Annotated in this window: 121 protein-coding genes, 2 riboswitches and 2 other annotated features (2 of these 125 cut by a window edge); of the genes, 76 read left to right on the forward strand and 45 right to left on the reverse strand. The window is 42.5% G+C overall.

Features of this window, described 5'->3' with window-relative positions:
• The 3 genes from B1K71_RS01180 to B1K71_RS01190 all read right to left on the reverse strand — a co-directional run.
• On the reverse strand, positions 1-350 hold the beginning of the coding sequence (locus B1K71_RS01180) for a conserved virulence factor C family protein (protein WP_077324196.1). Its footprint begins 790 nt before the window's first position; the window shows 350 of its 1140 coding nt (coding positions 1-350); the start codon lies at positions 348-350; the stop codon falls past the left edge of the window.
• A 93-nt stretch (positions 351-443) separates the two neighbouring features.
• On the reverse strand, positions 444-2537 hold the full coding sequence (locus B1K71_RS01185) for an MMPL family transporter (RefSeq protein ID WP_077324197.1): 2094 nt from the start codon (positions 2535-2537) through the stop codon (positions 444-446).
• Between the two features lie 78 nt (positions 2538-2615).
• Complete coding sequence (locus B1K71_RS01190) at positions 2616-3191, reverse strand: TetR/AcrR family transcriptional regulator (RefSeq protein WP_077324198.1); 576 nt, start codon at positions 3189-3191, stop codon at positions 2616-2618.
• 110 nt (positions 3192-3301) lie between these two features.
• Here B1K71_RS01190 and B1K71_RS01195 point away from each other — a divergent pair, with 110 nt between their 5' ends.
• The 3 genes from B1K71_RS01195 to B1K71_RS01205 all read left to right on the forward strand — a co-directional run bounded on the left by B1K71_RS01195 (position 3302) and on the right by B1K71_RS01205 (position 6572).
• Positions 3302-4546, forward strand: coding sequence for a cytochrome P450 (locus tag B1K71_RS01195; RefSeq protein ID WP_077324199.1), 1245 nt, complete (start codon positions 3302-3304; stop codon positions 4544-4546).
• An 81-nt stretch (positions 4547-4627) separates the two neighbouring features.
• On the forward strand, positions 4628-6037 hold the full coding sequence (locus B1K71_RS01200; RefSeq protein ID WP_077324200.1) for a LysM peptidoglycan-binding domain-containing protein: 1410 nt from the start codon (positions 4628-4630) through the stop codon (positions 6035-6037).
• A gap of 160 nt (positions 6038-6197) precedes the next feature.
• A complete protein-coding gene (locus B1K71_RS01205) occupies positions 6198-6572 on the forward strand; it encodes a VOC family protein (protein WP_077324201.1) in 375 nt (124 codons plus the stop codon).
• A 55-nt stretch (positions 6573-6627) separates the two neighbouring features.
• On the opposite strand, the gene B1K71_RS01210 is transcribed toward B1K71_RS01205, so the two are convergent.
• On the reverse strand, positions 6628-7074 hold the full coding sequence (locus B1K71_RS01210) for a YaiI/YqxD family protein (protein WP_077324202.1): 447 nt from the start codon (positions 7072-7074) through the stop codon (positions 6628-6630).
• Between the two features lie 161 nt (positions 7075-7235).
• Between B1K71_RS01210 and B1K71_RS19745 the strand changes: the two genes are divergently transcribed.
• Positions 7236-7382, forward strand: a complete 147-nt coding sequence (locus B1K71_RS19745; RefSeq protein WP_175631792.1) for a hypothetical protein — start codon at positions 7236-7238, stop codon at positions 7380-7382.
• Between the two features lie 83 nt (positions 7383-7465).
• On the opposite strand, the gene B1K71_RS01215 is transcribed toward B1K71_RS19745, so the two are convergent.
• The gene (locus tag B1K71_RS01215) at positions 7466-8029 is read right to left on the reverse strand and encodes a sugar O-acetyltransferase (protein ID WP_077324203.1); all 564 of its coding nucleotides are present in this window, start codon (positions 8027-8029) and stop codon (positions 7466-7468) included.
• Positions 8030-8166: 137 nt separating this feature from the next.
• Here B1K71_RS01215 and B1K71_RS01220 point away from each other — a divergent pair, with 137 nt between their 5' ends.
• The gene (locus B1K71_RS01220; RefSeq protein ID WP_077324204.1) at positions 8167-8985 is read left to right on the forward strand and encodes a squalene/phytoene synthase family protein; all 819 of its coding nucleotides are present in this window, start codon (positions 8167-8169) and stop codon (positions 8983-8985) included.
• A 114-nt stretch (positions 8986-9099) separates the two neighbouring features.
• On the opposite strand, the gene B1K71_RS01225 is transcribed toward B1K71_RS01220, so the two are convergent.
• Positions 9100-9288, reverse strand: a complete 189-nt coding sequence (locus tag B1K71_RS01225) for a hypothetical protein (protein ID WP_077324205.1) — start codon at positions 9286-9288, stop codon at positions 9100-9102.
• A gap of 128 nt (positions 9289-9416) precedes the next feature.
• Between B1K71_RS01225 and B1K71_RS01230 the strand changes: the two genes are divergently transcribed.
• The 3 genes from B1K71_RS01230 to B1K71_RS01240 all read left to right on the forward strand — a co-directional run bounded on the left by B1K71_RS01230 (position 9417) and on the right by B1K71_RS01240 (position 12461).
• The gene (locus B1K71_RS01230; protein WP_245799121.1) at positions 9417-9851 is read left to right on the forward strand and encodes a hypothetical protein; all 435 of its coding nucleotides are present in this window, start codon (positions 9417-9419) and stop codon (positions 9849-9851) included.
• A 275-nt stretch (positions 9852-10126) separates the two neighbouring features.
• Positions 10127-11602, forward strand: a complete 1476-nt coding sequence (locus B1K71_RS01235) for an MDR family MFS transporter (RefSeq protein ID WP_077324206.1) — start codon at positions 10127-10129, stop codon at positions 11600-11602.
• A gap of 88 nt (positions 11603-11690) precedes the next feature.
• Positions 11691-12461 (forward strand): MerR family transcriptional regulator, encoded by a 771-nt coding sequence (locus B1K71_RS01240; protein WP_342742107.1) that lies wholly within the window; start codon positions 11691-11693, stop codon positions 12459-12461.
• A 203-nt stretch (positions 12462-12664) separates the two neighbouring features.
• Here B1K71_RS01240 and thiE read toward each other — a convergent pair whose 3' ends face one another.
• The 5 genes from thiE to thiW form a co-directional block, all read right to left on the reverse strand.
• Complete coding sequence (gene thiE / locus B1K71_RS01245) at positions 12665-13270, reverse strand: thiamine phosphate synthase (protein ID WP_077324208.1); 606 nt, start codon at positions 13268-13270, stop codon at positions 12665-12667.
• A gap of 2 nt (positions 13271-13272) precedes the next feature.
• Positions 13273-14043, reverse strand: coding sequence for a hydroxyethylthiazole kinase (gene thiM, locus B1K71_RS01250; protein WP_077324209.1), 771 nt, complete (start codon positions 14041-14043; stop codon positions 13273-13275).
• Positions 14044-14847, reverse strand: coding sequence for a bifunctional hydroxymethylpyrimidine kinase/phosphomethylpyrimidine kinase (thiD, locus tag B1K71_RS01255; protein WP_077324210.1), 804 nt, complete (start codon positions 14845-14847; stop codon positions 14044-14046).
• On the reverse strand, positions 14844-15533 hold the full coding sequence (tenA, locus tag B1K71_RS01260) for a thiaminase II (protein ID WP_077324211.1): 690 nt from the start codon (positions 15531-15533) through the stop codon (positions 14844-14846). Before tenA ends, thiD begins: the two co-directional genes overlap by 4 nt.
• A gap of 485 nt (positions 15534-16018) precedes the next feature.
• Positions 16019-16513: an energy coupling factor transporter S component ThiW gene (thiW, locus tag B1K71_RS01270; RefSeq protein WP_077324213.1), complete on the reverse strand. Its 495-nt coding sequence runs from the start codon at positions 16511-16513 to the stop codon at positions 16019-16021.
• Between the two features lie 100 nt (positions 16514-16613).
• A riboswitch (TPP riboswitch) is annotated at positions 16614-16728 on the reverse strand.
• Positions 16729-16861: 133 nt separating this feature from the next.
• On the opposite strand from thiW, the gene B1K71_RS01275 reads away from it, so the two are divergent.
• The 8 genes from B1K71_RS01275 (at position 16862) to B1K71_RS01305 (ending at position 26559) form a co-directional block, all read left to right on the forward strand.
• A complete protein-coding gene (locus B1K71_RS01275) occupies positions 16862-17788 on the forward strand; it encodes a phosphotransferase family protein (protein WP_077324214.1) in 927 nt (308 codons plus the stop codon).
• Between the two features lie 18 nt (positions 17789-17806).
• Positions 17807-18262, forward strand: a complete 456-nt coding sequence (locus B1K71_RS01280) for a DUF4064 domain-containing protein (RefSeq protein ID WP_077324215.1) — start codon at positions 17807-17809, stop codon at positions 18260-18262.
• 416 nt (positions 18263-18678) lie between these two features.
• Complete coding sequence (locus B1K71_RS01285) at positions 18679-22362, forward strand: 5'-nucleotidase C-terminal domain-containing protein (protein ID WP_077324216.1); 3684 nt, start codon at positions 18679-18681, stop codon at positions 22360-22362.
• A gap of 283 nt (positions 22363-22645) precedes the next feature.
• Positions 22646-22951, forward strand: coding sequence for an MGMT family protein (locus B1K71_RS01290; RefSeq protein WP_077324217.1), 306 nt, complete (start codon positions 22646-22648; stop codon positions 22949-22951).
• Positions 22952-23007: 56 nt separating this feature from the next.
• Positions 23008-23292: a YhdT family protein gene (locus B1K71_RS01295; RefSeq protein ID WP_077324218.1), complete on the forward strand. Its 285-nt coding sequence runs from the start codon at positions 23008-23010 to the stop codon at positions 23290-23292.
• Positions 23289-24734: a sodium/pantothenate symporter gene (gene panF / locus B1K71_RS01300; protein WP_077324219.1), complete on the forward strand. Its 1446-nt coding sequence runs from the start codon at positions 23289-23291 to the stop codon at positions 24732-24734. Before B1K71_RS01295 ends, panF begins: the two co-directional genes overlap by 4 nt.
• Before the next feature lie 96 nt (positions 24735-24830).
• On the forward strand, positions 24831-24875 hold the full coding sequence (locus tag B1K71_RS20345; protein WP_152551248.1) for an erythromycin resistance leader peptide: 45 nt from the start codon (positions 24831-24833) through the stop codon (positions 24873-24875).
• A 223-nt stretch (positions 24876-25098) separates the two neighbouring features.
• On the forward strand, positions 25099-26559 hold the full coding sequence (locus tag B1K71_RS01305; RefSeq protein ID WP_077324220.1) for an Msr family ABC-F type ribosomal protection protein: 1461 nt from the start codon (positions 25099-25101) through the stop codon (positions 26557-26559).
• A 38-nt stretch (positions 26560-26597) separates the two neighbouring features.
• Here the strand turns inward: B1K71_RS01305 and B1K71_RS01310 are convergent, their stop codons facing one another.
• From B1K71_RS01310 to B1K71_RS01320, 3 genes are all read right to left on the reverse strand, one after another.
• Complete coding sequence (locus B1K71_RS01310; RefSeq protein ID WP_077324221.1) at positions 26598-27590, reverse strand: NAD(P)/FAD-dependent oxidoreductase; 993 nt, start codon at positions 27588-27590, stop codon at positions 26598-26600.
• A gap of 91 nt (positions 27591-27681) precedes the next feature.
• A complete protein-coding gene (locus B1K71_RS01315) occupies positions 27682-28101 on the reverse strand; it encodes a hypothetical protein (protein WP_077324222.1) in 420 nt (139 codons plus the stop codon).
• A 102-nt stretch (positions 28102-28203) separates the two neighbouring features.
• The gene (locus B1K71_RS01320) at positions 28204-29217 is read right to left on the reverse strand and encodes a YeiH family protein (protein WP_077324223.1); all 1014 of its coding nucleotides are present in this window, start codon (positions 29215-29217) and stop codon (positions 28204-28206) included.
• Positions 29218-29330: 113 nt separating this feature from the next.
• Between B1K71_RS01320 and B1K71_RS01325 the strand changes: the two genes are divergently transcribed.
• From B1K71_RS01325 to B1K71_RS01385, 13 genes are all read left to right on the forward strand, one after another.
• The gene (locus B1K71_RS01325; protein ID WP_077324224.1) at positions 29331-30230 is read left to right on the forward strand and encodes a LysR family transcriptional regulator; all 900 of its coding nucleotides are present in this window, start codon (positions 29331-29333) and stop codon (positions 30228-30230) included.
• 6 nt (positions 30231-30236) lie between these two features.
• Positions 30237-30638: a VOC family protein gene (locus tag B1K71_RS01330; RefSeq protein ID WP_077324225.1), complete on the forward strand. Its 402-nt coding sequence runs from the start codon at positions 30237-30239 to the stop codon at positions 30636-30638.
• Between the two features lie 320 nt (positions 30639-30958).
• Positions 30959-31552, forward strand: coding sequence for a histidine phosphatase family protein (locus B1K71_RS01335; RefSeq protein WP_077324226.1), 594 nt, complete (start codon positions 30959-30961; stop codon positions 31550-31552).
• 80 nt (positions 31553-31632) lie between these two features.
• Positions 31633-31995 (forward strand): VOC family protein, encoded by a 363-nt coding sequence (locus tag B1K71_RS01340; protein WP_077324227.1) that lies wholly within the window; start codon positions 31633-31635, stop codon positions 31993-31995.
• Positions 31996-32059: 64 nt separating this feature from the next.
• Complete coding sequence (locus B1K71_RS01345) at positions 32060-33352, forward strand: S41 family peptidase (protein ID WP_077324228.1); 1293 nt, start codon at positions 32060-32062, stop codon at positions 33350-33352.
• A complete protein-coding gene (locus tag B1K71_RS01350; protein WP_077324592.1) occupies positions 33352-33759 on the forward strand; it encodes an NUDIX hydrolase in 408 nt (135 codons plus the stop codon). Before B1K71_RS01345 ends, B1K71_RS01350 begins: the two co-directional genes overlap by 1 nt.
• 18 nt (positions 33760-33777) lie before the next feature.
• On the forward strand, positions 33778-34314 hold the full coding sequence (locus tag B1K71_RS01355; RefSeq protein WP_077324229.1) for a GNAT family N-acetyltransferase: 537 nt from the start codon (positions 33778-33780) through the stop codon (positions 34312-34314).
• A gap of 25 nt (positions 34315-34339) precedes the next feature.
• Positions 34340-34684: a VOC family protein gene (locus tag B1K71_RS01360; RefSeq protein WP_077324230.1), complete on the forward strand. Its 345-nt coding sequence runs from the start codon at positions 34340-34342 to the stop codon at positions 34682-34684.
• A gap of 121 nt (positions 34685-34805) precedes the next feature.
• A complete protein-coding gene (locus B1K71_RS01365) occupies positions 34806-35183 on the forward strand; it encodes a helix-hairpin-helix domain-containing protein (RefSeq protein ID WP_342742102.1) in 378 nt (125 codons plus the stop codon).
• Positions 35184-35461: 278 nt separating this feature from the next.
• Positions 35462-36145 carry a response regulator transcription factor gene (locus tag B1K71_RS01370; RefSeq protein ID WP_175631793.1) on the forward strand — a complete coding sequence of 228 codons (684 nt, stop codon included), beginning with the start codon at positions 35462-35464 and terminating at the stop codon, positions 36143-36145.
• Positions 36146-36182: 37 nt separating this feature from the next.
• Positions 36183-37217, forward strand: coding sequence for a sensor histidine kinase (locus tag B1K71_RS01375; RefSeq protein WP_077324231.1), 1035 nt, complete (start codon positions 36183-36185; stop codon positions 37215-37217).
• Between the two features lie 176 nt (positions 37218-37393).
• Positions 37394-38179 (forward strand): ABC transporter ATP-binding protein, encoded by a 786-nt coding sequence (locus B1K71_RS01380; protein WP_077324232.1) that lies wholly within the window; start codon positions 37394-37396, stop codon positions 38177-38179.
• Entirely contained in the window at positions 38163-40097 is a 1935-nt protein-coding gene (locus B1K71_RS01385) for an ABC transporter permease (protein WP_245799122.1), read from the forward strand. The genes B1K71_RS01380 and B1K71_RS01385 overlap by 17 nt, the downstream gene beginning before the upstream one ends.
• A gap of 416 nt (positions 40098-40513) precedes the next feature.
• On the opposite strand, the gene B1K71_RS01390 is transcribed toward B1K71_RS01385, so the two are convergent.
• Positions 40514-41092, reverse strand: coding sequence for a LysE family translocator (locus B1K71_RS01390; RefSeq protein ID WP_077324233.1), 579 nt, complete (start codon positions 41090-41092; stop codon positions 40514-40516).
• 132 nt (positions 41093-41224) lie between these two features.
• Here B1K71_RS01390 and B1K71_RS01395 point away from each other — a divergent pair, with 132 nt between their 5' ends.
• Entirely contained in the window at positions 41225-42121 is an 897-nt protein-coding gene (locus tag B1K71_RS01395) for a LysR family transcriptional regulator (protein ID WP_077324234.1), read from the forward strand.
• 337 nt (positions 42122-42458) lie between these two features.
• Here B1K71_RS01395 and B1K71_RS20350 read toward each other — a convergent pair whose 3' ends face one another.
• Positions 42459-42761 (reverse strand): BBE domain-containing protein, encoded by a 303-nt coding sequence (locus B1K71_RS20350; RefSeq protein ID WP_077324235.1) that lies wholly within the window; start codon positions 42759-42761, stop codon positions 42459-42461.
• A gap of 218 nt (positions 42762-42979) precedes the next feature.
• Between B1K71_RS20350 and B1K71_RS01405 the strand changes: the two genes are divergently transcribed.
• The 9 genes from B1K71_RS01405 to B1K71_RS01450 all read left to right on the forward strand — a co-directional run bounded on the left by B1K71_RS01405 (position 42980) and on the right by B1K71_RS01450 (position 50859).
• Positions 42980-43267 carry a hypothetical protein gene (locus tag B1K71_RS01405; protein WP_077324236.1) on the forward strand — a complete coding sequence of 96 codons (288 nt, stop codon included), beginning with the start codon at positions 42980-42982 and terminating at the stop codon, positions 43265-43267.
• A 377-nt stretch (positions 43268-43644) separates the two neighbouring features.
• The gene (locus B1K71_RS01410; protein ID WP_077324237.1) at positions 43645-44232 is read left to right on the forward strand and encodes a DUF1062 domain-containing protein; all 588 of its coding nucleotides are present in this window, start codon (positions 43645-43647) and stop codon (positions 44230-44232) included.
• 81 nt (positions 44233-44313) lie between these two features.
• Positions 44314-44808 carry a DinB family protein gene (locus tag B1K71_RS01415; RefSeq protein WP_077324238.1) on the forward strand — a complete coding sequence of 165 codons (495 nt, stop codon included), beginning with the start codon at positions 44314-44316 and terminating at the stop codon, positions 44806-44808.
• Positions 44809-45105: 297 nt separating this feature from the next.
• Positions 45106-46667 (forward strand): IS3 family transposase gene (locus B1K71_RS20355; RefSeq protein WP_428848847.1). Its coding sequence is split into 2 segments (ribosomal slippage): positions 45106-45763 and positions 45763-46667, totalling 1563 coding nucleotides; the frame shifts between segments, so codons are not numbered across the junction.
• A gap of 445 nt (positions 46668-47112) precedes the next feature.
• On the forward strand, positions 47113-48120 hold the full coding sequence (locus tag B1K71_RS01430; RefSeq protein ID WP_077324240.1) for an AraC family transcriptional regulator: 1008 nt from the start codon (positions 47113-47115) through the stop codon (positions 48118-48120).
• Positions 48121-48182: 62 nt separating this feature from the next.
• A complete protein-coding gene (locus tag B1K71_RS01435) occupies positions 48183-48977 on the forward strand; it encodes an SDR family NAD(P)-dependent oxidoreductase (protein WP_077324596.1) in 795 nt (264 codons plus the stop codon).
• Between the two features lie 182 nt (positions 48978-49159).
• On the forward strand, positions 49160-49867 hold the full coding sequence (locus tag B1K71_RS01440; RefSeq protein ID WP_077324241.1) for a vWA domain-containing protein: 708 nt from the start codon (positions 49160-49162) through the stop codon (positions 49865-49867).
• Between the two features lie 273 nt (positions 49868-50140).
• Positions 50141-50404 (forward strand): biotin/lipoyl-binding protein, encoded by a 264-nt coding sequence (locus B1K71_RS01445; protein WP_077324242.1) that lies wholly within the window; start codon positions 50141-50143, stop codon positions 50402-50404.
• 161 nt (positions 50405-50565) lie between these two features.
• Positions 50566-50859, forward strand: coding sequence for an RNA polymerase alpha subunit C-terminal domain-containing protein (locus B1K71_RS01450; protein ID WP_077324243.1), 294 nt, complete (start codon positions 50566-50568; stop codon positions 50857-50859).
• Between the two features lie 26 nt (positions 50860-50885).
• On the opposite strand, the gene B1K71_RS01455 is transcribed toward B1K71_RS01450, so the two are convergent.
• Entirely contained in the window at positions 50886-52262 is a 1377-nt protein-coding gene (locus B1K71_RS01455; RefSeq protein WP_428848848.1) for an MATE family efflux transporter, read from the reverse strand.
• 148 nt (positions 52263-52410) lie between these two features.
• Between B1K71_RS01455 and B1K71_RS01460 the strand changes: the two genes are divergently transcribed.
• Positions 52411-53019, forward strand: coding sequence for a class I SAM-dependent methyltransferase (locus tag B1K71_RS01460; RefSeq protein ID WP_077324244.1), 609 nt, complete (start codon positions 52411-52413; stop codon positions 53017-53019).
• A 438-nt stretch (positions 53020-53457) separates the two neighbouring features.
• Positions 53458-53790, forward strand: coding sequence for a hypothetical protein (locus B1K71_RS01465; protein ID WP_077324245.1), 333 nt, complete (start codon positions 53458-53460; stop codon positions 53788-53790).
• 134 nt (positions 53791-53924) lie between these two features.
• On the opposite strand, the gene B1K71_RS01470 is transcribed toward B1K71_RS01465, so the two are convergent.
• Positions 53925-55916, reverse strand: a complete 1992-nt coding sequence (locus B1K71_RS01470; RefSeq protein WP_077324246.1) for an acetoacetate--CoA ligase — start codon at positions 55914-55916, stop codon at positions 53925-53927.
• Between the two features lie 127 nt (positions 55917-56043).
• Positions 56044-56295 (reverse strand): DNA alkylation repair protein, encoded by a 252-nt coding sequence (locus tag B1K71_RS01475; RefSeq protein WP_077324247.1) that lies wholly within the window; start codon positions 56293-56295, stop codon positions 56044-56046.
• Positions 56296-56425: 130 nt separating this feature from the next.
• Here B1K71_RS01475 and B1K71_RS01480 point away from each other — a divergent pair, with 130 nt between their 5' ends.
• Entirely contained in the window at positions 56426-59179 is a 2754-nt protein-coding gene (locus tag B1K71_RS01480; protein ID WP_077324248.1) for a UPF0182 family protein, read from the forward strand.
• Between the two features lie 46 nt (positions 59180-59225).
• On the opposite strand, the gene B1K71_RS01485 is transcribed toward B1K71_RS01480, so the two are convergent.
• Both B1K71_RS01485 and B1K71_RS01490 read right to left on the reverse strand, forming a co-directional pair.
• Positions 59226-59402 carry a YfhD family protein gene (locus tag B1K71_RS01485; RefSeq protein ID WP_077324249.1) on the reverse strand — a complete coding sequence of 59 codons (177 nt, stop codon included), beginning with the start codon at positions 59400-59402 and terminating at the stop codon, positions 59226-59228.
• A gap of 102 nt (positions 59403-59504) precedes the next feature.
• Positions 59505-60296: a TIGR00266 family protein gene (locus B1K71_RS01490; RefSeq protein WP_077324250.1), complete on the reverse strand. Its 792-nt coding sequence runs from the start codon at positions 60294-60296 to the stop codon at positions 59505-59507.
• Positions 60297-60425: 129 nt separating this feature from the next.
• Here B1K71_RS01490 and B1K71_RS01495 point away from each other — a divergent pair, with 129 nt between their 5' ends.
• Positions 60426-62381 (forward strand): aconitate hydratase, encoded by a 1956-nt coding sequence (locus B1K71_RS01495; RefSeq protein WP_077324251.1) that lies wholly within the window; start codon positions 60426-60428, stop codon positions 62379-62381.
• Between the two features lie 7 nt (positions 62382-62388).
• Complete coding sequence (locus B1K71_RS19750; RefSeq protein ID WP_175631794.1) at positions 62389-62562, forward strand: hypothetical protein; 174 nt, start codon at positions 62389-62391, stop codon at positions 62560-62562.
• Between the two features lie 41 nt (positions 62563-62603).
• On the opposite strand, the gene B1K71_RS01500 is transcribed toward B1K71_RS19750, so the two are convergent.
• Both B1K71_RS01500 and B1K71_RS01505 read right to left on the reverse strand, forming a co-directional pair.
• Positions 62604-63215, reverse strand: a complete 612-nt coding sequence (locus B1K71_RS01500) for a spore coat protein (protein WP_077324252.1) — start codon at positions 63213-63215, stop codon at positions 62604-62606.
• A gap of 99 nt (positions 63216-63314) precedes the next feature.
• Positions 63315-63749 (reverse strand): hypothetical protein, encoded by a 435-nt coding sequence (locus B1K71_RS01505; protein WP_077324253.1) that lies wholly within the window; start codon positions 63747-63749, stop codon positions 63315-63317.
• A 250-nt stretch (positions 63750-63999) separates the two neighbouring features.
• On the opposite strand from B1K71_RS01505, the gene B1K71_RS19755 reads away from it, so the two are divergent.
• The 3 genes from B1K71_RS19755 (at position 64000) to nagZ (ending at position 66898) form a co-directional block, all read left to right on the forward strand.
• Entirely contained in the window at positions 64000-64167 is a 168-nt protein-coding gene (locus B1K71_RS19755) for a hypothetical protein (RefSeq protein ID WP_175631795.1), read from the forward strand.
• Between the two features lie 70 nt (positions 64168-64237).
• On the forward strand, positions 64238-65185 hold the full coding sequence (locus B1K71_RS01510) for an MBL fold metallo-hydrolase (protein WP_077324254.1): 948 nt from the start codon (positions 64238-64240) through the stop codon (positions 65183-65185).
• 51 nt (positions 65186-65236) lie between these two features.
• Complete coding sequence (gene nagZ, locus B1K71_RS01515; RefSeq protein WP_077324255.1) at positions 65237-66898, forward strand: beta-N-acetylhexosaminidase; 1662 nt, start codon at positions 65237-65239, stop codon at positions 66896-66898.
• 80 nt (positions 66899-66978) lie between these two features.
• On the opposite strand, the gene B1K71_RS01520 is transcribed toward nagZ, so the two are convergent.
• From B1K71_RS01520 to selD, 6 genes are all read right to left on the reverse strand, one after another.
• Positions 66979-67560 (reverse strand): DUF6036 family nucleotidyltransferase, encoded by a 582-nt coding sequence (locus tag B1K71_RS01520; RefSeq protein WP_077324256.1) that lies wholly within the window; start codon positions 67558-67560, stop codon positions 66979-66981.
• Complete coding sequence (locus B1K71_RS01525) at positions 67544-67783, reverse strand: hypothetical protein (protein ID WP_077324257.1); 240 nt, start codon at positions 67781-67783, stop codon at positions 67544-67546. Before B1K71_RS01525 ends, B1K71_RS01520 begins: the two co-directional genes overlap by 17 nt.
• Positions 67784-67953: 170 nt before the next feature.
• Positions 67954-68343: a hypothetical protein gene (locus tag B1K71_RS01530; protein ID WP_077324258.1), complete on the reverse strand. Its 390-nt coding sequence runs from the start codon at positions 68341-68343 to the stop codon at positions 67954-67956.
• Positions 68344-68417: 74 nt separating this feature from the next.
• Positions 68418-69221, reverse strand: a complete 804-nt coding sequence (locus tag B1K71_RS01535) for a metallophosphoesterase (RefSeq protein ID WP_077324259.1) — start codon at positions 69219-69221, stop codon at positions 68418-68420.
• 15 nt (positions 69222-69236) lie between these two features.
• Entirely contained in the window at positions 69237-70280 is a 1044-nt protein-coding gene (mnmH, locus tag B1K71_RS01540; RefSeq protein ID WP_077324260.1) for a tRNA 2-selenouridine(34) synthase MnmH, read from the reverse strand.
• 23 nt (positions 70281-70303) lie between these two features.
• Positions 70304-71347: a selenide, water dikinase SelD gene (gene selD, locus B1K71_RS01545; protein ID WP_077324261.1), complete on the reverse strand. Its 1044-nt coding sequence runs from the start codon at positions 71345-71347 to the stop codon at positions 70304-70306.
• A 255-nt stretch (positions 71348-71602) separates the two neighbouring features.
• On the opposite strand from selD, the gene B1K71_RS01550 reads away from it, so the two are divergent.
• Genes B1K71_RS01550 through B1K71_RS01565 form a run of 4 tightly spaced genes read left to right on the forward strand, consistent with a single transcriptional unit; the run spans position 71603 to position 74724 of the window.
• Positions 71603-71992 (forward strand): GntR family transcriptional regulator, encoded by a 390-nt coding sequence (locus B1K71_RS01550; protein WP_077324262.1) that lies wholly within the window; start codon positions 71603-71605, stop codon positions 71990-71992.
• Complete coding sequence (locus B1K71_RS01555; protein ID WP_077324263.1) at positions 71989-72678, forward strand: ATP-binding cassette domain-containing protein; 690 nt, start codon at positions 71989-71991, stop codon at positions 72676-72678. The genes B1K71_RS01550 and B1K71_RS01555 overlap by 4 nt, the downstream gene beginning before the upstream one ends.
• Positions 72675-73508, forward strand: coding sequence for a hypothetical protein (locus B1K71_RS01560; protein ID WP_077324264.1), 834 nt, complete (start codon positions 72675-72677; stop codon positions 73506-73508). The genes B1K71_RS01555 and B1K71_RS01560 overlap by 4 nt, the downstream gene beginning before the upstream one ends.
• 13 nt (positions 73509-73521) lie before the next feature.
• Positions 73522-74724, forward strand: coding sequence for a hypothetical protein (locus B1K71_RS01565; RefSeq protein ID WP_077324265.1), 1203 nt, complete (start codon positions 73522-73524; stop codon positions 74722-74724).
• A 201-nt stretch (positions 74725-74925) separates the two neighbouring features.
• Here B1K71_RS01565 and lipA read toward each other — a convergent pair whose 3' ends face one another.
• From lipA to trpE, 8 genes are all read right to left on the reverse strand, one after another.
• Complete coding sequence (lipA, locus tag B1K71_RS01570) at positions 74926-75870, reverse strand: lipoyl synthase (RefSeq protein ID WP_077324266.1); 945 nt, start codon at positions 75868-75870, stop codon at positions 74926-74928.
• Positions 75871-75872: 2 nt separating this feature from the next.
• Positions 75873-76679, reverse strand: coding sequence for a lipoate--protein ligase family protein (locus B1K71_RS01575; protein ID WP_077324598.1), 807 nt, complete (start codon positions 76677-76679; stop codon positions 75873-75875).
• A gap of 67 nt (positions 76680-76746) precedes the next feature.
• Positions 76747-76849, reverse strand: a riboswitch (TPP riboswitch).
• 244 nt (positions 76850-77093) lie between these two features.
• Complete coding sequence (gene trpA, locus B1K71_RS01580; protein WP_077324267.1) at positions 77094-77867, reverse strand: tryptophan synthase subunit alpha; 774 nt, start codon at positions 77865-77867, stop codon at positions 77094-77096.
• On the reverse strand, positions 77860-79065 hold the full coding sequence (trpB, locus tag B1K71_RS01585) for a tryptophan synthase subunit beta (RefSeq protein ID WP_077324268.1): 1206 nt from the start codon (positions 79063-79065) through the stop codon (positions 77860-77862). Before trpB ends, trpA begins: the two co-directional genes overlap by 8 nt.
• 128 nt (positions 79066-79193) lie before the next feature.
• Positions 79194-79799: a phosphoribosylanthranilate isomerase gene (locus tag B1K71_RS19760; RefSeq protein ID WP_175631796.1), complete on the reverse strand. Its 606-nt coding sequence runs from the start codon at positions 79797-79799 to the stop codon at positions 79194-79196.
• On the reverse strand, positions 79789-80589 hold the full coding sequence (trpC, locus tag B1K71_RS19765) for an indole-3-glycerol phosphate synthase TrpC (protein WP_175631797.1): 801 nt from the start codon (positions 80587-80589) through the stop codon (positions 79789-79791). The genes B1K71_RS19760 and trpC overlap by 11 nt, the downstream gene beginning before the upstream one ends.
• 2 nt (positions 80590-80591) lie before the next feature.
• Positions 80592-81617, reverse strand: a complete 1026-nt coding sequence (gene trpD, locus B1K71_RS01595) for an anthranilate phosphoribosyltransferase (protein WP_077324269.1) — start codon at positions 81615-81617, stop codon at positions 80592-80594.
• Between the two features lie 15 nt (positions 81618-81632).
• Positions 81633-83024: an anthranilate synthase component I gene (gene trpE / locus B1K71_RS01600; protein ID WP_077324270.1), complete on the reverse strand. Its 1392-nt coding sequence runs from the start codon at positions 83022-83024 to the stop codon at positions 81633-81635.
• Between the two features lie 325 nt (positions 83025-83349).
• Positions 83350-83612: a binding site (T-box leader), on the reverse strand.
• A 40-nt stretch (positions 83613-83652) separates the two neighbouring features.
• Positions 83653-83895 (reverse strand) — a binding site (T-box leader).
• 153 nt (positions 83896-84048) lie between these two features.
• Between trpE and ddlA the strand changes: the two genes are divergently transcribed.
• Positions 84049-85158, forward strand: a complete 1110-nt coding sequence (gene ddlA, locus B1K71_RS01610; RefSeq protein WP_077324272.1) for a D-alanine--D-alanine ligase — start codon at positions 84049-84051, stop codon at positions 85156-85158.
• A 67-nt stretch (positions 85159-85225) separates the two neighbouring features.
• Positions 85226-85582, forward strand: coding sequence for a hypothetical protein (locus B1K71_RS01615; protein WP_139343275.1), 357 nt, complete (start codon positions 85226-85228; stop codon positions 85580-85582).
• A gap of 98 nt (positions 85583-85680) precedes the next feature.
• Here the strand turns inward: B1K71_RS01615 and B1K71_RS01620 are convergent, their stop codons facing one another.
• Positions 85681-86241, reverse strand: coding sequence for a nitroreductase family protein (locus B1K71_RS01620; protein WP_077324274.1), 561 nt, complete (start codon positions 86239-86241; stop codon positions 85681-85683).
• A gap of 283 nt (positions 86242-86524) precedes the next feature.
• On the opposite strand from B1K71_RS01620, the gene B1K71_RS01625 reads away from it, so the two are divergent.
• The 6 genes from B1K71_RS01625 (at position 86525) to B1K71_RS01650 (ending at position 91950) form a co-directional block, all read left to right on the forward strand.
• Positions 86525-86734 (forward strand): cupin domain-containing protein, encoded by a 210-nt coding sequence (locus tag B1K71_RS01625; RefSeq protein ID WP_175631798.1) that lies wholly within the window; start codon positions 86525-86527, stop codon positions 86732-86734.
• 58 nt (positions 86735-86792) lie between these two features.
• Positions 86793-87245: a nucleoside deaminase gene (locus tag B1K71_RS01630; RefSeq protein ID WP_077324276.1), complete on the forward strand. Its 453-nt coding sequence runs from the start codon at positions 86793-86795 to the stop codon at positions 87243-87245.
• Positions 87246-87495: 250 nt separating this feature from the next.
• Positions 87496-89274 (forward strand): ribosomal protection-like ABC-F family protein, encoded by a 1779-nt coding sequence (gene abc-f / locus B1K71_RS01635; RefSeq protein WP_077324277.1) that lies wholly within the window; start codon positions 87496-87498, stop codon positions 89272-89274.
• Positions 89275-89321: 47 nt separating this feature from the next.
• Entirely contained in the window at positions 89322-90185 is an 864-nt protein-coding gene (locus B1K71_RS01640; protein ID WP_077324278.1) for a fructosamine kinase family protein, read from the forward strand.
• A gap of 84 nt (positions 90186-90269) precedes the next feature.
• Positions 90270-90722 (forward strand): DUF2269 family protein, encoded by a 453-nt coding sequence (locus B1K71_RS01645; protein ID WP_077324279.1) that lies wholly within the window; start codon positions 90270-90272, stop codon positions 90720-90722.
• Positions 90723-90807: 85 nt separating this feature from the next.
• Positions 90808-91950 (forward strand): glycerate kinase family protein, encoded by a 1143-nt coding sequence (locus tag B1K71_RS01650; protein WP_077324280.1) that lies wholly within the window; start codon positions 90808-90810, stop codon positions 91948-91950.
• Positions 91951-92355: 405 nt separating this feature from the next.
• Here B1K71_RS01650 and B1K71_RS01655 read toward each other — a convergent pair whose 3' ends face one another.
• The 3 genes from B1K71_RS01655 to B1K71_RS01665 are packed head-to-tail and all read right to left on the reverse strand — an operon-like array spanning position 92356 to position 95939.
• Positions 92356-94260 (reverse strand): PTS fructose transporter subunit IIABC, encoded by a 1905-nt coding sequence (locus tag B1K71_RS01655; protein ID WP_077324281.1) that lies wholly within the window; start codon positions 94258-94260, stop codon positions 92356-92358.
• A gap of 18 nt (positions 94261-94278) precedes the next feature.
• A complete protein-coding gene (gene pfkB, locus B1K71_RS01660; protein ID WP_077324282.1) occupies positions 94279-95190 on the reverse strand; it encodes a 1-phosphofructokinase in 912 nt (303 codons plus the stop codon).
• Entirely contained in the window at positions 95187-95939 is a 753-nt protein-coding gene (locus B1K71_RS01665) for a DeoR/GlpR family DNA-binding transcription regulator (RefSeq protein WP_077324283.1), read from the reverse strand. Before B1K71_RS01665 ends, pfkB begins: the two co-directional genes overlap by 4 nt.
• A 169-nt stretch (positions 95940-96108) precedes the next feature.
• On the opposite strand from B1K71_RS01665, the gene B1K71_RS01670 reads away from it, so the two are divergent.
• Positions 96109-96639: an HD domain-containing protein gene (locus B1K71_RS01670; RefSeq protein ID WP_077324284.1), complete on the forward strand. Its 531-nt coding sequence runs from the start codon at positions 96109-96111 to the stop codon at positions 96637-96639.
• Positions 96640-96683: 44 nt separating this feature from the next.
• On the opposite strand, the gene B1K71_RS01675 is transcribed toward B1K71_RS01670, so the two are convergent.
• Positions 96684-97691: a D-alanyl-D-alanine carboxypeptidase family protein gene (locus B1K71_RS01675; protein ID WP_077324285.1), complete on the reverse strand. Its 1008-nt coding sequence runs from the start codon at positions 97689-97691 to the stop codon at positions 96684-96686.
• A gap of 200 nt (positions 97692-97891) precedes the next feature.
• On the opposite strand from B1K71_RS01675, the gene B1K71_RS01680 reads away from it, so the two are divergent.
• The 4 genes from B1K71_RS01680 to B1K71_RS01695 all read left to right on the forward strand — a co-directional run bounded on the left by B1K71_RS01680 (position 97892) and on the right by B1K71_RS01695 (position 100908).
• On the forward strand, positions 97892-98623 hold the full coding sequence (locus tag B1K71_RS01680; protein WP_077324286.1) for a DUF5694 domain-containing protein: 732 nt from the start codon (positions 97892-97894) through the stop codon (positions 98621-98623).
• A 24-nt stretch (positions 98624-98647) separates the two neighbouring features.
• Positions 98648-99490, forward strand: a complete 843-nt coding sequence (locus B1K71_RS01685) for a sulfurtransferase (protein WP_077324287.1) — start codon at positions 98648-98650, stop codon at positions 99488-99490.
• 3 nt (positions 99491-99493) lie between these two features.
• Positions 99494-100063: a DNA-3-methyladenine glycosylase I gene (locus B1K71_RS01690; protein WP_077324288.1), complete on the forward strand. Its 570-nt coding sequence runs from the start codon at positions 99494-99496 to the stop codon at positions 100061-100063.
• Positions 100064-100392: 329 nt separating this feature from the next.
• Complete coding sequence (locus B1K71_RS01695) at positions 100393-100908, forward strand: hypothetical protein (protein WP_245799124.1); 516 nt, start codon at positions 100393-100395, stop codon at positions 100906-100908.
• Between the two features lie 46 nt (positions 100909-100954).
• On the opposite strand, the gene B1K71_RS01700 is transcribed toward B1K71_RS01695, so the two are convergent.
• On the reverse strand, positions 100955-102382 hold the full coding sequence (locus B1K71_RS01700; RefSeq protein WP_077324289.1) for an amidase family protein: 1428 nt from the start codon (positions 102380-102382) through the stop codon (positions 100955-100957).
• Positions 102383-102669: 287 nt separating this feature from the next.
• Between B1K71_RS01700 and B1K71_RS20220 the strand changes: the two genes are divergently transcribed.
• The 6 genes from B1K71_RS20220 (at position 102670) to rsgA (ending at position 108405) form a co-directional block, all read left to right on the forward strand.
• Entirely contained in the window at positions 102670-102786 is a 117-nt protein-coding gene (locus B1K71_RS20220) for an RAxF-45 family protein (protein WP_281250306.1), read from the forward strand.
• A 126-nt stretch (positions 102787-102912) separates the two neighbouring features.
• Positions 102913-104553 (forward strand): ribosomal protection-like ABC-F family protein, encoded by a 1641-nt coding sequence (abc-f, locus tag B1K71_RS01705; protein WP_077324290.1) that lies wholly within the window; start codon positions 102913-102915, stop codon positions 104551-104553.
• A 34-nt stretch (positions 104554-104587) separates the two neighbouring features.
• On the forward strand, positions 104588-105241 hold the full coding sequence (locus B1K71_RS01710; RefSeq protein WP_077324291.1) for a winged helix-turn-helix domain-containing protein: 654 nt from the start codon (positions 104588-104590) through the stop codon (positions 105239-105241).
• A 138-nt stretch (positions 105242-105379) separates the two neighbouring features.
• Positions 105380-106204: an aldo/keto reductase gene (locus tag B1K71_RS01715; RefSeq protein ID WP_077324292.1), complete on the forward strand. Its 825-nt coding sequence runs from the start codon at positions 105380-105382 to the stop codon at positions 106202-106204.
• A 128-nt stretch (positions 106205-106332) separates the two neighbouring features.
• Entirely contained in the window at positions 106333-107190 is an 858-nt protein-coding gene (locus B1K71_RS01720; RefSeq protein ID WP_175631799.1) for a GNAT family N-acetyltransferase, read from the forward strand.
• 150 nt (positions 107191-107340) lie between these two features.
• The gene (rsgA, locus tag B1K71_RS01725; protein ID WP_245799125.1) at positions 107341-108405 is read left to right on the forward strand and encodes a ribosome small subunit-dependent GTPase A; all 1065 of its coding nucleotides are present in this window, start codon (positions 107341-107343) and stop codon (positions 108403-108405) included.
• 115 nt (positions 108406-108520) lie between these two features.
• On the opposite strand, the gene B1K71_RS01730 is transcribed toward rsgA, so the two are convergent.
• Both B1K71_RS01730 and B1K71_RS01735 read right to left on the reverse strand, forming a co-directional pair.
• Positions 108521-109069, reverse strand: coding sequence for an HD domain-containing protein (locus B1K71_RS01730; protein WP_077324294.1), 549 nt, complete (start codon positions 109067-109069; stop codon positions 108521-108523).
• Positions 109066-109671, reverse strand: a complete 606-nt coding sequence (locus B1K71_RS01735) for a TetR/AcrR family transcriptional regulator (protein WP_077324295.1) — start codon at positions 109669-109671, stop codon at positions 109066-109068. The genes B1K71_RS01730 and B1K71_RS01735 overlap by 4 nt, the downstream gene beginning before the upstream one ends.
• A gap of 91 nt (positions 109672-109762) precedes the next feature.
• Here B1K71_RS01735 and B1K71_RS01740 point away from each other — a divergent pair, with 91 nt between their 5' ends.
• The 6 genes from B1K71_RS01740 to B1K71_RS01765 all read left to right on the forward strand — a co-directional run.
• Complete coding sequence (locus B1K71_RS01740; RefSeq protein ID WP_077324296.1) at positions 109763-110299, forward strand: hypothetical protein; 537 nt, start codon at positions 109763-109765, stop codon at positions 110297-110299.
• An 83-nt stretch (positions 110300-110382) separates the two neighbouring features.
• A complete protein-coding gene (gene fni, locus B1K71_RS01745; RefSeq protein WP_077324297.1) occupies positions 110383-111432 on the forward strand; it encodes a type 2 isopentenyl-diphosphate Delta-isomerase in 1050 nt (349 codons plus the stop codon).
• A gap of 187 nt (positions 111433-111619) precedes the next feature.
• Complete coding sequence (locus B1K71_RS01750; protein ID WP_077324298.1) at positions 111620-112465, forward strand: MBL fold metallo-hydrolase; 846 nt, start codon at positions 111620-111622, stop codon at positions 112463-112465.
• Between the two features lie 81 nt (positions 112466-112546).
• Complete coding sequence (locus B1K71_RS01755) at positions 112547-113272, forward strand: DsbA family oxidoreductase (RefSeq protein ID WP_077324299.1); 726 nt, start codon at positions 112547-112549, stop codon at positions 113270-113272.
• Positions 113273-113655: 383 nt separating this feature from the next.
• A complete protein-coding gene (locus B1K71_RS01760; RefSeq protein WP_077324300.1) occupies positions 113656-114609 on the forward strand; it encodes an ABC transporter permease in 954 nt (317 codons plus the stop codon).
• Positions 114599-115343, forward strand: the 5' portion of a protein-coding gene (locus B1K71_RS01765) for an iron chelate uptake ABC transporter family permease subunit (protein ID WP_077324301.1). Its footprint extends 206 nt past the window's final position; 745 of the gene's 951 nt are visible here — the first part of the coding sequence; the start codon lies at positions 114599-114601; the stop codon falls past the right edge of the window. Before B1K71_RS01760 ends, B1K71_RS01765 begins: the two co-directional genes overlap by 11 nt.

Genomic DNA, 115343 nt, shown 5'->3' on the forward strand with positions numbered 1-115343 from the left:
TTCCGGAATTTCTGAATAAATACGTTGATTTCACCAAAATGCTCATCGACTGATTTAGACTTGTCAACGGCTTCATCCGGATTCTCCTCGGTGGAGCCGAGCACCTCCCGCACTTCCGGCAGAATTTCCTCCCATGGAACACGGGCGTGGCGCTCAAGGGCGATGAAGTCAATTACACGATACAATCCTTTCACCCCGTTAATGTTAAAAAGTTCCTGCACATAATCAGGTGCATTGGTAAGGTCAGTATCAACTTTATAGTTTTCAGTCTTTCCGTCAGCCAACGGTTCATCCACATTAATTTTCATGGAGTATGGACTCGGAGTTGGCTCGATAGACGTAATTTTCAATGTAAACACTCCTTCTCTAAACGGATTCCACTATGATGATTTTAACATATTCAGCTATTTTTACAGAAAAAGCACCAGTTGTTGTACTTCAGATTACTTTTTCTCTTTTTCGAACAGTACAAGCAGTCCTGGCAGCAGTACTCCTCTTATCAGGAAAGTATCCAGCAGAATACCCACTGCTACGATAAAGCCGAAAACAAACAGCAGTTCAATTGGCTGCGTCATCAGTACGCTGAATGTTGCTGCAAGAATGATACCTGCCGATGAAATGACACCGCCTGTATTGGCTACGGCAATTTGAACAGCGTCCTTAACCGAATGTTTCTTCTTTTCCTCCATGAATCTGGAAATTAAAATAATGTTGTAATCAATTCCCAATGCAACAAGAAATACAAAGGAATAGAGCGGTACCCTATTGCTGATTGTATCAATGCTAAAGAGAAGGTCAGTCAGAAATGTCCCTAATCCGAGCGCTGCTACAAATGAAATGAGAATTGTTCCCATCATGTACAGCGGCATTTTGATTGATTTTGTCAAAAAAATGAGCATGCCGAAAATTAAAATAGTCTCAAGTATGACGATAACGATCAGGTCACGGTTATTGACAGAACGGTCATCAACTGATTTTGCTGTTTCCCCCGCGAAGTACAGTTTCCCCTGCAGGCTGCTGTTGTGCAAAATGTCATCAGCGTCATCAATGATTTTTTCGAGAGCATTCATTGTTTCAATCGAATATGGATTCGAGGCAAACGTCATACTGTAGGAAATGACCTTCTGATTATCTGTCATATTCTCCAGACGTACATTACTGACATGTGACTGATCGGACAGGTGATCTTTCAGTAAAGCACGCTCATCTTTGCCTACTGCTTCATCAGACTCCAAAAGGACAGTTGTTGGTGCCAAATCACCGGCATCAAACTTTTCCTCAAGGATTTCATACCCCTGTCTGGAAGGCATATCTTCCGGAAAAGATTTCATTGTGTTGAATTCATATTGCAGATTGAACAGGTTGGACGCTGATAACAGAAGAAAGGCTCCAATAATGACTACGGACAGGACAGGTTTACCAGTCACAAACCGGCCAACTTTGCTCCATAATGAACTTTTCTGAACAGTTTCATCCCCAACGCGCGGTACTTTCGGCCAGAATGATTTTCGGCCGAACAGCGTGAACAGTGCTGGTACCAGTGTTAAGGATGCGAGCAGTACGACAACGATGGTCGTGCTGAAAATTGGAGCAAAGTTCCTGTAATCTCCAAATTCCGCAAAAAACAGTACAAGCATTGCCGCAAGAACCGTGCCACCCGAATACAGTAGCGGAATGCCGGTTCCGTGCATTGCCAGTTTCATGGATTCATATTTATTTTCGTGTTGTTTCAGTTCCTCTCTGTAACGCGAGAAAACGAACAAGGAATAATCAATCACTGCTGCAAATAACAGGATTGTCATAATGGACAGGGATTGCTGGCTGAGAACAAGACCAGCTTTTCCCATCAGTCCGAGTACCTGGTTGACCACTTCATACACAAATGCCGCTGCAAGCAACGGAATCAGTGCGAGGAAGGGTGACCGGTAGATGACAACCAATAATACAAGAATGATTCCAACAGTTGAAAGGAGCAGTACAATATCCGCTTGTGAAAATAAGTCCAGTGTATCTGCGCTGATTGCTGCAGGACCGGTTATGGTTAAGGTGAGGTTATCATGATCATCAGCAATGGCGTAAATATCTTCAAGAGCTGTTTTTATTTCTTCCGTCTCCAGTGATGAATTAAATGTCAACGGTATTAGTGCGGTTGTTTTATCTTCGGAATAGAATTGCTTTAATGCTTGTGGAGGCAATTTACCGAACAGCACTATGTTCTTTACGCCATGAATATCTTCCTGTTGTACTGTTTGTAGAAAATCTGAAACGGCGGATTGTTTGATTTTTCCCTTCTCTGCCTGAAAAACAAGTATTGCCGGTAATCCGTCATTGTTATCAAAATACGTATCCACTTTCTTCTGGCTTATGACGGACTGTGCATCATCCGGCAAAGATTGCAGGCTGGAAACTTCATAGTCTTTTGCACCGGGAGCAAAAACCGCCAAAAGCAATGTTCCAATCAGCCAGATGGAAAGTGTTATCCAAGTACCTTTTTTGGTTGTTATGCGATCGGTTAAAGATTGTAACAAACGTCTCATTCATTCATCTCCCTTTTAAATCAGTTAAAGTTACACGTGTGTCACTTTAAGTATTTATGAAAGTAACACATGTGTCAATTATAATTTTGTGAACATTCCATGACGTAAAATTTCAGTTACCTGGTCAATCCATTCCCCTCGGGAGATGCCGGAATGATTGGGGACCTCCACCAATTGAAAAATAAATACTAAAATCAGGTCATCGCTGATTTGCGGTTTTAATATGTTTTCCTTCCGTCCCTTATTAAGAAATGTCTGTAATTGTGCATACAGCTTATGATGCATTTCATCAAGACGGTTTTTACTTTTGTCGGTATATTGATTTGTTTGTGCAGGTATATGATGGGATGCTCTTAAAATTTGATGAATTTTACTATGCTTATACAAGACCTCAATCAGGAAATCAAATTGCCCCTTGAAGCTGGAGTACGTTTCCATTCCCTTTAAATCCTCCATGAAATGATGCATATGAAACAGCATATAGTCTATGACCAGTTCATCTTTATTTTTATAATATTTATAGATGGCTCCTCTGGATATATGCAGCTTTTCAGCAAGAAGGCTGAATGTAAATCCTTCATAACCAAAATCAAGCAGGATATCCCTGGCAGCCTGGAATAGATCATCTTTGGTAAATTTTCGTTCGCGTGCCATATGCTCACCTCATGTTAATTATATCTGAAAAATATTTGGAAACAAACAAGGAATAATTCCCCTGTATTTAGGAAAAAGAATACTAACATGTTTTATGGAGGAGACGCTTTATGACCATACCATATGAACCGGGACTGGATCATACCCTGGATCTTTTAAAAGAAGGTTATACGTATATTCCCAACCGGCGCAGACGTTTTCATTCAGATATTTTCCAGACCCGTCTGCTGGGGCAGAAGGTGGTTTGTATCGGCGGCAAAGAGGCAGCAAAGGTTTTCTATGACAATGAAAAATTCCGGCGAAAGGGTGCTGCACCACGCCGGATTCAGCAATCACTGTTCGGAAAAAACGGTGTTCAGACGATGGATGGTGAGAAGCACACACACCGAAAGGCATTATTTATGGACTTGATGACTCCGGAACATATTAAGGAGCTGAAAGAAATTATCGCGAAACAATGGAACATCGGGCTGAATGACTGGGTTGACCGGGATCAAATCAGGCTGTTTGATGAGGCGCGGAAAATAATGTGCCGGGCTGCGTGTAACTGGGCGGGAGTGCCATTATGGGCAAAGGAACTTGATCTGCGAACAGCTGATCTTTCCGCAATGATTGATGCATTTGGAGCGGTTGGACTCAGACATTGGAAGGGAAGGGTTGCCCGAAACCGGACAGAAGGATGGATCCGGAAAATAATTTGGCAGGTTCGGGGCGGCAGGCTGCATCCCAATGAGCATACAGCATTGTATAAGATGGCATGGCATCGAAACCTGGATGGAAGTCTTATGAGCACACAAATGGCGGCTGTCGAGCTAATTAATATTTTACGTCCAATCGTTGCAATCGCCAGATATGTGACATTTGGTGCATTGGCAATGCATCGGTTCCCGGAACAAACGGCGAAATTACAGAAAAATGATGATTCCTACAACCAATACTTTGTGCAGGAAGTTCGCAGATATTATCCGTTTGGTCCATTTTTGGGTGCACGGGTGCGGAACAATTTTGAGTGGAATGGACATGCATTTACAAAGGGGACGCTGGTATTGCTGGATATTTATGGAACCAACCATGACCAGGAACTTTGGAATAATCCATACTCATTCTCACCGGAGCGTTTTGCGGAATGGGACGGAAATCTGTTTGATTTTATTCCTCAGGGTGGCGGTAATTATAATTTCGGTCATCGGTGTGCAGGTGAATGGATAACGGTGGAAGTGATGAAAGTGAGTCTTCATTTTCTGGCGAGTCATATGTCATATAAAATACCTGAACAAAATCTGAACTTCAATCTTGTCCGAATGCCGCCGATTCCAAAAAGCAGGGTTGTTTTAACGAATGTGCAGGAAAAATAATCGATTTCTCCCCAATTTGTTACTAGGACAATCACCTATTGAATAGGATGGTATGTAGAAATGCAAATTGGAGGAGAAAAAATGGAAATTTATGTAGTGAAAAGCGGTGATACACTTTGGCTTATTGCACAGAAGTTCGGTACAGATATAAGCCAAATCTCTCTTGCCAATGAATTGGATAATCCGAATCAGCTAGTCATCGGCCAGTCCCTTGTCATTCCAGAACCAGGACGGGAGTATGTTGTTCAAAATGGTGACACGCTGGCGCGGATCGCTGCCATGTTTGATGTATCAATTACAGAGCTTGCACAAGCAAATAATATCAGTTCAGGGATTATCTATATCGGTGAAGTACTGGAACTTCCTTATTTTACACATACAGTTAATCCCGGAGAGACGGTTTGGTCAATTTCCCGGCGATATGGTGTTTCCGTTGATTCCATACTTCAGGCAAATGATATGGCGGAACCCGGACTGATTTATCCCGGTCAAAACCTGCGAATTCCTGCTCCGGAAAGACCGGTTACGGAAGTGAATGCGTATACGACACGGTTTGATGACCGCAGCAGACGAAGTGTTTTGGCATTGGGCAGAAATTTCACCTATTTGGCCCCATTTTCATACCACGTGAATGCTGATGGTTCACTTGAAGAGATTCAGGAAACTCCAGTGCTGGATGCGGCCCATCAAACGAATACAGCGCCATTACTAGTTGTAACGAATTTCACCGAAGAAGAAGGGTTCAGTTCTGATTTGGCAGCGTCCGTTCTCCGGAATCCCGATATCCAGGAGACATTGATCGATAATCTGCTGGCAATTATGCAGGAAAAGGGCTATGCTGGTGTTAATTTTGACTTTGAGTATGTATATCCGGAAGACAGGGAGAATTATAATAACTTTTTACGACGCGTTGTGGAACGGCTGCATCCGGAATTTCTGGTTTCCACTGCACTAGCACCAAAGGAAAGTGCCGAACAATCAGGGTTGCTTTATGAGGCACATGATTATCAGACACAAGGGGAAATAGTTGATTTTATTGTGTCGATGACATATGAGTGGGGATGGGCCGGCGGAAGACCTTGGGCAATCGCACCAATTAATGAGGTCCGGGATGTGCTTGACTTCGTGGTATCGGTCGTCCCAAGTGAAAAAGTTATGATGGGGGTTCCACTCTACGGCCGGGACTGGAAAATTCCATGGGTGGAGGGAACAACAGCACGTACCGTCAGTCCTCAGGATGCAGTACAACTTGCGGTGCAGCATGGCGTGCCGATTGAATATAATGAAACGTATCAGGCACCGTTTTTTCACTATACGGATGAAACCGGGCAGCGCCATGAGGTATGGTTTGAAGATGCCCGCAGCATGCAAGCAAAATATGATCTCATAAAGGAATACAATTTGCGGGGACCGAGTTATTGGGTGCTTGGCAATGCATTTCCGCAAAACTGGGCGGTACTGCAGGACAATTTTACAGTCAGGAAATTATGATGATGTCGAAGCAGCTCTAATAAGTATTGGAGGTGTTTTTCTTGTGGTAGGTATCCCAAGGTTTGCAGCCAGGTCCCAGAAAAGTTTTTCATGATCTTGCAGGACTATTTCGAAAAATGTTGAATAAAAAACATACGAAATAGATGTGGAGGTCATTTCAATGAAAAGCCCAATTAAAAACAAAGTAACGACTGTATTTATTCCGGTAAGAGACATTGAAAAGTCTAAGGAGTGGTACTCCAGGATGCTCGGCATTGAGGACGGTGAGGTGATGTTTAATCACCTTTTCATCGCAAAAATGGAAGGCACGGGAATGATTTTGGATCAGATGCCAATGTGGCGCGACGAGCATGGAAACATCTCCCCTCTGAATGTGCCAGCTATCCAATTGGCAACCGATGATGTAAATGCTTCTTATCAGTTTATGCGTGATAATGATGTGGAAGTCGTCACCGAAGTAATGGATAATCACTGGTTTGTGTTTAAAGATCCGGATGGCAACATGTTGATGGTTTGTCAGGATCACCCGGAATAGGAAATATATCCGCCGAAATTCCGTCTAAATGAAAAGCCCAAATAGTTACCTGAAATCAAATGGTCTCTTCAATGGTTTTCCGGAAAAGTCTGATGAATTTTTGTTCATCTTCAGAGGAGAATGCTTTCGGTCCTTTGGTGCGTTTTCCGCTTTTCCGTGCCATTGCACTTAAATAGCGTGTCTGCAGGAGCTGATCAATGTTGTCATTTGTGTATGCGAACCCCTTGTGATGCAGGACGGAACACCCTTTGGCAAGTCCCAACGATGCCAAACCGTAGTCCTGGGTAATAATCATATCACCGCGTTCTGTCAGTTTCATGATCCGATAATCTGCAGCTTCCGCGCCGGTATCAACGTATATGGTTTTGACCCCGGGCTGTTCGTCATTGGGTGAAAAGTGTGCAAAACTTTTGACGATCACAACCGGCAGCTCATATTCTGCTGCAATGGAAATAATCGTGTCCTTTACCGGGCATGCATCAGCATCGACATAAACTTTCAATTTGACCCCTCCATTCCTTAAAGGTTATTTTAGCAAAAAATAGGTTTGCAGACGAATTGTATCTTTTTTAAATACATGTATAAGGATTCCCAAGGGGCTAAAGAGGATTTTATCGAAAAATATCGAATTTGAAATATAGGCTGTCGGAGAGGAGGGCAAAAATGAACTATGAGCGCGGGGGAATTGCCTTTACTGGTTGCGTTGTGCTTGGGGTCGGTATCGGAATGCTGTTTGGTAATGCTGCAGCAGGCAGTTTGATTGGAGTAGGAGTTGGGTTTTTAGCTATGGCCCTGTTTGGCAAAAGATAAGGTTATTAGAACTAAGGCTGGAACATATCAAAAACGTGTAATTCTACTTTGAAAAAACACTTTTGTCCCAGCCTTCACTTCTCCTATTCAACATCTAATTGCCTGAGTACTTTTGCAGGATTTCCGCCGACTACAACATTATCCGGGACATCTTTTGTGACAACAGCCCCTGAAGCAATAACTGCATTATTGCCGATACTGACACCCGGATTAATTACTGCGCTGCCGCCAATCCATACATTATTCCCGATGATTATCGGTTTTCCATATTCGATGCCGGAATTTCGTTTATGCGGATTAGATGGATGTGTTGCAGTATAGATATGTACCCCCGGGGCCATCATGCAATTGTCGCCGATGCGTACTTCGCAGACATCAAGGATGACACAATTAAAGTTGGCATAAAAATTTTCCCCGACGTGAATATTGGAACCATAATCACAACGAAAATCAGGTTCAACCTCAATGGTGCCCCCATAAGAGCCGAAGAGTTCCTGAAGTATTTCACTGCGTTGTTCATGCTCCGTTTCTGTTGTTTTGTTAAATAATCTGGTTAGCTTTCGAGCATTTGCACGTTCTTTTACCAATTGGGCATCTTCCGGATTATAAAGTTCCCCATTCAGCATTTTTTCTTTTTCTGTTAACATTTGGCCAGTTCCTCCATTAAATTATCTGCTACTATCTTAATATAGGCAAAACATAATTGCTACCACATGGTTCCCATTTCAATATTATTACCATTCATTTTTTGTTATAATGGTAATAATTAAGGGAGGCGTAACGGTTGAGTGAAGCGAAGAAACTGGAAAAAGATGCAATGCATATTCTCAAGCTGACGAGCAGAACGTTTTACATACCGATAACATTGCTGAAACCGGAGTTGAAAAAAACAGTCGGATCGGCTTATTTGTGTATGCGTGCAATTGATGAAATAGAAGATCACGAAGAACTTGATAATGGAATCAAGCAGCGGTTGCTTCGTTCAACAAAGGTTCTGCTGCAAAGTGAATTTGATAATGATGCATATCGTGAACTGCTGAAGCCGTATGAAGAGCTCCTTCCGGAAGTAACGCGGAGGCTTGGTGACTGGCTTGAAATTTGTCCGGAGGGTATCGTCGGGAAGGTCAAAGAATCAACCAGCATTATGGCTGGGGGAATGGCCGACTGGGCAGAAAAGGATTGGAATGTAAAAACAAAGGAAGATCTTGATGATTATACATATTATGTTGCCGGGCTAGTGGGTGTCATGCTTTCTGATATTTGGGAATGGTATGATGGCACGAAGACGGACCGCGACCTTGCGATTGGATATGGTCGGGGATTACAGGCAGTAAATATTTTGCGGAACCAGGATGAGGACAGTGAGCGCGGGGTGAATTTTGTTCCGGAAGGCTGGGTCCGCGATGACATGTTCCGGTATACAGAAAAAAACCTGGCCAAAGCTGACGAGTACATGAAGGATATCAACACCCGAACAATAAAAGTTTTTTGCAGGATTCCGCTGGCACTAGCGAAACGAACCGTAAAGGCGCTGAAAGAAGGACGGGAAAAAATTTCGCGTAATGAAGTGGAGACAATTGTGGAAGACATAAAAGAAGATTAAAAAAACGCTGCTGTTCGAGGTGAATGGCAGCGTTTTTTTAATTAGGGAAACCGCATCATAGAACGGCTACCGAATGAGCCACGTCCAGCTCCGGCGCCTGCGCTTTTGTTTATTTCAATTTTTATTGAGCAGGGCTTTGGTACCCAGAACTAATAATGCGATTGCGAAAACAACCATTGCGAGTCCGCCTATTAATGCAAGGACATCCGCGATTGCTGGTGTTACTACGGCAGATGTCGGAACAAGCGTTAGTGCGTAGCCTGCCAAAATACTGGCCAAATATAATAATACCAAATGTTTCATACTATAATCCCTCCTAAAGAAAGACCCCATATTAGTTTATGGTTGAGCGTCCAAATTCGTATGGGCAGCAGATATGTCTCATATTATGAAGCGATTGTGGAATAGTAGGACAATGGAGGCGAAATGATATGAAAAAAATGATGATAATTTTACTGGCGCTTATGATGTTTGGTATAGCGACTGATAATGTGCGTGCAAGTTCTGTTGAATGTCCCAATCCGGGTGATCTGGAGCAAACATCCGTAAAGAATGAAAAGGAATTGCGGAAAGCGCTGGAAAAAATTATTCCAAAGGTCTATGCCCAGGGTGACGATGCTGATATGTACAGTGAATGGAAAATCATCACAGCAACCCCTTTTCCGAAAACAGTGGGTGACAAACAAAATGAAGTGTATTATGAAATGGCCATTAATTTTTGTGGAACGGACGTAGCTGCAAAATCTTGGCTTGTCCGTATTCACTTTCCTAAATTGGAAGGTAAAAGTGCCAGTAATGCGGAAGGACAAATTTTTCTGGCAAAAAGCAAGGAAAAAGGCTGGTTTGTCTGGTTCAGATATCATTGAATGGTATAAAAAATAGTTCTTGCTTATTGGATGTTTCCATGGTAATATAACTACACTATTTTCTGTGCGGAGGTTTTTTAAAATGAGCAAATTCCGATTAACCGTGTTGTGCAACTAACTGAATAGCAACCAGCCCTGCGTATGCGCTGCGGGTGTTTTCGGGATTTGTCTGCCTTTTAAATTTATGAATTTATAAAAGAGGGAGCCCTGTCTTCCTCTTTTTGTTGTGCTTTTTCCCGAACGTTACACATGCAGAAGGGGAAAGGAGAATTTTTATGACAACTGATAATAAAAAATACGAATACTTGGCCGATGACCCAAATGTTAAGGTCATGCCTATTATGGTTTCGTTAATAATTGGCGCCTTTTTTGCAATTTTAAACGAAACTTTATTAAATATTGCTCTCACCACCTTGATGGAACAATTCCATATTTCGGTTACTACAGTGCAATGGATGGCTACCGGCTTTATGTTGGTGATGGGTGTTGTGACACCAATATCTGCATTGCTGCTGCAGTGGTTTACAACGAGACAGCTTTTTCTTGGTACGATGACAGTATTTACTGCCGGCACGATTATCTGTGCAGCTGCGCCGGTTTTTCCGGTTTTGCTTGCGGGAAGGCTAATCCAGGCAATTGGAACGGGGTTGCTGATTCCAATTATCTTTAACGTGTTTTTGATTTTGTTTCCACCGGCACGCCGTGGGAAAATAATGGGGATTGTAGGCTTTGTTATTATGTTTGCGCCGGCAATCGGACCAACTTTGTCAGGGATTATAGTTGAACATTTGGGTTGGAGGTATTTATTTATAACCGTTATTCCATTTGCCTTGTTTTCAATCTTCTTCGCTTCGAGGCATCTGATTAATGTTTCAGAAGTGACGAAACCGAAAATTGATGGGCTGTCACTTGTGTTTTCAACGATAGGTTTTGGGGCATTCGTTTACGGATTCAGTTCTGCCGGCGAAAAAAGTTCGGGTTTTCTGGACCCATTTGTTTATGGCCCAATTCTGCTTGGGGTGCTGGCAATTGTGTTTTTTGCCATCAGGCAGTTTAGGCTGGAGGAACCGCTCCTTGACTTGCGTGTATTTAAATTTCCCATGTATACACATGCGGTTATCCTATTTTTGATTATCATTATGGCAATGTTTGCTTCTGAGCTGATTCTTCCAATGTTCATGCAAGGACCGTTGGGAATAACGGCCGCAACTGCCGGATTAGTGCTGTTGCCGGGAGCAATCTTGAATGGCTTGTTATCCCCCGTGATGGGAGGGCTGTTTGACAAGTTCGGACCGAGGGTAATGCTTATCCCATCATCTGCTGTACTGGCAGGAACAATGTTTATGATGAGCCGGCTGAATATGGATACACCAATCTGGATGATAGTTGTAGGGTACATTTTATTAATGCTTTCTGTATCGGCCATGATGATGCCGGCGGAAACAAATGGCTTAAATCAGCTGCCAAAACATTTATACCCACATGGAACAGCAGTCATGACCACCTTGCAGCCTGTTGCCGGTGCAGTTGGAGTGTCTGTTTTTATCGGGATCATGAGTGCACGTCAGAACAATTTCCTTCGTCATGCCGCTGATCCGGGTAATCCGCTAACTATTGGTAAGGCAATGGTTGCGGGTGTGGAACTCGTCTATTTTATAGCATTTGCTTTTGCGGTGGTCGCATTTATACTGGCACTGTTTGTTTATCGTGCGAAACCAACCGAGCTGGAAGAACTGTCACAGAAAAATTAATGGAGTACCGCTATTCGTGCAGGATATTGAATAGCGGTTTTTATTTTTTTTTATAAACGGTATTGACTCTAACGTAACGTGATACCTTATCGTAATAAGTGAAGGGAGGTTACAGCCGTTGAAAGTAAAAGAAGTGGCCGATTTGGTAAGTATCAGTGTGCGCACACTGCATCATTATGATGAAATCGGATTGTTAACCCCGGAACAAATAACCGATTCAGGCTATCGGATCTATTCCAATCATGATTTGGAAACGTTGCAGCAGATTTTATTTTTTAAAGAACTCGGCTTCCCTTTGAAAAAAATCAAGGAAATTATAGGCAGCCCCGCTTTCGACAGGGAAGAAGCACTGGAAATGCACCGTAATTTACTTCTTGAGAAACGGAGCAGGCTCGATAAAATGATCGCGACTGTTGATAAGACCATACGAGCAACGAAAGGAGAGATCACGATGAGCAACAAGGAAAAGTTTGAAGGCTTCAATTTCAGCCATAACCCATATGAACAAGAAGCACGTGAACGCTGGGGTGATCAGGCAGTGGATGAATCAAATGCTAAAATCAATAATATGTCCAAAGGTGAAAAAAAGGCATTTGAGGATGAATTTAATGGCATATATAGAGATCTTGCAGCAATTCGTCATGAAGAACCGGACTCTGATGTTGCCCAAAAAGGCATTGAGAAATGGTTTCATTTCCTGAACAGAATGGGTAACTACTCACTTGACACATTTAAAGGTCTTGGACAAATGTATGTGGATGATGAACGTTTCACCAATAATATTGATCAGTTTGGCGACGGTTTGGCCGTATTTATGCGTGATGCGATGGCAGTTTATGCAGACCGGCATAAACAGTAAGCCTTTTTTCTATAATCGAATAAAAACAATAAAAGGTGGCATCTTTTCAAAAATGGATGCCACCTTTTTGGTGTTCGCAACGATTATAGAAGTAAAGAGGGCTTAAAAGAATTTCAATAGGAATTCGGCGAAAAATGAAATATTCCGGCGAAAACCGTACCGGATTCGGTGGATATTAAATTTATCCGGCATTTCTGTGACGGCTAAAGCTGTTGGACAGCCACATGAATATCTTCCGCTTTCGTTATTGCTGAAATTACCGCGACACCATCTGCTCCAGCCTCCATAACCGATGCTGCATTTGTTTCATTAATTCCCCCAATGCCGACAATTGGCAAGTGCGGATAATCTTTACGCAATTCTTTAATCCAGGAAGGTCCAACAGGCTGTTTTGCATCTTCCTTGGACGATGTTTGAAAAATCGGTCCGGCACCCAGGTAGTCAACGAGCTCGATTGGACTTTTTGAGACTTCCGTTTGGTTCGATACGGAAAGTCCAAGAAGCTTATCCGGAAAGGCAGCGCGCACTTTCCGGGCAGCTTGGTCGTCCTGTCCAACGTGGATACCATCAGCTTCGAGCGGTTCCACAAGGTCCAGATCATCGTTTACAATAAAAGGTATGTTATGCCGGGAACAGATCAGACGTAATGTAAACCCGAGTTTTAGTTTGTCATTGCCTGTCAGGGAGCCTTTTCCTTTTTCCCGGAATTGAAATGCAGTGATTCCGGCACTAATGGCAGATTCTAAAATAGCTGCAGGATTTTTTTCACAGTTTTGACTTCCCATCACAAGATATTTTCGTAAATTCATGTCTAAATCCTTTCCAGTTTATTTGTGTCCAAGCTTAATGCATCGATAAACCTGGGGAGGAAAGTGCCCGGTCCATTCACATCCAGCCCATTTGCAGCAAATTCTGCAGCCAACCCGTAAAATTCAACTGCGGTATGTGCCTGCTGTGCAACCGGGTGATCGGTTGTCAGGCATGCGGTTAAGATGGAACCAAGCAAACAGCCGGCCCCGGTTATTTTTCCAAGGATCGGATTGCCAGTATCATTATGCAGTACATCATCACCAGTACAAATTACATCTGTTTTGCCACTGACTACTGCGGTAGTATGATAGTGTTCAGCGACCCTCATCGCAATGTCATCAGTACTTCCGTCACTTACTGATTCGACACCTTTTGTTTCCCAGGGGATGTCAACAAGATGTGCCAGTTCACCGGCATTGCCCTTGATAACAGTCGGTTGCACTTCCTTTAATATCCATTTAACAGCTGTGGTGCGGAATGGTGTCGCTGCAACGCCAACCGGATCGAGTACAACGGGAATTCCATTTTTATTTGCTGCTTTTCCGGCTTTGATCATGGCTGGAATTTCCCCGGCCGTGATGGTCCCGATATTAATCAGGACCCCATCGGCGGCGGATGCCATGTCAGAAGCTTCTTCTTCTGCTTTCGCCATAACCGGAGCACCGCCAAAGGAAAGCAGGCCATTTGCCGTGAAATTCATGACCACTTGATTGGTCAGATGGTGAATTAATGGCTGATTTTTTCGTACGTTGTTAATAATTATTCTGTTCATTTACAGCACCCTCTCCTGACGTAATGCCCAGTGGTTAGTCGGACCGCTCCCGTGTCCAAGTGGAAATGAATCACGAATTGCAGCTGTTACAAAGTCTTTGGCCATTTTTACTGCATCAGGAAGCGATTCACCTTTGCTCATGTAAGCTGTAATTGCAGCCGAATAGGTGCAGCCTGTTCCATGGGTGTTACCGGTATCAATGCGTTCAGCTGTAAAGGTGTTTATATGATCACCATCATACAGTACATCTACCGCTTTACCCGCAAGGTGGCCGCCTTTTACCAATGCTGCCCCGGCACCATGTTCATGAACAATTTGTTTCGCGGCCTGTTCCATAGCTTCCGTTGTTTCAACTTTCCAACCGATAATATCTTCTGCTTCCGGCAAGTTTGGTGTAATAAGCGTTGTCATCGGGATAAGTGTTTCCCTCAGGTATTGACGGGCTTCTTCTGCAATTAATGGATCGCCGCTTTTGGCGACCATAACCGGATCCATAATGAACGGCACATTTAAATCAGCAACTTTTCTGCTGACAGCCTCCATCATTTCAATCGTTGCAATCATTCCTGTTTTGAATGCCTGAAACGGAATGTCGGAAATAACAGCATCAAGCTGTTCCTCAATCATGCTGACAGGCAGATGATGTACTTCTTGAACCCCGGTTGTATTCTGGGCAACGACTGATGTAATGACAGACATTCCGTAAGCCTGCAATTCCTGAAATGTTTTTAAATCAGCCTGTATTCCCGCACCTCCACTGGGGTCTGTACCTGCAATGGTCAGTGCACATGGTATCTGCTTCATTTGCTGAACACCGCATCTTTCACAGGCCATTCTTCACATGTGTAGGCCATTTCCCAGAATGAAAGCTCCAGCTGGCAGCTCTTACGGAAAGCTTCTTTCATCTTTTGCTGTTGCTCCAATGAACTGTTTTCCGCAATTTTATCAAGCCGACTGCGCATTTCCATGGTAATTGAATCAACTTCTTCATCCGCATAAAAGCTGATCCATGGGTAAAACGGGTGATTTTGATCCGGTTTGTACGTTTCCATTAACTCCTGACCTATCTCCAAATATGTCCATGGGCAGGGAAGAAGGGCGCACAGTGTTTCACCAAGACTTCCCAGTTGTGCATGATACATCATGTGTTTGACATAGTGGTCAGCTGTTGGCGGCAGTGGATGCCCCTGCAGCTCGTCATAACCTACACCGACATGATCGCAAAAATTGTGATGCGGATGAATTTCACTATTCGATACAAATTGAATCTGTTCATTAAAGAATTGCATATCCTCACGCAAGTCGCATTTTGAAACAGCTATACCATAAATGCGCATAAATGCATTCAAATATTCAAAGTCCGCTTTGATGTAATGGGTGATTGCCTTGGCGGGAACATCACCTTTTCCGATTCCATCCACAAACGGATGATCAAAAATAGCCTGAAAAACGTCGTTGTTTTCTTCGCGTAAAACCTGTGAAAAAGTCATCAATATAGCCTCCTTGTCAGAAGCTGCCGGGGAATGGATAGGAGTTGACATGTCTGCAACTACTTCCCTCTCGCAGGTATTATCCTGATCAGGTTCCAATTAAGAAAAGCGCAAGCGCCCGTTTAGCAACGTACAAACTGCGCCCTGCCATGCAGGGTGGGTCGGCGTTGCCGCGCAAAGCGGCGGTTTTAGCCGATCTTCCTCCAAAAATGAGATAAAGGAAACACGGTGAGCTGAAAGCGAACCGATGTTGACTTTCACCACAAGGGTATAAGTGCGACTAAGCCTCTGGTTTCACCAATCGGCAAGTCTTCTTTATCGTAGTGGAGGAGTGTGAAGTTTGCCAGTTGCTGGGCGCTGGAGCTAGACATCGCTTGTTCAATCCGGTGAATAAAATAGGATAATAATCTTATACAGTCTTTCTCCGGACAAAGGAAGTTCCTATTCTCAGCCATAACAGCGCCCCCAGCAGTTCATCCTAAAAATTATAATTTATTGTCGAGTGATACATGTTGCTGATTTATTTTTGCGACGACAAGCCAGCCGATACAAGCACCTGTAATGCTGCTGACCAGAAACGATGGCAAAAAGAACAATGCGCCTGCCGAACTGCCCATCAAAAGATTGGCAATCGGAACCGAAATAAGTGCACCGATGATCCCGGTTCCTACTGCTTCGCCTAATGCCGCCATGCCCTTTTTGCACGTTTTTTTGTAAAGAATTCCGGCCAAAAAAGCACCAACCATTCCACCGGGAAAAGCGAGCAGCGTACCAAGACCAAGCATGTTCCGGAGCAGACCAATCATGAATGCAATCACAACAGCAGGTCCTGGGCCAAGTGTTACCGCAGCCATTACATTAACGGCGTGCTGGACCGGGTAGGCTTTTGCAACACCCGCCGGAAACCGAAGTAATTGTGCACCGATTGTTCCAATTGCAATAAAGACAGCCATTGTCGTTATTAATTGTGTTTGATTCAATCAAACCCTCCTTTCTATTGGGATGGGACCAGGATGCAGAAGTAAGATAAAAAAAGCCAGATCCAATGACGGACCTGGCTTGAAATAGGTTACTGTTAAAAATTGCATCAGTCTACTTCCCTCCGCTGGTATTAACCAGATCAGGTCCATAAGAGTCGGAAAGCTGATTTGCACTTCCCTCTCAGCCCGCATTTTGGGCACCCCTAGTAGTGAATATAATAGTATTAAATTGTTCTGCCTAAGCATAACAAAAGAATAGTAGTTTGTCATGGGAATTTTTAGAAGTGCAGCGATTACGAAACCTTTTTGTACTGCGGGTCGTACTACACAACTGAGGGAGGCTTATGTATGGAGGAAAATATAAATTTGCCGGCAGCTGTGCTTGATTGGGTCATCAATCAGACGGATCCCAAGGCTGTGGTTGAATCAGTCGACCAACTTAAGGGCAGTACATCATCCACATTACATAGTGTTTCACTCAAGTCAGAAGGGCAGCTTCATCCCTATGTGGTCCGGCAATTTGATAACAGGGAATGGCTGAGTGAAGAGCCTGATTTGGCACTGCATGAAGCTGAATGTCTGCAAATGGCGAATTATTCGGGGGTTGTAACTCCGAGGCTTATTGCATATGATGAGAAGGGTCACCATTGTGGAGTTCCGGCAGTGCTGATGACGCAACTTGAAGGTGAGGTAGATCTGAAGCCGGAGCAGATGGATGAATGGCTTCAGCGTCTGGCGGATGCCTTGGTACGTTTACATGGCATTCCTGCCGAAAACTTTCCATATCTTCATAAAAGCTATAATAATATTTCTTCATTTGGTGTGCCGTACTGGACAAATGTTTCAAATACATGGAAAAAGGCTATTAATCTTCTAAAAGCCCCGCGTCCAAACTCGGCTGAATGCTTCATTCACAGGGACTATCATCCGGCGAATGTGTTATGGACAAATGGTTCCGTCAGTGGTGTCGTTGATTGGCCGAATGGCTGTAAGGGCCCGCGTGGAGTTGATGTCGGTCATTGCCGGGTTAATCTTGCCATGTTGTGGGGAGTTGAAGCTGCAGACGAATTTCTCACGGAATACCGGAAACAGGCCGGATCCCAATTTACATACGAGCCATACTGGGATTTGTTATCTGTTGCAGATATGCTTGTGGGACCGCCGGAAGTATATCCGGGCTGGGAAGCGTTTGGTATGACCGGTTTAACCAATGACATGATGAAAGAAAGGCTCGATCAGTATGTTGTCAGCCTGATGGAAAAAGCGAATGCATAAAAAGGAGGAGAATACGTAATGAAACGGACAGGAGAAATTGTGTTATCGATTATAGGGGTTGTACTATATGCATTATGTGCATTGGGAGGATTTATTGGAGCATCTGTATTAAACAATGAGCAACTTATGTCAAACCTTGCTAATGAAATGGCCACCCCGCAAATGCCGGCAAGTGATATTATGACGATGTTTGATACGGCTTCGGGGGGAATTATGCTCTTCGGTATTATTTCTGTTGTATCATTAATTTTGGGTATTGTTGCAGCTGTAATGCTAAAAGGAAATAAGAAACCGAAAGCTGCCGGAATTATTTTAATTATTACATCAGTGCTCGGTACCATTGTGACTGTTCTTGGTGTAGTGATACCGGCGATTTTCCTCTTGATTGCCGGAATTATGGCGTTGGCACGTAAGCCAAAACCGGCACCAGATGCATCGCCAACTGCGGAAAGCAGAATCGATAAGCATAATTAATAGGGAGCAGCCGGTTATGGCTGCTCTTTTCATATCAGCTTGCCAATAAATCTATCTGCCTTAATACCAAAACATCAGCCCTTATTTCATCGGGCAATCGACCTTCATTTCCACATATCAACCATCAGCAGGTGATAATCAACCCTTAAGTCCGGAAAATCAACCAACAATGTTTAGAAATCAACCTTCAGCGGCAAATTATCAACCTTTGAACTCCTTAAATCAACCTTGATCCCTTAATATCAAAAACTGCGCCTTATGACATGTGACATTCATAGGTATTATGTACTGTTTTCCATTTAAATCTGCAAAAATAGTAGTAATTTACTAGCATTTTACAATTTCTTAATTGTATCCTCGTTTTCACTGTGCCATATTAATAGTGTGTCATAATTTTGTAATAATGGAGGGTGTTGATGAAAAATCCAACGGTAAAGCGGATACTAAGTCTATTGCTTATTTTCACGCTCGTTTTCATGAACTATGCCACGCTCGTCGAAGCTGCAGGCAGTGAAAATACGGCAGAGGGATTATTTATCTCGGAATATGTGGAAGGAAGCTCGTACAATAAAGCAATTGAGCTTTACAATGGTACGGGGAACCCGGTTGATCTGTCCGATTTTGAATTGGATCTTTACAGCAACGGGGCAACAGAGCCGACGCAATCGGTACAGTTGTCCGGAACTTTGGAACATAATGATGTATATGTAATCGCACATCAGAATGCAAGTGCGGAAATCTTGGCGGAAGCCGATTTGGAGAACACAGCCGTAATTAATTTTAATGGAAATGATGCATTTGTTTTGAAAAAGAACGGCAATGTGGTTGATGCAATCGGCATAATCGGTGATGACAGTGAATTTGCCAAGGATATTACGCTGGTACGCAATGCGGCAGTTCAGCAGCCGAATGCAACATATGATGCAGCGGAATGGACTGATTATACCAAGGATACGTTCGCCTATCTTGGGAGTCACACGATGGATGGTGCAGGTACAGAAGACCCGCCGGATGAGCCAGGTGATCCCGGTGAAATGTACACTATTGCAGATGCCCGTGATTTACCTGATGGTACTGCAGTGACAGTGGAAGGAATTGTAACCGTTGACAGCAATGCAATCAGTAATGGTGCGCAGTTTACAACCTACATACAAGACGAGACAGGCGGCATCAATCTGTTTGCATTTGAACAAGGTGATTTTCCGGAGCTGGAAGAAGGAGACAGTGTAAAGGTTTCCGGGGAACTCAATTCATATAATGGGTTGAAAGAAGTTGTACCTTCATCCATTGAGGTTCTCGAAACGGGACAGGAACTGCCTGAACCGCAATCTATTACACTTGCTGATCTTCAGAACACTGCGGCAGCAGAGTCATACGAAGGTGAGCTTGTCCAGGTGAATGGTTACATTGATAATATCCCTGAAAGTCCTGCCGGCGGTGGATATAATATTTCACTGATTGATTCCGACTACAATGGCACGACGCTTAGGGTGATGGAAAATGCACTTGATATTTCACAGATTGAACCTGAAAAATGGTATGATATTACGGCTATCGTCAGCCAGTATAATAACTATCAGTTACTTCCGACTGAACAAGCGGATATTCAGGTTGCCGATGAACAGCCAAAACCACCATCAGCGGAAGGGACCTATGAATCTACCGTTGCCAGTATAACAGATGGTGACACAATTCATTTGGAAACACCGGTGCTTGGTGCATCAAAAGTACGCTTTTTAAATATCGATACGCCGGAAACGTATACGGCACATAATGATGATCCGGCCAGGGATGAAATCAATGCCGATCAAAAGGCGCATGGCGAGGAAGCAAAAGCATATATGAAAGATTTGCTCCAGCCTGGTGACAAAGTAAAAGTAAAAGTCGGCGAGGAACCAACCGATTCTTATGGAAGATTACTGGCGGAAATTGTCCGAAAAGAAGATGGGAAAAATATTAATCTCGAAATGGTGAGGAAAGGTTATGCGGTAACATATTTTATCGCACCGTTTAATGAAGAAGTTTACCCGACCTATCAAAATGCAGTAAAAGAAGCAAAAGATGCCGGACTTGGTATCTGGAATCCGGACGATCCGCTGCTGGAACTGCCGTTTGTTTTCCGGACACACGATAATCAAGAAGCATTTGATAAGTATGTAGGAAACTCAGATACAATGAAATATGTGCTGCCGGAAAACTGGGCAGATGTTCCTGTTGAAAAGCGCGTGTTTTTCTGGGATGAAGCATCAGCGCAGGCAAATGGCTATACATTTGCAGGAAGCGATGAAGGTACACCGGATGGAAATCTGTCAGTACAACTGCTCAGCATGAACGACCTGCATGGTAAAATTGATCAGGAATATGAGCTTGATCCGGATGGGGACGGCACATTCCATATGTACGGAAAAATGGATTATACCGCTGCAGCGATTAAACAGCACGAACAAACCAATCCAAACACATTAATTGTTCATGCAGGTGATATGATTGGCGGAAGTTCACCGGTATCCGGTTTGCTGCAGGATGAACCGACCGTTGAAGTAATGGAGGAAATCGGGTTTGATGTCGGCACTGTCGGCAATCACGAATTTGATGAAGGAACCGATGAACTGCTGCGCATGGTCAATGGTGGGGAGCATCCGGACGGCACAAAAAATTATGACGGCATGAACTTCCCGGTACTGTGTGCCAATTGTGTATACAAAGATAACGGTGATACATTCCTTCCACCTTACCATGTGGAGAAGGTTGATGGTGAAAAAATCGGCTTTGTTGGTGTTATCACACAAGAGGCAGCAGGTATGGTGATGCCATCGGGAATCCAGGATATCGAGTTTACCGATGCTTCAACGGCGGCGAATGAAGCTGTTGCCGAGTTAAAGGCACAAGGTGTTGAATCCATTGTCCTGCTGGCACATATCCCCGGCCAGCAAAGTGGTGATACTGTCACCGGACAGGCTGCTGATTTAGCCAATACGGTAGACGATGAGGTCGATGTGATTTTTTCCGCACATAACCATGTTGTCAACAATGGTGTGGTCGATGGGAAATTAATCGTGCAGGCCTCTGAATACGGAAAAGCATTTGCCGATGTTGATGTAGAGATTGACCGCGAAACTGGTGATATTGTCAGCAAGGAAGCGGAAGTAGTGTTTGTAAACCAAAATCAGGTTGAACCTGACCCGGCAGTAAGCAATATTTTGCAAAAATACGCTGACATGGTCGCACCAATCATTAATGAAGTGGTCGGCTATAATGCTCAGGATCTGACCGGAGATTATTCCAATAATGGGGATCACGGGCTTGGCAACTTGATTGCTGATGGCATGAATGCAGCTATGGACAGCGACTTCGCGATGATGAATGGCGGCGGAATCCGTGATGATCTGCTTGCGGGTAAAATTACGTGGGGCGATTTGTACAATATTCAGCCATTCGGCAACACACTTATGATGTTTGAAATCAAAGGCGAGGATCTTTATCCAATCATTCAGGCACAGCTGTCACCGCAATACGGACCGGACTACAGCATCAGCGGCTTCCACTATACATGGAATCCGGAAACGAATGAAGTAGTCGATATCACATTGTCGGACGGTTCGCCAATCGATATGGATGAGACTTACACATTGACGGTAAATAATTATATGGGCACGTCAACAGGTGATAAATATGCGCCAATCGGTGAACTTGGCGAAAATCCGATAACTGGCCCATCTGATCTGGAAGCTACTGTTGAGTTTGTTAAAAACCTGAACAGCTCGGAAACGAATCCAATCACATATGGCCCGGAAGGAAGGATTACAACCTCTGATGGTACCGGTGACGGTGAGCAGCCAGAAGAAGCGGTCATTGTGCCGAAAGATAATAACGGAACTGCAACTGTGCACACGAGTGATTTGCGTGCCCTCAATAACGGTGTCCGCGCGATTATCAATATCTACAATGAGAAAAAGCCAAGAAGACTGCTGCTGAATAAGAAGCAGGTAGATATTTTGCAGGAAAAGGATGTTACACTTGTCGTGACGAATGGCGAAAATTCGGAGGAAATCGTGATGCGGGACTTTGAAGGCACTGTGCTGAAAGTCAGTCTGCAGTAGTTCGTTTGAAAGAACGCATCAACTCTTTCTGGGAGTTGGTGCGTTTGTTTTTGTGAATCGGCTTAAGCACAGCGGGATTCGGCTCAAATTCAACCGAAATCGGCTTAAATTGGCTCGAAATCCGCTCAAGTTCACAAATTTTTGGCTCTAAAGTCCACGATTTGTTTGTCATCGCCAAGGCACTGCCATTTGTGGCGACTTGATTGATGAACCAGCACCTTCATAATTCCGGTTTCCATGATAAAATATAGAAGGAACTTGTACAAGGGGAGGGCGTCACTTCATGGAAAAATTCACTGCTGATGTCATCAAAATTATAGAAAGTATCCCCAGCGGAAACGTCATGACATATGGTCAGATAGCTAAATGCGCGGGAAATCCCAGAGGAGCAAGACAGGTTTCACGAATTCTTCATTCCATGAGCAAAAAACACAATCTTCCATGGCACCGGGTTATAAATGCGGAAGGGAAAATCACAATCCGTGATGAAGAAATGGCCCAAGTGCAAAAAATGTCTCTGGAAGCGGAGGGAATTGTATTTCCAAACGGCTATCAAATCGATCTCGATAAATATCAGCACCGCATCTAAATTTTCAAACATTTACAATCTACTGCTAAATCCCTTTTCAAAGGAGGAGCACGGAAATGGATAAGAAAGAAATTAACAAAATGGATTATCGGTATAAAATTGCCAACAAAGAAGCGCTGATTGGTGTTGGGCTGGTAATTTTTAATTTTGTCTGGTGGTTTGTATTCGCCTATGGAATGGGCAGTAAAGATCCAGCTGAATATACATATATTTTTGGTTTGCCGGCTTGGTTTTTTTACAGTTGCGTCCTTGGATTTATTGTAATGGTAATACTTGTGACAGTAGTTGTTAAAAAAGCCTTCACGGAGATTCCCTTCGACGAGGAAGGGGATGAATCATGAACTGGCAGGCATTGGTTCCATTAGTGGCATTTTTAATCATTATTTTCATCGTTGGTGTTTGGGCAGGTAAATATGTCAAAAGCACCACCTCTTTTTTGCAGGAATATTTTCTTGGAAGCCGGAATCTTGGTGGTTTTGTACTGGCAATGACGATGACTGCTACATATGGAAGCGCAAGCAGTTTCATCGGCGGCCCGGGAGTTGCGTATAATGAGGGACTTGGCTGGGTTCTGCTGGCAATGTCACAGGTTGCGACCGGTTATTTTGTGTTGATGATTTTGGGGAAAAAATTCGCCATCGTCACCCGCAAGTATAATGCAGTGACACTGGTGGACTTTCTGAAGGAACGTTATCAGTCAAAATGGGTTGTATTGCTATCGGCATGCAGCATTGTCATTTTTCTATTTTCGGCAATGGCTGCGCAATGGATTGGCGGCGCGCGTCTAATTCAATCACTGATTGGCATTTCCTACACAAGCGCATTATTTATTTTTGCATTATCTGTTTTGGTTTATGTTGTTATCGGAGGGTTTCGGGCCGTAGCGTTGACCGATGCGATTCAAGGGATCATCATGTTTGTCGGCACGCTGATTTTGCTGATTGCAACGATTATTGCCGGTGGCGGAATCCCGAACATCATGTCAGACTTGGCTAATGAAAACCCGAATCTGGTAACACCGTTTGGTGCGGAAGGAACATTGACACCTACATACGTATCTTCTTTCTGGATTTTAGTCGGTGTTGGTGTGGTTGCATTGCCGCAAATAGCTGTACGGGCAATGTCATATAAAAGTGCCCGGTCCATGCATCGTGCACTGATTATCGGAACCGTAGTAGTCGGTTTCATTATGTTAAACATGCATCTGATCGGTGTGTTTGCACGACCGATTTTGCCCGGAATTGAAGTCGGTGACAAAGTGATGCCGCTGATTGCACTTGAGGTCTTGCCGAAATGGCTCGCCGGTGTTGTGCTGGCAGCGCCTATGGCAGCAATTATGTCGACGGTTGATTCGTTGCTGCTTCTAGTCAGTTCCGCAATCGTAAAAGACTTATATTTAAATTATGTCCGACCGGATGCTTCCCATGAAAAAATAAAACGTCTCAGTATGGGAATTACCGCCCTGTTAGGCATCATCATATTTATCATAGCACTGGATCCGCCCAATCTGATAATATGGTTGAATTTGTTTGCATTCGGCGGACTGGAGGCAGCCTTTATCTGGCCGATTATTATGGGGCTTTATTGGGAAAAAGGCAATAAATACGGTGCACTTTCTTCGATGGTTACCGGGATTGGATTATATATATTGTCCGAGTCATTCTTCCCTAAGCCGTTTGGACTGCATTCCGTGGTATTGCCGATTGTTGTATCGTTCTTTGTTTACGTGCTGGTCAGTATCAGTACAGAGAAGTTTGCAAGGGAACTTAGCATGAATGGGTAGGGATGCAGTACGAGACAGTCCATAAGTGGGTTGACTTTGACAACATTCACCCATATAATAACAGTGCATTCAATAGGTAAGGAGGATTATGAAAAAGTGACACATTCGATGAGATTGCGTTTCCCAACTTTGAACAAGTAATTTAATAGGTTCAAAGACTCTGGTTGTGTATGCAGAGTAAACGGGAGCAGTCTGTCCTTTTTTAATAATCTGTGATTTGTATAATGTAACTGACAGAAAGGCAGCTTGTTCTGCCTTTCTTTAATTTTTATATCGTTATTTCCGGAAACAGGGGTTGTTCCACTTCCGTTTACTTTGGGTCACAGGCAGCAGTCTGTGATTTTTTAAGTTGGAGGGAAATTACATGGAACAATTAAAACTCGAGATAACAGATGTTGAGGTGTCCTTTTTAGATCAATTGGTGTTGGATATTCCGAAACTTTCGGTGTATCAATTTGATCGGATTGGGCTTGTTGGAAAGAATGGGTCTGGAAAAAGTACGTTATTGAAACTGATAAATGGATCAATTTTGCCGGATAAGGGTACGGTTCATTGTCTGGCTGATATTGGGTATTTTGAACAGACAGCACTGCCGGAAGAAGGCGGGCAGGATTTTGAATTACTTGGGAAACTATCGGTTCCGCAAACAGATATTTCAAAATTAAGTGGCGGGGAACAAACGAGAATGAAGATGGCTCAAGTTTTTTCAATGTATCACGATATGCTGTTGGTTGATGAACCGACAACACATTTGGATACTGCCGGAACAGATTTTTTATTAGATCAGCTTGCTTATTATTATGGATCATTGATTCTTGTTAGTCATGATCGGTATGTTTTGGATCAGCTGGTAACCAAGATTTGGGAAATTAAAGACGGACGCATTACGGAATACACGGGTAACTACTCCGATTATGTGCAGCAGAAGGAATTGGAAAAGAAACAGCAGCAGGAGCAGCATGAGTTGTATGTAAAAGAAAAAAACCGGCTCTTGAATGCCGCAGATAAGAAAATGGAGAAGGCCAAAAAGGTGACGAGATCAAATAAAAAGCTTTCCAAAAAAGATACGAAGGCAAAAGCGAACAAAATGTTCATGACAAAATCAAAAGGGACCAGCCAGAAGTCAGTAGAGCGGGCAGCAAAAGCCATTGAGCAGCGTGTGGAACAGCTTGATGTTGTGGAAGCGCCAGAAGAAGAGCATCCACTTTATTTTCATCAGTCCAAGGCACTTCAAATGCACAATAAATTTCCGGTAATGGCTGACAGGTTGACCTTGTCTGTCAGGAATAAAATCCTTTTGCAGGAAGCCAGTTTTCAATTCCCGCTCGGAGCAACGATTGCAATAACGGGAAAAAACGGATCTGGAAAAACGCAACTTCTCAGGCATATTGTAAGAGATGGAGAAAATATTAAGTTGTCTCCCAAAGTAGTCTTTGGAGTTTATGAACAAATGGACTTTCAATTTAAGAAGGCAGAAACGGTTCTTCAGTATATGGAAAACAGAAGTGACCATCATGAGGGGAGGATACGGGCTGTTCTGGATGCTATGAATTTTACAGGCAATGACATGAAAAAAGATGTGCGTGATTTAAGCGGGGGAGAATCGATTCGACTTGCGTTGTGTCAGCTTTTTCTGGGAAGATACAATGTGCTTGTTTTGGATGAGCCGACGAATTTTTTGGATATCGATTGTATGGTTGCACTGGAAAAATTTTTGAAGGGCTATCAAGGAACGGTTTTCTTGGTATCACATGATCGGACGTTTGTGGAACGGACAGCTGATGTTGTATATGAGATGAAAGATAAAAAGTTGAACTTGAAATAATTGTTAAGCCGCATTTAATGAAAATGCGGCTGATTTTTTTATTCATCAAGCACAATCGAGCTATACACCTGTTTTACCGCGGAGGGATCGACATGGTATTTGGCATGATTGGCGGCAGTAATTGCTTCATTAAAGGCGGATGCGAGCAGGCGCCATTTTTGCGGATAGCCGGCAATATCACCCGCGACAAAAACACCTTTCATATGTGTTTCCATGTTTTCATTGACCGGAATCCGCCTGCTTTCCAATGTGAATCCCCAATCCGAAACCGGTGACAAGTCAAAGCTGTAGCCTTGGCAAATAATCAAATCATCGACCGGGATAATCTGATCTTCCTTTGTCTTAATATGCCGGGCATGGACGGCAGAAAGGGCGTCTCCGTCAAGTCCTGTCATTGTATATGGTGTCAGGATTTCAACATTCGACTTGTGAAGTTGGTCGAGTTCCGATTCCAACGACTTAAATTTATTATGTTTATGCATCAGATACACTTTTTTGGCAATGCCTGATAGGCTGTTTGCCAGCGTTACAGCACTATTTATGCCACCATAAAGGAGGACATCCTTTCCGGCAAATTTTTCAGGATCAACCGTTTCATAATGAATATGGTCTCCGGCATCAATGTATCCATGATTTAATTTTAATCGATTAACGGAAAATGCACCCGGGCCGACTGCAATAATCACAGTTTTGGTGTAATGCACTTCACCGGAATGTGTTGTAAGGATATATGTTCCATCATCTTGCTGATTAAGCTGCTCGATTTTTTGGTTGTAAATGATGGTGGGGTCAAACATAAGTGCCTGTTCTTTCAGTTGGCTGACCAACTCCTCACCGGAAATTTTGGAAATGCCGCCCACATCATAAATATATTTTTCCGGATAGAAAACAGAAACTGTCCCGCCAAGTTCTGATTGATTTTCAATAATTTTTGTTTTCATATCCCGCATGCCGGTATAATACGCCGCAAATAAACCGGCAGACCCGCCGCCGATTATCGTTACATCAAACAATTCATGTTCCCCATTCATCGTATTTCCCCATTTCCTCCGTAATTGAGACTCATTATCAATTATTGTAGCACTCCGGGGTGACGCTGACAACTGAAATTCGGCAGCAGGTTTATTTCCAATATTTCATCAGTAATCCGATAACGATACCATAAACACCATGACCAAGCGTCCAAATCCCCCATGCTGTTGTGTCTGTGAGGGCAGGGGGCAACTCCGTCAGTGCTGTTAATGAATATAATATTCCACCGCCAATAGTGTATGTCAGGAAATAGGGGAGAAATGTCAGCGAGCGTTGCAGGGGTTTAAGCAGATAAAACAGGACAATCACACTGGCAATGCACGTTGCGAAGTGAAATACCATCCCCGCTCCATAAGTGTTATTCCACTGTTTCAGAAGCGGTATATAATCCATGTTAAACAGCAATATATAGGCATGATTTCCGGTAAGCGATTGAATTATATTCAATAATCCTGCAAGTACAATTCCGGCTATAATGGCAATAGCTGTCAGTTTCATTAGTTGCTTCATCGTGGTCCTCCACTAAAAGAATGTTTCATTTCTTTTCCCGAGGTGGATAATTGTAAACATGTAAAGCCGCACCTTTCAAGCAGATGCGGCTTTTGTTCAGGATCAGACAATGAAGTAAACAATTACGGATAGACACACGGACGTAATAGCCATTGCTATCAATGGTTTTAGTGCTTTGGTTCGCAAATCACGAAGACTAACATTCAGACCAAGTCCAACCATTGCGGCAGTTAGGAGCCAGTTGGTAATTGCGAAGACGATATTCATCACATCATCTGATACCGGAATGGAATGTCCAAACACATAACTTCCCAGAATACTAAGGATGATAAAGCCAACCAGGAACCATGGAAACTCCACTTTCGTGTCCGGTTGTTCCGATGATTTGTTTTTCCTTTTCATAAAGTAAATTAAGATAAAACATAGTGGAACCAGTAAAAATACCCGGCCCAATTTTGCCAGAAGTGCAATTGCCAATGCATTTTCCCCGCCTGGTGCAGCAGCTAGTGCAACATGGGCCACTTCATGCAGGCTGGATCCAGACCATGTACCGTATTCAACTGGAGTCATTGGCAGGATTGGACGTATAATCGTATAGCCAATCGCAAAAATGGTCCCCATCATGGCGATTATCCCAACGCCGATAGCAGTATCTTCATCTTTTGCTTTTATAATCGGTGCAACAGCAGCAATCGCGGCTGCCCCACAGACACCTGTACCAACTCCGAGTAACAGGGAGATGGTGTGGTTTGCCTTAAAAACCTTTGCAAGCCAAACGGTCAGCAGGATTGCAAACAGGATAACACCGGCATCACGGGCGAGCAGTCCCAATCCGTCATTTAACACAACATCGATATTTAGTTTAAGTCCGTATAAAATAATGGCAGCCCGCAACAATCTTTTCGATGAAAAACCGATTCCCGAGCGAATGATTTCCGGGTAACCGAAAAACTGTCTGTAAATAATTGCAATGATAATAGCGCAGGCCAGCTGCCCGACACGGTCAAATCCCGGCACCATCGCCAGTAGGTATCCCAATAGTGCTATGAAAAATGTGAACGCCACCCCGCCAATCCACTTGCCGGCGGATGATTGAACACCTGCATTGTTTGCCATATAAAAACCTCCCTGTAATCAGATTAAGGGGTTTTTCTGTATAAGGGAAATAAATCATTATAATAGCTATAATAAGTAATATGTTATAGTGTAAGGGAAAGGTGGGTGAAAACGTGGATCAGCATTTAAGTGTGTTTGTAACAGTTGCGGAAAAGAAGAATTTTTCCAGGGCGGCTGAGGAACTGCATATGACGCAGCCCGCGGTAAGCCAGTATATCCGGATGTTTGAAGAGAGTGTTGGAACACGGCTTCTGGAACGAACGAATAAATATGTACGTTTAAACAAAGCAGGCGAAGTTGTCTATCATCATGCAAAAGAGATATTAGGGCTTTATACGAACATGCAAACGCTTGTCGATGATCTTATGAATAAGGCGAATGGACCGCTGTCGATTGGAGCAAGTTATACTTTTGGAGAGTATGTATTGCCTCAAATCATTGCCAAATTGCGTAAATTTTACCCAAACATTGAACCGGAAGTTACCATAGCGAATACGTCAGTAATTGCCGAACAGGTGTCGGCACATCAATTGGATATCGGCATCGTCGAGGGGCATTTTAAGGATCAGCAGCTAAGGAAAGAAGTGTTTGCAGCGGATCATATGTATGTGGTCACATCACCGGAACATACCCTTGCCAGGAAAAAAATACCTGTGAATATAGCGGAATTGGAACAGGAAACATGGATTGTTCGGGAAAGTGGATCTGGAACAAGGGAAGCAACGGAAAATATGTTTCGGAGTATCGGTATTTCCCCGGCAATGCGCATGACATTCAGCAGTACACAACCAATTAAAGGAACGGTAGAAGCGGGGCTTGGTGTTTCCCTGTTGTCCCAATGGGCTATCCAAAAAGATGTAAGAAATGGCAGCCTGGTAATCTTGAATGTTGAGGGGCTTCCTTTCAAACGGGAATTTTCATTCATTACGAAATCACCGTTTCAAACAAAGGCATTGGAAGTTTTTATTGATCTGCTATGGAATGATAAAATGGAAGCAACGATGAAGGAGTGACTTTTAATGAAAAAACTTGTTCCACATTTGCGAATTGAAAATTGCAAGGAAGAAATTGAATATTATCAGCGGGTATTCGGTGGTGAAATAAAAAACACACAGTTAGCTGATGGCATAGAAATGTTTAAAGGTCATGAAGGTAAATACATCCATGCCGAACTGCATATTAATGAAAACTGTATCCTATATATGGCAGATGTATTTGGGGATCAAACCATTCAGGGAACAGACATTTTGCTTGGACCGGATCTTGATGCAGAAGAGGAGATTGAAAAAGTTTACAATGAACTTGCTAAAGACGGTGAGGTTAAAATGGAACTGCAGGATACCTTCTGGGGTGCCAAGCATGCAATTGTCAAAGATAGGAACGGAATCAGCTGGGAATTGAATTATACAAAACCGTCCTGATGCCGGGCATCAGGGTGGAACTTTTGGAAAGTTGGTTTGAAAATGGCGATTGTGAACTTTATCATTCCAATTGTGAACTTTAGCACTTTACTTTTGAAGTTTAGCGTTTAATGTGTAAACTTTAGCGAAATCATTGTGAACTTTATCACTTCAGCAAAATTTAACACCCATTCGCTGCATCCAATTTAATTATGTTTTATAGAAAAAATGGACCATTCGCCTTTGCCAATGGTCCAATATTGTTCTTGAATTTTTTAGCATCACCATGTCTGAAAATTATGTTATTATGAAACTACCGGTTGATAGAGGAGAGATGTTTTATGATTAAACTCGGTTTTGTACGCCATGGAATTACACCGTGGAATATCGAAGGCAGAGCGCAAGGAAGTTCGGATATTCCACTGGCTGAACAGGGATTGCAGGAGGCACGGTTACTTGCGGTGCGGCCAGAGATTCGTAATTGGGATATCGTTTATTCCAGTGATCTGTTGCGGGCAAAGCAAACGGCGGAAATTATCGTGGATAAAATCGAAGTACCACTGCATTTGGATCCAAGACTTCGTGAAAGAGGCGGCGGCCTTATTGAAGGAACCACAGAGGAAGAACGGGTGAAAAAATGGGGTCCGAACTGGCGTGAGCTGGATATGGGATTTGAAACGAATGAAAATATTATTTCCAGGGGGATGTCTTTCATAGAAGAAATTAGTGATAAACATGTGGATAAAAGGGTGTTGGTTGTCAGCCATGGCGCCTTCATAAAACGTCTGTTAAACGCTCTCATGCCGGATTCAGACATGGATGAATCCTTAAAGAATACTTCACTTACTTCGCTGACAAGAAGTATGAACGTCTGGAATTGCAGTTTGTATAATTGTACTGCACATTTGGCAAAGCATGATTCACTTAAGCTTTAACACATGAAGACATCATATAACTTGCAATTAAAAAGTGTTCCATGAGGATTAAGTTAATATAGAAAAAAGGAGACTTTGATATGATTCTTGGTCTGCATCACGCTCAAATTACTATTCCGAAAGGTTCTGAAAAAGAAGGAAGAAACTTTTATTGTGGGGTGCTGGAATTGCCTGAAATAGAAAAGCCTGAATCACTGCAAGGACGCGGCGGGTTTTGGCTGCAGGTTGGAGACAAGCAGCTGCACGTTGGGACTGAAGATGATGTTGATCGGTCTAAAACAAAAGCACACATCGCCTACCAGGTGGAGGATTTATCTTACTGGCAGGATCAGTTAAAGCAAAATGGAATTACGATATATGATTCCGTTCCGATTCCCGGATTTGAACGTTTTGAATTTCGGGATCCATTTGGCAACAGGGTGGAAATGATACAGGAAATGTAGATATTCCATTTTTATTTGTCCAAATTTCGTATGGGAAATTATTATTCAGGTTAGGGGTTGCGTGATGTACACGAAGATATTCGATGAAGTTGTCAGCATCCTGCATGAAGATTATGCCGGCTGCATTGATAAAAAGGGTTGGGATGATCCGGATTTTTTTCGTAATAAAATAAACCAGGTTGCTGCACAGGACACTTTGAATGATGAAAAATTTGTGGAAATCGTCAGGGATTACCTGCTGGACTTTAAAGATTTACATATGAGCTTCAGGAATAGCATGAATTCCGAGACAACCAACGCAACGTATGCTGGATTTAAGGTAAGAAGGCATAGGGATTTACTTTACGTTGTTTCAAGTGAAAAGGAAAGCAGGGTAAAGCCTGGCTATGTGATTTCCGAACTGGATGGAAAGCGAGTTGCAGAGTTGGTCAATGTTCATAAAAGACAATTGATGGAGACAAAGGCAAAGAGAGAAAATTGGGGAGCGGTTCTTTCCGAATACAAATATGCCAAGGTGAATGATAGGTCAGGGAATACTTTTACACTTGAATTAGCGGCATACGAAAAAGAGCCCTTCGTACCGGAATATTCGTTGCATGCGTTATCTGAAAGCACCTTGTTTATGAAATTGACGGACTTCACCAATCATAATGAAATTTCCAGGCTTATTCAGGAAAATACCGGCCTTTTATCAGATAGGAAAAACTTAATAATTGATGTTCGGGTAAATAAAGGCGGGGATGACCTTGCCTATTTTGACCTGCTGCCGTTTCTGTTTGATGGAGAAGTGATCGATTTGAAGCGTTTTGATGAAGGAAAAATGCTTACAAACTGTACTTACCGAAATGTTGAGTTAAGAAAAAGGATGTTTCATAATCTAATAGCCTCAGTGGACGATAATGCAACCAAAAGCCAGGTCAATGCCTTTATGAAACAGTTGGACGAAAATAAAGGAAAAGGATTTGTTGAGCTGGGCTCCGCGGGAATGGATGAAAGTTTTCTATTAAAGACGCGCTCCGGTCCTGATCGGGTAATTATTCTGACAGATGTTTATTGTGGAAGTTCCGGCGACTCGTTTGTGGAGGTATGCAAAAACTCCGGAAAAGTTACGGTAATCGGCAGGCCGACGTTAGGTTTGAATGATTATGCCAACCTTGCTGTTATGGAATGGGAGAACAAATTTGAACTATGGTACCCTACATCAAAATTATCGATTGTGGATGAAGGCAAAGGAATGAGTGGTGTTGGAATCCAGCCGGATATCTATATACCTTGGAATCCGGGACATATTGACAAGGATGCGGATTTGGAAAAAGCATTTGAATTAATAGATGACAAAATTGGAGGTAGAACATGATGACACCACCGAAGCATATTGTTTCAGCAGCAACGATTATTTTAAATGATCAAAATGAATTGTTACTGATAAAAGGACCTCGCCGGGGATGGGAAATGCCTGGGGGACAGGTGGAAGAAGGTGAATCTCTGAAAGATGCGGCAATCCGCGAGACAAAAGAGGAGTGCGGTGTGGATGTGGAGATTACCAAGTTCTGCGGTGTCTATCAAAATGTCACAAAGTCTATTTGTAATACTTTATTCTTAGGAAAGCCGGTGGGCGGAGAACCAGTTTCGACTGGGGAGGCATTGGAGGCAGGCTATTTCCCGCTCGAAAAAGCACTTGACATGGTTACCTGGAAAACCTTCAGGCAGCGGATTGAACATTGTTTAGATGAAGATGTACAGCCGTTTTATGTGGAATTTTAACGATTGGGGGAAAGTTAGATGAAATTATTAGAAGGAAATAAAATTAAACTTGCAAGATTCAAAGAAGAGGATCTGAATGTTATGGAACAGTGGTATCAGGACGAGGAGTTTATGCATTTAATGGATGCTTCTCCCGCATTCCCAAAAACAGAAGAAGAGCTGAAGGAATGGTATGTTAAAAAGCATAAAGAATATGGCGACTATTTGTTTTCTGTAAGGGTGCTGGAATCAGGTGATTTGATAGGATTTGTTGCTTTGGACTCCATTGATTGGGCAAACCGTAATGCATGGCTGGCACTTGGGATAGGTGATAAAGCAAATTGGAACAAAGGATATGGTCAAGAAATTCTCAGACTTGCACTTGCATTTGCATTCAGCGAACTTAATCTGAACCGGATTCAGCTGACAGTATTTGAAAATAATAAGCGTGCCATCGCAGCTTATGAAAAATGCGGATTCAGACATGAAGGCGGACATAGAGAATATCTGCTAAGGAATGGCAAGCCGGAAGACATGCTCCTATTTGGTATTTTGCGGAGAGAGTGGGAAATATAAATCATTTTTGAAAAGAGGTTGTTAAATGGGTAAAGTGGTTGGTTTCGAAATCAACAGTCAGGATCCGAAAAAGGCAGCAAAATTCTATGCCGATGTATTTGGATGGAAGGTTTCCGAGCCAAAGTGGGAATTCTGGCCGGTATCGATGGAAGAAGGCAGGGGCATCAGTGGCGGAATAAGCAAAGGCCCCAGTGACTATCCACACGGAACACGTATCCAAATAGAGGTTGATTCCATTGATGGTACAATCTCCAACGCAAAAGCACATGGAGCCTTAGTCGTCCGTGAAAAAATGGAATTTGACACATTTTTCCTTGCATATTTGGTTGATCCGACCGGGGTTGGTTTCGGGCTTATTGAAAACAAGTAAATTGTTAAAGGGGTTTGATTACCATGACCAATCCAAAATTGCCATTGACACCTGATGAAAAGGCGGAGTTGAGAAAAGCAAAATTAATTTAAGCGAGATACATAGTCAAAGCACCGGGCAATTGGCTGAAATATTGAGTGTCCCGTATGAAAGAGCAAAGGAACTAAAAGGACTGGCTGAATTTCAGCTGGTCCCTTCCATCGGTCATAAACTGGCTGAGAAACTAATTTATCAATTACAGATTTTCTCACTGGAAGAGGTGAAGGACAAGCAGGGAGCGGAATTGCTAAATGATTTGGAGCAACGCTTGGGCGTGTGGACTGATAGTTGTGTGGAAGATCAACTCCGCTGTGTTGTAGCTTTTGCGAATAATCCGGAATCGGATAGACAGTGGTTTGACTTTACGGATGAAAGAAAGAGGTACCGGGAAAAGTGGGTTATCCGGATGACAGACCGAATAAGGCATGGTATGAAAGGAAGAGAATTCGAAATGAATTAATTTAAGAAAATTACTGTAGAAAACGGAATTCGTGTTGTTCTGCTATCGGCTAGATTGTAGAATAAGGGGAGATTTTTAATGAAAGATGATAAAGAGTATTTAGTTGTTAATGTTAGACCAGAAAATTATAAAGTACTTGATATCAGGTCTAAATAACCATTGGCCTTTCAAGACAATAAGTATTCGGGTTCAATGATCCTTAATGAGGAATAATTCTTTGTTACCTCAAATTATTTTATTTACAACAGTCAAATTTGCGACACTAGGAGGCCGGATCGATGAAGATAAACATATTTGTTGTTGAAGATGATGATGCTTTGTTTGCTGCGTTGAAGAAAGGTCTAGAGGCTTGGTCGTTCCGAGTCACGAGACCAGATGATTTTGAAGGTGTGATGCATTCATTTCTTGAACAACAGCCTCAACTCGTCATCATGGATGTCATACTCCCGAAATTTGACGGTTTTCATTGGTCTCGTGAGATTCGCGCTGTATCCAAAGTACCCATTGTTTTCCTTTCCTCCCGCGATCACCCAATGGATATGGTCATGGCGCTGAACATGGGGGCGGATGACTTCATCCAGAAGCCGTTTCATACAGACGTGCTTTATGCCAAAATTCAAGCCATTATCCGGAGGACATATGCTTATGGCGAAGAGCAATCGAATATTCTTGAATGGAACGGCGCCTTAATTGATTTGAATCGAGGTGTAATTCGAAACGCTGGGCAAGAAGTCGATTTAACAAAAAACGAATTTTTTATACTGATCACGCTCGTGAGATCGAACAATGTCATTATCTCTCGCCATGACTTGATGCGAAAGCTGTGGGAGGACGAGCAGTTCGTGAACGACAATACCCTCACGGCGAATATAACCCGTTTGCGGCAGAAGCTGGAGACGATCGATTTGGCAGACACTATTGTGACAAAAAAAGGGCTGGGCTATATGGCCATCACTTTATAGAGATTATGAACATGTACTGATAGGGGGAAACCATGCCATGTTTATCCGTTACGTTGTTGCAAGGAAAAGCTGGATTTTATTGTTTGCCGGCTTGCTCGGCTTAGCCAATGCTCTGATCCTGCTTGATCAAGGCATCCAGGTCACATCTACTTCTCTCCTTTATTTTAATGCCTTATTTATTCTGTCCTTTCTCCTGTTTTTTATATGGCGTTTCAAAAGAGAGACAAAATATGCCGCCGCGTTGGCTGCTCTGCTGGAAGACATGGACTTAGACTGGATTGAGACACTTCCTGAGCCTGGGGACGGCCTAGATCAGATGACCAACGACCTCTTACGGGAGGCCTCCCTTCAGTTCAAACGAAAGCTTTCTGACTATAAAGAAACTCAACTGATCGAGAATGAATTCACGGCCTCGTGGATCCATGAGGTGAAGACTCCTCTCACCGCCATGAAGCTAATCCTGGACGCCCGGCCAAGTGATCCGGAAATACGTAAAATTGAAGTGGAATGGTTGCGGGTGTATTTGTTGGTCGACCGTAAGCTGCATATGACACGTCTGACCGCGATCGAATCAGACTATGATCTTGAATTGACCTCCATACAGCGCCTTGCCGCGGAAGAAGTACGGGAGCTGGCGCCATGGTGTATGGAAAAAAATCTGGCAGTCAGTATCGAAGGAACGGATGTAAAGACCATTACAGACCGAAAATGGTGCCGCTTCATCCTTCGGCAACTGTTGACGAATGCCGTGAAATATAATCCTGCGAATACGGCACTTATGATTGTGACGGATGTAACGGAGACAGGTCAAGTCTTTTTGGATGTCATCGATGAAGGCCCGGGAATACAGCCGCACGAATTGCCGCGTATCTTTGACAAAGGCTTCACGGGCAAAAACGGCAGGATTCAAAACGCAGCGACCGGACTTGGGCTCTATCTTGCAAAAACCGTTGCAGATAAATTAGGAATTACCCTCAAAGCGCAACCCGGTCAAACGAAAGGTACGGTGATGCGAATGATCTTTGTCGATCCCAACGCATTCGAAGCTGTCCGAAGAGGGGCGAGCGAGTAATATCCAGCTATGAAGCAGTCAGGATTGCTCCTGGCTGTTTTTTGGTGTGGAATAGTAAACCTGACAATATTGTCACGTTGTCTTGCCAGATTGTCATGTAAAACGTACGACAAGCGGAAAATCCAACCGTATAATAAAGCTATCATCAAGCAACAATTATGATTTGGAGGTGCGTTATGGATCAGTTGAATGTAGGAGAAACCGTTTTACAAGCACGAAATGTCCGCAAAACATTTGGTACCAAAGGAAATGCACAGCATGTATTAAAAGGAATAGATTTACGCGTCACCCGCAGTGAATTTGTTGGCATTATGGGCCCTTCCGGCTCAGGCAAGACGACATTGCTTAACGTCTTAGCCACGATTGATCATACTACGGACGGAACGGTTTTAATCGATGACGCAGATATCTCCAAGCTGAGTAATACCGCACTTTCCGCCTTTCGGCGCAACAAGCTGGGATTCATCTTCCAGGATTACAATCTACTGGACACGTTGACAGTGAAGGAAAATATACTGTTGCCTATCTCCTTTAGCAAAATGAGCAAACGGAAAGCGGAAAGCGAGTTCACAGCCATCGCCGATGTGCTTGACATTAAAGCACTGTCGCACAAATATCCGCATGAAATATCAGGAGGCCAGAAACAACGGACAACTGCCGGGCGCGCTTTGATCCACCAGCCTTCGATCGTGTTTGCGGACGAACCGACCGGTGCACTGGATTCCAAATCCGCTTCCTCGTTACTGGACGTGGTGGAGAAGGTGAATCAGCAGCGAGGCGTCACCGTTGTCATGGTGACCCATGATCCGGTAGCCTCCAGCTATTGCAGCCGTGTTGTGTTTTTAAGAGACGGGAAGATTTATTCCGAGCTGTACCGCGGCGATAAAACAAGACATGCCTTCTTTAATGAAATTATGGACGTGCAAGCTGTACTGGGGGGTGACCATGTTGACGGTTTTTAAATTAGCGCTTCGCAGCATGCGGCAAAATGTGAAGCATTATTATTTGTACTTCTTTGCGCTGATCTTTAGTATGAGCCTGTATTTTGTCTTCACCTCACTACAGCACAATCAGGCAGTTCAGAATATGACACATCCGAGCGTTGACTTCTCTGCCGGGTTTCAAATTGCGGGAGTCATGCTGATTGTGATCGTTGGGATCTTTACCGTCTCGGCCAACGGCATTTTCCTGCGTCGGCGCAGTCGAGAAATCGGACTATATCAGCTGATTGGTCTTTCCAAAGGCTGGATAGCCCGATATCTAATGATCGAGAATATACTGCTTGGATTAGGTGCACTACTTGCTGCGATCATTTGCGGCGCGTTGATTTCAAGGCTGTTTGTCCTGATTTTGTTGAATCTGCTCGGCTTAGAAGGGATTGTCGACATCAGTTTCTCCGTACCAGCGGCTTTTAAAACGTTGATGGTCTATCTTCTCATCATCGTCATCACTTCCATTCAGATGATGCTGATGGTTTACCGCAGCACCCTTCTGAATCTGTTTCAAGCTGAAAAGCGGCCTGACCTCGCTAAGCCGCCCAAAGCGGTGGCACCTGCTATTTTCGCCCTGCTCGGTCTGGCGCTGATTGGATACGGCTATGAATTATCGGGTCATATCAATGAACAGTTCTTCCTCAACGCACCATTGGTGCTCGGGTCCATCGTTGCAGGGACTTACTTATTGTTTCGCGTTACGATCAGATGGTGCTTTTACTGGTTCCGAAAACGTAAAGATGGACATCTAGGCTTAACAAACAGCCTGTCGATGGCTCCGCTGATGCACCATACGAAAGCAAATGCCAACTCACTTACCTTGATTACGGTGTTGTCGGCCATGGCAATCACGCTGATTTCCATGGCCTACTCCTCCTACTACTCAGCAGAGCAAGAGAGCCGCCGCGATCTCCCTTATGATTTTATGTTTGAAAACGAGCGGCAGGAGGCGCTGTCGTTCAAGATGGAGTTGGAGAAGGAAGGCATCGATGTTAATCACCACGACGTTCAAGCGGTTCTGACGATGGGCATCATCCTTGATCCGAATGACGAATCCCGCAAGTTTGAAGAAAGTTTGTTATGGCTTCCGGCCGAACAGCTTAAACAAACAGGCGCAGACCTCAACGTGCCGTCAGATGGCGAAGCCATTTTGTACGATGCTGGAGCCTCACTTGCCGGGGACTTAGATGAGCAGTCGAAGCAATATCCGACCGAAATAAAGCTGAAGCAGCATGGACAGACCGTTATGTATACATTGAGGACATTGAAGGAAAGGAACATCATGAATTTAAATGCTCCCGGCAAACAGCTGCTAGTGAAAGAAGCGACGATGGACAAAATCGCAGAACAAATGGCCGGTACGCCCGGTTATAAAAAAATTCGCTTTGATACGTTTCAAGTACCGGACAAGGAAGAGCTCGCCATAGCTTCCTCTCTATACAACGCAAAATACATCAGTGGCGAACGATTAACGTATGATTTTTATACGCATTACAAAGAAATGCTGCAGACAACAGGCTTGCTCATTTTCATCGCAGCTTTCCTTGGACTTGTCTTTTTGATCTCAACCGGCAGCATCTTGTACTTCAAGCAAATGACTGAAGCCGAGCAGGAAAAGCAAAGCTTTAAGACGTTGCGCCAGCTCGGATTTGACGTGGATATGATCATGAAAGGCATTATACGAAAGCAGGCCATCGTGTTCCTTCTCCCTCTATCGATCGGCATGCTGCATTCGATCTTTGCTATTAAGGCGGCTTCATTTATGATCCGGTCGGACATCACGTTTCCGGTATCCATCGTCATGGCGATTTACACGGTTATCTATTTTGTATTCGCTCTGTTTACCATAGGCTACTACCGCAACATTGTAAAAAATGCTATGTCATAACCATCACTTAAAGGGGGATAAGCTATATGGTTACCGCCAACATTTCGGACATTTTGTACGCTAAGCATATTTCCAACCTAAAAAAATGTGAGAACCGGAAACGGATTTTATTTATCGGATTATCTGGAACGGAAAAAGTTTTTGCGGATTAGTATTTCTAGGGCGCATCCAGAACAAATAGACAGGGGGGTCGAATAATCATTGAGGAAGCGAGTCGAGGAAGCCAATGGTAGAAATGGGAATAGGAGTTCGTTAACACTTTATGTGAAAGCAACTTCTAACTAATTGGTTTGTGGTATAGTCATATATATCTGAAGGCCGATGTGATACTAGCTAATATTTGAAAATGATTGTTCAAGAATTGGACGCATTCCTGGAGTAATGCGCCTTTTTGAAATTTATAAATGATTAAGTAGCTAAAGAAAAATTGTTACCGCAGAGTAAACCAACAAGCCACTCATGATTATTCGAAATGCCTTGTCATGTTTAGCAAGAAAGTTTTTTAGGATTGAGCCGAAACCTGACCATAATAATAACGCTGACCACCCTAGCAAAATGGTTAATGTTAAATAAAATATGATGGATTTAATAGAATTATTAAACGGTAAAATAAAAGCACTCATTACTGTTAAAAAGAACAAAATGCTTTTGATATTTATGATCTGTATAGTAAAACCTGCAAGAAAAGAGGATTCCAAGTCAATGGAATTCCTTTTTGAGCTTTTACGAATACCTACTTGCCAAGCTAAATAAAACAAATATGCTGCACCCGCAATTTTAAAATATGGCTCTAAAACAGGAATCCAATTGTATAGACCTGTTGTAAATACCCCACTAGCGATCCCAAGTACGGCAAACCCTATTAAAATGCCGCCACTGAACCTCCATGCACCCATAAAGCCAAATCTTTGGGCTTCGTTCAACATTAAGATGTTACTGGGTCCAGGTGTAATTGATGTAATAATGACATATGAAAGAAACGCTAGTATACTCATATCATTCACTTTCCTCCCATTTACTTTCTACCAGTTTTTATTGTATGATAATATTGATCATAAATAAAATTGAAATAACAAAAAGCATTATCATTTTTTTCGATATATCACAAAAATTTAAGGAGAAATGGTATGGAAATCAGACACCTTATAACGTTTCAGACCATTGTAGAATTAGGAAGTTATACAGGGGCAGCTTCGAAGTTAGGTTATACTCAATCTACTATAACCACTCACATCCAGGCTCTCGAACATGATATTGGCGGGGCACTATTTACTTTTGTAAAAAGGAATTTGCAGCTTACTCATTTAGGTCGAGAATTAATTCCCTTAGCAGAAGATCTAATCTCTACGCATGAGCAAATTAAAAATATGCAAAGCGCCCATGAAGTAAAGGGAGTACTAAGGGTGGCTGCACCGGAGTCTTTAACCATCTCTAAATTAGGTCCAATAATAAGGGAATATTCTTTAAAGTATCCACACGTCAGGTTTATATTAACCAATGGTACATGTGGGCAAAACCAAACGGACTTGTTAAGTGGACGAGTTGATGTTGCCTTAATGTTGTATCCGGAAATAAATCTGGAAAAATGCATTCATTATTCTTTAGGTGAAGAGAAAATCGTTCTTGTAAGCAGTAATGACGGTCCAGATCATTTTGATGAATATAAGAAAAATACTACCCAAAAATTTTATATAACAAATGAAGAAGGGTGTAGTTATCGGACAATGTTTGAAAGATATCTTTTAAAGCATGACATTCACAACTTTCAAACCATGGAGTTGTGGAGTATAGAAGCTATCAAACAAACGGTTATGAGTGGCATTGGGTTTGCTGCTTTACCTTATATGACAGTAAAAGAAGAAGTAGAAAGAGGAAAGTTAAAAATTCTAAGGTATTCTGAAAAATTCGATCCCATTTATTCTCATATGCTGGTGAAAAAGAAAAAATGGTTGTCACCTGCGGTTGAAGCTTTTGTTGAACAAGTATTAAATTCAATTTGTGAATCTAATAAAGGAGTGTCTTAAGGAAGGACAACGGTACAACTATTTTAGTGGTTAGTCTTCCGGAATACGATAGGGCGCGAGAACCGAGTAAGATCAGCGCCCAATATGCTATTTTTGGGCCAGATTATGGAATATATGGTATGGCGAGGATTCAGGGTCATCATACATATATTGTCACTATGTGGTCATAAACTGCAAGTCATCCAGTGAAAATAAATTTATGTTTCAATCTGGTCTGAATTATTGGGTATCTTTTTGTTTATGCCCCTGAACATAGTAATCGTTGCCGCACCTGGGTAACGCTCAAAATGGATGTGGCCCACTCCTTTAGTGTGAGTAGTCCCCGTTTTCGTCATTTTTATTCCGGGAATGGCGGGATACTTTGCCGAAATCGGAATACATACATAGGGTCTACTTTCGTTTTGACTTTTCTTAGTCGATTAAAGTTTTTGCCATAATATGCTGTGGGCCAATCACGAATTAAGATATGTGTGCTTCGAAGAACCCGCCGTAACCAGGATACTATAGCGGCGTTATTAATCATTGGATTTTGGGTTCCGTTCAGTGCAATCTTAGGAACTTTATTATTTGTTATCGTAGGCATTGGCGGCATTCTTTCGCATATAAGTGCAAAAGACGGCTTGAAAGAAAACATTCTCATTTCAGCATTAACGGCTATGGCAATTATATTTTTGATAATTGAATAATGGAGTGATTAATTTAAGTTGCTCCAAAATACGATGGGCGCAGATATCGAATAAGAGCTGCGCTCGTTTTGTTTATAAGGGTCAGATTGTAAAAAATAAGAAGGAATTTTTGTAACGAAATCGAAATAGTAATTATGTTGGAGATAATTATTTTTAAAAAGGGGACTATCTTTTGACTAAAAAAACGATACATAGTGTCAATATCACTTTGGGAATTTTATTTTTTGTAATTTGTTTATTTTTAGCTTGGTTTGGATTAGTTTTAGTTCCTGTAATGAACACAACGACAGGTATTATTATTCCAGTTATTATCTTGTTAATATGGTTAATTGCATATTCCCTGCAGGTTAAGTTTCATTCTTCTGTAGTCTTTTTTACATCTTTAGTCATTGAACTTGTTGTTGCAGCAATTATAATTATCCAGATCAACCAACAATTTGGTGTAACGATATTGGGATGATGATGGATATGTTGGAGAGCGATTGAGGAATTTTCTTTGAATATCGACTTGGAAATTCGCGGTGGATTTTTGTGACGATTCTGATATTGAAATAAAGGATAATAATGGTATACTAATAATATAGGAGAAATACGGAAGGTGAAACTGGATATGCCAACATACCTGTAATGGTTTAGTAACTAAATAGTGCATTTCTTTTTTGAATTATTGTTCAATGACGGGAGAAGTGTGCCTATTTTTAGCCATTACAGGGAACGCAGGATAGTCAGTTGTTTTACTTCCAGCGGGATACCTGTAAGGTATTCCGCTTTTTAAATGGGAAATTTTCTCCATCAACACTTTTTGCGTTCCTCTGAATAAATAGGAGGAACCGGTTTATGAGTTTTAATCATTTAATCACTTACGAGATCATTGCCCAGGAAACACCTTATATAAAACGAAATTGTCGGAAATGTAAAACGAACACAGCGTTTTATTGCAGTGAGAAATTCAGGGTAAATGCGAATCAAAAAGTAGTTGATATTTGGCTTATTTATAAATGTGTAGAGTGTGAGGGAACTTGGAATTACTCTGTTTTATCGAGAGTAAATATTAATAAAATTGATTCTTTTCTAATTCAAAAGTTTATGGATAATGATAAAGAGACTGTCTGGCATTATGCTTTTCAAATCAATGACTTAAGAAAGCTGTGTAATGATGTAAAAACAGATATACGATACGAGTTAAGAAAAGAAAAAATTGATTCACTATCTAACAAGGTTACTATTAAACTTTGCTATAAATATGACTTTAATCTTAGAATAGATAAACTAATAGCAGAAATCTTTGGTATTTCAAGGTCAAAAGTAAATAAATTGTTCCAGAACGGAACTATTTTACTAAATCCAAAAATAAATATGAAGAGCAAAGTTATAGATGATTTACAAATTACAGTAATGGGTGATTGGTACGATGGTTCATCTTGAAATTGTAAGCTATGCCAGAACAACACGTCGCAAGTGATTTTTGACCAAAAAGATTATTTATTAAATTGGAGGGAATAGAAAATGGATGTAAGGACATTTTTGTTACAACAATGGGCAAGTTGCTTAGATGAAGAAGACTGGTTTCCACCACTTGAAAAAGTGCTGGAGGATATCACTTTTGAACAGGCAATTTGGAAACCTGATGGGGGGGCAATGAATTCCATTTGGGAATTAGTTTGTCATTTACTTTTCTATGAAAAGAGATTTATGATGCGATTTCTTGGTGAAACAACGAATGAACCACAGGCAGAAAATAATGATTCCACATTTCGATTACCAGCTCAGACGTTAGAAAATTGGAAGGAAACAAAACAAGAATACTTTTTCGTTCATCGTGAACTTGGAAAAATACTAGCAAAATCAGGACATGAAGATTTGTATAGACAGGTCCCTGGAGAAGATAATTCATTAGTGTTTGAACTGAAGAGTTTAGCGTTGCACGACGCATATCATATTGGGCAAATTGTATTTCTTAGTAAAATGCAAGGAGCTTGGGCAGGGAAACGCAGCTTTTAAGAAGCTTCATTAGCTTTAAAGTTATTCCATTATACCAGCTAATAGCAGAAAATTGGTTTATTCAATCTATGGGCGCTCTAATCGAATAGAAAGGCGTTTTTGACAAGTGGTGATGTAAGTTATTTAAAAAGATGGTTTTGTTGCCGGATAGTGATGTTGAAGGAACAAAGAAATAAACATAAATAAAAATGTGTGCAAACATGAAAAATAACCCCTCAATACGCTTGTGTGATATGCTCCCCTTAAAGTAGACAGATTAAAAAATAAAAATCTGTTTATTTTAAAGGGAGTATTTTCATGTACAAAAGAAGGAGTCGTCCTTCAGAGGAAAAAATTAAGATTTTACATGCGTGTGAATCGGGGGAGTATTCGTTAAATGAAATATGTTCCTTTTATCACGTGCATCATCAAACGATAAAAGCTTGGCAAGAAAAATACAATAAACATGGTATGAACGGGCTTCGGGAAGCTAGATCAAAGAAAAGATACCCAGAGGAATTAAAACGCTCAGCAATTAAAGACTATGAATCTGGCAAATATTCTTTAAGGGATATAGTAAGAAAATATGAGATTTCCGATCCAAGAGTTTTAAGGCAATGGATTAAAAAGTATAATGGTCATAGTGTAATGAACGTAAACAGGAAAGGGCGGACAAATACTATGGCCAAAGGAAGAGAGACAGAATGGCGCGAACGGATTAATATTGTATTGGATTGTCTTTCCAGAGGTAAGAATTATCAAAGCACGGCCGAACAGTATAAGGTATCTTATCAGCAGGTATATCAGTGGGTGCGGAAATACGAATCTAGGGGTGCGGATGGTCTAAAGGACGGTCGTGGAAGAAACAAAACAGAAGAAGAACTGACGCCTGAAGAAAAAACAAAATTTGAAATCAAAAGGATAGAGAAGGAAAATGAACGGCTGAGAGCGGAGAATGCTTTTCTAAAAAAGCTGAAGGAACTCGAAAGGAGGGATCACTAAGCAGGGTTCGATTGGAAAGAGAATTTACAGCAATCAAGGAACTACATGAGAATGAAGGTTTTCCGATTAAACTTTTATGTGAAGTGGCTGGGATTGTGCGTTCATCTTACTATAAATGGCTGAATCGGATACCTACTGCAGAGGAAAAGCAAAACAAAGTGCTTCTCACCGAAATATACGCCGTGCATGAAGAACACAATGGTATTTACGGTTATCGTCGGATGAAGATGAATATCAATCGTCGACTGGGACGTAAATATAATCACAAACGAATTTACCGGCTCATGAGACTCGTCGGTATCAAAGCAGTTATCAGAAGGAAACGAAACCCCTATATTAAATCTACACCTCAGCACATTGCCGAAAATACATTAAACCGTGAATTTACGGCTGACATGCCAAACGAGAAATGGGTGACGGACGTTACTGAATTCAAGTATGGACAGGGTTCAAAAGCCTATTTAAGTGCAATTCGCGACTTATATGACGGATCGATTATCAGTTATGTATTAAGTCGATCAAATAATAATCCATTGGTTTTTGAAACCTTTGATAAGGCAGTGAAAGCAGAACCCAAAGCTAAACCAATATTGCACAGCGATCGCGGATTTCAGTATACTTCCAAAACGTTTAAACGAAAACTTGAAAAAGCAGGCATGACGCAAAGTATGTCACGCGTTGGCAGATGTATTGATAATGGTCCGATGGAATCCTTTTGGGGCTCATTAAAATCGGAAGAGTATTATTTAAACACGTATAATTCCTTCGAAGAATTGGAAAAGGCAATTGAGGAATATATCGAATTTTATAATCGTAGACGTTATCAAGAAAATCTAAACGACCTTAGCCCTTATGAATATAGAACCAAAGCCGCTTAACTTATTTTTTATTATTTTTACTGTCTACTTGACAGGGTGCAGTTCAGTGAGGGGTTATTTTTTATGGTTTTTATCAGAAACGATAAACGCTACTAACATCCCAAAGATATCTTAAGCGTTAGCGCACTCACAATGTCCATAGGCAATCACCTCCCTCCCCGGGGAGTCTCCCGCCGAAGACTACTGACAAGTAACTGCGCTCGTTTTGTTCATAAGGGTTATTGCTGAAGAAGAAAAGCAGGATTTTTTATGATAATGGAAAAGCTTATGCATTCTTTAAACATATCAACAAAAGGGATTTATTTGACGTAAATAGCAAGTGGAATGTCGTTCTTTGCTAGTTACAAAGCGACATTGGGTTGGTAATATAATAACTGTCCCGCCAACAAGGCTGAACACAATCAAAATCAGTGAATGTATAGAAAGGCTTAAGGGGGCTTTATAAATGACGTCTTTTACTCGTATTAAATTCCCGACAGGATTTTGGAAAGGATTACGCCAGTTAGGAATATCCCCACATGAAGTGGTTCGAAAAGCAGGGCTTCCACTTACTATTATTAATGAACCAGTTGTCAACGCCACCCAATATTTCTTAATTTGGCAGGCTTATTCCGATCTCATCGATGACACTGCCAAGGGGATTATCAAGCTTGCGACCGGATTTGAAACTGTTCATTACCCACCGACCGTACTAGCAGCTTATCACGCTCGTGACTACCGCGACGCTCTAACGCGAATGGCTCGGTACAAGCAAATGTGTCCCCCTGAAAATTTACTTATCACCGAGGAAGATGAGCATTGCACAATCGAACTGAAATGGTTATACACTGAGCAACCTGGTCCGCCGATGCTGATTGGTATCACGCTGGCATTTCTTCTGGAGCTGGGGCGCAGGGGAACAGGTCAACCTTTGACGGCAAGGTCTGTCGAATTTTCACATTCAATGGGCGACGTAAAGTTACTTGAAGATTACTTCGGCTGTCATATCCAAATCGGTGGAAATTGTAACAAATTAACACTTTATAGAAGTGACTTGGACAGTCCTTTTGTCACGTACAACGAAGAATTGCTGGAGATTTTGGCTCCCGTATTGGACCAGTCTTTGGATGAGCAACAGCGCAGCAACCCAATCACCGAGATGGTTAAGTGGGTCTTGAAACGTAGCCTGACGGGAGGGCGTCCCGATATTCAGACTGTCGCAGACGAGTTGGGGATGGGCAACCGCACATTGCAGCGACGTCTTACTGACGAAGGAACAAGCTTCAAGCATCTGTTGACACAAGTCCGACACGAGCGTGCACGGAAGTACTTAGCAGATCCCTCGCTCGATATAAGTGAAGTCGCCTTCCTAATTGGATATGAAGACCAAAACTCGTTCTATCGGGCTTTTCGCCTTTGGGAAGATGATACTCCTTCAAATTGGCGTACTGAACATTTGGGAAAAACTCAATAAATTGACATGTTAAAAAAACCTAATAAAAACTGCTTCAAGTAAATTAAAAGGGGAAATGTATGATGGATATGGGATTAAACAATAAGACAGCTTTAGTTACAGGATCAACGAAAGGTATAGGTAAAGCAATTGCCATTGAACTTGCCGAAGAAGGTGTTAATGTACTAATCAATGGACGAAACGATGAAAAAGTAGAACGAATTGTAAATGAAATTAAATCAGCATTCCCGACTACCTCTCCTCAAAATGCAACGGCCGATATTGTGGATATTCAACAAAGAGAATCTTTATTTAAAAAACACCCTAATATTGATATTTTAGTTAACAATATGGGTATTTACGAAATCATGCAATATGGGGACGTTGACGATGAAGTATGGGAAAAATACTTCCGTACCAATGTTCTTGCCGCAAATGGATTATCTAAATTTTATTTACCTAAAATGTTGAACAATGATTTTGGAAGAATTATCTTTATTGCCAGTGAGGAAGCAGTTATGCCTTCAGGGCAAATGCCTCAGTATTGTATGACAAAATCAATGCTATTATCGTTGGCAAAAAGTTTATCTAAATTAACAATAGGAAAAGAAGTCACAGTCAATACGATCATGCCAGGACCAACACTCTCCGAAAATGTGCATCAAATAATTGAGGGTATATACCCTAATGAAGATATGAATTTTTCAGAAAAAGAGAAAGAATTTATGACTACAAACCTGCCTCAATCTGAAATACAGCGATTTATCAGGCCTGCTGAAATAGGCAGGCTAATTACATTTGTGTGTAGTCCTTATGCATCCGCATTTAAAGGGTCCCCAATCCGCATGGATGGCGGACTAGTACCGACTATTTTTTAGCACTGTTCATATAGTATGGTTAAAGATTGGAAATAATATTATCCTTTAGGTGTTGCTCAGAGTCACCTAAAACTTAAGAAACTTTTTGGGCTATTCCAAATTTTAGGGGACGTGCAAAAATAGGAAGTGGATCAGAGGCAGATAAAAAGCTTTCTTGTTCAAGTAATAAACTTATATATGGAATGAAACCATATAAGAAAAAGACGTTTGATCAGGCGTTGGATGCATTCAGTCCAGCTGGTTGGACACCGCTTGCTGATGCTATAAAGCTTGCCAAAAAGGATTTGAATGGCTCAAAAGGCAAGAATAATACAAACATTATTTATATTGTAAGTGATGGAATTGGAACATGTGGTGGTGACCCTGTTAAGCAGGCTAAAAGTTTAGCAAATGCCAATATTAATCCGATTGTTAACGTTCTTGGGTTCAATGTGGATAATAAGGGCCAAAAACAATTAAAGGATGTAGCAGAAGCCGCTGATGGTACATACACAAATGTCCAAAATCAGTCCCATCTACAGGAGGAATTTGATAGATCGGCTGAAATAGCGGGTAAATGGCATATGTGGAAAGCAAATTCCATGGGTGAAGCAAGATCTGAGGCAGTTAAGCGTACCAAAATGATCCGTGATATAAGAGGAGAATGGGTTGACCGATATAGACGCGAACGGCATAACTTTGATAAGGCAATTGATTATTTAAATTATGAAGTAGAAAAGATAAACACAGACTTTGCTTTAGCACTGGGTGATAAGCAGGATGAGCGGATGGACAAGTTAACTGAACTAAAAAACCAAATATGGGATGACTTGTGGAGTATGAAATCTCAGGATTTTGAAAAAGCCAAGAAATCTATCCGTCAAAAATATGATACTAACACGGAAGATTAGTTTTTGGCACGATATACTGTCCTGGGTATATAATCAGCTGCGAATTACTTTAACAAAGCCAGCAAATATTATCGGGCGCATTTCTGAAATAAGAAAAGCGTCCGTTTCTTTTTTTATTCGCCATTCATATCAAAAACAGATTAATTTAATCTAAATTATATATTGTTTCGATTAATATGAAGTCGTATAATTATTAATATACAGTAAATTGGAAATCCGGTCTTTAAAACGTGAGAGCAATATAATCCATTCATGAAGGGGCTGAATTTTTTAATGGTAGAGTATGAAGTATTCCCAAGCCGCTGGGGTTATGGACAAATTATCACAAGCCCGGTTAAAGGAAATGTGGAAAGCATCAAGGTGGAATCAGGAGGAAAGGTTTGCGATCAGCAATTGTTAGTAATGATTCGGGAAGAACAAGGAAAAATAAAGCAAATTTTGACTGGTACGAGCGGAACAGTCGAGACATTAACAGTGAAAGTTGGTGACAAAGTAGTTCGTGGTGATGTTCTCCTTTTTATAAAGGAAGATGGATAGGCAAAAAAATTAAATTGATTTGACGAAGTATTGAAATCCAATTACTATCAGATTATATAATAAGGTGCTAATCTGTATTACAGATTAGCACCTTATTAGTGAACGGCTATTAGCAGGGTGTTAAGTAAAGATAAGAAATAAATGAAGGGAGCAATTTGTTTATGTCAAATTCAGAAAAAAATTTAAGGATCTGCAGCAAAGGACACAAATATTATAAAAGCAGTGATTGCCCAACCTGTCCAATTTGCGAGCGGGAACGCAAACCAGATAATGGGTTTCTTTCGGTACTTTCGGCACCAGCAAGACGCGCTTTGGAAAACAATGGGATAACTTCGTTGCAAAAGTTATCAAAGTTTAATGAAAAGGAGATTCTGCAATTTCATGGGATGGGACCAGCTTCTTTACCTAAACTTAGGTCCGCATTGAAGAAAGAGGGGTTATCGTTTAGAAACTAAACCCTCATTTTTCTTCAATGAATGGATCAGGAGCCTGCCCTGGAAAACAATTGTTTCTCACGCCATTTTCCAAATCGGAAGTACATGAATGCCACGAGACTGCTCAGCAGGAAACTGGTGCCCATACCAAGCGGGATCCCTGTATCGCCGAACCATATGGAAAAAACGTAACTTAATGGAAAACGCAGCACCCAGAACGAGATGATATTTAACACGAGAACTTGATACATCGCACCGGATGCCCTGACAATGCCATTCAAAATAAAGTTGATGCCAAGAAACGGATAACACAAGGCTATAATCTGCAAATATTTCGTTCCAAATGCCACTGCCTCAGCATCATCAACGAACAGCCGAATGCCATATTCCGCAAACAACACCACGATGATTCCAACCAGCAGCATTATTGAAAAGTTGTAAAGCACACCATATCTGGCAATCTCTTTAACCCGCTGCCAATTACGAATGCCGATGTTCTGTCCGGACATACTGTTCACAGCTGTCCCCAGTGCATGAGCCGGCAGCATTAAAATCTTGTCCAGACGCTGGGCTGCTCCGAATCCGGCTACAACACCACTGCCAAAAACCGTGACAACACTCATTATGGCTGCTGAACCGGCTGAAATAACTGCCATCTGCAGCCCGGCTGGAATGCCTAAGTTTAATATCAAACCCACCTCTTGCTTTGAGGGGATTGTCGGTGTACTGAACGGGGCCAGTTTTTTCGATAACACATACACAGCACCGTACAAGAACGCTGTACCCTGTGCTACAATGGTAGCATATGCTGCTCCATTGATACCCAGATTCAACCCGGCTATAAACAATGGGTTTAAAATGATATTAAGCAGGACGGCAATCACCACGAATCGGAGCGGGGTCTTGCTGTCACCCATTGCTCTGAGTACAGTACTGATAAAATTGTAGCCGAATAAGAACAACATTCCGAGAAAGTTGATCTGTAGGTAGGTTTCCGCATCACCAAGCATATTTCCCGGTGTGCCCAAAAGTTGCAACAGCTGCTCGGCCAAAATAAATCCGAGTACGCTAAGTGTCAGTGCCAGAATCGTCAAAATAACAACAAATGCATTTAAATAGCGTTTCAATCCGGCTTCATTGTCCTTCCCTTTTTGCTGGGAAAGAATCGTCAGGGCGGCATTATTGAGCCCAAGCACAAATGAAAGAACGGTAAAAATAATTGTGCTTGAAATTGCCACCGCGCCAAGTGCATTAGCCCCAAGCAGGTTCCCGACCCAAAGGCTGTCTGCGAACTGGTACGATGTCTGCAGCAGGTTCGTCAGCATCAGTGGTCCGGAAAATATAAGTAAATGTTTGAAAATACTTCCATTTGTAAAGTCATGCTGTTTTTTCATTGAACTTTTGTCTTTTCGTTTTCCACCCATTTTTGAATATCTCCATTTAGTGTAAGGTATCTCTTTTGGTATTGTAGCATGGATTTTTTTGTACTTCCTTTGTTAAGTTTTCTTGAGCTGGATTTGCTGGATTGTCGGAAGACCGGTAAAATAATAGATTGATTGGAGTTGATCGTTAATGGAAAAAGAAAAACTCATTAAAAAATACGATAAACAGGTGGATACGTATAAACGGGCGCTGAACAACCGGACACTTGCAAGGTGGCGGACGGAGCTACTGAATGATGCACATGGCGATGTCCTGGAGGTTGGAGTTGGTATCGGGTCGAATTTTCAGTTCTATAATCGTGAAAATGTTCATCTGACAGGTGTGGATTTCAGTTCGGAGATGATTAAAACCGCAAGACAAACGGCCTTGTCATGTCAAATCGATGCAGAACTAGTGCAAGAAGATGTTGAGACATTGCAGTTTGAAAGTAATTCGTTTGACTGTATCGTTTCTACGCTTACTTTGTGCGGCTACGCAAATCCGACGCGGGTATTGAATCATTTTAACAACTGGTGTAAAAAAGATGGAACCGTTCTGCTAATGGAACATGGCATCAGTTCCAATAGGATGGTTTCGAATACACAAAAGCTGGTTGATCCATTATTTGTTAAAGCTGCCGGATGCCATTGTAACCGAAATATAATAGATATCGTTGAAAAATCGAATCTGAAAATTGAGCGTACGCAAAGTCACTGGTCAGATATTATCCGATTGATTTGGGCGAGTCCGAATAAATAGTATTGGAAATTCAGGATGTTGCTTGATTAAAAGAATCGTGACTAATCAGATGCATTATGTTTTTCCCGGTGGCGGGTGCAATCCTTAGTGGTTATAAAAAGTTTCATAGAACGCTCGCGATTTTATTTGACAATTAATTCAAAACTTTGTATTATCTTTGTAAGCATATTCCACATGTTTCCTGCCTTACCTGTTTTTCCACTTCATTTGGGAAGTTTTTGTCCATGCCACCCATCGGAAAAAGCTTCGATAAATACTTCTAACCTTTTACCTTACACAACGTTAATTTGCCACACATTATTTTTTCACCCATTTAATTGCAAATCATTTTAGTCCGCCACAAAGTCATTGTTAATTAATTTCACCGGATTACAATTGAATATTTCTTTACCGTTCCATGTTTTGTTCACGGTTGTAAAAACAAAGGAGGATGGACGATTGGGACACGATATCAGTTCATATAATAAAGAAGGACAGGAAGTAGGTTATGTCCGTTTCACAATGGGGGATTCGGTTGCTCCCTTACTCTATGATTTACTTGATTCAAACGAATATTATGCAGGTGTCAGCGGTTCAGGCGGAGTGGCGACACTGACATCAGACCAAGTTGAAAACGCAATGAAAAGGTATAACCAACTATACGATAAAGAATTAAGCAAAAAGGGAAGTGACGATTTCCGTGCGTGGCAGCAGGATGAAATTATGAAATTTATTAGCAACTGCTTAAAAACCACTCGGGAAGAAGGGGCAGTAAGGGTGTTTTTTGGTTAAGAAATAGGCTGCTTGGTATAAGGTAAAAGAGGGCATTTATTCAGGGAAGTGATGTTGGAATATGCAGTTGAAAAAGCAAATGAAAAACGCCTTGGAAGTGACCTTCCAGGGCGTTTTTCTATATTATATGTTGTTTACTTTCGTTCAAACTGCTCTTCCGCAAAGGCAATAAAATAATCCAATGAATTCTGGTTGCTCAAGGATCCTTTGTTGACCACGTTTTCGACCGGCTTACCCATCAAAATTTTCTTGACCGGAATCTCAAGTTTCTTGCCGTTTAAAGTTTTTGGCAACTCCGGAACTTGATGAATTCCGGTTGGGACGTGTCTTGGAGAACACTTTTCCCGGATTTCTTTTTTAATGGTCTTTTTAACATCTTCTGTTAATTCTTCGCCGTCTTGCATGGTCACAAATAGCGGTGTATAGGAGTCGCCATTGCCTCCTGGTATATCAACAATTAAACTGTCAGCAACCTGTTTTACATGATCGACTGCACGATAAATTTCGCTTGTGCCGATGCGGATGCCTCCGCGATTAATGGTTGCATCGGAACGCCCGTAAATAACACATGTGTGCCGATCAGTGATTTTAAGGTAGTCCCCGTGCCGCCAGATGCCGTCAAACATGTCGAAATAACTGTCATGCATTCGGCTGCCGTCTTCATCATTCCAAAAATAGATTGGCATGGACGGGAATGGTTCGGTCAGTACAAGTTCGCCGACTTCTTCGACTTGGGAATGTGCGTCATCATCAAAGCTTTCAATTTTTGCACCAAGACCGCGGCACTGGAGTTCACCGGCATAAACCGGTAATGTTGGCACACCGAGAATAAAAGCCGTGCAGACGTCGGTGCCGCCGCTTGCCGACGCAATCCAAATGTCTTCTTTTACATGATCATAGCACCACTGGAATCCTTCAGGTGGAAGTGGTGATCCGGTTGAACTGATGTTTTCCAGATGGCTCAGATCAAATTCCTTACCGGGTACAAGGGTTTCATCCTTCATACATGCAGTAATGTAGCTTGCACTTGTTCCAAAAGTGGTCATTTTCGTGTCCTGGGCAAATTTCCAGAGCATTTTTTTATCCGGATATGCCGGATTTCCGTCATATAAAATAATGGTGCTTCCTGTCAGCAGCCCGCCTACAAGGAAGTTCCACATCATCCAGCCAGTCGTTGTGAACCAGAAGAATCGGTCGCCTTTTCCAAGGTCGGCATGGAAGGTCAGCGCTTTTAGGTGCTCAAGCAAAATACCGCCCTGACTTTGAACAATTGGTTTCGGTTTGCCGGTTGTTCCGGAAGAAAATAATACCCATAATGGGTCATTGAATGGAACGTGCTCGTAAGTTAATTCGGCTTTTTCATCTGTTTCGACAGCAACTTGCCATTCGGTGGCGTTTTTCAAACTTTCAAAATTTGGGTTTTCTTTTAAATATGGTATTGCGATTGTTGCTTCCAGCGTTGGAAGTTCTGCTTGGATATTTTTAACGACCGGCATCCGGTCGAATTTTTTCCCTCCGTAGCTATAGCCGTCAACCGTTACCATTACTTTTGGTTCAATTTGTTTGAAGCGGTCAATCACACTCTGTGTACCAAAATCCGGTGACGCACTGGACCAAATTGCTCCAAGACTTGCAGTTGCAAGAAACGCAACGATTGTTTCGTAGATATTGGCTGCATAAGCAACAACCCGGTCACCTTTTGTTACGCCAAGGTTTTTGAGTGTTTGTTGTAATGCGGCGGTATCTTTATAAAGTTGTCCCCATGTTATTTCATTTGTCTCTCTCGTTTCGGAGGCATGAATGATAGCGGGTTCAAGATTGTCACGGTCTCTGAAAATATGTTCCGTATAATTGATGGTTGCTTCAGGAAACCATTTGGCACCAGGCATTTTGTGTGTGGTTAACACGGTTCTGTACGGTTGTTTGGCCTGAATGTCAAAGTACTCCCAGATTGACTTCCAAAACAGTTCCAGTTCATCTGTCGACCATTTCCAAAGCGAATGATAATCATCAAAATGTAAATTTTTATGTTGTTCCAGCCATTTCATATATTGATAGATTTTTGATTGTTGCTTTCTCTTTTTATCGGGCTGCCAAAGCAAAGTACCCTCTTGAATCTCGCTCATTCTATTCCCTCCTCGAAATGTACGGTCACTACCCCTATTATATGAAACCGCTTAACACGTGTAAAGCAGATGGGGCATGAAGAAAATACGGGTAATGCCAGGCACCACCCGTATGTTGCGAATAATATCAGGTTTGATTATCATATTGAGCGAATTTCTTGAAGGTCATTTCGTCTTCAACGAGACCGCATACGCCGCACTGGATTCGGTATTGCGGGCCGTTGTATGTGATGTGAAAGACTTCCGGGTCTTCTTCGGTGTAGTCGTTTAAAATGTCACCTGTCTGCGCATCCAATTTTACCGGTTTAGCCACCTGCTCAATAATGTTAAAGCGTGACCGGTTCGTTTTACAGTTCGGGCAGCGGTATTGTTGTGCCATAGTGAACACCTCCGCCCCTTATTATTCCTGAAATGGAACTTCTTATCCAATTCGACAAAAACCGACAAAATGCTGGTAGTGACAGGCATCTCTAAATACTGTACGCTTGTAGGAAGAGGGGGAGTTGTTGTTGAATGGAAATGGAAACGGTGGTTTTACAGAGCGTCAGAAAGAAAAAATTAATAATGTATTAAAGCGTGCTGGATACATATTGATCATACCTGTAGTGATACTGATTGTGGGATTGCTGTCACTTGGGTTTATCACGGATTATATTTGGATGGATACACTTGGTTTTGCCGGTGTTTTCACAACTGTTTTAAAGAGTAAAATCTGGCTTGCTGCGATTGGATTTCTGCTGTTTGCTGTCTTGACTTATTTTACGCTTTCATGGGTCCGCCATACATATATTGGACACATGCACCGCAGTCAGTTACCGGCAGTTCTGTTGGAACGTAAAAAAATCATACCGATTATGCTTGGGATTGCTGCATTAATCGGGATTTTTGGAAGCAGTGTTACGCAGGGATTCGGCTGGGAACGTACATTGAAATTTTTGGATCATGCCGCATTTGGGCAGACGGATCCGTATTTCAACATGGACATTTCGTTTTATATGTTTGTTTTGCCGTTCTTGAACTTTATTGTCTATATACTCCTGGGAATGGCGATTTTTTTACTTGTCATTGAGGCGGCAGCTTATTCCGTATTCCACATCTATCGAATGAGCCGCTCAGCCCAACTGCACCTGGGATTAACGCTTGGTTTCATTGGACTTTTGCTGGCTGGTCTTCACTTACTGCAGCCGTATGAAACACTGTTGACCAACAGGGTAAGTCTGATTCAGGAAAGTGTGGTCCATGGGCTAAGTTATACAGATAAAGTGATTAACATTCCAAAAGCATATGTATTGGCTGCAGCAGCGATCATTGGCACGGTGTGGATGATTATTGCTCTCATTCGCGGAAAACTGCAAAAGATGGTAACACCAGTTGCGATATATGCCGGGTTGCTGGTTGTCGGGCAACTGGCATCCATGGCAGTACAAAATTTTCTTGTTTCCCCGAATGAATTTTCCAAGGAACGACCTTTTCTGGAGCAAAACCTGGAATTCACGCGTGCTGCCTATGGTTTGAATGATATTAAAGAAATGAAGCACCCGGGGAATTTTTCTCTGAGTGAAGCGATGGTTAAACGAAATCAAAAAACGATCGATAATATCCGGATGAATGATGCCAGGCCATTGCTTGATGTTTATAATCAGCTGCAGACATTCCGTACGTATTACGAATTCAATGATATTGACATTGACAGGTACAAAATTGACGGCGACTACGAGCAGGTCTTTCTTGGTGCAAGGGAATTGAGTACAGCGGATCTCCCTGATCAGGCACATACGTGGGTTAACGAAAATCTCAGGTATACACACGGATACGGGATTACAATGAGCCATGTTAATCAGGTCACACCACAGGGACAGCCTGAATATATGGTGAAAAACCTTCCGCCGAAGGGAACACCGGAAGTGAACCGGCCGCAAATATATTTTGGAGAAGAACCGTATCGTAATGTCATTGTTAACAGTAAAGTGGATGAATTTGATTATCCATTAGGTGACAAAAACGTCGATACACGGTTTAATGCGGATGCAGGGATACCATTAAGCGGTATTAACCGTCTGTTATTCTCTCTGAGTGAAGGTTCGTTCCGTATGATGATTTCGGATCAGATAACGGATGAAAGTAAATTCCTTGTTACGCGTAATATTAAGGATCGGGTTAAACGGATTGCGCCGTTTTTTACCTATGACAAAGATCCATATATTGTGGTTCGGGATGATGGCAGTCTTGTTTGGGTAATAGATGCGTATTTAAAGGCGGAACGTTACCCTTATTCTGAACCGTACCAGGGGGATACCAATTATATTCGAAACCCCATTAAAGCTGTGGTCGATGCCTATACCGGAGACGTGAATTTTTATGTAGTCAATCCGGATGAACCTTTATTGAAAACGTATCAGCACATTTTCCCGGACTTGTTTACGACGAAAATTCCTGAAGACATTAAGGCACATTTTCGTTATCCGGAAAAGTTGTTTACTGTACAGGCTTCGATGTATGGGACCTATCATATGTCGAACTTGGAGGTCTTCTATAACCGGGAAGATTTCTGGCAGTTTCCAACTGAAAAATATTTTCATGAGGATATTGTGATGGAGCCCTACTATATGACGATGCGGCTTCCGGATGAGGAAAATGAAGAGTTCATTCTGATGCAGCCATACACACCGAAAAACAGGCAAAACATGATTTCCTGGATGGGTGTGCGAAACGACGGGGAAAATTATGGTGACCTGTTTGTTTATCGTTTTCCGAAACAAAAAAATATATATGGGCCACAGCAAATTGAGAACCGGATTAATCAGGACGGAAAAATCTCCAAACAGTTGAACTTGTGGTCGCAGGGCGGATCAAAGGTGATTCGCGGAAATCTTCTTGTTGTTCCGATTGAGGACACGATTTTATACGTGGAACCAGTATATATCGAATCCTCTAATTCAACTTCATTACCTGAGGTGAAACGGGTTATCCTCGCTTATGGTGATTATATTGTAATGGAGCGAACATTTGATGATGCACTGGATGCCATCCTGAAAAAAATTCATCCTGAAAAGCAGGATACCAATAATGGAAAAACCGATAAGGAACAAGGTAAAGAGGATAATAATCGGGATTCCGGACAGGCATTAACGGATGCGGAAGAACAATTGCGAAGTCTTTCCAACTTGTTTGATACTTATAAAAAAGCACTATCTAACGGAAATTGGCAAAAAGCTGCTGAAATAATGGAAAAAATTGAAGGGAAACTGAACGATTTTAAGTAAAATAATCCGGGCTCAGCGTATATAGACTGAGCCCGGATTTTTATTTTCATTCTTTATTTTTCGCTCTTTTATCGGCGGCCTTTCTTCTTTCCAGCGCCACTAGATCATCATAGTCAGCAAGCTCTTCGGAAAATTCAATGTCACGGCCGTCCGATTTTTGATTTTTCGGCGTTTGTGCCAGCCTGTTTCTGCCCCTTGATTTATTGTGCTCATCTCTGCCCATTCATTTCACCCCTGAAGAAAGAAAACTTCAACGTTAGTATGTGCAAAAGTGCAATAATCTAACCGGAAAAAATTATCGGCAAAATCGGGTGGTGCCAGGCACCTATTTTCCGCCGAAGATGTCGTACAGGCTGCCGGCTAGGCTTCCTTCACCTTTGTCGCCGCCTCTTTGTGGTGCTGCAGCGAATACTTTGCTGGCGAGCCGGCTGAATGGCAGGGATTGCACCCATACAGTTCCTGGTCCGCGCAGTGTTGCAAAAAACAGACCCTCACCTCCGAAAAGTGCCGTTTTCACGCCTCCGATATACTCAATATTGTAGTCGATATCTCCGGTCATGGCGACAAGGCAGCCGGTATCAACTTTTAATGTCTCACCCGGTTCGAGTACTTTTTTGTGGATTGTTCCGCCGGCATGAACAAATGACATGCCATCGCCTTCCAGTTTTTGCATGATAAACCCTTCGCCGCCAAAGAAGCCGGTACCGATTTTTTTCTGGAATTCAATTCCAACCGATACACCTTTTGCGGCAGCAAGGAAGGCATCCTTCTGGCAGATTAATTTGCCCTGTATTTCACTCAAGTCCATTGGGATAATTTTTCCCGGATAAGGAGAAGCAAATGAGACATGTTTTTTATCGGTTCCCTGGTTGGTGAAGGTTGTCATGAAAAGACTTTCTCCGGTTATGACACGTTTCCCCGCGCCAAGCAGTTTTCCCATCAGACCGCTTCCCTGATTTTCCGATCCATCACCAAAAATGGTCTCCATTCGAATTTCACTATCCATCATCATCAGACTTCCAGCCTCCGCAATAACTGTTTCCTGCGGGTCAAGTTCGACTTCAACAAACTGCATATCATCGCCATATAGCTTAAAATCAATTTCGTGATTATTCAATACTTCCACCCCTTTTATTTTATAGTAACGTAATACGAATAAAGACCTAAATAGATTCGGATTTCCTGCAAATAATTATACGCCTATATTCATATACTATAAAAGTATATTTATGTAGGAGGAATGTCCATGCCATTAAACATCACACAAAAATTGATAAAAGATCATCTTGTATCCGGTAAAATGGAGCCAGGTGAAGAAATTGGACTAAAAATTGATCAAACTTTAACCCAGGATGCTACAGGAACCTTGGTTATGCTGGAACTGGAAGCAATGGAATTGGACCGTGCGAAGACAGAGGCATCCGCACAATATGTGGACCATAACCTGATTCAGCAGGACAGCAAAAACCCGGATGACCATCTTTTTCTGCAAAGCGCGACAAGACGCTTCGGACTTTATTACAGCAGGCCGGGTAATGGTGTAAGTCACCCTGTCCATATGCAGCGGTTGGCCAAGCCGGGAAAAACGCTGCTTGGATCTGACAGCCATACATGTGCGAACGGAAGTATGGGGATGCTTGCGATGGGGGCGGGTGGAATCGATGTAGCACTTGCAATCGCAGGTGAACCATTCTACGTAAAAATGCCGCAAGTATGGGGGGTTAAACTTACCGGAAAACTACCAGACTGGGTCAGTGCGAAAGACGTGATTTTTGAACTATTGCGCCGTCATGATGTGAAAGGCGGTGTTGGCAAAGTTGTTGAATATTTTGGTCCCGGCCTGAAAAATTTAAGCGCTATGGATCGGCATGTGATAGCCAATATGGGTGCCGAATTGGGAGCTACTGGTACCGTATTCCCATCCGATAAAGAAGTAAAGCGGTTTTTGAAAGAACAGGATCGTGAGGATGACTGGGTAGAACTGGAAGCGGATAATGGTGCAGAATACGATATTCTGGAGGAAATTGATCTTTCAGAAGTGGAACCGCTCATTGCCAAGCCTTCCAGCCCAGGTAACGTGGTGCCTGTGACAGAGGTTGCCGGTACACCTATTTATCAGTCTTATATCGGGTCATCGGCTAATCCGGGATTCCGTGATTTTGCAGTTGCAGCAGAGACCGTTTCCGGAAAACACATAGCAGATGGTATTTCCTTTGACATTAATCCGACATCCAGGCAAATGCTGACTGATCTGGTAAAGGAAAGTCATATTGCAAGCCTGCTGCAGGCAGGTGCAAGAATGCATCAGGCGGGATGTAACGGATGTATCGGAATGGGCCAGGCACCTGCGACAGGCCGGAACAGTCTGCGCACGACACCGCGAAATTTCCCGGGCAGGTCAGGGACGAAGGAAGACAGTGTGTATCTGTGCAGCCCGGAAACGGCAGCAGCTTCTGCTCTAATGGGAAAAATAACGGATCCGCGTACATTGGAAATGGACTATCCAAAGGTAAAAGAACCGAAACATCCAACGACCGATGTGGATTTGCTTGACAGTCCACTTCCGCTTGAGGAAGCACGTAAAATTAACCTGCAAAAGGGACCAAATATTGCATCAATCCCGAAAATGGATCCAATGCCGGATAAGCTCGAACTGCCAATTTTATTAAAAATGGGAGACAACATCTCAACGGATGAAATTTTGGCAGGGGGCGCACGGGTGCTTCCGTATCGAAGCAACCTGCCGGAAATCAGTAAATTTACTTTCGAGATTATTGATGACACGTACTATAAACGTGGAAAAAGCACAGTAGATAACGGAGGGCATGCAGTTGTCGGTGGTTTTAACTATGGACAGGGATCAAGCCGTGAGCATGCAGCATTGGCACCTCGCTATCTTGGTTTACGGGTTGCCCTCGTTAAGGATTTTGCCCGTATCCACTGGCAAAATCTTGTCAACTTTGGCGTGCTGCCGCTGACATTTGTACACGAAACAGATTACGACACTTTAAAAACCGGGGATACGCTGATTCTGTCAGATGTACGGAAGAAGATTCAGGAAGGTAATGAATTCGAGGCAGAGATAAAGGATAAAAACCAGAAAGTACCAGTTAGACATAACCTGTCTGAACGGCAGATTGAAATTATGCTTGCCGGTGGAATTATTAACTGGGTAAAAAACAGACAAACAGCAAAGGGGTGAACAATAAATGGAACGTGAATATGAATGCAAGGCATGTGAAGGTACTGGCATGCTTGCAGATGATGAGGGCTGGCAGTACAAATGCAGTGTCTGTGATGGTGACGGCACATATGATGTAAAAGATATTGAACGAGGTGCCCGGATTATGGAAGTAGATGCCACGAACAGGCTGCTCGATTAATAAACAACCCGCTCAACTAAAACTGAGCGGGTTGTTTATTGTTAGTGGGGCATATTGCCTTGTGTTGGCGCATAACTGTTTTGAAATGCCTGCATATCTTGCGGCTGTAATTTAGGCACCTGATAATATTGATGTTTGTTCTGGTATAAAAATACTTCATAAGCCATTTCAGCCATGTTCGGAATACTATCCTGCAAAATCCGGCGCATTACCGGGTTTGACATTTCCAGGGCAGCCGATGTAAATGCTGTGGCATTTGCTTTCATACAGCCAAGCATAAAACCGGAAATACACTGATCATTGAGCTCTGATGTGGATTGAATCGGTGTCTTTGGCTGCGAAGGCTGCATACCGTATGTGACATGATTATCCTCATTCATCTCGTAGCTCTGTGTCGGTGTGGAAGGATCCTGTCCGGACTTGAATGTGTCCACCATTGTGTTATATAACTGGTTGCAAAAAGTTTGGTGTCTTTGCATTATTGATTTCAATTCTGGGTCCTGGACATGCTGTTCATACATCACGTATTGTTCCATTCCGCCAATCAGAGCAGAAAGTGCTTCATGGGCATCAAACATATCATGTGCACCATACTGCTGCTGTGACGGCATGTTCGTTGTTCCCTGGAAATTCTGTTGTTGCTGATTTTGCATTAATTTGACCTCCTTTAGTTAGTCAATGTTATTTTGGGCAATTTTCGTGCACAATATGTATAGAAAAAACCCCCTGTACAGAGGGTTCATTTTAACTGCCTATCCAATTTTTTTCTTAAATGCTTCCAGCTTTCGTGTGGTAATTTCACACAGTTTGGATACTTTATCCCCATCCGGAGTATCCTTTTGTGTTTCACCAATAAGCGGATAAAGGGTATGTTCTATATTCATGTAGTAATTAAGATAATTTTCCTCGACCTCTTTTTCAATTTTATCCCAGCTTTCCCGTAATGAATTACCGGATCTTTTCATTTTTTGGACGTTATCCGCAGAGATTTTTTTCAGCTCTTTTACTTCTGACAATACACTATCCACGCCATTTCCAAGATCCTCTGAAGCTGGTTTAGCAGCGCTGGTTGCTGCTTCCTCTGCCGGTTGATTGCTCGTTTCTTCCTGATCATTACTGCCGGCATCACAGGCTGCCACAGCAAACAGTACCAAGGCAGTCAGTAATAAGTATAAAATGTTTCGCATATGTCATTGCCTCCTTGATGGTATCATTCACGCTTAGTATGGTTAAAAGCTGTTCCACTTATACCATCTTTTGGTAACCAAAATACCGAAAATGCCATTTTAGGCGACTTTTGAAGCCAGAATCTTTCATTTCACATAATAAAAAGCACGATTTCGGAACTTGAGCAACAACAATATTCATTTTTGTGCAGTAGCCCTTAGAAACAAAAAGCGCTATAATGCATACAAATTTGTACAGGGAGCGATAGATATGGAATTGGAGGAATTTTATAATTTTGACGAACTTGATGATGAGCCTGTAATGGCTGTTTGTGACAAGTGTAAAAAGGTAGTTGAGGCATCCGAAACATTTACCTTAACCGATGGGAAGACATGCTGGATGGAAGTTTGCAGACAGTGCGGGGAAAATGTTAAATAAGCGGTGGACTGGTTAGATGTAGCATTTTTTTGTATAGTAAAGGGAGAACGAAGGACGAGGGGGAAAGACAATGGAAAATAAGGAACCAATTCAGATTGATAAAAGGATTCATCTGATTGATGGCTTTGATTTGGGACAACCGGAGCGAACAGGTACATATGTAATTGATGAAGAGGAGCTGACCCTGATTGAGACTGGGCCAAGCCCATCTGTAAAATACATTAAAAAAGGTTTGCATGCGCTTGGTTTTACGTTGGATCAGGTAAAATATATCATTGTCACACACATTCATCTGGATCATGCAGGCGGGGCCGGTTTGTTTATTAAGGAATGTCCAAATGCAACCGTTATTGTGCATCCCAGGGGTTCCAGACATTTAGCTAATCCAAAAGCGCTTGCCGCCGGGGCGAGAGCTGTTTACGGGGATAGCTTCAGTGAATTGTTTGATCCGATTGTTCCTATACCGGAAGATCGGCTGGTTGAGAAAACGGAAGGGGATACATTGAAAATCGGACCGGAATGTACGCTTGAGTTTTTGGATACACCAGGCCATGCCAAACACCACTTCAGCATCGTTGATCCAATTAGCAATGGAATTTTTACCGGTGATACAGTCGGGATTCGCTATAAACAGCTTGCAAACGAAGGGATTGATTTCTTTTTACCGTCTACATCCCCAAATCACTTTGATCCGGAAGCTATGCAGGAATCAATTGAACGTATTCGTGCTTTGCATGTTGACCGGATTTATTACGGACATTTTGGAAAGACAGAGCGTGCTGATACAGCATTAAGCCAAGTCTCGGAATGGCTGGATGTGTTTATGCAGATCAGTCAGGAAGTAAAGGCGGAAGGCAAGGGATATGATGTGCTGGCAGACAGGTTGCTGCAACGTGTGAAAGACTACCTTGCCGGGCTCGGTGTACCATCGGATCACGATGTGTTTGTCATTATTAATCTGGATATGCAAGTCAGTGCACTTGGGATCATCGATTATTTTCAGAAACTCAAGCATTAAAAGTGCTAATTAGTAATTTCATTCATAACTATACAGTTGGAGGATATCCAAGTGATAAAAAAGATCGGATTGGCCGTTGTTATACCACTTTTTCTAATCGGGGTTTATTATCTGACGCAGCAGGATGCGCAAGAACCATCTTCCCCTAAACCAGATAGCCCGCAACAGAAGGAAAATGCGGATTCTGGGCAACCCAATGCATCCATCGATGAAATATTTTCGTTGGCTGCAAAAGGGGAAGTACCGGGACATTCTTTTACAGCCGGTAAAACGAAAATAGATTCCGTAACAAAGAAGTGGGGCAGCTATAACGAAACGGTACAAACGAATAACGGGCAATATGTAGAGTTTCCGGATCGAAATGTCCATTTCGGCATCCAAAATGGAACTGTTTTTGATGTTCGGTTGTTTGATAGCGGATTATCTGCTATTCATTATAAGGAGATTAAGGAGCTAAAAGGAAAGCCTGATAAAACGCATGTCTATAAGGATGAAACACACCAGCAGATTATTCTCGTGTACAAGGTTAGCGCTGATTATCGTTTAAAATGGATCGTACCGAAACCGACTGACACGGAGTCAAATCCAGCAGTCGATCACATTTCTGTTGTAACAAGCAACAATTATCAATTGGAAAAACAGGTTGAGACGCTAACATTGGATGAAAAAATCGGTCAGATGATTTTTGCCGGGATTTCCGGAACAACAGCAGGGGAACAAACAAAAAAGCTAATCGGGAAATATAAAGTTGGCGGAATCATTTTATACGCAGCCAATATGGAAACTCCTGAACAAACAGTAGCTCTTTTAAATAAAATCAAGCAGCTCAATGAGCAAAATACGTCGCCTGTCTTACTTGGGGTGGATCAGGAAGGCGGTGTTGTTTCGCGGTTGCCGGGTGAATTAACAGACATTCCGCCGAATAGTAAATTAGGAACGGTCAATGATCCCGGTTATTCACATAAAATTGGCTTCCTTCTAGGCAAAATGGTAAAGGAATATGGATTCAATCTTGACTTTGCTCCGGTGATGGATGTGAACAGTAACCCGGACAATCCGGTTATCGGTAATCGGGCATTCAGCAATAATCCCGAGGTAGTCAGTAATTTGGGGATTCAAACGATGAAAGGGATTCAATCAAAAAATGTCATTCCGGTTATTAAACATTTTCCGGGACATGGCGATACAAGTGTCGATTCTCATTTGCAGCTTCCGACAGTAAATAAGTCCAAAGCGGCGTTAAGAAAATTGGAGTTAATCCCATTTAAAGATGCGATACAACACGGTGCAGATGTCATCATGGTTGCACATATTTTACTGCCAAAAATAGATGAAGATTATCCCTCTTCCATGTCAAAACCAGTTATAACCGGGATGCTGAGGGAACACCTCCAATATGAAGGTGTGATTATTTCTGATGATATGACGATGCAGGCGATTACGGATAATTATAAAATCGGAGGTGCTGCCGTCAAATCTGTCAAAGCAGGTACAGATATTATCATGGTTGCACATGATTATGGTAAGGTGACCACTGTAATTAATGCGTTAAAGCAAGCAGTGCAAAGTGGGGAAATTCCCGAGAAGCGTATTGATCAAAGTGTAAAAAGGATCATCCGTTTAAAACAAAAATATCATCTGCCTCATGACCAAACGGATCCTGTTAATGTTGATCAGCTTAATCATTCGATACAAAAGGTGCTTCGGGAATAGTAAGGTGACTTTTCCGGAAAAAGATAAGAATCCCGTACAATGTCTCGGCAGGTGCGGGATTCTTTAAGATTTCAATTTATTTATTCTAACCATTTTTTAATAATATCGTCCACTTGGGCCTTTTCTGAAGCATTCAAAAGATATTTATGATCCATAATTCCGGTATCATGTTTATGAATTTGAAACATTCGTTCAGCCCATTCGTAATCATCCGTCCATTCAGGATGTTTCGGACTTGAAACAAGTGCTGATTCTAATCGATGGATAATGATGTCTTCGATTGCAATGACAAGAATATTGCGGCCGTTTTTAAGTTCGATTGTTATTACTTTTTCTTTGCTGCCTTCCAGGAAATTATCCGGGATTTCAATTGCAAGCTCAAGTGTTTCGTGATACCAGTTCCGCCCCTGTTTTTTAAAATCCAATTCATTGGTTAATAAATCACTGATCTTTTCCCGTCCGTCCGTTATAAGATCAATATCGTACGTTGTGTAATTTGATCGTGTATATATTTCAACGGATAGCCCTCCAACGATGATTGGTTTGATTCCGTCCTCGTGAAAAAAAGCTGTTAACAGTGCGCAAAATTCCAACATTCTTTCATGCTTTCTAAGATTGATCAGATTGTTGAATTCCATTTTCAACTCATTCAGTTGGATCATAATACATCCATCTCTTTCCGATCATTTTCATTTTGCCTTCCCGTTTTGCACGTTCTATGCTTGCCTTGGTGATTTCTGTCAGTGCAACTTTTTCATCCAGCGACCTTGATCTGCATCTTCTTATACGTGAATGAGAGGAACTATTTGAATTCAAGCGTGCATTTACAGATGGACGATTTTCCAAAATATTACTCTCAATCCTGGACATTTTAACAGAACGCATGAAAACACCACCTTATACTAAAATTATACCATATAATTATCTTATCCATAATAAGATGAAAGTGTACATTATAGTTGCAATAAGGAATGCTTCGGGTTTGAAAGATAAAGAAGTTCATTAAAAGATCAGTTAAATAAAAAGAGGAACCAGTTTTTAACAGGTTCCCATTTTTAATCATCTTCTGTTTTTAAAAATACCAGTATGGCAAAAAACACAAAAGCCAACAGCAGGATGGATCCGCCGACGATGAAAAATACTGTGGTAACGCCATTCGCAATGCCGAACGGACGCAAATAATAAAGCCACATGCCGAATGTCAGCCCGACTGCACCTGCAATTGCGGCAACCACATGCAAGGTGGAAAGAATTTTATTAGCCGGTGTGAAAAGTTTATAATAAACAGCCCAGGCAAAAAGCGAGAGCCAGCCGACAACAAGTATATGTGCATGCACCGTTTTAAATGCCAGGCTCCCTGCACCAGCCATATGTGAACCGAGGAATGCCCCTGCCAAGGCAAATAATGCTGAAAATCTTAGCAATGTTTTACTGTATATATTCAACGATTCTCACTCCCTTTTATAACTGTCATAAGTATATCCTGTCTATGTGAACAGAATATGAACAGGATGTTACGTTATATGGTGATCATTTTAATGGTGGATGTAATCTCTTCTTCCGCTGAGGCGCTTGTCCATTCATGCGGATAGTAGCCTAACGGATTGCAAATTATTTCTATTCCATTGTAGGTTTCATGATAACGTTTATGTACATGTCCAAAAATATACTTTTTTATTTTATATTGCTCAGCCAGCTCACCGAAAACTTTACTTCCCTGCATTGCATTGAAAAAGTCCCACCCCGGGTCTCCTTTCACTTCCACAAAACGGGAAAAAGGAACAAAATGGGTAACCATAATAATATTTTGTTCACTGTGCTTTTCCAGCCAGTAGGATAGTTTGCGGATGTAGCGGTCAGCTACATCCTGATCCGATTCCGACCAGTGTGCATATGTTTTATCCGGCCATGTTAAATCGTGGAAAGTTCCTTTTTTGAAATCATTTGTAGTGTACTTCGGCAGACCGAAACTATAGTCATACCAGCCGCCATCACCAATGACTGCCCAATCTTTATTAAGTTCGACAACACCGTTTCCCAAATTTCCCGGGAACTGCAGCAATGTTTCATAGGCACGGAGGGAGCTTTCATCATAAACATCATGATTACCATGCACATAAAGGATTTTAGTTCCGGGGCATTCCTTCTGAAGCTGGTCCAGTAAGGTCAGTGCTTTTTGCGGCTTGGAGGTCATATCACCGGCAATGATAAAGACATCCGGGCAGTTTGTGGTAATCCAATTACGTATGATGGGCAGAATCGTTTCGCCGGTTCTTTTTCGGTTAATCCCTTCATGAATATCAGACAGTATACCAATTTTCATTTAAAGCCCCCCGTTTCAGTTATGGTTTGCGACTTTTACAATTGTCCTTTCAATACTGCGCAGCGCATGATCGTTATCTAAAGCATGCAGGTGAATCGTTTGGTTTTCCGGGTATCGTCGGGCGGAATGCTCATACCTTGGGTCATAGTAATATTCAAGCAATAGTTTTACTGCATTGTGATAGTTCCCCTGTTGAAGACCTTCTTCAATTTCAGCAGCAACTGGTGTATGAATCCGCTTTTTGATCCGGTAAAACGCATCGAGAAATTCATCGGGTGAATTCCATGGCTGATAGTCATCAAGTATATTTCGTACACGCTCATCCATTGGTAAATCAATAAATAGCTGCATACCCTGCTCTTTCTTATGGTAAAGAATTTCCGGTATTGTTACTTTTCCGATTCGCTTGCTTTCTCCTTCTATGAAAACGAAAGGGGCATCCCGGAAACGGAGCAGCTTCTGAACAAGCAGGGATTCAAACTTTTTCTGGTTGTTCGGTTTCAGACCAATCTGACCAAAAATAGATCCGCGGTGTCCCGCCATCTCTTCAAGGTCGATTACCGGGTATCCTTTTCGGGAAAGTTCGTTTAATAGAATTGTTTTGCCGGAACCGGTGTTGCCATTCAACACATAAAGCTCAGGTTTGAATTCCAGATTTTTAAGTGTTTCAACCACCCATTGACGGTAGGAGCGATAGCCGCCATCCAGCCGGTATACATGAATTCCCATTAAGTACAGGACGGTTGCGGCGGTTTTACTCCGCATACCGCCGCGCCAGCAGAAAACCGTCTTCGGTGAATCCATCTGATTGAATTGCTCAATGAACTGTGGCAGTTTTGCCGAAAAAATCTCCAGCCCGCGTTTTTTGGCTGCTTCCTGACTGACCTGTTTGTACAGTGTCCCGACTTCGGTACGTTCTTCATCACTGAATACCGGGATATTAATGCTGCCCGGTATTGTTGCATCATGATATTCCCCGGGGGATCGGACATCAATGATGGTATGGGATTCTTTTTGTTGTTTATTCAATAATTCATCCAGTGTAATATCTTTAAACATAGTATTTCACTTCCTGTTTCATGCTATTGAACGGTGATCTGACCGTTCTTACCGCTAATAACTTCGCCGATGATTTTTGCTTCCACACCATTCTTCTGCAAGTCCCCTAATAATGATTCCGCATCGTCACTACCCGCTGAAATGAGCAAGCCGCCTGATGTGACAGCATCACAGAGGATCCATTTATCCGTCTGGTCCATCGTTTCCGGATAATTTACAACATCCTGCACATGTTTAAAATTATTTTTGGTTCCGCCTGGTACAGAGCCGGATTCCGCTAGTTCTTTTACACGCGGTAAAATAGGAACATTGTCATATGTGATGTTGATTTCCACATCACTTGCCGCCGCCATTTCGGAGGCATGACCCAATAAACCGAATCCGGTGACATCGGTGCATGCGTGGATATCATAGGCTGCCATTGTTTCTGCAGCTGTTTTATTCAAAGTTGTCATGACATCGGTAACACGCTGTATTTCTGATTCATCAAGCAGATTATTTTTAATGGATGTCGACATAATGCCCACACCAATCGGCTTTGTCAAAATAAGCTTGTCACCGGGTTTTGCCCCTTTATTGGTTCGAACTTTTTTCGGGTTTACAGTCCCAGTTACGGCAAGTCCGAATTTTGGCTCCTGGTCATCAATCGAGTGACCGCCAACAAGGGAGACCCCTGCCTCTTCAAGTTTATCCTGGGCACCACGCAGAATTTCAGTCAGAATGTCTTTGTCCAGAGTTGATATTGGAAATGCAACGATGTTAAGAGCAGTTATTGGCGTTCCTCCCATTGCATATACATCACTAATCGCATTTGCCGCGGCAACTTGTCCGAATGAATAAGGATCATCCACGATTGGTGTGAAAAAATCTACCGTTTGCACGATTGCCAGATCATCGGTCAATTTATATACGCCGGCATCATCACTCGTATCAAGTCCGACGAGCAAATTTTCGTTCGGAGCGGCAGTCGGCAGTGTATGTAAAACCTGTTCCAAATCGGCCGGTCCGATTTTACAGCCGCATCCGCCCTTTGAAGATAATGAGGTTAATTTTATTTTATTTGCCATTTATAATCAGTCCTTCCAATATACCATTATCAGTCTAATTCAATTTTAACATACCATTATTGTTATGTGCTGAGTGGCTGGACATCGTGGAAAATAACTATTAAATAAACGGTTGACTTTTAAAGTGTATTAACCGTATAATACATTCCAGAAGCGTATTAACTGTTTAATACACATTTTTTTGACTAAGGTGTACTAATAACTTAATACACCCAACATCAAGGTTACATTTGAGTCCAACGAGGAGCTGTGTTTATGAAAATAAATGTAAACAACCGTGATCCGGTTTATGTGCAGGTAATTCGATATTTTAAAGAACAGATTGCAACGGGTAATTTTGAGCCTGGTCAGGAAATTCCCTCCAGAAGGGAACTGGCAAATCGGATTAAGATTAATCCAAACACGGCACAGCGTGCATACAAAGAAATGGAGGAACAGGGATTGATTTATACGGAACGAAATCTGCCCAGCCGAATCACGAAGGATGAGAAAGTGCTTAATGAAGTCCGAAGCGAACTAATAAGCGAAGCAGTTAATGATTTTGTGACTTCCATCCGCTCCATTAACGTTCCAATAGATGAGGTATTGGAAATGATTAAAGAAAAATATTCGACGGAAAACAAAGGACAGGAGGGGAAATCATGATAGAAGTAAAGGGGATCGAAAAGAAATTTGGCCGAAAAAAAGTCTTGAAAAGTGTATCCTTTACCGCTAATAAAGGCGAAATTACGTGCCTGATTGGAATAAATGGTGTCGGTAAAACGACCATTTTAAATGCAATTATGAATCTGACACCAATCAATAAAGGTGAAATTTTAATGGATGGGGAAAAAATAAACAAAAATAGTTATGAAAAAATCACTTTCATACCGGATGCGATTACGATGCTTCCGCAAATGACAATAGGAGATGCCTTGCAGTTTATGGATGATTTTTATGACAGTTGGAACCGGGAGCGTGCCACGGAATTGCTTGGATTTTTCAAGCTGCAGGAAGACGAGAAAATCTCCAGTCTGTCAAAAGGAAACGCAGCGAAGGTTAATTTGCTGCTTGGACTGGCACTTGATGTTGATTTTCTATTAATGGATGAACCATTCTCCGGCATTGACATATTCAGCCGGGAACAGATTGCTGAAGTGTTTACGAGCCACTTGGTGGAAGACCGCGGTGTGATTATTACTACCCACGAAATCGGGGACATTGAACATCTGATTGATAAAGTGGTCCTATTGGATAATGGTGTTGTGTTAAAAGAATTCAACAGTGAAGAAGTACGGGAAAATGAAGGGAAATCCGTTGTGGATGTAATGAGGGAGGTGTATCAGGCATGAATCGTTTTGTGAAATTAGTCAATTTTGAGCTGGGGAGATTTATGAAAATATATTTGGTGCTGATTGGAATCACCATAATTGCACAGGTTGCCGGTGTTTTTGTAACGGCAAATGCATATATGAGCAGGGCAAATCAGGTTATTTATGAAGAACTTGTTCCAAAATCACAGTTTCTGGAGCAATATGGAATGATGTCATTTACTGATTATGCCAGAAGTATCTGGTTCCTGGGCCCAGTTGCGATGTGTGCGGTAACATTGGCCATTTATATTTTCTTTATCTGGTACCGTGACTGGATTGGAAAAAATACGTTTGCATACCGGCTGCTTATGCTTCCGACAGCCCGCTTGAATGTGTATTTGTCAAAAGCATTAGCCATTTTTCTGATGGTGCTAGGACTTATATCGATTCAGCTGCTTTTGCTCCCATTGGAGAGTGCTGCTTTAACGTGGGTGGTTCCAGATGATTTTCGCGCAGATATGACCATTGAACAGATTGTCAACGGACTTAGATTTTTGCCTATCCTTTATCCGCAGACCTTTATTGAATTTATCCTTTATTATGGGATGGGATTCATGGTCGTTTCAGTTTTGTTTACAGCCATTTTATTCGAGCGCAGTTACAAATGGAAAGGAATTTTGATAGGAGCATTATACAGTGTGTTGTCGGCTGCTGTATTTTTATCGCCATTCCTTTTGATGATTTTTCTGCAGCAGGAGTACTTATACCCGATTGAATGGCTGATTGTAGAAATTGCGCTCGGTATCATTGTAACCGTAGCTGCCATTTGGCTTGGAAACATTTTGCTGAAGAAAAAAGTAACGGTGTAAGGGGGATTTCAGAATGAAACGCTATTGGAAATTGATTGCAATTGTAACGATTATTGTTCTTACCATTGGAACGTTCTATGTCAAGTCAGCTTTATCAGCCGGAAGTTATACGGAAATTGTATTTAAGAAAGAAAAAGGGAATGATGAGGTGGTTGAACCGCTGATCCTCCATGGTAATTATTATGCCAATAAGATTGGGCATGAGTTTGAAATGACTGCTGAAAAGACCACCTTTAAACGTGAGCGCTCATTTTTGGAGCGGATCAGCAATATGTACAGACCTGAAATGAAGCAGCTTAAAGATGAATACCGCAGTTTTATGCGTGGTAAGAAAGGATCTGTATCCAATTATTTGAACTCAGAGGAAGTACTTGCATATGTGAATATAATCAATCAGTCCATCCGGGAAACGCCAAGTGAAATGGAGTTTGAAGTTGACATTCTAAAAAAAGAACCGGATAAAACAGTTTCATTTTCATTGCCTGTTCCAAACAGGGCATTGTATGCCAATGCGCACGTGCTGGATGTTCAAATGATTGACGGGGATTTAAAAGTTGTAACGAGTAACTACCCTAAGGTTTCCGGTGAGAATTTAACCGGTGAAGAATTCCATGTATATAGTTTTGACATTGAAAAGCAGGAAATTAATGGTGAGAAAGAGATTTTGGCTCTTGGAAACGATGATTCGGGAAACTATGAAACGATAAGTACGATGGGCGAAATGAATGAAATGAGCCCGCATCCATACATGGTATTTGCCATGATTGACCAAGAATCCAATACTGACCGGGGCGAAAAAGCACCTTCGAAAAACAGCAGTGAATTCATTATTTATAACTTTGAAAACGGAAAGGAATCCAAAGTTGATGTATCAATGGATATTCAATTTAATGGTCCATATCCATACAGTTTTGATGACAGCAATATTTATGCCATTGCCGGACAAAAAAATTCCCGGATAATCATGTATAACCTGGAGTCTAAAAAGGTGGAGAATGAAGTTGATATACCGGATGAAAACTCGGGAGAATCATTATTTAAAACCTTAAATGGCAAACTGTATGTATTATTATCGACGATGGAGGATGCTTCACCAAACATACATGTGTTTGATACGAAAACAGGTGACACATTGTACGAAGGGGAGATAGCTGTGGAGAAACCTGTTAAAGGGAACACTTTCTTCCACTTTTACGAAATGGATTTTAGGAAATGAATGGAACGTCTGCTCTTTTTGGGCAGGCGTTTTTTAGAACTTGGATTTTCAAAATTCTATCAAAAAGTATACTTATGTGGAAATATACAATCTACCATAGATAACATATAATTAAACTATAGAAAGATAAACAACCCATAAATTATTGAAGAAACGCACACTCCAGATCGGGATGTGCGTTTCCTTTGCAGAACAGGGTTTTTAAAACGTAAAGTCCACCTGCTTATTCTCTTGTTTTTCATAACCCTTCATGTAATTGATTCTGCGCTGGGCAGATGCCTTAGTTACCTGTTCATCTGCATGGTAAGATGAGCGGACAAGCGGGCCTGCCTCACAATGACTGAATCCTTTCTCGAGGGCGATTTGTTTTAGTTCTTCAAACTCATCCGGATGATAGTAACGCTCTACTTTTAAATGCTTTTTGGTAGGTTGAAGGTATTGACCGATCGTCATAATGTTTACATCATGTGCCAGCAAATCATCCATTGCCTGGATAATTTCTTCCTTTTCTTCACCAAGACCAACCATAATACTCGATTTTGTCGGTGTATTTGGTGCAATCTCTTTTACGCGTTGAAGTAATTGCAGTGAACGGTCATACATCGCACGTGCACGCACGCGTTTCGTCAGGCGGCGGACAGTTTCGATGTTGTGGTTAAATATATCCGGTCCACTGTCCATTAGTGTATGCAGGCTTTCATAGTCACCTTTCATATCGGACGGCAATATCTCAATTGTGCAGCCCGGATTCTGATTTCGAACTGCGCGAACGGTGTTGGCAAAGACCTGAGCGCCTCCATCGTTCAGGTCATCACGTGCAACTGCAGTGATGACGACGTGTTTAAGCCCCATTACGCTGACTGAGTCCGCCACACGCTTCGGCTCACCCCAGTCAAGTTCATTCGGCATTCCGGTTTTAACTGCACAAAAGCGGCAACCACGTGTACATGTATCACCAAGAATCATGAATGTTGCAGTTTTGCGTTCGCTCCAGCATTCATGTATGTTCGGGCAGCGTGCTTCCTCACAAACAGTATTCAATCGGTTTTCACGCATCAATTTTTTTAAGCCGCGGTATGATTTATTTGTATTGATTCGTGTTTTCAGCCACTCCGGTTTGCGTATGTATTCTTCCTGTTTTGCCACACTTACACACTCCTTGTTGGTTGTTTGGTTGAGTAGTTGGTTTCGGCTAGATGAAATACTTCGTTCCACTGGCTTTCAGATAGAGTAAATGGTTCAAGCTGAAGATCCAGACCATCTCTGAATCCTTCGTAAAAGGCTTTTTTTACCGTATCATAGGTTTGTTTTTGTTCGGTCAATTGATTAATTGCAGCTGCTTTCTTTGCAAAAGCGCGTCGTTTTCTTGCTTTTACTTCTTCATTTGGAAAGACAAATAAATCAAATAACATGATTTCATCAATGGACAGTGGTATTGACCCATGCTGCAGCAAAACTCCGCGTTTGCGGGTTTGCGCATTTCCGGATAATTTCTTGCCATCCGCAACCATCTCGTAAAATGCCGGGCGTTCAAAGCAGATGGCGCTTCTCTCTCTGGACAGATCTTCAGCGTAATTTGCCTCAATTCCCAGGTTTTTGTATCCTTGAATGATTCCTTTGGATAAAACATAGTATGCTTCCTGGATGGATGACGGGATACCCGGGTTTTTTTCGGAAATGACGATGCTGTAAGTCAGTTCATCATCATGCAGTACAGCGCTTCCGCCTGTCAGTCGCCGTACGTGCTGGCATTGATGTTTTTGCAGGTTGCGGTAATTAATTTCGGCATCCTTTTGAAAATGACCGAGTGACAGGCTTGGTTTTTTCCAACCGTAGAATCTTAGGACAGGCGGGATTTTTCCTTCACTATGCCAATTTAACAAAGCTTCGTCCAAAGCCATGTTTACGGAAGCATCATGAAACCCGCTGTCCAAGATTCCCCATTTTCCATGCATTATGTAACCTCCTTTATATTGATTCCGGATAATATAAAACTGCAGCCATATGGATGCAGTCGGATGATTTGTTATGACTGCACTTTCCCACGCTGGTATTATCCGGTTCGGGTTCAAGGGTCAGAACAACAAAGTCCTTCTCAGCCAATCTAGCTCCCCTAGTGCTAAAAAATGGAATTCAATTATTAATAATTATCTTAACGGGTATTTTTCATAATGTAAAGCATCCATTTTAGCTGAAGCCTCTATAATGATTTATCCACGGTTCCGGGGGGATATCCACGAATTTGAACTAGATATTCACGGTTCCAGGGCGGGTATCCACGAATTTAAGATAGATATCCACGATTTCTTACTTTACGTCCGCAAAACTAGTCACACCCGGGGGAAGACCCGGATGTGACTAATCTATATTTAGACACTCTCCTCGAGCAATTGTTGGACGTTTTCCGTTTTTCCCTCGTGTAAAAAATTAACAATGGTACTGCCGATGACGACCCCGTCACATGCTTCAGCAAGTTCATGTGCTTGAGAACTGGTAGAAACACCAAATCCGGCCAGGACCGGCTTATCGGTATAGTTTTTTAGTTTTTGAAGATAGTTTTTTACGTTGCTGTCATGCGTGGTTCTGGCGCCGGTTGTGCCTGTGACAGCAACAGCATAGAGAAAGCCTTCCGTTCGTTCAGCAATTTTTTGCAGCCGTTCATCAGGTGATGTCATTGCAGCAAGCCGGATATACGAAATGGCATTTTCTTGCAAATCATCTTTTACAATTGCTTCCTCCTCCAGTGGAAGGTCCGGAATAATAACACCGTTAACCCCCGCATCTGCACAATCTCTGGCAAAATTCCCGGCCCCGTACGTAAAAACAGGGTTTAAGTAGGTCATCAAAATAACCGGAATCGTTCGTTCTTCTTTAAAGCTTTTCAGTTTTGTCAGAACGGATGATAGGGTAGTGCCTTGTTCCAATGATCGTTGCCCTGCATCCTGAATGGTCGGTCCGTCTGCAACGGGGTCAGAGAAAGGAATTCCGAGTTCTACCGCAGCAGCACCGCTATTCTGCAAAAAATTTAGCTGCTCTTCCAATTGACCAAGCGGCCTGTCACCGGCCATAATGTACGGAACAATCAATTTTTTGTTGTTCTGAAGCTTTTCTTTCAGCGCTTTGTCCAGTTTAAGATTACTCATCAACGTCACCTCCTAGCAGATCTTTTACCGATTCAACATCTTTATCGCCGCGTCCGGACAGGCAAATGACAAGTGACTCGTCTTCATGCATATTTTTGGCATGCTTCAATGCAAATGCTACAGCATGTGCACTTTCCAATGCGGGGATAATCCCTTCTGTTTGCGAAAGGAGTTTGAACGCATCCAACGCCTCATCATCCGTCACAGATGTATAAGTTACCCGGTTCGTTTCATGTAGGTGACTGTGTTCGGGACCAATGCCAGGATAATCAAGCCCTGCTGAAATCGAATGTGCTTCTTCAATTTGTCCATTCTTGTCCTGGAGTAAATGGGTCATTGTACCATGGAGTACGCCAACAGTGCCGGCGGTTATAGTAGCTGCGTGTTTGTTTGATTCAATGCCGCTTCCGCCTGCTTCAACTCCGTACAGGTTTACATCTTGATCCTCTATGAATGGATAGAACATCCCCATTGCATTGCTGCCGCCGCCAACACATGCAGCGACTGCATCAGGGAGACCGCCCGTCAATTCCTGAAATTGCTGTTTTGTTTCCTGGCCGATTACAGCCTGGAAGTCACGGACCATTTTTGGAAATGGATGCGGCCCAACAACAGATCCGATAATATAATGGGTGTCATTCACATTACTGATCCAGTAGCGAAGTGCCTCGTTCACCGCATCTTTCAGGGTACCGCTGCCCTGTGAAACACTTTCGACTTTCGCCCCAAGCAGTTCCATTCGGAAAACATTGAGCTTTTGCCTGCGGATATCTTCTTCTCCCATGAAAACCACGCATTCCAATCCAAGCAGCGCGCACACAGTAGCTGTTGCAACCCCGTGCTGGCCGGCGCCGGTTTCTGCGACAACCTTCTTTTTCCCCATCCGCAATGTCAGCAGTGCCTGGCCGATTGTATTGTTGATTTTGTGTGCACCGGTATGGTTGAGGTCTTCACGCTTCAAGTAAATGGAGGGCCCCTCAAGTTTTTTGGTTAAATTCTCAGCATAATAGAGCGGTGTTTCTCTGCCTACATATTGCTTCAGATAGTAATCCAACTCCGAAATGAAAGAAGGATCTTTTTTGGCAGTTTCATATGCTTCCTCCAGCTCGGCAACTGCCGTCATCAGCAGTTCCGGCACAAATTTTCCGCCAAAACTTCCATATCTTCCTGTCTGATCAGGCATCGTATAAGTTGTCATTGTTCATCATCCTCTCGTCGTTTATCAGTCACATTGCTTCGTTTATCGGTCACATTGCTTCAGTTATCAGTCACTTTTCATGTTTTATCGGCCACTTTGCATCATTTATCAGTCTTTTTCCATTTTTATCAGGAATTCGTTTTTGCCCCGCGGACAAAACGGGAAATCTTGGCTGCATCTTTTTGTCCGTTTGTTTCCACACCGCTGGAAACGTCAACACCGGCAGGATTGACAGCGGTTATGGCTGCCTGCACATTATCGGGAGTGAGTCCGCCGGCCAAAATGATTTTTTCCGGATCCAGGCCGCTATCGGACAATAATTTCCAGTCAAAAGTTGTGCCATTGCCGCCTCGGTTCGGTCCGCGCGGGCTGTCGACCAAAAGATAGTCACACGGATAAACCGGTGCCTTTGACGGAAAATCGCTTGTCATCGGATATGCTTTTAATACCGGATAATCAAGATCGGCTGCGAATTCAGGCGGTTCGTCTCCGTGCAGCTGTATTACATCAAGTCCCGCAGTTTTCGCTGTTTGTTCGATGTTTTCTTTTGTTTCATTAACAAAAACACCAACTTTTCGGATGCTTGATGAAAGCCCCGCAGTTATTTCTGCTGCCCGCTCCGGTGTAATCTGCCGCTTGCTTGGGGCAAAGACAAATCCGATATAATCAGCTCCCGCATCAACAGCTGCCTGAGCTGCTTCCTCTGATTGAATACCACATATTTTAATGAGCATTTGCAGTGCCTTCTTTCGGTAATGGAATTTTTAATGCCTGGAATGCTGCCGGTAAATTATCGGCGCGCATCAATGTTTCTCCAACAAGAATTCCTTTGGCACCACTTTTTTGAACGCGAATCACATCTTCTTTCGTTTTTATGCCGCTTTCACTGATCAGCACCGTTTTCGGATTGGTTACCATGGAGGCCAATGTTTCAAATGTTGCTAAATCGACATCAAATGTTTTCAAATTGCGATTATTAATCCCGATAATCGCAGGATCAAGCGCCACTGCCTGCTCCATTTCTTCCGCGTCATGCACTTCACATAGAACTTCCAGCCCCTGATTGGTTGCATAGTCGTACAGCTCCCTGAGTTTATCCGGTGCAAGGGCCGCAACAATCAGCAAAATAACTGATGCACCAGCTGCTTTTGCCTGGTCAATCTGGACAGTATCGATGAAAAAGTCTTTGCATAGTATTGGCAGATCAACTGCTTCACGGACGTTTCGCACATCATCCATGGAGCCTTTGAAAAATGTGCTGTCGGTCAGAACAGAAATGGCACCCGCACCATTTGATTCATATATTTGGGCCTGTTCAGCAGGATTGACAGCCGCATTAATGGACCCTTTGGAAGGGGATGCACGTTTGATTTCAGCAATAATGTTCATTGTGTCCGTATTGCGAAAAGAATCTGCAATGTGCGCAACAGCTTTCTTGTTAGCAGGCGCGGACTGATCTGTTTTTTTTCGCAGCTCTTTTACTTCTTTCTCTTTTTCGGCGATGATTTTATCCAGAATAGTCATGATCAGATAGCCTCCTTAGAAACATTGGAACTGTATTCCACCAAATAGTTCAATTTTTCCAGTGCTGCACCGCTTTCGATGCTTTCTCTTGCCAATTCAATTCCGTCAAATATGGTCGATGCTTTCCCGTTTGCGAAAATGCCAAGTCCCGCATTAAGCAATACGGTATCATAGTAAGCGCCGCGTTTTCCTTGTAAAACATTCCGTAAAATAGCTGCATTTTCTTTGGGAGTATCCCCCTGGATATCTGCGTTTGCATATACCGGCAAGCGAACATCTGCCGGATGAAGGGTGAAGGATGTGATGTTACCATTGTCCAGCAATGTAATATGGTTCTCACCTGAAAGTGATGCCTCATCCATATTGCCGGCACCATGCACAACGACAGCCCGCTTTCTTCCCATCTGGTTTAATGCTGCAGCAAGCATTGGCAGCATATCCCGGCGGTAGACACCGAGCAGCTGTGAATCCAAGTTGACGGGATTTGTTAACGGTCCAATCAGATTAAAGGTGGTTGGAACACCGAGATCTTTTCGGACTTTCGTAATCCGTTTCATCCCCGGATGCACATGGGGCGCAAACAGAAATGCGATATTATTTTCCGTCAAAACTTTCTCAACATGGTCTTTTGAAAAAGATAACGATATCCCCAGTTCCTCCAAAACATCCGCACTGCCGGTTTTACTGGAAATGCTCCTGTTCCCGTGTTTGGCAATCTTTATCCCTGCACCGGCAATGACAAATGCTGCCGTGGTGCTGATATTAAAACTGTTTGAATAATCCCCGCCTGTACCGCAGTTATCCATCACATTTCCAAGCGAATCCGTTGCTTCCGTTGACTGGGATCGAATAACTGCTGCAAGACCGGCAGCTTCATCTGGTGTTTCTCCTTTCGCCCGTAGTGCTGTCAGAAATGATGCAAGTTCACTGTCGCTGACCTCGGGTGAAAAACAATTTAATGCAGCGTCTTTCATTTCCTCTATGCTTAAATCCTGTTTATTCAGCAGCTTTTCAATATAGCTTTTCATGTTAAAACTCCTTTCCTATCCTTCATTTTTTATCTCCATCAGTGATTTTGCTTTGTTTAGCGTTTCGTAATATTCCTTTTCCGGATCAGATTCCTTAACAATTCCGGCGCCCGCCTGCAAATATGCCTGGTTTTGGTTAATCATCAGGGAGCGGATGGTCAGGGCAAAATTCAAATCATAATTAAAGTTGATGTAGCCGACTCCGCCTCCGTAAGCACCGCGCCGAACGTTTTCGAGCTCATTAATAATCTGCATTGCCCTTGCCCTGGGTGCACCTGAAACAGTACCGGCCGGCAAACAGGCGATAAGTGCATCAATGCTGGAATATCCGGCTGCAAGCTTGCCATGAACCTCGGAAACCATATGCATCACATGCTCATATTTTTTCACATGCATATAGGCAGGCACTGTAATGCTGTCTTTGGTGCAGACCCGTTCAAAATCGTTTCTGCTCAGGTCAACAAGCATCTGATGCTCGGAAATTTCCTTTTTGTCCGTTATTAAATCTTTGACCAACGCCTGATCCTCGTCTCTTGTACCGCCCCGTCGTCTTGTACCGGCAATCGGATTTGTTACAATCCGATCTTCCTCCGATTTCAGAAGGCTTTCCGGGGATGAACCGAGCAGCACATAGTCTTCAAAGTCAATGTAAAACATGTACGGGGAAGGATTTGCGTTGCGCAGTTTCCGGTACAGCGAAAAGGAATCCCCGTCAAATGCTGCCTTCATGCGTTGCGACAACACAACCTGTAGAACCTCTCCACGGTTAATGTAATCTTTGGCGATTTCCACTTGCCGCATAAATTCCTGTTTGTCAATTGCCGGCTGGAAATCAATTTCCACATCATCTGCCGGATTAACAGTGGCTGATGGGACCAATGCACCTTCCAGTTGTTCCAATCGATTATCCAGCTCCTCTTCCGGCTGATCATCAAGGTTTGTCGCAACCAGGTAAACTTTATCCTTTCGATGGTCAAATACGATAACATCCTTGTATAACATGAAATGCGCATCTGCCATGTTCACCTCATCCGGCAGTTCGTCTCCGATATTTTCGAATGGACGGACGGTGTCATATCCCAAATAGCCAATTGCCCCGCCGAAAAATGGAAACGGGAGCTGTAGATCTGATTTCGGGAAAATTTTCTGTAAAACAGATACAATCGGTTCGTTATAGCTGACAGTGTTCTTTTTGTCATGATTAGTAACCGTCGTCTTATCCTGATTACTCGTGAACTCCTGATATGGATTGACTCCAATAAAGGAGAATTTACCATTTTCTTCATGCTGAAAAGAACTTTCCAGCAGAAACTTTTTCTTACCTGTCAGATTGTTGAATATTCCAATCGGTGTCAGCATATCCGCATTATGCTCGGTAAATTTGCAAGGTATTGTTTTGGTATGCATTTGCATCACTCCTTAGTTTTAAATAACCAATGAAAATCTAAAATTGGGGCTTTATTTTCTTCTTGGACAGAATAAGCCACGTCCAGCTCCAGCGCCCAGCAACTAGCAAACTTCACACTTCTCACTACGATAAGTCAACATCGGTTCGCTTCCAGCTCACCGTGTTTCCTTTATCTCATTGTTGAAGGAAGATCGGCTAAAACCGCCGCTTTGCGCGGCAACGCCGACCCACCCTGCATGGCAGGGCGCAGTTTGTACGTTGCTAAACGGGCGCTTCCGCTTTTCCAAATAAAAAATCCTCTGCAAATGCATGGTATATGCATTTGCAGAGGACGGTTGTGACCGTGGTGCCACCTCATTTTGAAGAACAACATTCTTCATCTCTTTTCAGATACGTGCGAACCGGGGAGGGTCATCCCGGTTCTCAGATATCCTATCCGTGTAACGGCGGAGCACCGTGTTTCCCTACTGGTGTTCAGGAAACCTCTCGCAAGTCCATTCGGCTGTTATTCACGTACCGGTATTTCACCGCCACCGGCTCTCTGAAACGCTGCAAAACAGCTTACTTCTCTTACTCAACGATTTAATCTATGAATTTTTTTTGGAATACAAAAAGGCCCCCATCCATCGAAAGGACGGGGGACCCGTGGTGCCACCTTTATTAGCTGAAAATCAGCTCACTTTGGCAATATGAAGCACTGCTTCATATTTATCCCAATAACGATGGGATGGTCCGCCAAAGCCTACTGTAAAAAACAAGTTCGGTTTGGGGCTCGGAAGTCCATTCATCTGTCCGCGACCATTGGCTTGCAGCAACCGCCAACTCTCTGAAGTGTCCCGACAGATTACTAATCTTCGTCGTTGCCGTTCGTATAAAAGTTATTGGGAATAATCATAGGGGAATTTGCTCCGAATGTCAACACATTTTTAAGAAAAATTTTCAGACGGTCCATTTTTCACTGTTTCAAACAACCCTACTTGTGCTAAATTAGATATATATGATTTACATGAAGGAGTTCTGACGATGGAAAAGAAAAAGGTCGGTATTATTTTCGGCGGGAAATCCGCTGAGCACGAAGTTTCACTGCAATCAGCGAAAAATATTGTGGATGCAATTGATAAAGATAAATATGATGTTGTGCTGCTTGGAATTGATAAACAGGGTCAATGGCATATTAACGACGAATCATCCTACCTGATTAATGCGGAGAACCCGAAGCTGATCAGTCTGAACAAATCAAATGACACGGTGGCAATTGTTCCGGGACAGGATCATAATCAACTGATTCATTCAGCAAATGCCGGGTTACTTGACCAGTTGGATGTGGTGTTCCCGATTGTCCACGGCACCCTTGGGGAAGATGGCAGCCTGCAGGGAATGATGCGCCTGGCGAATTTGCCGTTTGTCGGTTCGAGTGTTACCGGGTCTGCCGTGTGCATGGATAAGGATATTGCCAAACGTCTGTTGAAAGGTGCAGGCATCAATGTAGCAAAAGGAAAAGCATTTACAAGTTTTAACCGGAACAAAATTGAATTTGCCAGGTTGAAAGATGAACTTGGAGTCCCAATGTTTGTGAAACCGGCAAACCAAGGTTCGTCCGTTGGGGTAAGCAAAGTATCAGATGAGGCCGATTTTGAAAAAGCAGTGGATGAAGCGTTCCAATATGACCGTAAAATCATCATCGAAGAAACACTTATAGGACGTGAAGTGGAATGCTCGGTGCTCGGAAATGAGGACCCCGCCGCATCTGTGCCGGGAGAAATTTTACCACAGACTGAATTTTATTCCTACGAATCGAAGTATATTGATGAAACCGGCGCGGAGCTGGAAATACCAGCAGATCTTCCGGAAGAAATCGTTGCAAAAATTCAGGAGGCTGCGATTGAAGCATTTCAGGCACTGGAATGTGAAGGGCTCGCACGTGTCGATTTCTTTTTAAAAGAGAATGGGGAAGTGTATGTGAACGAAGTGAATACACTCCCGGGCTTCACAAAAATCAGCATGTATCCAAAACTGTGGGAAGTGAGCGGTATCCCGTATCCGGAATTGATTAATCGCTTGATTGAACTGGCCATCGACCGCCACCAAAAATATAGTAATCTGAAAAGTGCTGTCTGGGAAGATGAATCATGATAGATTGAAAGACTGCAAAACGTTATGTTCGTTTTGTGGTCTTTTTTTAATAAGAAAAGTCGGAGTTGTGATGAGACTGTTAAGGTGGTATATCAACCATCGATGCCTGGGATTCAACCCCAGGAGCGAGGAATCAACCTTCGAAGGCTGGGAATCAACCTTTGAGAGCGAGGAATCGACCATCAAGGGCTGGGAATCAACCTTTGAGAGCGAGGAATCGACCATCAAGGGCTGGGAATCAACCTTTGAGAACGAGGAATCGACCATCAAGGGCTGGGAATCAACCTTTGAGAGCGAGGAATCGACCATCAAGGGCTGGGAATCAACCTTTGAGAGCGAGGAAACGACCATCAGGAGCAAGGAATCAACCCTCAAGAGCGAGAAATCAACCTTCAATGGTGAGGAATTGATCTTCGAGGCCTGATCCTTCTTGATTGCGTATATCCTATTAGGCCGGGTGTCGAAAAAACAGCTTTTTCCGATTCTAAAAAGAGCGCCAGGCAAATCTGACGCTCTTCAAGTCTACGCTTTAAATGTTGTGAATTTGTCTGAAACTGGTATTCTGTCTTTTTTGACTGGTGCTTCATCGAAATAACCGAGATGGAGGAAGCCGGCGATTTTTTCATGTTCCCCGACATTTAAAATCTCTTTCACTGCCGGATCATAAATATGCGGATTTGTTTTCCAGACAACGCCGAGTTTCTGCTCCCAGGCGAGCAGCCAGAAGTTCTGAATCATGCAGGCTGTCGCGCCGAAGTTTTCATCCCACTGTTTCTGATTATCCGGTACGTCCATGACAACAACTAGGAATGCGGTTGGTTCATTCAGGTATTGACGGCGGTTTTCCTGCCGTTCTTCCGGATATGTGGCAGCGACTTTTTCGGCGAATGCTTCCTTTTCATCCGGTCCGACAAAAATAAATCTCCACGGCTGCCGCATTCCGTGGGTAGGTGCCCAGCTTGCATCTTCCAACAGTTCCAATACTGTTTCTTCGGTAACCGGTTTATTGTTATAGCCTTTTTTGACTGCACGGCGTTCACGGATGACCGTCGCCAAAGCTGTGGATTGCTTTGTATTTTCCATTTTATCTCCCCTTGCCATGATAATTGAAAACTATTATCAATTAAATTGTAGCCAATTACGTATAATAAATCAATATGAGTGATTGTGAAAATTAGAAGAACCATTTTCATCCCTATACTGTGATGATTGTCACGGCAGGTGTTTGTGAACTTTTGCTATACTGAATTTACGTATCAAATTATTAGCGAAAGGCAGTGAAAAAATGCAGTTAATCCCATTAGATCATTCAGTTGAAAAATCAAAGCAAACATCCAAAATCTTCAGGGAGGAGGGTCGCGAAATCATGCATCTCAAACTAAAAGCCGGCGAGGAAATAAAAGAGCATGATTCACCAAAATATGTATTCATTTTTGTTAAGAGCGGTGAAGTGTCTTTTACGGTAAATGGTGAGGAGCAGGTGATCAATACTGAGAAGGTATTGTACATGGAACCTAATGAGCGCCATGCCCTTAAGGCGTTAACAGACGTGTCCATCCTCGTTATGAAATGCTGATTGGTTTAGACATTTTGCATTTGTCCGTGTAAAATGCAGATAAAAAGGAGGACACAAGTTGGATAAGTTTATGCAGCGGGCCGTTGAACTGGCGGCTGAAAATGTTCGGGATGGCGGGCAGCCTTTTGGTGCAGTTTTGGTGAAGGACAATCAGATCGTAACAGAAGGTGTGAATGAACTGCACAGGCATTTTGATGTCAGCGGGCATGCCGAAATGCTTGCAATCAGACGTGCACAGGAAAAATTGGAAGTACCTGCAATGGAAGGCTATACGATGTATGCAAGTGGTGAGCCTTGCCCGATGTGTCTGACTGCAATGGAATTTGCGGGAATTGATAATGTATATTATTGTGCAACGGTTGATGACGCGAGTGACGCCGGCCTTGGAAAATCAAAAGAAATTTATGAAGACCTGACGAAACCAAAAGAGGAACGCCACTTAAACATGATTCATATGCCTTTGGAAGAGGGGCAGGAGAATCCGATGAAGTTGTGGAAAGACAAATCCTGATTTGACAGCGATCCGTCAAGTCGCTATGATAAAAGAAATGAAATGAAAAAGGAGGACATATCCGACAATGAAGTAAACCGCGTATTTCCAAGAAGTTTGAATGGAACTCAAACGACGTTTCTGCCTGCATGAAACGATGGGATACGTGTGTGCTTATACCGGATAGTCTTTTTATATGTTACGGATTGGTATATCCATATGTCCATGTTGATTGTTCTCAGGCAGAGACCGATTTCATGGGGGTATGGATATGTTTATTTTTAAGGCAAATAATCTTACAAAAGATTGGAACGGTGTACCACTTTTTAAAAATGTTGATCTCGAATTGAAAGAAGGGGAGCATGCGGCATTGTTCGGTCGGAATGGTGTCGGAAAAACAACACTGCTCAACGGACTCCTGGATAAAATAGAGTTTGATGCCGGGTCAGTAAAACGGTTTGTTCCAGCCAATCAGTGGGGGCTGTTGGAACAGGAACCACTAGTTTCACCGCATATTACTGCCATGGAGTTTGTGCAAAGTGTTTCTCGTGAACGGTATCAATTGAAAAAAGAACTGGAAAGAATACAAGAGCAGCCTGAGTTTGACATGGATACGTATAGTGAGGTTTATAATCAATTTTTGGATTTGGATGGTTATCAGCTGCAGCCGGAAGCAGAGGCAGCTCTTCATCAAGTGAATTTGGACCAGGCTGTATGGAACAGTATGTATCAGCAGCTCAGCGGCGGTCAAAAAACCCGGGTCCAACTTGCCCGTCTTATACTGGAACGGCCGGATTGCATTGTGATGGATGAGCCAACCAACCATCTGGATCAAGAAACGATTGAATGGCTGGAGGGCTGGATCGCCGGGTATTCCGGTGCTGTCCTTTATGTGTCGCATGACCGGCTGTTTCTGGATCGGACGGCAGATGCGATATATGAGTTGAATGCCGATGGGTGCAAACGGTATGAAGGCGGGTATACCGCATATCGCGAACAAAAGGAAGTGGAGTGGAAGACACAGGAAGCGCAATACCGAAAACAGGAGCAACAGCGTAAAGAACTTATGCAGACCATCCAAAATTATCAGAAGTGGTTCCATCAGGCACATAAGGCGGCAGGGCAGGATGATTTTGCCCGGGCTAAGGCGAAGAAAAATGTTTCCCGGTTTAAAGCGAAGGAAAAGGAATTGGAAAGGCTGGATCAGAAAAAAGTGGAAAAACCGGAATCAGATAAGAAGGTGAATTTCCGGTTGGATAACGGCAATTTTTCGGCAAAACGGTTTTTGCATGTGGAAGATATGTCTTTTTCCTATGTCAAGGAAACGTCATTATTTTCCGGGTTAAATATGTCCGTCTATCGCGGCGATCGTGTTGGTGTTATTGGTCCAAATGGATCGGGAAAGTCAACACTGCTTAAGTTGATGACAGGTCAAATTCCACCTGGTCACGGAATCATTAAGCAAAATCCGCAGACCAAAATCGGTTACTTTGCTCAGGAACTTGATAATTTGGATAATGACACGAGTATATTGGACAGCATGCTGGAATTGCCCGGGATGACACAATCAGAAGCACGGACCATTCTTGGCTGTTTTCTGTTTTCCAGAGAGACGGTTTTTAAAAAAATTTCCGCACTTAGCATGGGGGAGAAATGCCGCGTTGCTTTTATCCGCTTATATTTCAGTGATGCAAACCTGCTTGTACTTGATGAACCAACGAATTTTTTGGATGTGGATACAAGGGAGATTGTAGAGGATGTTCTGATGGCATATCCCGGAGCATTGATTGTGGTATCACATGACAGATATTTAATCCGGAAAATTGCCAATAGGATTCTGGATCTCGGGGAGACGCATTTAGTGGATTATGAAGGTACGTTTGATGAATATGACATACACTTGAAAAATCCGGATAGGGTTCCGGAAAAAGTGAGGGAACTTAAGCTTCGTCTGACACAATTGATGGGAAAAGAGGCATCAACGGATGAGGAGCAGGAGCAGATCCTGCAGGAAATCCGGACAATTAATCAAACGCTTGATGAATTGTAATAACATCATGATAATGGAACATAAAGAACCGCTTTTGGAGGGTTATGATGCATACTTTAATTCAAACCGCACTGCATGAGGCTGGAGATTATACAAAACCATTCAATATAAAACAGTCGCATGGCGGATCCATCAATGAAAGTTATTTTGTCGAGACAGAACAGCAAAAATATTTTATAAAATTCCATCCCGATGCTCCTGATCGATTTTTTGAATTGGAAGCGAAAGGGCTTGAACTGATTAACGGGACGAACTCTATATCTGTCCCGGATGTATTGGCATATTCCGACGTAAAAGGAAGCGCCTATTTGGTGCTCGAGTGGGTGGAAGGTACGAAAAAACCTCAAACTGAAGCATTGCTGGGCGACCGGATTGCACAGATGCATCAGGCAACCGGCAAGCAGCATGGCTTTCCGGACGATACATTTATCGGGCTGCTGCCACAGCCAAATGGATTGTTCGATAACTGGCTTCAGTATTACCGTGACCGACGGCTGTCTGCCCAATTGAAACTGGGGATTGATCGGAATAGGATGACAGGCAACCGGCGCATACGAATGGAGAAATTAATTGACAATCTCCATAACTGGGTTCCGGATGACGTTGCACCTTCTTATCTGCATGGCGACTTATGGGGAGGAAACTGGCTGACAGGCAAGGATGGCGAGCCATATGTTATTGATCCGTCATTTCTTTTTGGCGATCGTCATTTTGAACTGGCATTTACCGAATTGTTCGGCGGTTATTCAGCGGATTTCTATCAGGCTTACAAAAAAAGATTTCCAGTCATGCGGGATTATGAGGATATAAAGCCGCTGTATCAGCTCTATTATCTGCTCGTTCACCTGAACATTTTCGGTGAAATGTACGGCGGGGCAGTTGATGCTATATTGAAACGATATGCCGGCTGACACCAATAATGAATTTTGTCACACCCCGTACAGTGAGAAATGATGTATGATAGGATTGGAAGTAGCTCGCTGGGGGTAACGATCGTGACTTTTTATGATTTGCTTGTTTTTATACATGTTTTTTCAGCCATATTGGGACTTGGTCCGGGCTTTGTAATGATTTATATCGTAACAAAAGCAACTAATTTAACGGAATTGAAACATGCCTATATCATTCGGAACAGACTGCATATTTTTGTGATGACGGGTGGAACATTGCTTTTGGTCACCGGTTTATGGATGGGATTTTTGCATAATCATCTGTTCCAGCAAGGGTGGTATGTAACAAGTCTTATTCTTTATTTGATTGCGCTTGGGTTTGGCCCGACTGTCTTGTCACCTAGATCCAAACCAATAAAAACATTACTGGAAAACTCGAATGGGGATGTGATACCACCGGAATATTTCATCCTTTCCAAAAAACTATTCATCTTTGAACGGATTGAAAATAGCTTGTTTTTGATTGTGATTGCTTTGATGATCTTGAAGCCTTTTTGAGTGTTGGAAATCGCATTGTTATTTTGTTGGTTGTTCCGAAATGGGTGAAGGATTTTTATAGTTGATCAAGGGAAGGACGATGAATATGAAATGTATACTGGCTCCAGATTCCTATAAGGGCAGTTTATCCGCTGTGGAAGTGTCAGAAAGTATGGAAAGAGGCATAAAACATGTATTTCCAAATTGCGAAATAAAAGCCTTTCCTTTAGCTGACGGAGGTGAAGGTACAGTTGATTCACTCGTGAATATTACAAAAGGGACCATTTTCAATGAGGTCGTAACAGGTCCATTGGGCGAAAAAGTTACGGCAAAGTGGGGGGTATTAGGAGATACCAATACTGCTGTTATTGAAATGGCGGAAGCATCAGGACTCACCTTAATATCCGAAGATGATTTAGATCCTATGTGTGCCACTACATATGGTACGGGAGAACTTATATCGAGGGCACTTGATTACGGGTGTGAAACAATTATATTAGGCATTGGCGGCAGTGCCACAAATGATGCTGGTGCCGGAATGGCTGCTGCTTTGGGAGTGGAGTTTCTTGATGAGTCCGGTCAAAAACTTCCCCCTGGAGGACAGGCGTTAAAGGAACTTGAAACAATAAATACCGAAAAACTGGACTTCAGAATATTTTCAACGAAGATAGTTGCAGCTTGTGATGTAACAAATACGTTGTGCGGACCTGATGGCGCTTCTGCAATCTTTGGTCCCCAAAAGGGTGCTACACCGGAAATGGTAGCGAAATTGGATAAAAGTCTGGAGAATTTGGGTCATAAGGTTCAGCAATATTTAAATAAAAATATAATGAATGTCCCGGGAGCAGGAGCGGCCGGTGGTTTAGGAGGCGGGCTTCTGGCCTTTCTTAATGCATCTTTGGAACCCGGGATTGATTTGATCCTGGATGCCATTCAGTTTGAAGAAGAATTGCAAGATGCTGATATCGTTTTGGTGGGGGAAGGAAAGACAGACGCACAGACCATATTTGGGAAAGCCCCCATGGGAGTAGGAAGGAAAGCTGAAAAGCATGGTGTTCCTGTGATCTGTGTATCCGGCAGTTTAAGTGAAGGATATGAACAATTAAAAGATTATGGTGTTTCCGCATTTTTTAGCATTGCCAAATCCCCTGCCTCCCTTCAGCAATTAAGCGAAAATGCCGATCGATTGGTTGAAGATGCAGTCAAAAATATAATGGAAGTTTATAAATGCGGTAAGACAAAACTATAATATTCATGGTTCATGAAGCGTCCCGGAAAACATTTTACCGCTTTCAAATGTAAGAGGCTGGGACAAAAGTGTTTTATCCAACGTAAAATCCGAACAACCTATTGGGACCTGGAGCGAATAACCACTCCGGAAATATACTTCGCTTTCACTTTCGAGCATAAGTGCGACATCTGCTCAAAAAAGCTTTTGCAGTGTCTTCGTTACCGCGGGACGCACCGAAATGATAAAGCGGAAGGCATTTTCGCTATAGTTGACAGCCGAAATGCTAAAGTTCACAATCGATATGATAATGTTCACAATTATTATCCCGAATGTATATTTCCTCCGCTAAATTCCCTATAGTTCGTCTTTTGGATTTACACCTTCTGATATGTCCCCCAGCCAACAGCATTTTTTCAATTTCAGTTACGCAGTCCGATTAACATTGCGTTTTAAGAGGCCTGCTATGATGGCTGTAATAACGGATCCGATTATAATCGCTGCGATATACAGCAGTATTTTGCTAATACCGCCATCAACGAGTCCGATTACAAAAATACCTCCATGTGGTGCCCGCAGTCCTACATCAAACAGCATCGACAGGCCGCCTGCAACTGCAGCACCAACCATTGTTGATGGAATTACCCTTGCAGGATCTGCTGCTGCTAATGGAATAACACCTTCCGTAATGAAACAGATACCAAGTGGATAAGCAGTTTTGCCTGCTTCGCGTTCTTCTTTCGTATAACGATTCTTAAAGAGTGTTGTAGATAGTGCCATGCCGAGTGGCGGCACCATTCCGCCTGCCATTATCGCTGCGATAAACGTAAAGTTATTTGCATCCAGCATGGCAATGCCGAACGTATATGCAGCTTTATTAACCGGTCCGCCCATATCAAAAGCCATCATGGCTCCCAAAATAATACCGACGATAATCTGATTTGTACCACCCATGCTTTCCAGGAATGATGAAATGCCTGTATAGATTGCAGTCAGAGGCGGATTGATTACCATCATAATCAGCCCTGTAATGGCAATGCTGAACAAAGGATAAAATAATACTGGTTTTAACCCTTCTAGAGCTTCCGGAAGACCCGCGAAAATCTTTTTGATCAGTACGGTCAGATAACCTGCCAGAAAACCTGCAATAAGTCCGCCAAGGAATCCTGATCCGCCAGTTGCCCCTTCTGCCCCGGATACTGTGATGGCGATAAGACCGCCGACCATCCCTGGTGCAAAGCCCGGTCTGTCAGCGATGCTGGAAGCAATAAAACCGGCAAGTACCGGGACCATCAGGAAGAATGCTTTTCCGCCGCCGATTGTATTAAGCATGGCGGCGAACTCATTGTATTGTGAACTGCTTGGATCAGCTGATTTGATGCCCCATAAAAATGAAAGGGCGATTAGAATACCGCCGCCAACAACAAATGGCAGCATGTTGGAAACACCATTCATCAAATGCTTGTAAAATCCGCTTCGTCCTTCTTTTTCAGATGGCTTTCCGCCGTCAGATTCTTCATGTGCATAGACTGGAACGTCTTCATTAGCTGCCCGTTTCAGTAAATTCTCCGCCTCATGGATTGCCTTTCCGACCCCGGTTTCAATCACAGGTTTTCCATGGAAACGAGCCATCTCAACCTTTGTATCTGCCGCAACAATAATGCTGTCTGCCTCTTCAATATCCTTTTCCGTTAATCGGTTTTTAACCCCGCCTGAGCCATTTGTTTCGACTTTTATGGAAATTCCCATGTCTTTGGCGGTTTCCGATAGCTTCTCTGCAGCCATGTACGTGTGCGCGATACCGGTTGGACAAGCAGTTACCGCGAGGATTCTTTGTCCGGTCTCCGTTGATTCCGCTTCTTCGGTTCCATCTACTTCATTTTCTTTATCGTTGACCGCTTGCAAAATTTCTTCTTTTGTTGTGGCATCAAGCATTTTTTGACGGAACGCTTCATCCATTAGAAATGTTGATAAGCGGGAGAGTGCCTCCAAATGGTCATTGTTTGCACCTTCACTCGCCGCAATCATGAAAAATAAATGGGCGGGCTGCCCATCCAGCGATTCAAAGTCGATTCCGGATTTGGACCGTCCGAACGCAATAGCCGGTGTTTGCACCGCTGCTGATTTGGCATGTGGTATGGCGATCCCTTCGCCAATCCCGGTTGTGCTTTGTTCTTCGCGTGCCATGATACCTTCTTTAAAAGCCTGCTTGTCCTCCAGTTTTCCGGCTTGATCAAGCTGATCCGCTAACGCGTCAAGCACTTCTTGTTTGGAATCGGCATGCAGATCGAGAATGATCGTTTCCTTACTTAGGAGTTCCGTAATTTTCATTTCATGTCACATCCTTTTTTAGAGTTGATTTAGGCGAACTTCCGAAACAAGTGCCTCTACATCTTTCTTGTTGCATAAATCCGTCTGAAAGGCTGTTGCGCTTCCGGAAGCTACCCCGTAACGGAAAGCTTCTTCGGGATTTTGATTACGTAAATACGATGCAAGAAATCCTGAAACAAGTGAATCCCCTGCTCCGACTGTGTTCACTGCCTTTCCTTTTGGCGGTGCAGCATCCCATTTTTTATTTCCTGAAACAAGCAGGGCACCATCCTTGCCCATAGAGACAATAACGTGCTGAATGCCATAATCAGCAAGACGGCTTGCATAATGCAATGCTTCTTTTTTGCCAGTAATCTCGGTATCAAATATTTGGCCAAGTTCAGCCTGATTCGGTTTGATAAGAAATGGCTTGGTGGGGATTAAATCAGTAAGTGCTGGGCCTGACGTATCCAGGACGAATCGAATACCCTGTTTGGAACAGTTCTCCGCAATTTGATAGTAAAAAGAATTTGGAATGGAATCCGGCAGACTTCCCGCGAGTACAAACCAATCGCCTTCACGCAAGGCATTGATTTTTTCAAGTAATACTGCTTGCTGTTTCGGTGCAATATTTGGCCCCGGTCCATTTAATTCAGTTTCCTCACCGGATTTAATTTTGACATTAATCCGTGTAATTTCGTTTGTATCAATAAAATCTGTTTTAATTCCTTCCCGTTGCAGAAAGTCCGTAATAAAGTTACCGGTAAATCCTCCGGTGAATCCAAGTGCTGTGCTTTGGACATTCAGCCGTTGCAGCACTCTGGAAACATTGATTCCTTTCCCGCCCGGATAAAAATAAACTTCGCTGGTACGATTTAAGGTGCCGGTTTCAAAATCCGGAAGATATGTGGTGTAATCGATAGACGGTGTGATGGTACATGTGTAAATCAAGTGGATACCTCCGTAACATCTGTTCGTTCAGATAAAAGCTGTATTTCTTCCCTGTGCAGATTGCTGGTAACAAGTGCCGCATCTGCCAGGTTACAGATCTTTGCAAAACTTACCTGGTTATATTTTGAATGATCTGCCAGCACGTAAGTTTCTTTTGCCAGTGTGGAAGCCGTGTATTTAATGTGTGCTTCCTCCGGATCAGGCGTTGTATAGCCATATAACGTATGATACCCATTTACACCTAGAAAACATTTATCAAAACGGTAATTTTCCAATGATTGAATGGCTTGTGGACCAATTAATGCACCTGTTTTGGACTTAATCATTCCACCAGTTAAATATGCCTGGATGCCATTTTCCATTAACGCCTCTAAATGTGTCAGGCCGTTCGTAACAATAACAACGTCTTTCTCCCGCAGAAACGGTATCAGCTGCATCGTTGTTGTACCTGCATCAAGAAAAATACAGTCACGATCATTCACAAATGAAGCCACATATTCAGCAATTGCTTTTTTTTCGTGAATGTTTTTGGCTGATTTTTCAGTAATGCTGTATTCTTTCAGTTTTCGCTCTGTTAATGTTGCGCCGCCATGAATCCGGGTCAGCTCACCGTCATTCTCCAGAGATGACAGGTCTCTTCTGATGGTTGATTCGGAAGCGTTCGTTCTATCGATAATATCCTGTAGTGTAATTGTTTGTTTGTCCTGCAATAAGTTTAAAATAGCCTGATGCCGTTCTGTTGTAAGCATTTAATCACCACTTATTTTTCTTTTATACGTTAAGTGTAAAGGAAACGTTTCCAAAAATCAATCATAAACAACCATAAATATTCAAATTCAATCATAATAAATTCATTGTGTTTAATAATTGCTGATTCGGGTATTATGGATTGGAAATAGATTGGGAGGAGGATTTTCGATGCGAAACGTGACATTGGAAGAAATTTTCACCCATCCGATTACGCAAAAACATTTGGGGCGATCGGGAATTGCACATGCAATTGCAGTAACAGAATATGCCTATATGTTTTCCAGACGGTATAAGGTGGATTCTGACCTTGCAACGAAGGCAGCATTATTGCATGATGTCGGACATTACACATGGTATCGTAACGGTGAATGGGATTATAAAAAATATAAGGAGAATGATATACATGCCATTAAAGGGGCGAGCCGTGCTCACAAGCTGTTAATTCGAATTGGTGAAAATCCTGAGGCAGCGAAGGAAATTGCGGTTGCCATTCTGCTGCATACCGATTCCTATTTGCCAAAAGGCGAATTAAAATTAAAGCCGCTGCAACAGGTGGTAGCCCTTGCTGATGAAGCTGACGAGGAAATTGGCGGAAACCACCATTATAAAAGGATCGATGAAGATATAGCGCTGGAACGAATTCGTGCGCTTGATACCCGTATAAACAGTGGTGAAAAACAAATCCATGAAATTGGTTAACTGCTCATTTAAAAAAGCGCACATTTTCATGCGCGCTCTCTCCGTTATTTCTTTCCTAAAAACTCCTCTAATGTAATGCCTTTATTCATGATCTCAGTCGCTGCTTTTTCCCCTACATAACGAAGGTGCCATGGTTCATACTGATACTGGGTTATATTTTCCTTGCCCTTCGGATAGCGGATGATAAAGCCGTATTCAGCCGCATGTTCTTTCAGCCATTTTCCCTCATCGGTTGTTCCGAAATCTGTGTTTAAATTGAATCCGACATCAGGAGTTGTTACGTCCATGGTAAGTCCGGTCTGATGTTCGCTTTCGCCTGGACGGGCACTGACATTATTGGCTGCTTTTTCGCCATATGCCTCCACGTTCGAGGCGAAGATAGCATCCTGGCGCTCATAGGATCTGTAACCGGATTGTGCATACAGTTCCAGTCCGGCATTGTCAGCGGCGTTAAACAGTTTTCCCAGCGCAGTTGCCGCAACTTTTCGCATCTGTTTTTTCTCACGGAACTCGTCAAATGGAAACTGGACATCAGGTACAACTAAGTTTTTGGGTTTGAAGCCATTTGGAAGTGAGTGCTCCTTGTTTACAAGTACAAGAATCTCATGTGGGTTGCTGGCAATCTTTTGATTATCATCAGGTTGCTCCAGTGCTGCCCCAGGATTCACTTTTCCGTTCGTGTCCAGTGTTTTTTGTAATTTCTGCTTTGTAGTCTTGTTGTAAATTCCTGTGATTGGCATGTCCTTTTGTTGCATTTGAAAATCTGTAATCGCCCATGTAGTCATTTCGTCAAAATTGCTGTTGACCGGGATCTGATAGCCTAGTTTATTCAATACTTTCTGCAGTGCCTTAACATCTTCGCCCTGATCGGTTTTTTCCAGAACAGGCTGTGGCAGAGCTGCCTCTTGTTCCTCCGAATGATTTGTATTTTTTTCATCGTTTGGTGATTGATTGGCAGCTTGATTATCAGTCGATTGTCCGTTATCACAGGCAACCATTAAACCTATGACTGCAATCAGTACTGCTGTTATCGGCAGAACTTTTTTTAACATCTTTTTCTCTCCCTGTCATTACGCTGTCTTTTCATATCATAACACTTGTGGAATTTTAGCGTCTATGTAATTGTAAATAATAATTCTTGTTTGAAAATTTCATGATTTACTGAAAAAATTGATTATAAAGAGGGAAAGTGACTATTTTTATGGAATACTTAAAAATGGGAAGAGTTTGGAGGATGGGAGGGGATTAATAGGTGAAGCCGGTATTTCTGATTTTGGGTTCCGATCATTTTAATAATCCGGATAATGGTGATTTGAGTGTGCCCAAAACGACTGGGATTTTAGCAGGAAAAAGACAAAACGAACTGGAAGATGTAGTTGACCGTTTAAAGACATTTCACCCAACAAAAATTGCATTGGAAGTGTTAATGGACAATCAAGGTGAGTGGAATAAGGACTATCATGCTTATTTATCGGGGGCATTCACGTTGACTGCAAATGAAAGACATCAGATTGGTTTCCGGACAGCGGGTGTTATGGGACATAATGAAATATATGCTGTAGACTGGAATCAGGATGTTCCGGACACGGATTATATAGAATGGGCCCGGAAACATGATCCGACTGCATTTGAAACGGTGATTAGTACTGCCGAACGGTGGACGCATGAAATGGAAGACTATTTCAGCAAACATACGATCAGGGAATACCTTTTGATGTTAAATCAACCTGACTGGATTAAGGAAAACAGGGAGTTATACATGAAGGTTGCCGCAATTGGTGATGACAGGAATCCAATTGGTGCCAGGTGGACCGCACAATATTGGTACTACCGGAACATGATTATCTATAAGAATCTTACCGAACTTGCCTGGAAAAATGAACGCATTTTGGTAATTTACGGAGCGGGGCATGTTCATCTTTTGACTCAATTTCTGAAAGAGAATGGAAATTTTATAGTGGAAACTGCGCAAGATTATCTATGAAAATATTGAAGGAGGTAAACGGTTATGGAAGAGATTGTAAGTGTTGATTGGCTTGCGGATACAATGAAAGAGGGTTTGGGGGATATTGTTATCGTTGATGTCCGCTTTGAATTGACCGATGATGAGGCAGGCAGAAAGGCGTATTTGAATAGTCATATCCCCAATGCGGTATACCTTGATTTGGACAAAGATTTATCCGGCAAAGCACAAAAACATGGCGGCAATCATCCATTGCCGGATATGGAAACATTCACGGCAAAACTTGGTCATATTGGAATTGGCAATAACACGACTGTGGTGGTATACGGTAAGGGAAATGATATGTTTGCCGGCCGTTTGTGGTGGCTCCTGCACTATGTTGGGCATGACAACGTTTATTTACTCGACGGCGGATTTGATGAATGGATTGGAAAAGGGTACGACATCTCTACGGATATTCCAAAACTGGAACCGAAGACATTTACGCCAAGGATTCAGGAAGAAGAAGCAGTGGATATCGAGCAGGTGAAGGAAAAGCTGGATAATCAGTCTGCGATATTAATTGACTCCCGCAGCAAAGCCCGCTACCTTGGCGAAACAGAGCCGCTTTATGCAAAGGCAGGTCATATCCCCGGTGCTAAAAATTACTTCTGGAAAAACGTTTTGGATGAATCCGGGAAGTGGAAAAATAAAGAAGAATTGGCCGTGAATTTTAAAGACCTGTCAAAAGATAAGGAAATCATTGTTTCTTGCGGATCAGGCGTTTCCGCAACTCCAAATGTACTTGCGTTGAAAGCGGCTGGATTTAAAAATGTGAAATTGTATCCCGGCAGCTATAGCGACTGGATTTCCTATGAAGATAATAAAGTGGAAAAAAAGGAAGCGTAACATATGGACAACGAACGCTGTGCATGGGTAAACGGCGAACAAATTTATATAGATTATCATGATCATGAATGGGGCAAGCCGACGCGTGATGATCGGGAATTGTTTGAAATGCTTCTGTTGGAAGGCGCTCAAGCAGGACTTAGTTGGATCACTATTTTGAAACGCCGGGACAACTACCGGAAAGCGTTCGATAATTTTGACCCGGTTAAAGTGAGCCAATACGATGATCGGAAAAGAGAAGAACTGTTGCAGGATAAAGGCATCATTCGAAATAAACTGAAGGTGAATGCTTTTATAAATAACGCACAGCAATTCCTGAAAGTGCAGGAGGAATACGGAAGTTTCGATGCGTATATCTGGCATTTCGTTGGCGGCAAGCCGATATTGAATGACTGGTCCCGGCATGAGGATGTACCTGCTTATACGGAGGAGTCGAAATGGATGAGCAAAGACCTGAAAAAACGCGGGTTCAAATTTGTCGGCCCAACCATATGCTATGCATTTATGCAATCAACAGGCATGGTGAATGATCACACGAAAGACTGCTTTTTGTATCATGGAAACGTAAGATAACATAGCTGAGACTGGGAAACGTGTAATTCAAAAACGAACACGCAGGGAATTTAGCGGAGGAAATATACATTCGGGATTATAATTGTGAACATTATCATATCGATTGTGAACTTTAGCATTTTGACCATGAACTTTATCATTTCAGCTGTTAACTATAGCGAAAATGCCTTCCGCTTTATCATTTCGGTGCGGCACGCAAAAAAACTGCCCACTCCCTCTCAGGAAGCAGACAGGGAATTTAATTCGATTCAATGGAACCCCTTGAAATCCAACCACATACTTTAGTACAATACCAAATTGTGTGTGTTTTTGGATTGGAGGGTCGAAATGTGAACAGTATTTTTCTGGAACAGGAAGAAACAAGGAGTAAAGATGAACTGAAGCAGGAACTGGATTCACTTGAAATTCAATTGTTCCGAATGCAGGAAAATATAAAGGAAATCGCAAAACATGCTGATGTTATCAGCATCGATCAGACGAAAGAAAATGACTGGGTTGTCATTTATGCATGGAAAGAAGAAGCAACCTGTCAGCTGATGCTGCATAATTGTGAAAGACCATACCGCGGCAAATGGAACTCAGCTATCGAGGCAGAATACAAAGATGGCGGAAATCTCCACATCGCTGATATTAAGGGTGAGGAAAATCGGGGTTATGGGACCATTTTGATGAAGCATTTAAAAGATGTTGCAAGAGAAGATAATGTGCAATATATTACCGGTGACATTGTAAAGCGGGATTTTGATCATGTTGACCGGCTGAAACATTTTTACAGCAAGCATTATTTTGATGTGAAGATTGATCATCAGGAACAATGCGGCGAAATAATCTGGAATGATGGGTGAGGAAGACTGATTCTGCTTTGGAGAATCGCCTTCCTTATTTTTTGATTTAAAATCGTGGGGCCTCCCGATGTTTGGTGGCTTGTTCAAAAGCATATGCGAGTTCAATTAACAGCGCTTCCGAAAATGCTTTGGACGTAAAGGTTATACCGACTGGTTTGCCTTCTGAAGTGTACCCCGCTGGAACCGTTATTGACGGATATCCTGCCTTCGCCGCAAGTTCCGCCCCGTGATGATTTGCAAAAAGTAACGCATCCAATTGATTTTCCTCGATTGTTGCATCAATGCCATCTTCCTGGGATGTTTTCAAATCATTTAATCGGGAATTGATGTACTCTGCTTCAACTAACCGTCCACTCTTCTCTTTGGATTTTTGGAGAACTGTCTGTCCATATTTTAATGCTTTCTCCTGATGTGCTTCATTGTATTGGATGACTTCGGTTAACGAATGAACAGGGATATTGGCTTGTATATTTTTAAAATAAGCATTAATGCCATTTTTAAATTCATGTAAAAGAACATTGACATTTTCAGGGCAGGTAGGAAGTTTAACCGGGTCGATTATGGTTGCACCTGCTTTTTGTAAATCGGATAAAGCACATTCGATGACAGCCAATTCTTCTTCATTCAATGCATCCAGGTATTCCCGTGAAATGCCAAGTCTTTTGTTATGTAATCCCTTTTTATTGAGCGATACAGAATAATTCGGGTTTTTATGATGCTGGGCAATGAAAGTAGCCGAGTCTTCGTCATCCCGGTCTGCAAGTACACCCAGTATAATGGCCGCATCTGTAACAGTCCGCGTCATCGGTCCGGCTGTATCCTGACTGTTCGAAATAGGAATAATTCCGGAACGGCTCAGCAATCCGACAGTCGGTTTTATGCCGACAAGTGAATTGCGGCTGCCTGGACTGAGAATGGATCCGCTTGTCTCGGTGCCAATGGCCCCTGCTGCGAAGTTTGCTGCAACAGCTGCTCCGGATCCTGAACTTGAACCACCGACATCAAATTTCCCGGGTCCATATGGATTCATAACTTGACCGCCTAATGAGCTGTAACCATTTGGCATACCTTCCGTCATAAAGTTAGCCCATTCCGTAAGATTAGTCTTGCCAAGAATAACAGCACCGGCCTTGCGAAGTTTTTTAACGATAAAGGCATCTTCATCAGCATAATGATTTTGGAGAGCCACTGACCCCGCTGTTGTATGGGTTTTATCATTTGTATTGATGTTGTCTTTGATTAAAATAGGAATGCCGTGCAGCGGGCCGCGTAGTCCCTTTTCAGCCCGCTCTGTATCGAGTGCTTCGGCTATATGGAGTGCCTCAGGATTGATTTCCAACACAGCGTTAATATCGTTGTTATAGGCTGCAATTTGTTCCAAGTACATCATCGTTAACTCTTTTGCTGATAGCTTGCCAGTGTTCATCTCCTGCTGAATAGCTTCAATTGTTGCTTCGATTATGGTGAATGACATGGGTAAACTCCTTTTATAGTTCGGTTTCATATATTATTCTATTATTCGATATTCGTTCGGAAATTCCTGTAAAAGAAGGTTATATTTTTTTGCAAAAAGCCGGTTTCTTCCGTTGTTACCTCACACGTTTTTCCAAGTTTCTCGCAGTTTCACTTTTTTCGACTTGCTTCTACTGCATTTTATAATACTTTGAAAACATAACCAAATCTGTATCTTATAAATTCCTGTGTTGACGCCATGTGGTTTTTCGCATAAACTAATGATAGATTGAAAAGGAGGTGGGACAGATGACTTTTACTGGCAGCGGCATTTCAAAATTCACAGAATACCTGTGGCTTTGTTATGCGCTTTTTTCCGATGTTTTTTCTCAAGGGATACGTATGCCCTTTTTGAGGATAACTTAACGGAAAAATACCAGTAAGAGACATCTGCCCGCAAACGGATTTTTTACAGCAAAGACGGTGGAGAGTGATTCTCTGTCGTCTTTTTTTGTGCGTTAAAGTGTCTCTTCTAAATGGAGGAAGAGAAAAATGATTGTATGCAGTATTCAACATGTAACCCAGACAATTGGTGCTAATACTATTTTTGAGGATATCACGACTGAAATAAAACAAGATGCCCGGATTGGCCTGATCGGCAGGAATGGAGAAGGCAAGACAACACTGTTGGATTTAATTGCCCGGAAAACGAAGCCTGTTGCAGGAAAGCTGACATGGAAAAAGGATCTAACAGTCGGTTTGCTGGAACAGACACCCGAGATTGAGCATGAAAAGAAAATGGAAGCGATTCTTTATGAAGTATTCGCTTCGATTGAAAAATTGAAAGAGAGGATGACGAAACTGGAGCGAGCCATGGCCGAGGAAACAGAACCCGAAAGCTTAACACGTTATATTGAAAAATACGGGGAACTGCAGGAAACATTCCAGCAGAATGGCGGATATGAAATTGACTCGCAAATCAGAAGGGTCATGAGCGGTTTGAACATCACGCATTTGGCCGGGAAAAAATGGCGCGAGCTCAGTGGCGGAGAAAGGACAAAAGTTGGTTTAGCGCAATTACTATTGCAATCACCTGATCTTTTGCTGCTGGATGAACCGACGAATCATCTTGATTTAATGGCTATTGATTGGCTGACAGATTTTATCAAGCAATATCAGGGAACTGTGATAATCGTGTCACATGATCGTTATTTTCTTGATGAAACGGTAACGGCCATTTTGGAGATGGACCAAGGTGAACTGATAACCTATCATACGAATTATTCCGGTTTTGTGAAAGAACGGGAAGAGCGTCTGCTGAGGGAATTTCAGCAATATGAAGACCAGCAGAAGAAAATGAAAAAGATGAAAGACTCGATCAAACGGCTGAAAGAGTGGGCCAACCAGGCGAATCCGCCAAATGCCGGCCTCCACCGGCGCGCGAAAAGTATGGAAAAGGCATTGGCACGGATAGAAGTGAAGAAGAAACCGGTTTTGGAACAGGAAAAAATAAATTTGGATTTTCAAATGGATAAGCGGAGCGGGAAAGAGGTTGTAGCAATGGAGGCAGTTTGTAAATCATTTGATGAGCGGCAGTTATTTGCAAATGTTGATATGCTTGTCCGGTTTCAGGAGCGGATTGCCATAATTGGTGAAAATGGCAGCGGAAAGTCAACGATTCTGAAAATGATCCTGGGGGAAGAAGCCGTGACGAAAGGTGAAATTAAGCTGGGAAGCAATTTGTCAATTGGCTTTCTGTCCCAGCATATGATTGAAATCGATAGTGAAAGGTCCATCCTTGATGAATTTCGTGATCAGGTCCATGTAACGGAGGGGATTGCGAGAGGGATATTAGCACGGTTTATGTTTTATGGCAAGACTGTTTTTCAAAAGGTGAAAAGTTTAAGCGGCGGCGAAAAAATGCGACTGCGTCTGGCTCAGCTTGTTCATCAAAATCATAATTTGCTTATTCTCGATGAGCCGACCAACCATTTGGATATCGAGTCGAAGGAAGTGCTGGAAGAAGCATTGGAACAATTCGGCGGGACGGTTATTGCTGTCTCCCATGACCGCTATTTTCTGGACAAAATTTGCCCGATTTCGTATTGGCTTTCTGACGGCAGACTGAACAAATATGAGGGGAATTATTCGTTTGCCAGGGAAAAGCGTCATCAGGAAAACGTGTTAAAATGATGGAAGAAGTAAGTAAGAAAGGAGTGTTCTTACTGTGGAAAATATAGCAAAGTTTATTCAACATGATGGGTGTCGTGCCCTTTTGACTATCTTGCTTAATGGCCGATATTATCCAATTAGTGATTTGGCATATATGACAGGTATGACAACACAGGAAATAAGAACACATGTAAATAACCTGTCAGAAGAAAATATCGTTGCTGGTGAGATCAATGGCCGGCATTCTTACTACGGAATAGATAACACGGCAATAAAGGAAAAAGTGAAGGATTTTATAAGACCTATGCCGAAACCTGAAATTAGGCCGTTGAAGCAGCATTCCGGAAGAGAGGCAGTCAGTTATGTGCGAACATGCTATAGCCACTTGGCAGGGGAGGCAGGTGTGAAACTTGCTGATGCTTTGCTTGAACATGGGGTGGTTGTAAAAGGGGAAAGAGAGTTTTATGTGACAACCAAAGGGGAAAACTTTTTCCGTGACCTGGATATTGATATTTCCAGGCTGAAATCCGGCAAGAAATGTTTGGACTGGACAGAACGCAGACATCATATTGCAGGTCCGCTGGGAAAAGCGTTACTGGAGAAGTTTTTGGAGCGCGGCTGGATGGAGCGGGTTCCGGAATCACGGTCGCTTCACATTACAGAAGAAGGGAAGCAACAATTCAGACAAAAATTTGCCCTGGAAATCTGAATGCAGAAGTTTATAATTGTGTACAGGGAAAATGGTCATTGCGTTTTTCCCATGCCGCCCGTTTGGGTGATTTGATTTTTTTAAATTGAAAATTTCTTGTGCTATGCTTGTTAAATGTGAAGGAAAGGATGCGATAGTATGAACTACGTAACATTGAATAACGGTTTGAAAATGCCGCAGCTTGGATTTGGAGTTTGGCAGGTTCCGGATGAAAAGGCGACACCATCTGTAAAAAAAGCACTTGAAGTTGGATACCGGTCAATCGATACGGCGAAAGTATACGAAAATGAAGAAGGTGTTGGCAGGGCATTGGCAGCTGCTGATATTCCACGTGAAGACCTTTTTATTACAACAAAGGTTTGGAATTCGGATCAAGGTTATGACAACACGTTGAAAGCTTTTGATAAAAGTCTTGAAAGATTGGGTCTGGATTATGTTGATATGTATCTGATCCATTGGCCGACACCGGAATTTGATGACTACGTGGAAACCTATAAAGCAATGGAAAAGTTGTATAACGATGGACGCGTGAAGGCAATTGGAGTATGTAATTTCAATATTGAACATTTGCAGCGTCTGCTCGATGAATGTGACATTGTTCCTGCCGTAAATCAGGTAGAGTGCCACCCGTATCTGCAGCAAAAAGAAATGAAAGAATTCTGCAAGCAGCACAATATTTTTGTGGAATCCTGGAGCCCGTTAATGAGCGGGGGCGATGTGTTAAGCAATGATGTTGTGAAGGGAATTGCCGATCAGTATGGCAAAACCATCGCACAGGTAGTTCTCCGCTGGCATCTGCAATCCAACTCGATTGTTATTCCAAAATCCGTTACACCATCACGGATTGAGGAAAACTTTGATGTTTTCGATTTTGAATTAAGTGAGGATGACATGAACAAAATTGCGGAATTGGATTGCAATCACCGCAATGGTCCTGAACCAAGCCAAATGAATAATCGGTAATGCAAAACCGGACGCGGCAGATGCCCGTCCGGTTTTATCGAAATACAGTCCTTCACCGGGAAAAATGGACCTTCAGTGAAAAATACAGTCTTTCAGCAATAACAAGGAAACCATGGGAGAGTGGGCAGATGAATGTATACGTTCATAATGAAGATATTAATATGAGGCAGGCGGCCGTTTTCATTTCTGAATTAAATCAATCGAAAATGTATCATATTGGATTTTGTGATACCGGGGCGGAGGCAATTTTGACTGGCCTGCAAAACGATGTAACAAAAATGACTGCAGTAGTGGAAAATGGGGAAATGATCGGATTTATTGGGGCAGATACCTATGATGATGTCGCTGAGGTGTGGGGACCTTTTGCAGCTCCCGGAAATGATCTGCATTTGGCACTTATGATGTGGGACAAGCTCTTCAGGAAGCTGCCGGAATCAGTTAAAAAAGTAGTGTTATTTCCCAATGTTGAAAACCGGTTTGTATACGAATTCGCACAAACACTGGATTTTGAACTTAAGACAAATCAATATATACTGAAGCTTTCACAACATCAGCTGAAAGATTTTGAAGATGAAAGTCTGTCTGAATTAGGTGAAACGGATTTTGATGGATTTATAGCGATGCACGATGCCGCATTTCCGGAAACATATTACAGTGGAAAAGAAATTATCGCCAGGCATAATGAAATACAAAAAGTATTTATCCTGAAAGAGGCTGACAGATTGGCTGGTTATGTTTACGTGGAAGCTGATCCGGATCATGCTGAAGGATCAATTGAGTTTATAGCTGTTGATCCCATGATTCGTGGTAAAGGATACGGGAAAAGGCTGCTTTCGGCTGCAGTAAGGTGGCTGTTCACATTTGATTCCATTTCTGAAATTGATTTATGTGTTGCAGCTGACAATGCAGGGGCCATTGGTTTATATCAATCAATTGGATTTTATGTTGAAAATGAATTGCATTTTTTCAGAAAAAACGTATACTAGTAACTATTCAGGTTCATCCATTTTGAAAGGAGTGGTGTTTTATGGCTATTGTAAATCGAACAATCATCAATCAAAACTCAAACATCAAAATGGAGGAACGGTCGGTATAATGGTTGACTTTTCCTCCGATAATCTGGGAGGAATTTTTAATTGGCTAATTTGGAAAAAGTCGGATGGAATCACTCCATCCAGGCTGTTGAAGAAGAAAATATTGTACGGATTATGACGGTGCAAAAAAACAGCTACCATGTTTCAGATGGTGAGCATGATTATATTGCACATCTGAGCGGGAAATTTTTAAACCAGGTGATGAACGCACTTGAACTTCCGGCTGTTGGAGACTGGGTGCTTGTTCAGAAACTGGAAGGTGAACAAAAAGCTGTTATTCAGGAACTGCTGCCAAGGAAAAGCCAGTTTATCAGGCAGGCTGCCGGTACGAAGGTTGAGGCGCAAATTGTTGCTGCCAATATGGACACGGTGTTTATCGTGAATTCATTGAATCACGATATGAATGTACGGCGAATTGAGCGGTATTTATTATCTGCCTATGAAAGCGGCGCGACGCCAATAATTGTTTTGACCAAAAAAGATGAATGTTCTGCAGATGAGGTAGAAGCGATTGTGGCACAGGCAGAAGAGGCGGCAATTGGTGTTCCGATAGTTCCAATCAGTAACGTAACACGCGATGGAATTGATGAATTGCTGGAATATTTACCTGCTGGACAAACTGCAGTATTGCTTGGGTCATCAGGTGTCGGCAAATCCACGCTGGTAAATACATTACTGGATGAAGCAGTACAGGAAACAAATGATATTCGCGAGGCAGACAGCAAAGGGCGTCATACGACAACACACCGGGAAATGTTTATACTTTCAAATGGCGCGTTGTTAATTGATACTCCGGGCATGCGCGAACTCCAGCTTTGGGAAGGCGAATCATCCATGGATACTGCCTTCCGTGATGTGGAAGCACTTGAAGCGGAATGTAAATTCAATGACTGCCAGCATGATACAGAACCTGGCTGCAGAGTTCAGAAGGCTTTAGAAAGCGGTGAATTGTCTGAAGAACGGTTTCAAAGCTACTTGAAGCTGCAGCGTGAATTGGCTTTTGAACGACGGAAGCAGGATCAGCGGGCATATTTGGAAGAGAAAAACAGATGGAAAAAATTAAAGAAGCAGCATCATGCTGATTATAAATTCCGTAAAAAGAAGTGATGAAGAACGCCTCCCTCACATACTGTGACTGGGAGGCGTTTTTTAAAAGGATATATGCGCGATTTCTTCATTCCCGGGATCGGCCGAAAATGAAAACTGCACAACTCCTTCAGAATTAATCCCGTGCGCCAAACATCCGCTCCACCACATCTGGAAATTCATGAAAATAAGCCGGTATTGCATCTTCCTTCAAACCAACGGACATATTCGCCGCAACAGATTCGTTGTACCATTTTTGTTTGTCAAAACCGGCGTTAAAATTGTCCCAAAGCGCCTCGCCTTGACGCTGATATTCCTGTTCCATGGAAAGGAGGTTATCAAGCTTATCCGCAATGATAAGGTATTTTACCTCTTTTTCAGCGTATTTAACTGTATCGATAGTATGCTGCTTCCGTTCCTGCCATGATTTGGACTTGTCTTCCGTGTGCGCTGCAACAAGGTGGGCGACACGCGGACCGAATTCCACTTCGATGTCTTCCATTTCATAAGGGGTATCTTCTACAACATCATGTAAGTATCCGGCACATACCAATTCATCGCTGAAACCTGCTTCTTCCAGCCGTTCAGCTACCCGGATGGGGTGCGTAATATAGGCTATATCTGAACTTTTCCTTTTTTGCCCTTCATGTGCCTTTTCCGCGAATGCTTTGGCTTTGGGTTTCATGCTTTTTCCTCCTTCATGCAAAGTGATTTCAAGTGGCTCCGGACTGTTTCTAACATGGTTTCAACCGAATACTCATTTGGATGCAACAATGCGTGCAGGGCAATCCCATCAATAAGTGCATGCAATTTTCTGGTTTCTATTTCCTTATCAATATCCGTCTTGGCAAATCCCAATTGAATTAATCCTTCAATGACATGCTGCACTGCCTGCTTCATGTCAGTATATACTTCTTGACTTAGTGCATGGAGTTTCTTGTCAATCAGTGTTCGTGACGAAAAGACCAGCCACACCTCCATTTCAACTCGCCGTTCATCATCAATTGGCAAAAACTCGCCCAATAGTTCGAGCATCACATCCATTGGCGGACCTGTGTATTTTTTACTTAACGCCCGATCTCTGACACGATCAGAAACAAGCTCCATGGAAAAAGCGAGTAATTCTGATTGTGTTGAAAAATAATGCCGGAGTGCCCCGGCGGATAAACCCGCTTCTTTGGCTACCTCCCGGACTGTTGCTTTTTCCAAACCGTCCCGTATAATCACATTCCAGGTTGCTTCAGCAATTAAAATTTTTCGTTTAGTATGATCAACTTTTTTTGGCATACCATTATTATAACACAGTTGTATTAATAAACTTAATTATGGTACGATGTTTTTAGCACAAATGTATTAAAAAAGCGGGGGACTGCAGGACATGATAGGCTGGTTGATTATTACTTGTGAAATAGGATTTTGGGTATTTGTAATTGCCGGATTGGTGGCAAGATATGTATTCAAAAATGATAAATTAGGATACTTCTTGTTCATATGTACGCCAATTGTGGATTTGGTTCTTCTGGTCGTAACAGTGATTGATTTGCATAATGGTGCAACAGCTACTAATGTCCATGGGATTGCAGCCATTTATATCGGGGTGAGTATTGCGTATGGTCATCAAATGATCAACTGGGCAGACCGGCAATTTTCCTACTTGTTTAGCAGTGTTGAAAAGCCTCCTAAAAGGAAAAAGTTTGGCGCGGAACTGGCAAAACATGAGCGTAAAGGGTGGTATCGTCATTTTCTGGCGTGGTGCATTGGTAGTGCAATATTAGGAGCAATCATATTGTATATCAACAACCCGCCACAGACAGAGGCATTATTCAATACGTTCCGGGTATGGTTACTGGTTCTTGGGATTGATTTTGTCATCAGTTTCAGTTACACCATTTTTCCAAAAAAAGAAAACAAGTGATTCCTGCACAAATAATTGATATGATGATAGTAATGACGATTATAATAAGTTCAACTTAAAATATACAGTTAGGATGTGTAATGATGGAGGAAGGTATCAACAAGCGCAAAACGGAGCATATACGCCATTGTTTAACAGATAATGTGGAGGGCGTCAATAAGTCAACCGGGCTTGAGGGCATAGCTTTTGTGCATAATGCGCTGCCTGAGATAAACTTTGCTGATATCGATCTCGCAACCAGTTTTTTGGATAAGCGGATTAAAGCGCCATTTCTGGTCAGCTCTATGACAGGAGGCTCTGAGCTCGCTGAAAAAATCAATCAGAATCTGGCTGTTGCAGCTGAGGAAAAAGGCTGGGCAATCGGACTTGGATCTACAAGGGCTTTACTGGAAAGTGATGCGCATCAGGACTCCTTTTTAATACGGAAACAGGCGCCGACAGTTCCATTGATCGCTAATATCGGTGCAGTGCAGTTGAATTACGGGTATGGCGCAGCGGAATGCCAGCGGATTGTTGATTTAACCGGAGCGGACTCCATCGTGCTGCATTTTAATCCGCTGCAGGAAGCCGTCCAGGACGAAGGCGACCTGAATTTCGAAAATCTGCTTCCTAAAATTGAACAAGTATGCAAAGAAGTGAATGTCCCGGTTGGTGCAAAAGAAGTGGGTTTCGGCATCGACGGTACGATAGCGCGAAAGTTATATGATGCCGGTATTTCATATATTGATGTGGCAGGCGCTGGCGGCACTTCCTGGAGCCAAGTTGAAAAATTGCGTTCAAAGACCCCGTTGAAAAAGGCAGCGGCTGAAGCATTTAATAATTGGGGTATACCGACAAAGGATTGCATCGTGTCTGTAAGAAGTGAACTTGGCGATGTTCCGCTTGTGTCAAGCGGCGGCATGAAAACCGGTGTAGATGCAGCAAAAGCGCTGACAATCGGAGCTGACCTGGTCGGATTTGCCCGGACGCTGCTGCAGGCAGCAACCGAATCTGATCGCGCAGTTGTGGAGACGATGGATCAGATTGAACTCGAATTAAAAATGACGATGTTTGGAATCGGCGCTAAAACAATCGGTGATTTAAAAAATACGAAGCGGGTTACCATTATGGGGAAATCACTGCTTGAAGAATAGTTTAACGAATGCTTGCCTAAATTGGCGAGCATTTTCTTTGTAAGGCTAATTTTAAACGCGCGAACGCCATCCCTACTCGTGTGAACACACTGCAAATTCATTCGAACTCCGGTGAAAACGAGCGAAAATGCCTGCATGATAATTCTCCAGCTGCCGTATACTAAGCGAAAAAACAAGGAGGATTATAATGGATCAGGAAATACATGAGAGCGAGGATCAACGAATAATTCCGATGACTTCCATTACGAGCAGGTCTGGTGAAGAAATGGCGAATGACATATATTTTTACACGGATCAGATTGTGAATATAGCATTTATCGGTTTTCCATATAAAGATAATTGGGTACTTATTGATACCGGACTTCCTAATTCTGCTGCTGAAATTAAAGCCGAGGCAGCAAATCGGTTTGGAGAAAACAGCAAGCCCTCTGCGGTTCTTTTGACACATGGCCATTTTGATCATGTTGGCGGGCTTATTGATCTTATCGCTGAGTGGAATGTTCCGGTTTACGCACATGAATTGGAACTTCCTTTTTTAACTGGGGAAAAAAGTTACCCGGAGCCCGACACCACAGTCGAAGGTGGACTTCTGGCGAAGATATCCGGTATGTACCCGAATAAACCGCTAAATGCGGGGGATGCGGTCAAAGCACTTCCAGATGACAATAGTGTTCCAGGCTTGGAAGACTGGAAGTGGATTCATACACCAGGTCATTCCCCTGGGCATGTGTCGTTTTATCGTGAAAGCGACGAAACATTGATCTCCGGTGATGCATTTATAACAGTGCGACAAGATTCATTGTACAATGTGCTGATGCAGACCGCAGAAGTGAATGGACCGCCAAGATATTTAACCACGGACTGGCAGGCTGCAAAGGAATCTGTAGAGCGGTTGGCTTCCTTAAAGATTGATATGGTTATACCCGGACATGGATATATGATGGAAGGTGAAGCGCTCCAAAAAGGTTTGGACAAGCTTGTTAGCGAGTTTGATCAGCTGGCAGTCCCGGATTATGGGCGATATGTGGATTAATCGGAAAAAGGTGTTTAAGCACAATATTTCATGAAAAAGCAACTCTCGTGCTACAATATTGTCAGAAATGAGGTGTTTTCCATGAAAATTGAAGTCTGGTCAGATTTTGTCTGTCCCTTTTGTTATATTGGCAAACGCAGACTGGAAAAAGCATTGAATGAATTTGCATATAAAGAAGATGTTACGGTTGAATATAAAAGTTATGAACTTGATCCAAATGCAGAAATCAATCCGGGTAAGAACATTCATGAATTACTGGCATCAAAATACGGTATGACTGTTGAAAAGGCGAAAAATTCGAATGAATCGTTAGGAAAACAGGCTGCAGAACTTGGCCTAACGTATAACTTTGACTCGATGCAGCATACAAATACATTTGATGCACATCGGCTTGCCAAATTTGCCGGGGAAAATGGCAAAGGCAAGGAAATGACGGAAAGGCTTTTAAAAGCGTATTTCACGGATTCGGAGCTTATAAGCGACCATCAGACATTGGTACAACTTGCCGGGGAATCAGGTCTGGATACAGCTAAAGTCGAGGAAATGCTGAAGCTGGATGATTTTGCGCTTCACGTCCGTGCCGACGAAGAACAGGCAAGACAGATTGGCGTTCAGGGCGTACCTTTTTTCGTTTTTAATGAAAAATATGCTGTCTCAGGTGCACAACCGCCGGAAGTCTTTTCGGAGGTTCTGGAGAAGGTGTGGCAGGAAGAGAATGAAAAGCCGGTACTGCAAACGCTGAATCCGAAAAAGTCCAAAACGACTTATTGTACAGATGAAGGCTGTGTGACAGAAGAAGAGGAATAATTTTCGGTGTAGAATTGAGACGCCATCGGAACTAACCCACTGAATTTTGGCGGGTTAGTTTTTTTGTATGTAAAATATCAGCTCGCTGAATGAAATGCCCACCCCGCTGAACAAACCGCTCCAGCCGCCGAACAAAAGTGAACCCCCGCCGAACAAACCGCTCCACGCCGCTGAACAAAATCAAAATCCCACTGAACAAAGCCCCCAACTCACCGCACCCAATCTCCTCCAAAAACGAATGTACATTTTTTCCAAAAGGCGTATTGACGGAATTTTTTATTATGCTATAATCTTTTATAGTGCCTAATTGATAATGAATATCATTATTAATTAGATTCACTTAAATGTAATAACCATTCTAAACAACATGAGAAGGATAGTATATGAAAATTCGATATCTGGTAACAGCGGTCCTCATATTATCATTCATATCTGTATTCATTGGGGTGTCGGATGTGGCACCATGGGAAATTTTTTGGTTGTCCGATGATCAGCTGGAAATATTAATGATCAGCAGGGTGCCCAGATTGATCAGTATTTTGATTGCAGGTATGAGCATGAGTATTTGCGGGTTGATCATGCAGCAGCTTAGTCGTAACAAATTTGTTTCTCCGACGACTGCGGGTACGCTTGATTCAGCAAGACTCGGTATATTGGTTGCCCTAATGGTTTTCACCTCTGCAAGCCCATTGCAGAAGATGCTCGTTTCATTCGGTTTTGCATTAATCGGCACACTGGTCTTTATGAAAATCCTCGAGAAAATTAAATTCAAGGATGCCATTTTTATTCCGCTCGTCGGATTAATGTTCGGGAATATTATCAGCTCTCTTGCAACCTTTTTTGCATATAAAAATAATCTGATTCAAAATATGTCTTCCTGGATGCAGGGCGATTTTTCGATGATCATGAGCGGTAATTATGAGCTCATGTATGTCAGTATTCCGATTTTGATTATAGCCTATCTGTTTGCCAATAAATTTACGATTGCCGGAATGGGGGAGGATTTCTCCAAAAACCTCGGCTTGAATTATCGGCAGGTTGTCAATATCGGGCTGATTATTGTGGCACTTGTAACGGCATCTGTTGTTCTGTCGGTTGGGGTGATTCCTTTTTTAGGATTGATTATTCCCAACATTGTAACCATCTATCAAGGCGATCATCTTAAGAAAAGTTTATTACATACAGCATTGCTTGGAGCACTATTCGTGCTTATCTGTGACATTGTTGGCCGGGTCATCATCTATCCGTATGAAATTCCAATCAGTTTGACGGTTGGTGTTATCGGGAGCGGAATTTTCATTTACTTGCTGCTGAGGAGAAAGAAATATGGGTTATAAGAAAAAAACAATCATCCTGGCAGTTATCGCAATCGCCATTGGTATTCTGTACATTTTTTATGATTTAAGCGGAAATATCGGATACATATTACCGCGCCGTATTATGGAAGTAGTTGCGATTATATTAACAGGCTCGGCAATCGCTTTTTCAACGACAGTGTTTATGACCATCACGAACAATCGAATTTTGACACCAAGTATCCTTGGTCTCGATTCACTCTATATGCTGATTCAAACATTCATCATATTTGTATTTGGCTCCCATTCGCTTGTCATGATGAGCAGCAATATCAATTACTTTATTTCTGTTGGTGCGATGGTATTGTTTTCACTTGTTCTGTATCGTTTCCTGTTTCGCGGGGAAGGCAACAACATTTATTTTCTGCTGCTGATTGGAATGATTCTTGGGACATTCTTTGGCAGTTTCACTGATTTTATGCAGGTGCTGATTGATCCGAATGAATTTATGGTGGCAAGAGACAGGATGTTCGCAAGTGTGAATAATGTGAATGAAAATTTGGTCTACCTGTCCCTTATCCTTATGGTTCTAGTGTTTGTATATTTCAAGCGTTTTTACAAGTATTTGGATGTGCTGGCGCTTGGGAAACATCAGGCAATTAATCTTGGTGTTCCATATGATTATGTGGTGAAACGGCTTTTGGTTATTGTTGCGATACTGATTTCGATTGCTACCGCATTAATCGGACCAATTACATTTCTCGGATTGCTGGTTG

Source organism: Virgibacillus siamensis, assembly GCF_900162695.1.
GTDB lineage: Bacteria > Bacillota > Bacilli > Bacillales > Amphibacillaceae > Lentibacillus > Lentibacillus siamensis_A.

Bases quoted from the DNA above. Each gene is read 5' to 3' on its own strand.
- B1K71_RS01185 (WP_077324197.1), bottom strand. From the start codon at position 2,537: ATGAGACGTTTGTTACAATCTTTAACCGATCGCATAACAACCAAAAAA.
- B1K71_RS01190 (WP_077324198.1), bottom strand. From the start codon at position 3,191: ATGGCACGCGAACGAAAATTTACCAAAGATGATCTATTCCAGGCTGCC.
- B1K71_RS01195 (WP_077324199.1), top strand. From the start codon at position 3,302: ATGACCATACCATATGAACCGGGACTGGATCATACCCTGGATCTTTTA.
- B1K71_RS01200 (WP_077324200.1), top strand. From the start codon at position 4,628: ATGGAAATTTATGTAGTGAAAAGCGGTGATACACTTTGGCTTATTGCA.
- B1K71_RS01205 (WP_077324201.1), top strand. From the start codon at position 6,198: ATGAAAAGCCCAATTAAAAACAAAGTAACGACTGTATTTATTCCGGTA.
- B1K71_RS19745 (WP_175631792.1), top strand. From the start codon at position 7,236: ATGAACTATGAGCGCGGGGGAATTGCCTTTACTGGTTGCGTTGTGCTT.
- B1K71_RS01215 (WP_077324203.1), bottom strand. From the start codon at position 8,029: ATGTTAACAGAAAAAGAAAAAATGCTGAATGGGGAACTTTATAATCCG.
- B1K71_RS01225 (WP_077324205.1), bottom strand. From the start codon at position 9,288: ATGAAACATTTGGTATTATTATATTTGGCCAGTATTTTGGCAGGCTAC.
- B1K71_RS01230 (WP_245799121.1), top strand. From the start codon at position 9,417: ATGAAAAAAATGATGATAATTTTACTGGCGCTTATGATGTTTGGTATA.
- B1K71_RS01235 (WP_077324206.1), top strand. From the start codon at position 10,127: ATGACAACTGATAATAAAAAATACGAATACTTGGCCGATGACCCAAAT.
- thiE (WP_077324208.1), bottom strand. From the start codon at position 13,270: ATGAATTTACGAAAATATCTTGTGATGGGAAGTCAAAACTGTGAAAAA.
- thiM (WP_077324209.1), bottom strand. From the start codon at position 14,043: ATGAACAGAATAATTATTAACAACGTACGAAAAAATCAGCCATTAATT.
- thiD (WP_077324210.1), bottom strand. From the start codon at position 14,847: ATGAAGCAGATACCATGTGCACTGACCATTGCAGGTACAGACCCCAGT.
- tenA (WP_077324211.1), bottom strand. From the start codon at position 15,533: ATGACTTTTTCACAGGTTTTACGCGAAGAAAACAACGACGTTTTTCAG.
- B1K71_RS01275 (WP_077324214.1), top strand. From the start codon at position 16,862: ATGGAGGAAAATATAAATTTGCCGGCAGCTGTGCTTGATTGGGTCATC.
- B1K71_RS01280 (WP_077324215.1), top strand. From the start codon at position 17,807: ATGAAACGGACAGGAGAAATTGTGTTATCGATTATAGGGGTTGTACTA.
- B1K71_RS01285 (WP_077324216.1), top strand. From the start codon at position 18,679: ATGAAAAATCCAACGGTAAAGCGGATACTAAGTCTATTGCTTATTTTC.
- B1K71_RS01290 (WP_077324217.1), top strand. From the start codon at position 22,646: ATGGAAAAATTCACTGCTGATGTCATCAAAATTATAGAAAGTATCCCC.
- B1K71_RS01295 (WP_077324218.1), top strand. From the start codon at position 23,008: ATGGATAAGAAAGAAATTAACAAAATGGATTATCGGTATAAAATTGCC.
- panF (WP_077324219.1), top strand. From the start codon at position 23,289: ATGAACTGGCAGGCATTGGTTCCATTAGTGGCATTTTTAATCATTATT.
- B1K71_RS01305 (WP_077324220.1), top strand. From the start codon at position 25,099: ATGGAACAATTAAAACTCGAGATAACAGATGTTGAGGTGTCCTTTTTA.
- B1K71_RS01310 (WP_077324221.1), bottom strand. From the start codon at position 27,590: ATGAATGGGGAACATGAATTGTTTGATGTAACGATAATCGGCGGCGGG.
- B1K71_RS01315 (WP_077324222.1), bottom strand. From the start codon at position 28,101: ATGAAGCAACTAATGAAACTGACAGCTATTGCCATTATAGCCGGAATT.
- B1K71_RS01320 (WP_077324223.1), bottom strand. From the start codon at position 29,217: ATGGCAAACAATGCAGGTGTTCAATCATCCGCCGGCAAGTGGATTGGC.
- B1K71_RS01330 (WP_077324225.1), top strand. From the start codon at position 30,237: ATGAAAAAACTTGTTCCACATTTGCGAATTGAAAATTGCAAGGAAGAA.
- B1K71_RS01335 (WP_077324226.1), top strand. From the start codon at position 30,959: ATGATTAAACTCGGTTTTGTACGCCATGGAATTACACCGTGGAATATC.
- B1K71_RS01340 (WP_077324227.1), top strand. From the start codon at position 31,633: ATGATTCTTGGTCTGCATCACGCTCAAATTACTATTCCGAAAGGTTCT.
- B1K71_RS01345 (WP_077324228.1), top strand. From the start codon at position 32,060: ATGTACACGAAGATATTCGATGAAGTTGTCAGCATCCTGCATGAAGAT.
- B1K71_RS01350 (WP_077324592.1), top strand. From the start codon at position 33,352: ATGACACCACCGAAGCATATTGTTTCAGCAGCAACGATTATTTTAAAT.
- B1K71_RS01355 (WP_077324229.1), top strand. From the start codon at position 33,778: ATGAAATTATTAGAAGGAAATAAAATTAAACTTGCAAGATTCAAAGAA.
- B1K71_RS01360 (WP_077324230.1), top strand. From the start codon at position 34,340: ATGGGTAAAGTGGTTGGTTTCGAAATCAACAGTCAGGATCCGAAAAAG.
- B1K71_RS01370 (WP_175631793.1), top strand. From the start codon at position 35,462: ATGAAGATAAACATATTTGTTGTTGAAGATGATGATGCTTTGTTTGCT.
- B1K71_RS01375 (WP_077324231.1), top strand. From the start codon at position 36,183: ATGTTTATCCGTTACGTTGTTGCAAGGAAAAGCTGGATTTTATTGTTT.
- B1K71_RS01380 (WP_077324232.1), top strand. From the start codon at position 37,394: ATGGATCAGTTGAATGTAGGAGAAACCGTTTTACAAGCACGAAATGTC.
- B1K71_RS01385 (WP_245799122.1), top strand. From the start codon at position 38,163: ATGTTGACGGTTTTTAAATTAGCGCTTCGCAGCATGCGGCAAAATGTG.
- B1K71_RS01390 (WP_077324233.1), bottom strand. From the start codon at position 41,092: ATGAGTATACTAGCGTTTCTTTCATATGTCATTATTACATCAATTACA.
- B1K71_RS01395 (WP_077324234.1), top strand. From the start codon at position 41,225: ATGGAAATCAGACACCTTATAACGTTTCAGACCATTGTAGAATTAGGA.
- B1K71_RS20350 (WP_077324235.1), bottom strand. From the start codon at position 42,761: ATGAGAATGTTTTCTTTCAAGCCGTCTTTTGCACTTATATGCGAAAGA.
- B1K71_RS01410 (WP_077324237.1), top strand. From the start codon at position 43,645: ATGAGTTTTAATCATTTAATCACTTACGAGATCATTGCCCAGGAAACA.
- B1K71_RS01415 (WP_077324238.1), top strand. From the start codon at position 44,314: ATGGATGTAAGGACATTTTTGTTACAACAATGGGCAAGTTGCTTAGAT.
- B1K71_RS01430 (WP_077324240.1), top strand. From the start codon at position 47,113: ATGACGTCTTTTACTCGTATTAAATTCCCGACAGGATTTTGGAAAGGA.
- B1K71_RS01435 (WP_077324596.1), top strand. From the start codon at position 48,183: ATGGATATGGGATTAAACAATAAGACAGCTTTAGTTACAGGATCAACG.
- B1K71_RS01440 (WP_077324241.1), top strand. From the start codon at position 49,160: ATGAAACCATATAAGAAAAAGACGTTTGATCAGGCGTTGGATGCATTC.
- B1K71_RS01445 (WP_077324242.1), top strand. From the start codon at position 50,141: ATGGTAGAGTATGAAGTATTCCCAAGCCGCTGGGGTTATGGACAAATT.
- B1K71_RS01450 (WP_077324243.1), top strand. From the start codon at position 50,566: ATGTCAAATTCAGAAAAAAATTTAAGGATCTGCAGCAAAGGACACAAA.
- B1K71_RS01455 (WP_428848848.1), bottom strand. From the start codon at position 52,262: ATGGGTGGAAAACGAAAAGACAAAAGTTCAATGAAAAAACAGCATGAC.
- B1K71_RS01460 (WP_077324244.1), top strand. From the start codon at position 52,411: ATGGAAAAAGAAAAACTCATTAAAAAATACGATAAACAGGTGGATACG.
- B1K71_RS01470 (WP_077324246.1), bottom strand. From the start codon at position 55,916: ATGAGCGAGATTCAAGAGGGTACTTTGCTTTGGCAGCCCGATAAAAAG.
- B1K71_RS01475 (WP_077324247.1), bottom strand. From the start codon at position 56,295: ATGGCACAACAATACCGCTGCCCGAACTGTAAAACGAACCGGTCACGC.
- B1K71_RS01485 (WP_077324249.1), bottom strand. From the start codon at position 59,402: ATGGGCAGAGATGAGCACAATAAATCAAGGGGCAGAAACAGGCTGGCA.
- B1K71_RS01495 (WP_077324251.1), top strand. From the start codon at position 60,426: ATGCCATTAAACATCACACAAAAATTGATAAAAGATCATCTTGTATCC.
- B1K71_RS19750 (WP_175631794.1), top strand. From the start codon at position 62,389: ATGGAACGTGAATATGAATGCAAGGCATGTGAAGGTACTGGCATGCTT.
- B1K71_RS01500 (WP_077324252.1), bottom strand. From the start codon at position 63,215: ATGCAAAATCAGCAACAACAGAATTTCCAGGGAACAACGAACATGCCG.
- B1K71_RS01505 (WP_077324253.1), bottom strand. From the start codon at position 63,749: ATGCGAAACATTTTATACTTATTACTGACTGCCTTGGTACTGTTTGCT.
- B1K71_RS19755 (WP_175631795.1), top strand. From the start codon at position 64,000: ATGGAATTGGAGGAATTTTATAATTTTGACGAACTTGATGATGAGCCT.
- B1K71_RS01510 (WP_077324254.1), top strand. From the start codon at position 64,238: ATGGAAAATAAGGAACCAATTCAGATTGATAAAAGGATTCATCTGATT.
- B1K71_RS01520 (WP_077324256.1), bottom strand. From the start codon at position 67,560: ATGATCCAACTGAATGAGTTGAAAATGGAATTCAACAATCTGATCAAT.
- B1K71_RS01525 (WP_077324257.1), bottom strand. From the start codon at position 67,783: ATGCGTTCTGTTAAAATGTCCAGGATTGAGAGTAATATTTTGGAAAAT.
- B1K71_RS01535 (WP_077324259.1), bottom strand. From the start codon at position 69,221: ATGAAAATTGGTATACTGTCTGATATTCATGAAGGGATTAACCGAAAA.
- mnmH (WP_077324260.1), bottom strand. From the start codon at position 70,280: ATGTTTAAAGATATTACACTGGATGAATTATTGAATAAACAACAAAAA.
- selD (WP_077324261.1), bottom strand. From the start codon at position 71,347: ATGGCAAATAAAATAAAATTAACCTCATTATCTTCAAAGGGCGGATGC.
- B1K71_RS01550 (WP_077324262.1), top strand. From the start codon at position 71,603: ATGAAAATAAATGTAAACAACCGTGATCCGGTTTATGTGCAGGTAATT.
- B1K71_RS01555 (WP_077324263.1), top strand. From the start codon at position 71,989: ATGATAGAAGTAAAGGGGATCGAAAAGAAATTTGGCCGAAAAAAAGTC.
- B1K71_RS01560 (WP_077324264.1), top strand. From the start codon at position 72,675: ATGAATCGTTTTGTGAAATTAGTCAATTTTGAGCTGGGGAGATTTATG.
- B1K71_RS01565 (WP_077324265.1), top strand. From the start codon at position 73,522: ATGAAACGCTATTGGAAATTGATTGCAATTGTAACGATTATTGTTCTT.
- B1K71_RS01575 (WP_077324598.1), bottom strand. From the start codon at position 76,679: ATGCATGGAAAATGGGGAATCTTGGACAGCGGGTTTCATGATGCTTCC.
- trpA (WP_077324267.1), bottom strand. From the start codon at position 77,867: ATGAGTAATCTTAAACTGGACAAAGCGCTGAAAGAAAAGCTTCAGAAC.
- trpB (WP_077324268.1), bottom strand. From the start codon at position 79,065: ATGACAACTTATACGATGCCTGATCAGACAGGAAGATATGGAAGTTTT.
- B1K71_RS19760 (WP_175631796.1), bottom strand. From the start codon at position 79,799: ATGCTCATTAAAATATGTGGTATTCAATCAGAGGAAGCAGCTCAGGCA.
- trpC (WP_175631797.1), bottom strand. From the start codon at position 80,589: ATGACTATTCTGGATAAAATCATCGCCGAAAAAGAGAAAGAAGTAAAA.
- trpD (WP_077324269.1), bottom strand. From the start codon at position 81,617: ATGAAAAGCTATATTGAAAAGCTGCTGAATAAACAGGATTTAAGCATA.
- trpE (WP_077324270.1), bottom strand. From the start codon at position 83,024: ATGCATACCAAAACAATACCTTGCAAATTTACCGAGCATAATGCGGAT.
- ddlA (WP_077324272.1), top strand. From the start codon at position 84,049: ATGGAAAAGAAAAAGGTCGGTATTATTTTCGGCGGGAAATCCGCTGAG.
- B1K71_RS01620 (WP_077324274.1), bottom strand. From the start codon at position 86,241: ATGGAAAATACAAAGCAATCCACAGCTTTGGCGACGGTCATCCGTGAA.
- B1K71_RS01625 (WP_175631798.1), top strand. From the start codon at position 86,525: ATGCATCTCAAACTAAAAGCCGGCGAGGAAATAAAAGAGCATGATTCA.
- abc-f (WP_077324277.1), top strand. From the start codon at position 87,496: ATGTTTATTTTTAAGGCAAATAATCTTACAAAAGATTGGAACGGTGTA.
- B1K71_RS01640 (WP_077324278.1), top strand. From the start codon at position 89,322: ATGCATACTTTAATTCAAACCGCACTGCATGAGGCTGGAGATTATACA.
- B1K71_RS01650 (WP_077324280.1), top strand. From the start codon at position 90,808: ATGAAATGTATACTGGCTCCAGATTCCTATAAGGGCAGTTTATCCGCT.
- B1K71_RS01655 (WP_077324281.1), bottom strand. From the start codon at position 94,260: ATGAAAATTACGGAACTCCTAAGTAAGGAAACGATCATTCTCGATCTG.
- B1K71_RS01665 (WP_077324283.1), bottom strand. From the start codon at position 95,939: ATGCTTACAACAGAACGGCATCAGGCTATTTTAAACTTATTGCAGGAC.
- B1K71_RS01670 (WP_077324284.1), top strand. From the start codon at position 96,109: ATGCGAAACGTGACATTGGAAGAAATTTTCACCCATCCGATTACGCAA.
- B1K71_RS01675 (WP_077324285.1), bottom strand. From the start codon at position 97,691: ATGTTAAAAAAAGTTCTGCCGATAACAGCAGTACTGATTGCAGTCATA.
- B1K71_RS01685 (WP_077324287.1), top strand. From the start codon at position 98,648: ATGGAAGAGATTGTAAGTGTTGATTGGCTTGCGGATACAATGAAAGAG.
- B1K71_RS01690 (WP_077324288.1), top strand. From the start codon at position 99,494: ATGGACAACGAACGCTGTGCATGGGTAAACGGCGAACAAATTTATATA.
- B1K71_RS01700 (WP_077324289.1), bottom strand. From the start codon at position 102,382: ATGTCATTCACCATAATCGAAGCAACAATTGAAGCTATTCAGCAGGAG.
- B1K71_RS20220 (WP_281250306.1), top strand. From the start codon at position 102,670: ATGACTTTTACTGGCAGCGGCATTTCAAAATTCACAGAATACCTGTGG.
- abc-f (WP_077324290.1), top strand. From the start codon at position 102,913: ATGATTGTATGCAGTATTCAACATGTAACCCAGACAATTGGTGCTAAT.
- B1K71_RS01715 (WP_077324292.1), top strand. From the start codon at position 105,380: ATGAACTACGTAACATTGAATAACGGTTTGAAAATGCCGCAGCTTGGA.
- B1K71_RS01720 (WP_175631799.1), top strand. From the start codon at position 106,333: ATGAATGTATACGTTCATAATGAAGATATTAATATGAGGCAGGCGGCC.
- B1K71_RS01730 (WP_077324294.1), bottom strand. From the start codon at position 109,069: ATGAAACCCAAAGCCAAAGCATTCGCGGAAAAGGCACATGAAGGGCAA.
- B1K71_RS01735 (WP_077324295.1), bottom strand. From the start codon at position 109,671: ATGCCAAAAAAAGTTGATCATACTAAACGAAAAATTTTAATTGCTGAA.
- B1K71_RS01740 (WP_077324296.1), top strand. From the start codon at position 109,763: ATGATAGGCTGGTTGATTATTACTTGTGAAATAGGATTTTGGGTATTT.
- fni (WP_077324297.1), top strand. From the start codon at position 110,383: ATGGAGGAAGGTATCAACAAGCGCAAAACGGAGCATATACGCCATTGT.
- B1K71_RS01750 (WP_077324298.1), top strand. From the start codon at position 111,620: ATGGATCAGGAAATACATGAGAGCGAGGATCAACGAATAATTCCGATG.
- B1K71_RS01755 (WP_077324299.1), top strand. From the start codon at position 112,547: ATGAAAATTGAAGTCTGGTCAGATTTTGTCTGTCCCTTTTGTTATATT.
- B1K71_RS01760 (WP_077324300.1), top strand. From the start codon at position 113,656: ATGAAAATTCGATATCTGGTAACAGCGGTCCTCATATTATCATTCATA.